The organism is Nocardiopsis mwathae (assembly GCF_014201195.1).
GTDB lineage: Bacteria > Actinomycetota > Actinomycetes > Streptosporangiales > Streptosporangiaceae > Nocardiopsis_C > Nocardiopsis_C mwathae.
Window position 1 is genome coordinate 978729 of sequence record NZ_JACHDS010000001.1, and the last position, 113460, is coordinate 1092188.

The window sequence follows — 113460 nt, forward strand, 5'->3', positions numbered from 1 at the left end:
GCGTTCAACCGGCTGCGGGTGCGCCGCAGCCAGATCGCGGCCGGCGTGGCCGTCATGGTCGGACTGGTCGGCGTGCTGTGGGTGTTCCCGCACGGGCAGGACGCCCCGGTCATGACCTCCACCACCGCCCTGGTCCTGGCCGGCACCGTGATGGGCGTCGGCCTCCTCATCTACCTCTGCGCGCACTGGGTTCCGCCCGGGCTGCGCGCGCTCCTTCTCGCCGGGGCGGGCGGCACCGCGCTGGGCACCACGTCGGGGCTGGCCCGGGTGGTCGCCTCGCAGACCGTCGCCGACGTCACCGCCGTCTTCAGCCTGCTGACCCTCCTCGCCGTCGCGCTCGCGCTGTTCGGCGGGCTGCTGATGCAGAACGCCTACCGCACCGGCCACTTCGCCGCCGCCTACGCGATGCTCCTCATCGCCGACCCGATCACCGGGGTCGGCATCGGCGCGGTACTGCTCGGCGAAGGGCTGCCGGGCACGCCGGCCGCCCAGGTCCTCGCCGTGGTCTTCGCGGCCGTGGCGATCGTCGGGACGGCCGTGCTGGCCCGGGCCAAGACCCGCAACCCCGAAGCCGTCCGGCGGTTCGGCACCGTCCGCCCCGCGACGCCGTCGACACCATCAGTCCAGGAGAACCCGCATGACGACACAGCCCAGCGACCGTCCCTTCCCCCACGCGAGCCCAGCGGGCCGGGACGGTGACCCACCGGGCGCACCGGAGGCCCCGCTGCGCATCCTGATCGCCGCCGACACCTACCCGCCCGACGTCAACGGCGCCGCCTACTTCACCCACCGGCTGGCCACCGGACTCGCCCAGCGGGGGCACGAGGTGCACGTGGTGTGCGCCTCGGACACCGGGCGGCCCGGCACCGGGCACGACGCCGGGGTGGTGCTGCACCGGCTGCGCTCCGCACCGCTGATCGTCCACCCGACGATGCGCACGGCCCTGCCGCTCGGCGTCAGCGGGCACGTGGCCCGCCTGATCGACCGGCTGGCCCCGCACGTCGTGCACGCCCAGAGCCACTTCACGGTGAGCCGCGCCGCGATCCGCCGCGGCCGCCTCTCCGGGACACCGGTGGTGCTCACCAACCACTTCATGCCGGACAACCTCTTCGCCCACGCGCACATCCCGCAGCGCCTGCACAGCGCCGCCGGGACGCTGGCGTGGCGGGACATGATCCGCGTCGCCTACGAGGCCGACTACGTCACCACGCCCACCCGGCGGGCCTCGGGACTCCTGGCCGACAAGGGCTTCACCCGCACGGTGGAGGCGGTGTCCTGCGGCATCGATCTGGAGCGCTTCCACCCGCGGCCGGGGGAGCGCCGGGCCGCGCGCGACCGGTTCGGCCTGCCCGACCGCGACACCATGGTGTTCGTCGGCCGCCTGGACGAGGAGAAGCGCATCGACGACCTGATCCGCGCGCTGCCGCGGGTGCACCGTGAACGCGACCTGCAGCTGGCCCTCGCCGGCACCGGTCAGCGCCAGAGCGCGCTGCGCGACCTCGCGCAGCGGCTCGGAGTGGCCGACCGGGTCCACTTCCTCGGCTTCGTGCCCGACGAGGACCTACCGCTGGTCTACGTCGCCGCCGACGTGTTCGCCATCGGCAGCGTGGCCGAGTTGCAGAGCATCGCCACCCTGGAGGCCATGTCGACCGGCCTGCCCGTGGTGGCCGCCGACGCGCTCGCCCTGCCGCACCTGGTCGACGAGGGCCGCAACGGCTACCTCTACCCGCCGGGCGACACCGCGGCACTGGCCGACCGGCTGCTCGACGTGCTCGCCCCCGGCGACCGGCGCACCGCCATGGGCACGGCCAGCCGGGAGATCGCCCGCACCCACGACCACCGCCGGTCCCTGGACCGCTTCGAGGAGATCTACGCCGGTATCCGGCCCCGACCGGTCCCGCGCGGTGCGCGCCGCTTCTCCGTCATCGGCCTGACCGAGGTGCGGTGCCGCCAGGGCGTGGCCGCCTGAGTTCCGGTCGGGAATTCGGGCGGTGCCGCAAACTCGGGCATAGACCGATTCATCCCCGAATACACCGCTACTTTCCGTGGTTTTTGCATCACGTTTCGATGCCGACCCCCCGTGGTGGGATACACACCTAGTGTGTGGTTCGTGGGGGCAGGCCGAGCGGGCGGGGACATCGAATCGGTCGCCGCTCGGCTTCGCAGCGCCGAGCTCAAGGCCCAGGAGCACGAAGCCGACATGGCCGTCTTCGAGCGTGACCACACCGCCCTCGACGCGCGCGTCAAGCGGCTCGAAAGCGAGCTGGAGGACCTGCGCCACCGGCGCATCGAGGCCTACGCGCGCTGGTGGAACACCCGCGAGGACCGCGACCGCTCCCTGCACATCGCCCGTCGGCTGCGGCGCCGGCTGGAACGGGCCCGGCGCCGCCGACTGCGTGCCGTCGGGGGCTACGCCGAGGGGTGAGCTCCTCCGCCGGGCGGTTCGGTGCCCGCCCGCGGGAGCGCCCCACCCGCCCCCTCGCGCTCCAGGGTGTCGGCCAGCGCCTCGCTGACCTCCCGGGCCGCGGTGAGCAGGGCGCGCAGGGTCACGTCGATGGCCGGGCGCAGCGCGCTGGAGGCGCGGGTGACCGCGTAGACGTCCCGCGAGGGGGCGTCCTCGGGAAAGCGGCGGTAGGCCAGGCCCCGGCTGCCCGAGGCGAGCGCGAGGGCGGGCACCGCCGCGATGCCGATGCCCCGCGACACCAGGCTGAGGATGGTGCCCAGGCCCTCGAACTCCCAGGCCGCCGACGGGGCCCCGCCGATCTCGGCCAGCAGCCGGTCGGTGCCCTGCCGGGAGGGTTCGCCGTGCGGGGCGGCGATCCACGCCTCGTCGCGCAGGGCGCGCAGCTCGACCGGCCGCGCCGGGTCGGCCAGCGGGTGGTCCTGGGGCAGCGCGAGCACCATGGGGTCGCGCAGCAGGGGCGTGTGGCGCAGCTTGCCCGCGCGGTCGTCGGGGCGCAGCCCGCTCCAGTCGTCGACCACGGCGATGTCGATCTCCCCGGTGCTCACCTTGTGCGCCCCGGAGCCCTCCATCGCCTGGCGCAGTACCAGCTGCATGCGCTCGTGCCGGCGCAGGCTCTGGGCCAGCCGCGGGGCGAAGGCGACGGCGGCGGTGGGGAACGCGGTCACCGTGACCCGGCCGCGGGGGGTGTCGGTCTGCGCTGCCAGGGCGGCTTCCGCGGCCTCCACCATGGCCAGGATCTGCTCCGCCTGTTCTGCGAGGAGTCGTCCGGTATCGGTCAACTCGGCGCTTCGTGCGGTGCGGTCCAATAAGGACGCCCCGACCTCGCGCTCCAGGGTGGACAGCTGTTGCGAAACTGCTGACGCTGTGTAGTCAAGTGCCTGCGCAGTGGCAGCAATGGTGCCGTGTTCTGCGAATTCGCGGAGGATCTGCAGGCGGCGGAGATCGAGCATAAGGTCAGCTTACGCTGGCCATAGAAAAGACTCGCTTGTGGTGATGGAGAGCGGGCGGCAGGGTGAGACGTGCGGCCGGGTGAACGCATCCGCCGGCCGATTTCCCACAGCCCTCCGGACCCAATGCGGAGTTGATCGCTTCATGTCTGTCAGCGTGTCGGCGACGCTCGCCGTCAACGAAGCGCTCGCCGAACGGCGGCGCCAGGGACTACCCGTCCTGCCGATGGGCTTCGGCGAGGCAGGCCTCCCGGTGCACCCGGCTATGCGGGACGCGCTGGCGGCGGGCGGCGACAGAAACTCCTACGGTCCGGTCGCCGGGGTGGCACCGCTGCGCACGGCCGCCGCCGGGTACTGGGACCGCCGCGGCCTGCCCACCGACCCCGGCCTGGTGATCGCGGGGCCGGGCAGCAAGCCCCTCCTCTACAGCCTGCTGCTGAGCATCGGCGGCGATGTCGCCATCGCGGCGCCGAGCTGGGTCAGCTATGCCGCGCAGACGCACCTCGCCGGGCACAGCACGGTGTTCGTGCCCACGGCGCCCGCTCAGGGCGGCGCCCCCCAGCCCGACCTGCTCATCGACGCGGTCACCCGGGCCCGCATGGAGGGCCGCGACGTCCGCTCGGTCATCGTGACCACACCCGACAACCCCACCGGTACCGTGCCCGCGCAGGGGACCGTCCGGCGGCTGGCCGAGGCGGCGCGGGCACTGGACCTGGTCATCATCTCCGACGAGATCTACCGCGACCTCGTGCACGAACCCGGCGCCACCGTGCACAGCCCGGCCGAGTTCGCCCCCGAGCGCACGGTCGTCACCACCGGCCTCAGCAAGAACCTCGCCCTGGGCGGTTGGCGGCTGGGCGTCACCCGGCTTCCCGACAGCGACATCGGACGCCGCCTCCACACCGACCTGCTGGGGGTGGCCAGCGAGATCTGGTCCACTCCGGCCACCCCGATCCAGCAGGCCGCCACCTACGCCTTCACCGAGCCGGCCGAGATCGCCGACCACATCGCCCGCAGCCGACGGCTGCACGGCCTGGTCGCCCGCGCCGTCGCCGACCGGTTCGTCAGCACCGGAGCCATGGTGGCCGCGCCCCAGGCCGGGTTCTACCTCTACCCCGACTTCGAGGGGCTGCGGGAACCGCTCGGCGCCGACCACGGCGTCACCACCGGCCCGGAGCTGTGCGCCCTGCTGCTGGACACCTACGGCATGGGAACGTTACCGGCCGCCGAGTTCGGCGAGGAGACCCGCGCACTGCGGATGCGGGTGGCCACCAGTCTGCTCTACGGCGAGACCGAGGCGCAGCGCTACGCCGCGCTGGCCGCCGACGAGCCGCTGGCCCTGCCGTGGATCCGCGAGCACCTCGACCGCCTCGACGAGGTGCTCGACCGGCTGGTCTGCGGGAACCGCGTTCCTTGCGGCGACGCCGGGTGAGAGGCGACTCCGCCGCGTGAGGACGTCTGCGCGCGGCTACGGGGGCGAGGAGCGGGACCGGAGAGGGGCCGGTCCCGCTCCTCCGGCTGCGGGCGCTGCCGCAGGTACCCCGGTCGGCGCGATCACCGAACGGTAGTGCTCCAGCAGCTGGTCGCCGATGACGTCCCAGGTCCGGGCCTGGACCGTGGGCCGGGCCGCGGCGGCCAGGCGGTCGCGCAGGGGCGCGTTGTGCACCAGCCGCCCGACCGCCACCCGCAGCTCGCGCACGGAATCGGGGGCGAACAGCAGGCCGTTGAGTTCGGGCAGCACCAGGTCCAGCGGGCCGCCCGAGGCCGGAGCCACCACCGGAACACCCGAGGCCAGCGCCTCCTGCACCGCCTGGCAGAACGTCTCATCGGCGCCGGTGTGCACGAAGACGTCGAGGGAGGCATGGACCCGGGACAGTTCCGCGCCGGTGCGCTGGCCGAGGAAGACCGCGCCGCGCAGCCGCCGGCGCAGCCGCTCCCGGTCCGGGCCGTCCCCGACGACCACCAGCCGCACCCCGCGCAGCCGCAGCACGTGCGCGAGCAGGTCGACGCGCTTGTCGCGGGCGAGGCGGCCGACATAGCCGACGATGACCTCGCCGCCGGGGGCCAGCCGCCGGCGCAGCGCCGGGTCGCGGTGGCGGGGGTGGAAGCGTTCGGTGTCCACTCCGCGCTGCCACAGGCTCAGCCGGGGGACGTCGTGGTCGGCCAGCTCGCGCAGGGTCGCCGACGAGGGGGCCAGGGTGCGGTCGACCGCGGCGTGGATGCGGTGCAGCAGCGGCCAGAGCACGTCACCGGCGGGCACCCCGTAGCGGGCCACGAAACCCGGCAGGTCGGTCTGGTAGACGGCGACGGTGGGCAGTGCCCAGCGGCGCGCCACGTCCACCGCGGTCAGCCCCAGCAGGGCCGGGGAGGCCAGGTGGACCACGTCGGGGCCGAACGAGCGCAGGGCGGTGGTGAGGCACCGCCGCGCCGGCAGGCCGCCGGTGAAGCCGCGGTAGAAGGGGAGGGGCACGCCCGGCACGCGCACGACCGGAAAGCCGGCGTAGTGGGCGGGGCCGGCGCCCGGGGCGAGGATGAGCGCCTCGTGGCCGCGGGCGGCGAGGTGCTCGGCGACCCTGCAGACCGAGTTGGTGACGCCGTTGACCTGCGGGAGGAAGGACTCGGTGACGATGGCGACGCGGAGGGGAGGGGCGGGTGCGGCGGAGGCGGGCGGAGGGATGGAGGTCGCGGTCGTGGGGCTCGCGGTCACGGTTGTCTCCCAGGGGCGGGGGTCTCCTGCCCGGCACGTTAGGCGCCGCACGTGAACCCCTCCGGACCTGCGGTGGGCGCCCGATTGACGATCTTCCTCCGGCTATGCGAAGCGGCCGCGGCCCAGGCCTCCGGCCTATATCGCGTCCGAGGAGGTGTTTCGGTACCGATGGCCGTAGGATCGCGAGCTGTCGCCCGAAACACACCCACGGATCAGGAGCGCCACATGACCCTCGTCGAATGGGCCGAGCTCGTCAGCGCGGAGCTGGAGCTGGGAGAGGAGATCGGCAAGGGCGACGTCGACCGCATCCTGGACCTCGCCCGCGACGCGGCGCACTCGGTCGCCCGCCCGGCGGCGCCCCTGACCACCTACCTGCTGGGTATCGCCGTCGGTCGCGGCGCCGATCCGGAGGAGGCCGCCGCCGCGCTGAGCCGACTGGCGCTCGCCCAGGCGCCCGAAGCGCCCGACACTCCGTGATCTCCGCTGGTCATACGCCTGTAACGGAACGCCTAAGCGATCACTCTGTGGAAGAAACGTGACGCATACGTGACGAATCAGGCCAAAAAACCGTGTAAATGTGGCGGTGCGCTGCATCACGTTGATCGCGACGATGCGTCGTGTCGTCGCCTGACCGCGTCCCTACCCGGCCGGAGGGCGGCGCAGCCTCACCCCCTCGCTCGAACACATAGGGAGTTCGTCCATGGATCAACTCGCGGACATGCTGGACACCCTCTCCGGCATCATCTGGAGTGAGTACGTCCTCATTCCGCTGCTGCTGCTCACCGGGTTGTTCCTGACGGTCCGGCTACGGCTGCTGCAGTTCCACAAGCTCTTCCACGCCCTCTGGCTGGCGCTGATCCGCCGCAAGGAGGCCGAGGGCGTCCAGGGCGACATCTCCCACTACCAGGCCCTGAGCACCGCGCTCGCCGCCACCGTCGGCGTCGGCAACATCGCCGGTGCCGCACTGGCGATCGGCATGGGCGGTCCGGGCGCGCTGTTCTGGATGTGGATGACCGGCCTCGTCGGCATGGCCACCAAGTACAGCGAGGCGCTGCTCGGCGTCAAGTACCGGCGCGAGGACAGCGTGGGCAAGCAGAGCGGCGGCCCCATGTTCTACCTCCGCCACGGCCTGCCCGGCGGGCTGGGGCTGACGCTGGGCGTCCTGTTCGCCGTGTTCGGCGCCATCGCGGCCTTCGGTATCGGCAACGGTACCCAGGCCAACACCGTCTCCCAGCAGCTCAACGCGGTGTGGGGCGTCCCGACCTGGGTGGCCGGCATCGCGATGGTGATCATCGCGGGCACCGTCATCATCGGCGGCATCAAGAGCATCGGCCGGGTCGCCGCCGGCGTCGTGCCGATCATGATCCTGCTCTACATCGGCGTCACGCTGCTGGTGCTCATCGCGCACGCCGGCGACATCCCCGCCGCCCTGGCCCTGGTCATGACCGACGCCTTCACCGGCCAGGCCGCAGCGGGCGGTGGCGCCGCCTCCATCTTCGTGGTGATCCAGGCGGGCGTGGCGCGCGGCATCTTCTCCAACGAGTCGGGCCTGGGCACCGGCGCCATCGCGGCGGCCGCGGCCAAGACCGACCAGCCGGTGCGCCAGGCGATGGTGTCGATGACCCAGACCTTCATCGACACCCTCATCGTCGTCACCATGACCTGCCTGGCCATCATCGTCACCGGTGTCTGGCAGGAGGACGGCCGCGGCGACGGCGCCGCGATGACCTCGGCCGCCCTCCAGGACGGTCTCGCGGCCATCTCCCCGGGGCTGGGCCCGCTGGGCGGCTACATCGTGGCCATCGCCGTCGCGGTGTTCGCCTTCACCACCATCCTGGGGTGGTCCTACTACGGCGAGCGCTGCATCGACTTCCTCGTCGGCCACAAGGGTGTGCCGTTCTACCGCGTGGTGTTCGTCGCGATGATCTACGTCGGCGCCGTGGCGTCCCTGGACATCATCTGGCTGGCCAGCGACATCGCCAACGGCCTGATGGCACTGCCCAACCTCATCGGCCTGCTACTGCTCTCCCCGGTCATCGTCCAGGAGACGCAGAAGTATTTCGGCAACCCCGACTGGAAGAATCCGGACATCAAGATTCCGGACGTGCGCCAGTAGCCGCCCGCCGACCCTTCCGGCCCCGCCCCGCACCCCGCGCGGCGGGGCCTTTTCCCGGACATCGGGAGTACGCCTCTCGGGAGAACGATTCGAATCTCCGCGGTGGTCCCGACCGTTCTCCCGAGATCAACGGGGGAGCGGACGGTCGGATGCGGGGCCCCACCAAGCGTGGAAGTGGTGGACCGGGCCCTTTCCCGTTCCGGCGTCGAGAACGTCGGCGTGGCGCAGGGCCGCGGTGAGGTAGGCCTTGGCGTCGCGGACCGCCGCGGCGACCCCGTCGCGCTGGGGCAGGAGAGCGGCGATGGCGGAGGAGAGGGTGCACCCCGTGCCGTGGGTGTTGGAGGTGGGGACGCGCTCGGCGGTGAAGGTCCGCGGCTCCCGCCCGGGCGCCGCCAGCAGGTCGGTGCACCGCTCGCTCGCGGAGCCGCCCAGGTGGCCCCCCTTCAGCAGGACGTGCCGGGCGCCGAGCCGCAGCAGCCGGTCGGCCTGGGCGGCCATCGCCTCCAGGTCGGCCGCCTCGTCCTCGGCCAGCAGCTCGGCGGCCTCCGGCAGGTTCGGTGTGACCAGGTCGGCGCGCGGCATCAGCTCGGTGCGGACCGCGGCCACCGCGTCGGCGGCCAGCAGCCGGTCGCCGCTCTTGGCGACCATGACCGGGTCGAGCACCACGTTGCCCAGGGCGTAGCGGTCGATGGCGGCGGCGACGGCGGCGATGACGCCGGTGTCGGCCAGCATCCCGATCTTGACCGCGTCCACCCGGGCGTCGGTGAGGAGGGTGTCGAGCTGGTCCGCGACGAACGCGGCGGGGACCGGATGCACGCCGGTGACGCCCCTCGTCGACTGGGCGGTCAGGGCGGTCACGACCGTCATGCCGTAGCCGCCGAGGGCCGAGAAGGTCTTCAGGTCGGCCTGGATTCCGGCGCCGCCGCTGGGGTCGCTGCCGGCGATGGACAGGATGTTGTAGCCGCTCACGGGCGTTCCTTCGCTAGTACGAGCTAGATCAGGTTCGACGGGTGTGCTCTCAGCCGTGACCGGTGGATGGGCCGGTCCCGGCACCCCGCGCCGTCATGGACGTGGTGTGGAGTTGTGGGGAACCGTGGGATGGACGGGTCTCAGCCGCGGCCCGCGGAGTCGACCTGGTCGGGGGCGCGGTGGCGGCCCTGGGGCGCCGGGCCGCCGCCGGGGCCGTCGGCCTCCCGGCGGGCGCGGGCACGGCGTTCGACCAGCAGCACCGTGACGACGACGGCGAAGCCGACGACGGCGAGCGCGACGGTGACCGGAACGTCGCCCTGCGGCGCCTGAAGCGTGCGGTCGCCGTCCTGCCACGGCCACAGCGCGCGCAGCGAACCGGCCATCAGGCCGGTCAACACGACCAGGGTGATGTGGTGGTAGTTCTCCAACAGCCACTGCAGCAGCTTGACGAAGAACGCCAGGCCGAAGAACGCGCCCAGCGCGAACGTCGAGATGTATCCGAGGTCGCGGGTGTTGAGCGCGTCCATGGTGACCGTGTACAGGCCGAAGGTCAGCAGGATGAACGAGCCCGAGACGCCGGGGAGCACCAGCGCGCAGATGGCGACGGCGGCGGCGCCCGCGACGATCAGGAAGTCGGGTTCGACGTGGGCCGGGGGCAGGCCGGTGAGCAGGAACGCCCCCGCGGCCACCACGAGCGCCAGCAGGTAGTGCCCGGCCTTCCAGGTGCGTCCGGACCCGCTGTAGGGCACCCACAGGGAGGCCAGCACGAGGCCGAAGAAGAGCGCATAGGCGCGCTGCTGCTCGCGCTCGACCAGGGGGGCGAGGAACTTGGCCGCGAGCAGCGCGGCGATCACCATGCCGACCAGCACCGCGATGATGGCCGCCCAGTCGGCCTTGCGGAACTCCTCGGCGGCGCGCCCCAGGCCGCGACCGCGCGGCAGGTCGCTGACGGCAAGCCGGACCCCGCTCACCACGTGGCCCGCCGAGGTGATGAGCGTTTCGTAGATGCCGACGATCAGGGCGACGGTTCCGCCGCTGACGCCGGGGACCACCTCCGCGGTCCCGATGAGGGAGCCGCGGAACGCGTTGAAGAGGTGAGTGCCGACTGACTTCGCCATGTCTCGCGTTTCGTCTGAAGAGGCCGGGAGGAAAGATAAAAGGGTCGGGCGGCCGCCTCGCGGGCGGCGCGCCCCCAGTCTAGGGCGGATGCGGCGGGGGTTCGGGCGCCGTGCGCCCGCCTCCTGCGCCCATGGGTTTCGGACCGGTGCCGGGGACAGCGGGCCGTGTGCACCGGCATCGTATGGGTACAGACGCGTCGACGCGTCGGGACCCCGGGGGCGACGGGGCGGTCCCGACCGACGGACCCTGCGGCGTGGAGCCGCGGAAGCGGGGGTGGTGAGTGATGACGGGATGTATCCACGCTGCGCGGTTTCCCGGATGGGAGTGGTGGGCAACCGGAAAATCCGCCCCTTGTGCAACGGGGGCACCATCTGTTCTCCTGCTGGAGGCCGCGTCAACCGGGGCTTTGTGCGTTAACCGAACGGGTATCTGAAAATCGAATAACGATCACTGCTGTTCCGATCAACGGCGATCGAAGGGAAATCCTGGATGAGCGACACCCGCAGTCTGGGCCGCGACACCTCCGGTGGGAACCACACCGGGCCCGTCATTTCGAGCAGCGACCACATCGGACTGGCCGAGACCCACTCGGCACACAACTACAACCCCCTGCCCGTCGTCATCTCCGAAGGCGAGGGAGCCTGGGTCACCGACGTCGAGGGGCGCCGCTACCTCGACTGCCTCGCCGGCTATTCGGCGACCAACTTCGGACACAGCAACCCCGACCTGCTGGCGGCCGCACACCACCAGCTCGACCGGGTGACGCTCACCAGCCGCGCCTTCTACCACGACCAGTTCGGCCCCTGGGTCACCGCGCTCGCCGACCTGGTCGGCAAGGAGAAGGTACTGCCCATGAACACCGGGGCCGAGGCGGTGGAGACCGCCGTCAAGGTCGCCCGCCGGTGGGCCTACGACGTCAAGGGCGTGCCCGACGGCCAGGCCACCATCATCGTCGCGGGCGGCAACTTCCACGGCCGCACCACGACCGTCATCTCCTTCTCCGAGGACCCCGACGCCTACGGCGGATTCGGCCCCTACACCCCCGGCTTCCGCGTGGTCCCCTACGGCGACGCCGACGCGATCGCGGCGGCCGTCGACGGGACCACGGCCGCCGTCCTCGTCGAGCCCGTGCAGGGCGAGGCCGGCGTCATCGTGCCGCCCCCGGACTACCTGCCCCGCATCCGGGAGATCTGCGACGAGAACCGGGTGCTGTTCATCGCCGACGAGGTGCAGTCGGGCCTCGGCCGCACCGGCACGGTCACGGCCTGCGAGCACACCGGGGTGGTCCCCGATGCCTACCTGTTCGGCAAGGCCCTGGGCGGCGGCATCCTTCCCGTCTCGGCCATGGTCGCCGACGAGGACGTCCTCGGCGTGATCAAGCCGGGCCAGCACGGCAGCACCTTCGGCGGCAACCCCATGGCCGCCGCGATGGGCCGCACCGTGGTGCGGATGCTGCGCGAGGGCCCCTACCTGGACAACGCCCAGCGCCTCGGCGAGCTGCTGCGGGCGCGGATCAAGGAGTTCGTCGGCAACGGCGCGGTCGCGGCGCGCAGCATCGGGCTGTGGGCCGGGATCGACGTCGACGACTCGCTGGCCAGCGGCCGCGAGCTGTGCGAGCGGCTCGCCGCCAAGGGCGTTCTGGTCAAGGACACCCACGGCTCGACGGTGCGGCTCTCCCCGGCACTGGTCGTCACCGAGGAGGACCTGAACTGGGCGCTCGACCGGTTCAGCGAGGTCCTGGCCGAACTGCGTGCGGAGAAGGGGTAGGCCCTGGTCCGCCGTCCCGCCGCGCCGGGACCACCGAGACCGCCCGGTGGCCGCGCCGCCCCCGTTTCCGGGGCGGGGCGGCCACCGCTGTGTATGCCCTACTCGACCTCGGCGGCCAGCACGTCGGGGGTGACGTTCTCGACGGTCTCCCGCGTCACGAACAGCGGGCGCCCCGGGCCGGAGGTGACCCGCTGGGCCACGCGGTCGCTGAACGCCGCCTGTCCGGCCGCGTTGGGGTGGAAAGTGCTGCGATCCACCCTGATGCCATCGCTCAGGTCGCGCAGGAGCACCCCGTTGAGCCACGGTTCGTCGGCGTCCACCTCGTGGCCCCGGAACACGGTGTAGAGGTCGACGAACTCCACGCTGCCGACCTGGCCCTCGTCGTAGATCTCGGCATCGGCGCGGTTGACCGCGTTCTCCAGCCGCAGGTTGAAGCGCTTGATGGTGGAGTTCAGCCACTTCTGGTCGCCGACCGTCAGCGTGTAGTACATGCCCTCGGGCTTCTCGGCGAACAGCCGCGGATAGCCGAGCACGACGACGCGGGCGTCGGGCGCGCGGTCGCGCAGCTCCGCCAGCAGGTCGTCGAAGGTCGACTCGAAGCGCTCCATCCGCTTCTCGATGTCCTCCTCCTGACCGGTGCAGGCGTCGGCCTCCACCAGCGGCAGCCGCACCATGCAGGTCCGCAGGACCGGCGTGAAGCCCAGGTCGTTTCCGCCGATGCCGAGGGTGATCAGGGACGTGTGCGGGGTGACCTGGTCGAGCTGGGAGCCGGTCGAGCCGATCTCCTCCAGCATCGCCGTGCCCTTCTGCGAGCTGCACGCCACGAAGCCGAGCTCGCCGGCGAAGTCGTAGGCGTTGGTGAGCCGCTGGGGGTAGGCGTTGGCCGAGCGCCAGCACCCGCCGGAGCGCGCGGTACCGGGCAGGTAGTCGCCGGCGCCGTCCCCGGAGGAGTAGGAGTCGCCCAGCGCCACGTAGTGGCCCCACGTGGCCGCCTCGACGGGGGCCATCTCCACGCGCCAGTCGGGGACCTCGGGGTCGTCCTCCTCGGGCGGGACGGGCCGGTCGGGGCAGCCGCGGCCGGTGAGGTCGCACCACAGCCCCAGGGCGCCGTCGCGGGTGGCCGGGACGGCGGCGACGATGACCAGCACGAACACGAGGGAGACGGCGAGGGAGCCCAGGACCCAGGTCCGCCGCGTGAGTTCTGGTATGCGCACTGTCGCGTTCTGCCTCTCGTTCTGCGCCGCCCCCGTTCTCGGGCCGGGAGGCGGCGCGACCCTGGAGGCAGGTTACCCGCAGCCGCCGGTGATCCGGCGGGGGCGCGCATGACCTCCACGGCCCGCGCCCCAGGAGGTCCGGGGCGCACCGAACCGGGTGGCCAGGTCCGGGGGGACAGGGCGGCGGGTCAGGTCGGCCGAGTGCTCCCCACGACGTCCAGGACCCGCTTGACCTCGACCTCGTCCAGGTCGGCGCGGGCGGTCAGCCGCAGCCGCGACCGACCGTCGGGGACGGACGGCGGTCGGAAGCACCCGACGCGGACCCCGGCCTCGCGGCACCGCCGCGCCCACGCCACCGCCGCGTCGGGGGAGGGCGCGCCGACGGATACCACCGCCGCGTCCGGAGCGTGGACGTCGAGCCCCAGTTCCCCCAGGCCCGCCGCGAGCCGCCGGGCCGTCTCCCGCAGCCGTGCGGCCCGCTCGGGCTCGGCCCGCAGCACCCGCAGTGCCGCCAGCGCCCCGGCCACCGCGGCCGGGGCCAGCCCGGTGTCGAAGATGAACGTGCGGGCGGTCTCCACCAGGTGCCGGATCACCCGCTGCGGGCCGAGCACGGCACCGCCCTGGGCCCCCAGCGCCTTCGACAGCGTCGCCGTCACGACGATGCCGCCCCGCTCGGCCGCGGGGATGCGCGCCGCGCCGAGCGCACCGCGCCCGCCGTCGCCGACCACGCCCAGACCGTGCGCGTCGTCCAGGAGCAGCGCCGCCCCCTCTTCGGCGCAGACCCGGGCGAGGGCGGGCAGGTCGGTGAGGTCGCCGTCCACGGAGAAGACCGTGTCGCTGACCACCAGGCGCCGCTCGGCGGGGTGGGCCCCCAGCGCCGCCAGCGCGGCTCCCGCATCGGCGTGGTCGAACAGCGACACCCGGGCACCCGCGGCCTTGGCCAGCCGGGTGGCGTCGATCAGCGACGCGTGGTTGTACCGGTCGCAGACCAGGTGTGCGCCGGCACCGGCCAGCGCGGTGACCATGCCGAGGTTGGCCGCGTAACCGGAGGAGAAGACGAGCGCCGCCTCGGTGCCGTAGAACGCGGCGAGCTCGGCCTCCAGCTCCCCGTGCAGCGCGGTGTCCCCGGTGACCAGCCGCGACCCGGTGGAGCCCGCCCCCCACCGCCGGGCGGCGTCGGCCGCCGCCCCGGTGACCTCGGGGTGCCGGGTCAGCCCGAGGTAGTCGTTGCCCGCCATGTCGAGCAGGTCCTCGTCGGGCACCCGGGGCCGCGTCCTGCGGGTCAACCCCGCCTCCGCCCGTGCCCGCGCGGCACCGTCCAGCCACCCGAACGGGTCGGCCCGCCCGGCGCCGCCGCGGCCGGACGCGGCCGTCGGCCCGGCATCGGCCGACACATTCGATGCCTCCACCACATTCGAGGCCTTCGACGCGGTCGACGCGTCGTCCTGCGGGTCTGTCGTCACCGTGGGCTCCGATCTCCGACGGATGCCGCTGCCTGCGGACCGGTGGGGCGCCCGGCCGCCACAGCCGAGCCGCGGTACGGGCGCGGACGCACCAACGCGTCCGTACCGGAAATCGAGGGTAGTGGGGGCGGATCTCCGGCCCCCGCACCCCCCGCTCGCGCAGGCCGAACCGGTCGCGCCGCGGCCGGTCTCCAGCCCGCCGGAGAGGCGGTACGCCCCGCGGCGTGCCCCCCTGTCCTACCGGGCCAAATGCGTGTTCACCGAAGCCCATGGGCGCGACGGCGGTACCCGTCGCGCACGCCCTCCTCGCTTGCGGACGCGCCACCGCCGGGCCGTTCGGCCCACCGGATACCGGCGCTCCCGCGCGCTCCTTCGCGACCACGCCGGTAGGACAGGGGGACACGGGTGCTAGGAGGCGGAAACGACTCTCACATGCCCGTGCCCGCATGTCATCGGTGGAACGGGACAAAGTTCTGCACCCATTTTGTGGAGGAGTCCCCATGCGGGCCGCCGAAAGCCGTTTGGCACCATGGGCGACCATGACGCCACGAGTCAGCAGCGAACCGGAGACGCGGCCGGTACCGGCACCGCACGCCGGAGGCGACCCCGCCTGGGTGCGCGAGGTCGACCGGGGCCACCTCTGGCACCCCTACTCCTCCATCGGCGCCGCCGACGGCCCCTACGTCGTCACCGGGGCGGCCGGGACACGGCTGCGGCTGTCCGAGTCGGACGGCACCGAGCGCGAGGTCGTGGACGGCATGTCCTCGTGGTGGTCGGCGATCCACGGCTACGGCCACCCCGCCCTGGACGCGGCGGCACACGCCCAGCTGGACCGCTTCGCCCACGTCATGTTCGGCGGGCTCACCCACGAACCCGCCGCGCGGCTGGCCGCCCTGCTCGTCGACATCACCCCCGCGCCGCTGCGGCACGTCTTCCTGGCCGACTCCGGGTCGGTGTCGGTGGAGGTGGCGCTCAAGATGTGCCTGCAGTACTGGCGCTCGCGCGGCCGCCCGGCCAAGCGCAAGCTGCTGACCTGGCGCGGCGGCTACCACGGCGACACCTTCCAGGCGATGTCGGTCTGCGACCCGGAGGGCGGCATGCACGCGCTGTGGGGCGACGCCCTGCCGCGGCAGGTGTTCGCCGACGCGCCGCCCGCCGGGTTCGAGGCCGCACCCGACCCCGCCTACGTCGCCCACCTCGACGCGCTCGTCGCCGAGCACGCCGACGAGATCGCCGCGGTCATCGTCGAACCCGTCGTCCAGGGCGCGGGGGGCATGCGCTTCCACAGCCCCGCCTACCTGGCGGCGCTGCGCGAGATCACCCGCCGGCACGGGGTGCTGCTGGTCTTCGACGAGATCGCCACCGGCTTCGGCCGCACCGGCGAGCTCTTCGCCGCCGACCACGCCGGGGTCGCCCCCGACGTCCTGTGTGTCGGCAAGGCGCTCACCGGCGGCTACATGACGCTGGCCGCGACGCTGTGCACCGCGGAGGTGGCCGCGGGCATCGCCGAGGGCGATGTCCCGGTCCTCGCGCACGGCCCCACCTTCATGGGCAACCCGCTGGCCTGCGCCGTCGCCTCCGCATCGATCGGACTGCTGCTCGACGGCGACTGGCGGGGCGACGTCGGGCGCGTCGCCGCAGGGCTGCGCTCCGGACTCGCCCCCGCCCGCGACCTGCCCGGCGTGCACGACGTGCGCGTGCTCGGCGCGATCGGGGTGATCCAGCTCGACCGGCCCGTCGACCTGCGCGCCGCCACCAGGGCCGCCGTTCGGGCCGGGGTCTGGCTGCGCCCGTTCCGCGACATGGTCTATGCGATGCCGCCCTACGTCTGCTCGGACGCCGACGTCGAGCGGATCACCGGCGGCATGCTGGCCGCGGCCCGCGCCACCCTGGGGGAGCGATGAGGACGATCGTCGTCACCGGCACCGGAACCGAGGTCGGCAAGACCGCCGTCGGCGCGGCCCTCGCCGCCACCGCCCTGGCCTGGGGCGAGCGGGTGGCGGTGGTCAAACCGGCGCAGACCGGTGTGGCCGCCGGGGAGCCGGGCGACGCCGCCGAGGTGGCGCGTCTCGCCCCGGGCACGACCCAGCGCGAGCTCGCCCGCCACCCCGAACCGCTGGCCCCGGCCACGGCCGCGCACCGCGCGGGCGAGAAGGGCGTGCGCCCGGGGCAGGTCGCCGACGCCGTCGCCGGCCTGGGGGCCGACCACGACCTGGTCATCGTCGAAGGGGCCGGCGGGCTGCTGGTGCGCCTCAACGGCGAGGGCGCGACCATCGCCGACGTCGCGGCCCGCCTGGACGCCCCCCTGCTCCTGGTGGCCCGGCCCGATCTGGGCACCCTGAACCACACCGCCCTCACCGCCGAGGCGGCCCGCGCCCGCGGGCTCGCGGTCGCCGGGGTCGTCATCGGCTCCTGGCCGCCCGACCCCGACCTCGCCATGCGCTGCAACGCGGCCGAGCTCGGCACCGCGGCGGGCGCCCCCCTGCTGGGCGCCCTCCCCCAGGGCATCACCCGGCTGCCCCCGGACGAATTCGCCGCCGCCGCCCGCGTGTCGCTGGCCCCCGAACTCGACGGCACCTGGGAGGCCGCCGAGTTCGTCCGCCTCCACTCACCGGACCCGATCCGCACCGCGACCGGCTGAGGCGCTACCCCCCGCGACCGCGGAGAAGGCCGCCCAGCAGGTCCGACCCGCCTCCGCGGGCCTGTCCCGGCCCGCCCACCGGCCCGGGGTGTGAAGGTTCGTGCCCCCTGCACATTTCGCGGGGTGCCGGTTGCTGTTAGATGTGTCCCAAGCAGTCATGTGAGCCCGACGCTGACGGAGGCGCTGAACCATGTCCCAACGGTCGCATTCACAGCCCCCGGTGCTCTGGGAACCCGGTGCCGAGCGGTGTGAACGTGCGAGGATCACCGCGTTCGCCCGGTGGGTGGAGGAGAACCGGGGGGTGCGGGTCGAGGACTACGACGCGCTGTGGCGCTGGTCGGTGACCGACCTCGACGGGTTCTGGTCGGGGATCTGGGAGTACTTCGACATCCAGGCCGACGCCCCCTACGAGCGGGTGCTCGCCGGGCGCGAGATGCCCGGCGCCGAGTGGTTCCCCGGCGCGAAGCTGAACTACGCGCGCCACATCTTCCGCGACCGAGACGACGGCGCCGTCGCCATCCGGCACGCCTCCGAACTGCGGGTGCTGGGCGAGTGGACCTGGGGCGAACTGCGGCGGCGCACCGCCGCGATCGCGGCCGGACTGCGGCGGCTCGGCGTCGGCCCGGGCGACCGCGTCGTCGCCTACCTGCCGAACATCCCCGAGGCCGCCGCCGCGTTCTTCGCCTGCGCGTCCATCGGCGCGGTGTGGTCGTCCTGCTCGCCGGACTTCGGGGTGCGCAGCGTCGTCGACCGCTTCGCGCAGATCGAGCCGAAGGTGCTGCTCGCCGTCGACGGCTACCGGTACGGCGGCAAGGACTTCGACCGCGCCGACGTGCTCGACGCCCTGCGCGCGCAGCTGCCCACCCTGGAGCACACCGTCGTTCGCTCCTACCTGACCGGCACCCCCGTCGAGGCCACGCTGAGCTGGGAGGAGTTGGAGGAGTCGGGGGAGGGCGCGGAGCTCGAATTCGAGCCGGTGCCCTTCGACCACCCGCTGTGGGTGCTCTACTCCTCGGGCACCACCGGCCTGCCCAAGGCGATCGTGCAGGGGCACGGCGGCACCCTGCTCGAACAGCTGAAGAACATCGAGCTGCACCTGGACGCCCAGGCACACGACCGGGTCTTCTGGTTCACCACCACCGGCTGGATGATGTGGAACCTGCTGGTCAGCGTGCTGCTGACCCGGGCGTCCATCGTGCTGTACGACGGCAGCCCCGGCCACCCCGACATGGGCACCCTGTGGGACCTCGCCGAACGCACGCGCATCACCGTCTTCGGGACCAGCGCCGGGTACCTGTCGGCCTGCATGAAGGACGGAATCCACCCGGCCGAGGGCCGCGACCTGTCCGCCCTGCACGCCATCGGCTCCACCGGGTCCCCGTTGAGCCCCGAGGGGTTCGCCTGGTGCTACCGCGAGTTCGGCGACGACCTGTGGCTGTTCTCGGCCAGCGGCGGCACCGACATCTGCAGCTGCCTGGTGGGCGGCGTTCCCACGCTGCCCGTCTACGAGGGGGAGATCCAGGCGCGCTCGCTCGGCATGGCCGTCGCGGCCTGGGACCCCGACGGCAAGGAGGTCGTGGGCGAGGTCGGCGAACTGGTGGTCACCCGGCCGGCGCCGTCGATGCCCCTGTACTTCTGGGGCGACACCGACGGCGAGCGCCTGCGCGACAGCTACTTCGCCATGTACCCGGGCACCTGGCGGCACGGCGACTGGATCGAGATCACCGACCGCGGTACCGCGATCATCTACGGACGCTCCGATTCCACCATCAACCGCGGCGGCATCCGCATGGGCACCAGCGAGATCTACCGTGCGGTGCTGGCGCTCGGCGAGGTCACCGACGCGCTGGTCGTGGACGTCCCCCAGCCCGACGGAGGCTCGCGCATCGAGCTGTTCGTGGTGGTCCGCGAGGGGGTGGAGCTGGACGAGACGCTGACCAAGGCGCTGGCGCGGCGTATCCGCGAGGACTGCTCGCCGCGGCACGTCCCCGACGCCGTGCACGCCATCGCGGCGGTGCCGCGCACCCTGTCCGGAAAGGTGCTGGAGGTGCCGGTCAAGCGCATCCTGATGGGGGAGCGGGCGGAGAAGGTGGCCAGCCGCGACTCGCTGGCCAACCCGGAGGCACTCGACTTCTTCACCCGCCTCGCCCAGGAGCGGCGCCCCTCCGCCCCCTGACCCCTGCACGACCCCCTCCTTCGTTGATCTCGGAGATATTGGGGTGAAAATCGGCCGTGAGACCCCAATATCTACGAGATCAACGGATGCCGGATTCGGACGTTCCGGGGTGGTCCGGCCTGTTGTCGACTGTTGTCGTCTGCCCAGGTGGCGCCCTGTTTCCCTGGGTTGGGCGTTCCGGTCTAGTGGTGACTGTTCCGGGGTGGTCCGGGTGTGTAGGTTGACGCCGGGATGACGCTGGGGGCTCCGGCCACGCGGCGGGCGCGGACGGTCCGGGACACGTCAACGGGGGTCATCACCGAACGCGTCATCGATCGCGTTGCGTAGGCGGGCCTCGTCCAACCGGTCGCGCAGGGGTCCGCCTTCTTCGTCGATGGCGGCCATGACGGCGCCGTCGCGGGTGGTGCGCACGGCGACCTTCACCCCGATCTCCTTGCCCGCACGGCGTGCGGCGCGCTTGATCGCGGCGCGCTCCTCCTCATCGGTGTAGGAGAGCTTCGCCCACTGCTGGCGCCGGAGGTCGGACGCTATGAGGTCGGCAAGGCGCGCGGTCTCGGCCTCCTGGGCGCGCTGGCGGGCCTTGGCGGTGGGGGCGCTGGTGATGGGGCGCACGCGGTGCGGGTCGCTCATGGCGGCAGGATAGACCGCCGCGCTTGGGCGCGCCTACCCGCGCGGGCAACGGCGGGAGGGTGGACGGTTCCGGTCGCGCAGAGCGCGGCGCGGCGGGAGGATCGGGGGCCGCTACGCTGGCCCTGAGCGGTCGGAGCCTTCGGGCTCCACCCCTTTTCTCCGACCGGCCCCCGATCCTTCGGGTCCCGCCGCGACGCGTGAACGCGGACGGAACCGGCCACCCGGCCCCACCGCGCACCCGTGCCCGCGGTGCGCCTGCATGCCGGTGACCGCGCAGGTGAGCACACGGAAAGGCCCCAGACCCGAGGGTCCGGGGCGCGCGGCCCGGGGGCGCTATGCGGCCTCGTCCGGCTCGTCGTCGGCCAGGTAGTACTCGACCCCGGCCAGGATCTCGGTGCGCAGCTCCCGGGGGAGGGCGAAGGCGAGGCGGAGTCCGGCGGTGACCTCGGCGGGGTCGTCGGAGCAGATGAGGTAGGCGGCGCGGTCGGCGGTGCGCAGAGCGGTCGCGTTTCCGGTCGTGGTGGCGGCGGTGTTCATGGCGGCCTCCTGGGGGGTCGGTTCGGCCTGACGGGGCCGTCTGGATCACGCCCGGGGCGGGGGTCAAGGTGGAGCACTCCACGACTGAACGACCTTGACCCCCGCCCCGGGCGTGATAGGTCCCGGAAAGTCAGGCCGGATCGACCTCCGGGAGGGTGCCCGCTACCGGTGCCACGGTCGAAACGCTGAAGCGCACCGGTGACCTTGTCCGCCTACCGGAACCACGCGCGCGACGAACACGGCGAGCTGGTCCGGCCCGGTTCCCGGAGCCCGGCCGGGGGCTGTGCACGGTCGGCGGGCGTCGGTGCGGCGGTGTGCAGGGCGTTCCTGCGCGGGCGGGCTCGCCCTCGTGCGGTAGGCGGGGCGGTGGAGGCGGGGCACGCTGGTGAGGCCGGGGAGGGCGGGTGTCGGGGCCGCGCGCGAGCACCCGACGAAGTCGGGCGCGCAGCGCGACGTGTCCCGTAAGCCCGTCCCGACCTGCGGCCGACCCCCGGCGCACACGTCCGCTGCCCGCCCGCGCCATGGCGCGGGCGGGCAGCCTTGACCCTGTAGGGAAAGTTCTCACCCACCGATACAGCCGACTCGTCACGACTGGTTGAACAGCTGCTAGACCGGTATGCTCCCCGAGGTGCCTACGGGCACCGTTCCTAGGTATGCGTCGGCCTCCGGAGCATTCCGGAGGCCGCGTGTCGCTCAAGATCTAGAGTTGGTCGGCTTTGACGTCCTCCAGAAACGAGTGCCAGGCGTTGACGCCGAACATCAGGTAGCCATTTTCAGGGGACTTGGAGTCACGTACTGCTGCCCCCCGGGGTACTGTCGCGACTTCAACGCAGTTGTTGCCCGATCCGCTATAGCTGCTCTTGCGGAACGGCAGTCTGTCACTCATCGGTCTTCACTCTCTAGGGCTGCTTTGACGTCCCTGAGGAACTGCACCGTCTCAGCGCCGGGCAGGGCGGACGTCGATGCATGGCCGAATACCTGGGCGAAGCGGGCCAGCTCATCGGGCTGCTCTAGCATCAGGCTAGCCGCGTACGTCTCCACGTAGGCAATGCTGGGGTCCAATGGCTCGGCAAAGTCCATGATGACAAGCGCGCCAGTGTCCGCCGCATGCGCTCCTGCCGCGAACGGGAGTACCTGCAAGGTGACACCCTCACGCGTCGCCATGCGAATCAGGTGCTGCACCTGGTCACGCATCACTGACACCCCGCCGATGACACGGCGCAAGGCGGCTTCATCGATGATCGCCCAGTACTCAGGCGGGTTGTGGGAGTTGAGTATCTGCTGCCTCTCCATCCGGGCCGCTACGCGCTCAGCTATGGCTTCGTCGGCGTGTGCCTGCCCACCACGAAGCAGGGCTTCGGCGTACTGAGGGGTCTGCAACAGTCCAGGGATGACCTGCGGTTCGTACGTCTTGATGACCGATGCTTCTGCCTCGAAGTCAGGGAGATCGTCGGTGAACACGCCCCTCTTCTGGTACCTGGCCCACCACCCGCGTTCCTTTGCCTGTCGCGAAAGCTGGTGCCACTCGTCGCGCTCTACGCCGTCCGTGACTCTGTACAGGTCTATGAGCCGGTCAAGGTCGCTCGGTTTGATGCGACGGGTCTCGGCAGCTTCCATCCTGCCGAGTTTGGTGCCCGACCAACCGAGTTCCTTCGCGGCTTCGTTGATGCTCAGTCGCGCTTGCTCGCGGGCTCGGCGTAGCTTCCGGGCGAGTCGACGGAGCCGCACGGTCGGGCTGTGAACAGTGCGGTTGGGCATGCAGGAAGTCTAGAGCAGATCCCAACAACGCAATCTGCATGACTCCCTTGAAAACATGCAGTCTGCGTGAAACGGTAGTCACACCTAGGAACGACGCGAGAGGTGTTGTCTACATGCAGGCTGCACTTGTTCAAAGTAGTGTCCGCGACGTCGGTATACCGGCGAAACGCCCCACTCGGCCGTGCTCCCGGGAATACAGCGGGTCGACGGGCAACCCTGACCTCCGACTCGTGGCTCTCCACCCCATGTGGCGGCGCTGGCCCGACTGGGAGTTCGGGTCACTGACCGACGGCCGCCGCTACGCCCGCCGTGGCCGGACGGTAGTTATCGGCTCCTCATTGGGCTACCTCGATCGGGTGCTCTGGGCGGAACCGTCCAAGGAGCTGGCTGGCGCATGGGAGGGCACGGAATGACTCAACCGCAGGTCACATACCTGAACGCGCCTTCCGGCTGGCGGGCGTGGCGAATGGACGACACGGGCAACTGCTACGCGATACCTGGAGCACCGAAGTGGTTGCCCCACGGGATGCTCTACGCCGACTCCCCTGAGGAATTGGTGGACAAGATCGTCGCGACTGATGAAGCGATAGCAGAGGGAATCGCCCGCCGATTCGAGGCCACCACCGCAGGTAGCGGAGATGTCCTTGCACCGCAGTGGAGATCTCGGGCCACTGCTAGCGGATGGTTCCCTCCCGCTGCCTAACTCCCGGCTGTGCGGCTCGATGGGACCGACGACCGCACGGCTTCCCTGGCCGCGCCCCGAATCAGCGAAAGCTGTACAGCGGCCTGCCGTCCCCGGCCCTTTCCCCTCTCCCTCCGGGGACGGCTCCCCTTCCGGTCGCGCCCCATACAGGGGACGGGGCGCGGCCCTCTTCCTAACCGAAAAGTTAGACGCCCCCTCCAATCGCCCATCGCAATCTCGTGATGAAGCGATCACGAAGGGTCCGGGTATGCCTGCCGTTACCCGAAACCCCGAGTGTCGCTGCCCCCTCAGAAGTGCCCCCCGATCAGCACGACGAGGAGCCCCAAGTGCACAAGGTCATCGTTGCCCCATTCCTTGACAGCTACGTTGCCCTCCACCCCGGATCGAAGAAGGCGGTCAAGCTTCCCCACTGGCGGTACCGCGAACTCACCGACCTCGCCTCCGACGCCCCCGTACCCGAATGGTTGACGGACATTGCCCGGCGTGCCTGGAACCTCGACCTCACAGGTATCCCGGTCACACCGACGCTGCTTCGCCGCCAGCCGTCCCCCTTCGGCCACGGGCGGGCATCCTACGAACTCAACATGGGCTGCAACTTCGGCTGTAAGCACTGCTATCTGGGGCCAAAGCCGTTCTCCGGTCTGACGTGGCCCGAACGCGATCGCCTCTTGCACCTCCTGCGAGACGCCGGCGTCGTGTGGTTGCAGCTCACCGGCGGCGAACCGACGATTGACCCCCATTTCCTCGCGGTGTACCAGCGCGCATCCGAACTCGGGATGATGCTGGAGATCCTCACCAACGGCTCACGCCTGCATTACCGCCCCATCCTTGAAGCGCTCATCGCCCAGCGGCCTCACCGGATCACGGTCAGCCTGTACGGCGCAACCGAAACCTCGTTCGATGAGCTGACACAGCGGCGTGGCGCGTGGAACTCGTTCATCCGTGGACTCGACGCAGCCCAAGAAGCGAGCCTTCCCATAGACGTGAGCATTATCGTGACCCGCGACAACGCCGATGAGCTCGACGCGATGAAGGCATTTACCGAAGACCGGGGACTCACTTACGGCGTGTTCTCGAACATGTCACCCACCATCGGCGGTAAGGACCTGCCCTTGTCGTCACAGGTCCCCGAACTCATCCGCAAACGTCCGCCGTTCACAGGGTGCGATGCGGGCCGAACGTCGATGCACATCGATCCCCACGGCAAGGCGTCGACGTGCAAAATCGCCCGCACGCCGTCGATCGACCTGCTATCCGACGGCCTCGACGGTCTCGCCCGGCTCGCGGGGATCTCCGATGACCTTTTGCAGCGGACACGCGGGTGCTCGGGCTGCAAGCTGTCCGGCACCTGCTCGACCTGCACTCCGCTTGCTGAGCTGTACCGCAGTGCGAACGCCTCGCGCGCAGTGTACTGCCAGCATCCCGACCCTGCCCCCGACGCCCCTGAAAGGAGGTGAGCACACATGGCACCCGTGATGGTGGAGATCACCCCTCGGCCCTTGCCGGACGAGGAAACCGATGTGGAGATCATCGAGAACATCGACGGCATCGCAAGCACTGAGATCATGCTCGGCTGCGGCGATGACAATCCCTACAGGTAGATGACCGATCAGCCCGGGGTCGTGAGAACACGGCTCCGGGCGCTCCACAGGGCGGTAGCCTCGCCCCGTGGGGACACAGAGACAGCAGTGGGAAAACCTCCCGAACGAGGCGCGCGAGACTGTCGAGGCTCACATGGGGCGTGTGATCAAAGCCGAACCCGTGGAAGCAGGGTTCAACTCCGGGCTAGCGGCCATCCTGCACACCCTCAACCGGTCAGTGTTCGTCAAGGGCCTTCCCGTCAATGACCGGAAGGCCTGGACCCAGGACCGGGAAGCCTTGATCGCCCCGAACGTGATCGACATCGCTCCCCGTCTACTCTGGCGTGTCCAGGCTGGTGGCTGGGACCTGATCGGGTATGAACACATCGACGGCCGTCACGCCGACTACATCCCCGGGTCAGCGGATCTTGCGCTAGTCGCCGATGCACTCGCCACCCTGGGGAAGGCAGTTCTCCCGACGGCGTTCCCAGCCAAGACAGAGGAACGGTGGCGCGCCTATGTCGATACACCACGTGACCTTGGTCGCCTCGCGGGTAACGCGCTACTGCACACCGACCTGAACCCCACAAACCTCCTCATCGCGCATGGTCGTGCATACGTCGTCGACTGGGCGTGGCCTACCCGGGCAGCAGGATGGATCGACGCTGCTGGCTGGGTCGTGTGGCTAATCGTCGCCGGACACGATCCCGCTGGAGCCGAACGTCACGCGTCGGCCGTACCGGCATGGCAGCACGCGCACACAAGCGACCTTGACCTGTTCGCCCGCATCCAGTCCCGGTTGTGGGCTGGGATCGCTGAAGACGACCCGGACCCCTGGGCTGAAGGCGTCGCCCTCGCTGCCGCGCGGTGGGAGGAGCACCGGAACTAGGAGGCCCCTGTGCCGACCGACCCACCGATTCACCCCGCCGTTTCCATGACCAATCCAGCGGGCGAGACCGTCCGGATTGATGTCGCTATGGCGCCCGTTATCAGCGAGCTGTGGCGACTCCAATTCGAGACCGTCGCCTGCTGTCAGAACGTCGGTGAAGCCACTGCCGGTGTTCGATCTCGAACAGGACCTGTTCGCAAATACCAAGACAAGTATGGCGACCGATTTATCGCCTACCACGCTGGCTATGCACTCGTAAAGATGCCGACCAATGATGCATGCCGCCTGGCGGACTTGCTGCTGCCGACCTCCTTTCAGGACCGGCTTCGTCGGCGGTGGCGTCCGGACTCGTGGCGAATGCACGTTCCTCTCATCTGCGATGACGGAGCGAGCGGACCCAGCCGATATGCGCTACTGCACTTCCCGGACAAGCAGATTCCTGAATTAACAAATACCCTGAAAGGTATCGACCTTTCGTAGCTCCCGCTCCATCCCTTTGGTGCCCTCTCTCGCCGTCAACGGGAGAGGGCATTTTCCTTTTCGCCTATTCGGGGCGGTACTGGTCGGACAGGCGGATGCGGTCGGCTCGGTAGGCGGTTCGCGTGAGAACAGCGGGGCCGGTCCTGTCCAGATGCGTCTCGTCGTGAACGAGAACAATTCCCGCTCGGGGAATTTCCAGCGCGTCAGCTTCCGCCTGGGTCGGGTGGCGCGCTGAGGTGTGGGTGATCACCGTCGGCGGTGCGGAGGTCGGGCGCGCGGTGTAGGCGGTGCGGACGGCGACCGGCCCGTGATCGTCGTGCAACTCCTCGGTGCGGATGTCGACGGGGTCGGCTGTGTCGATCTGGAGGATGAGCGCGACGTCTGGCGGCGGCTGGTCGCGGTGGTCGGCGGTGGCGGCGGTGGTCAGGTCCTCGTCGCCAGTGGTCGGCGCGTCGGCGGGGCGTTGTCGGCGGGCGGAGTGGGTGCGTCGCGGGGCGGCTCTCTGTGGGGCGGTCCCGTCGTCGGTGTCTCCGGTGACGTACACGCCTTGTCGTTTACGCGCCGTAGCCAGTCCCTCGGCGATGAGGGCTTGCTGGACTTCGCGCGCGCTTCTGTTGCCGATGCTGTATCGCTCTTGGATCTCGGGGACGGTCGGCAGCTGACTGCCGGGCGGATAGGTGCCGTTCTTGATCTGCCGCCGCAGATCAGAGGCAGCAGGGACCCATCGCGGCGGCCGTGCGGACGGTTCGGCCATGTGATGACTCCTCCGGTTCGACGGATTTCCTCTTGACGAACATAGCTGAGTTCATTAAACAGGAACAACCGTACGAACATAGCTATGTCCGTAACGATCTGTCATAGGAGAGTCATGAGATTTCCGATCGACCTGTCAGCGGTGCGCGTGCGGGTGGCCACGCCCCCGGAGGACGACCGCGATTTCGAGACGCAGCAGGTGAAGCAGAACAAGGACGGCCGCCCGATGGTCCGGGTCTCGCTGATGGTGCTGGATGGGACTGAGGCCGATGTGATCCGGGTGCGGGCGCCCGGTCCCCTCGAACTGGCGCCCGACGACCTTGTCCAAGTGGCCGGTCTTCGTGCTCAGTTCTGGTCGATGGAGGGCCGCAGCGGGCTGTCCTTCTCGGCGGACTCGGTGACACGGGTCTCTGAGACGGCGTCGCGTGCCAAGGAAGCCAAGTGAGCGGGGAGATTCCGGCGGTGCTGACCGTGAGTCCGTCGGGGCCGGTCGCGGTCTCCTGGCACTGGTCGGCTTCCGGCGCGCCCGTGCTGGTGCTGGACGGCGGCGCGGTGCACCTGCGCCTGGACCCCGGGTGCCTGGCACCGGAGGACGCGCGCCGGTTCGCGAGTCTTCTTGAGAGGGAGGGTCCCGTGTTCGCGGCGGTCCTGCGGCGGTGGGCGGTGGTGTGGCCGGATCCGGACACCCCGGAGCCGCCCCCACCCCCGTATGCCATGGATGTCGGCGATGACTGAGGAACAGCGCAAACCGGTTGGACTCACGCTGTGGGAGTCGCCCGAGGTGCAGACCAGGTCGCAGCACACGGCGGCGTCCTGGATCGCCGCGAACGTGGTGCGGCCCGCGTGGCTGTGGCGTCGGGAAGCGGCGGTTCTCCTCGGTCCGGTGCTGGTCGGAGCGGTGCCCTGGGCGGTCTCGGCGGCCGTCGGGGCTCCGCTCCCCCTCTCGGTGCTGGGAAGCGGAATCGCGGTGTCCTGTGCGGTGGCGGCGGTCCTGCTCGTGGTGACATGGCGCTGGTCGGCGGGGTGGCTGTGGCGCGGGAGAATCCGCCGGAAATGGGATTCCGCGTGCCGGTATTCCGGAGTTGAGACGACGGCGGCGCGTGTTCCCCGAGTGACGCGCGTGGAACGTCACCCCGCTGCGGTACGTCTAAACACGCGTCTACCTAAAGGGCTCTCCACAGACGAGGTAGCGGCAGCAGCGGAAAAGCTCGCTGTTGTCCTGGACGTTCGGGAGGTGAAGGTGACTCGTGATCCGGAACGGGCGAGGTTCCCCATTGTTGATCTTCAGGTCCGCAACCCGTTTCGCGACTCCGACGGCCAGCCGGTTGTCATCGGCTCCCCGTTAGCCAGTGCCGCGTCGTGGGACGTGTGGGATAACGGTGTCCCGCTCGGTCTGGACACCCTAGGTGCTCCGCTCACGATTCGCCTGGTGGGGCGGAACATTCTGGTCGCCGGTGAGCCCGAAGCGGGAAAGTCGGTCGCGGCCGGTCTTCCTCTGGCTGCGGCGGCCCTGGACCCGAACGTCCGGATTTTCGGGATCGACGCGAAACAGGTCGAATTCGCGTTGTGGGCGCCGGTCATGGAGCGCGTCGTCTACAACGATGTCGATGACGCGATCGATCTTCTCGATTCCCTGATCGCGGAGATGGATGAGCGGTACGCGAAACTCCGGGCGGAGGGGATGAGGTCTGCGGTCAAGTCGCTGGGGTGGCCGGTCAACCTGCTGGCGATCGACGAAATGCGGTTCTTCACCGCGCACCCTGACAAGAAGAAGCGCGACCGGTTCAATGCCGCACTCATCGACCTGATCGCGCGGGGGCGGGCTGCGGCGTTCCCTGTCCTGACCGCCACACAGAAGCCGTCAACCGACGTCGTCCCCTCCTCGATCCGGGACCTGATCGCCTACCGGTGGGCGATGCGGTGCAGCACACGCGACGCGTCGGACACGATCCTCGGCGCCGGGTGGGCGAGCGAAGGCTACTCGGCGTCGCGGATCGATATGGCGGATCGGGGGGTCGGGCTGCTGCTGGCAGAGGGCGGGATCCCTGCTGAGGTGAAGAGTGCCTATCTCGATGACGACGCCATCAAGGGGATCGTGGCGCGCGGCGCGGGGCTGAGGGGGTGGTCGGCGTGACCTGATCCCCGTACGTGGTGCGCACCCCCTGTTCTCCCCTGAAGACATCATGAGGTGACCACATGGACCCTGTGGGCCCTGACCAGACTGTCTTACACCCCGCCTCACGGAACTACACGCCCTATGCGGTCGCCACGACCGAACTCGCCCGCCATGTCCTTCACGCCCTGTTCCGCAACGACAGTGCGCTGATCGACTCGGTCATTCAAGATTTCCTCGCCCTGGACCGCGACCAAGGCGGCTATGGGTGGGTCGTGATCGACGAAACCGATCACGCCGTGGTCCGCCACATGGTCATACAGCAGGGGCGCGCACTGCTCGCGCGCCTCGAATCAGCGGACGCCGACCGCGACTAGCGGCGGGCCGGTGCGAGGAATAGTCCTCCCGGCCCGCCACCCCTGATGCATTCCTGGTTCTCCCACTTCCTGTTCCCCTTTTCTCCCATGGGAGGGAATTCGCATGCCGAAAAGCTACCCTATTCCGTTCCGCGGTCGGGTGGACGAACGGTTTACCTGGCCGCTGATCGTGGCCGTCGCCGAAGTGCTCACCGACCACGGATACCCCTCACCGCTCAACGACCAGAGGGATTCCGCGCGCCTGCAACAGCACCTTTTCCGATACCTGTACCTGAGCCGACAGGGAGAGCTGACCTCATGACCGAAGAGGAAATGCACCGCATCTACCCGAAACGGAACCGGAGGATCACCCATGACCAGGAACTGGCACCGGATGAAGGGCTGTCTCTGATGGATTACCGCTCAGAATGCCGCGCGGCGAACTATCCCGGAACCCTGACGGAGATTCCTCCGTTGGCGTCGGCCGACCTGGCGGCGGTGGCGCGGGCGCTGGTGGATGCCGGGTGGCCGCCGATCCGCCACCCCGATGACTGGCAGCGCCTCTCGCGCGCGCTGCGCTGGTTCGCGACGGGTGCTCGGACGACGGGGGGCGGTCGCCGATGAGACCCACCCCGCTGGGTGACGACGATTTCGCGCGGAAGGACTATCCGCGTCGGCCGGTGGTCCGCCGTCCCCCGGGGGCCGCCTACCCCGTCGTGATGCCCGACCAGCGTTACCGGGATCCCGCATTTGAAAGGCTGCGGCGCGAGGTAGCCCAAGCGCTGGTCCGATGCGGCTACCCGGCCGTTGTTACGGAGATTGACCGGGCGCGGCTGCTGGGGGTCCTGTTCGCGTTCCTGCACTCGGAGGAGTGGCCCCGCAATGCGCGCTGAGGCCCGGCCTTCCCCGGTGGAACGCGCACTGGTGGACCGGTTGACGGGCGAGGATTACCCGGTGTGGAGGCAGCAGGCGGAGCGGGCGCGGTTCTGCTCCAACCCGGTCCGTCTGGCTGGGGGCGCGGTTGCGGCTGATTCCGCTACGGGTGAGGTGCGTGCGGAGGTCGATACCGCGTCCCACCCTGACGGGGTGTTGCTGGTGGCGTGCGGGGACCGTCGGGCGTCGGTGTGTGGGTCGTGTGCGGAGGTCTACCGGCGCGACATGTGGCACCTGGTCGCGTCGGGGATCGGGGGCCGGATGTCGGCGACCTCGTCGGGCGGGGCGGGGGCGCGTCAGGACACGGTCGGCTCGGTGGTTCCTGACACCGTGCAGGGGCACCCCCGGCTGTTCGTGACGCTCACGGCGCCGTCGTTCGGGCCGGTGCACTCGGCGCGCGGGGGCGGGGTGTGCCGACCACGGCGGGACGCGCGCGTGTGTGTGCATGGGCGGGCGCTGGGGTGCGGGCTGGTGCACGATGCTGATCATCCGGTGGTGGGCACGCCGATCTGTGCGGAGTGCTACGACTACGCGGGTGCGGTGCTGTGGAACGCGCACGTGGGCGAGTTGTGGCGCCGTACCCGGATCGCGGTCGACCGGGCATTGGCCCCGGCAGCCGGTGCGGTGCTGGGGCGCCGGGTCACGGCCACCGAGATACGCACGCAGGTGCGCACTTCCTACGTCAAGGTCAGCGAGTTCCAGCGGCGCGGCCTGGTGCACCTGCACGCGGTCATCCGCCTGGACGGGATCGATCCCGATGACCGGGGCCGGATCGTGGAACCGCCGGTGTGGGCGTCGGCGGGGCTGCTCGCCTCGGCGGTCGCGCGGGCGGTCGACCAGGTGGCCGTGCCTCTGCCTTCTCCCGATGGCCGGTTGCGGGTGGGCTCCTGGGGTTCTCAGCGCGATATCACCGACGTCTCGGAGGGCGGGCCGGTAGGCAATACCCGCCGTCTGGCTGCCTACCTGGCGAAGTACGCGACCAAGACCGCGTCGGATGCGGTGTCGGCGTCTTCGGCTCTGGCGCGGCGGATCCGCAGTCTGCACCGCACGTGGCTGCGGCGCGCGGTGGGGGCGCATCTGGCGCGGATGGTCGAGACCTGCTGGGAGCTGGGGGCGCGCCGGGACCTGGAACACCTGAACCTGCGCAAGTGGGCGCACGCGCTCGGGTTCAGGGGGCACTTCGCGACCAAGTCGCGGGTGTACTCGGTGACCTTGGGGGCGCTGCGGGCGGCGCGCCGTGCCTGGCGCGCTGGACAGCGGGAGGCGTCCGGGGAACGCGATGTGTGGTCCCTCGACGCCGGCCACTCCGTGATCTTCAGTCGGTGGGCATACGCCGGGCGCGGGTGGGTGAAGGCCGGGGATGCCATGCTCGCCGAACAGATGGCCCGGGAGTACGAAGAGGCGCGGCGCGAGTACCGGGAACTCTTGCGGCGCGAAAAAGAAACGGAAGCGGCCGATATGGCCGCATGAACGTATCTCCGCCACCCCTCTTTCTTTTTCCGATGGAGATGTCTATGCGCTGGCGCCGTATCCGCCGGACCATCACCACAACCGCAGTGCTTACAGGCCTGCTCCTCTTCGCTCCGCCTGCGTCGGCTCTGCCCGGATGCGAGGGGGATCCGGCACCTGTTCCCGAGTCAGTGAGCGGCGGTGCTAGTGGGTTTTTTGCTCCGCCCCCGTGGTGGGAACCGGGACCTCGGCCGGAAGGCTCCACAAACGATGACGGAAACGTCGTTGAAACGAAGCTACCGAAAACCGATCTCGCGACAGAGTACGGAACGGCTGGTCTTTCCTGGCACACCATCAAGTCCAGCTGTATCGACAAGGCCACGTCCGCGCCGATGGCGGCGGTAGCAAACATGATCTGGACGGTCGCGAAAACCATCGGGTTTCTCGCGATCATGATCTACCAGTGGGCCGTGTCCGGGGAAATCCTGTCGGGGCTGAACAACTACGTGGTCGACCTGGTGGTATCGCTGCGGCAAGGCGTATGGGCGCCCTACCTGGGTGTGGCGGTGATCATCGGCGCGTTGTGGATGGGATGGAACGGCCTGGCCAAGAAGCGCGCGACGATGGCTGTGGAGGGCGCGGTGTGGATGGTCGCGTCCACCACGGCGGCGATCTGGATCCTCTCAGCGCCCGGCAACGCCCTGCACCTGGGCCAGACGACCGCCTTGGCGGGCAGCAACGTGGTCTACTCGACGGTCGCGGGGGCCGGGTCGCCCGACGATGAGCGGCGCCCCTCATGCCCGCATGTCCCCCGGGGGCTGGGCGGGCTGGCCGTCGACGCATTGGAAGGATCGGAGTGGTGGCCCTGGAGCAAGGACAACGCGTCAGGGAAGGGGGCTCCGGCGCGGGATGAGATGATCAAGAGGAATTCAAACGCCATGTGGGCGGGATTCCTCTGCAAACCATGGCTTGCAGGCCAGTTCGGAACAAGCGACAAATCCGGGTCGCTTTCCCGTGAGTACGGCTACGATCTGCTCGCGTCTCAGGCGGTGACCCGCACCGGTCAGCACTACATCGATTCGGGTGCGACCGATGAGCAAGCCGTGATGGAGATGAAGCAGAAGAAATACGAAGAAATCGCCGGAGAGGTGGAGGAGGAGTCGCGGGGTGTCTACGCGATCCTGTCCGGTGAGCGTCCTGAGGCGCGTTTAGCGATCGCGATTCTCGCGCTGGTGGCTTCGGTCAGTGCGGGGACGCTGGTTTTCGCTGTCGCGCTTGCGGTGATCGTGCTTCAAGTGGTGTTCACGCTGATGATTCTGGTGTCACCTTTCTTCTTTCTGCTCGGCGTCCACCCCGGCGGCGGTCGGATCCTCCTGATGCGGTGGGTAGAGATCACACTCGGCGTTCTCATCAAACAGATCATCGCTCAGTTCCTACTGATCCTGATCGTCGGACTGTTCGCGACGGTCCTGGAATCCGCGCTTCCGTGGGGTGCACAAATGGTGGTACTCACGCTCGTCTCCATCGCGGCCGTCCTCTACCGGAAGAGGCTGACCAACATCGCGGTGCAGCTGACGCAGGCGGCCACCCCCACCAACGTGATTGCTCAGGTGAAGGGCGGGGCTCGCGGCGCGGACGGCGGGCAGGGTGCCGACGGGTCCTCAGGGAAGTCGGGTGCCGACGGCAAGGCGGGTGCCTCTTCGGGTCCGCCACGGCGAACGCGGTGGCTGGAGGAACGCAAGCGGCGGGCGCGCCTGGCTGCCGGGGCAGCGACCGGAGGGGCCTCTGAGGCGGCTTTCACGGCGCGTGAGCAGGCGCGCGGAAAGAAGGCCGACAAGGGGCGTTCGCCGGGTGCTGGGCAGCAAGCCGGGTCCTCCGCATCGGTGTCGCCGGGGGCGGGCTCCACGTCTCAGCCTCCGGCCAGCAGCGGCGCGGACGGTGGTGGGAGTTTCCCCCGCACGCCGGGAGCTGGGGGCGCGCCGTCGCGGGTGCCCTCGGGTGATCCCGGGGGGTCGGGGCGGCGTTCCACTCCTGAGCAGGCGCCGCCCATGTCCAATCCCCGTCGGGGAGAGAGCGGGCGTCGGTCGGACGGGGGGACGTCGCGGGGCGCCCCCTCACAGCCGACGGAGCGCGCGACCGCACCCCAAACACCGCGCACCGAGCGCGGGCAGACCTGGGGCGACTTCTATCAGACGCAAGCACAGAGAAAGCCCGAAGTGTGACGTCCACCGTGACCATTGGAACAGAGAAACCGCGCGCGCAGCGCGTCCTTTTACGCCCTTGGCTCCGCCGGGCGAGGGGTGGGTGGTCGGGGGATTGGTCAGTGGGCGAACCCGACGCCCGAACGACTACATAAGCCATTTGGAGTTCCCGCGCAAACAGGAATGTGGAGGGTTTCACGTGAAACGAAAAAGCGAAGATAGAAACGATTCTATCGAATTCCTTGATGAGCTGTGGACGGTCGATGATGTGGCCGCTTACCTGCGGAAACCTGTGTCGTGGGTGCACGATAACCATCGCAAGTATTTCCATGCGGCGCGCGTCGGCCGGGAACTCCGCTTCTCGGCAAATGAGGTCAAGAAATGGATCAGTGGCCAGATCCGGCCATGATCAACGCACTCTTTAATCGCCGAATTCCACAGATTTGGATAGAATGGGCGATAGAAAGAAAGAACACGAGGAAACGGAGATGGGACCATGGCGAAAAAGGCGGTCGGCTGGGCGGTCGGGACCATGCGCGACGGAATCCGCAAAACCCTCAACCAGACCAAGACCAAAGCCGCCGGGCGTGAGGTCTACGCCTACAAAGTGCCCTACCGCGACGGCGACGGAAAGCAGACCTCCCAGACCTGGGACACCCTGACGCAAGCCAAGGAGTTCCGGGACCTGGTGCGCGGACAGAAGAACTCGGGCATCCTCCAAGACTTCAAAGCCGGGCGCATCACCGTCTCCGCCTGGGGCGCCGAATGGCTCTCCACGATCAAGGCCACACGCAGACCCTCCACGCACGCCACCTACCGCACCTGGGTCAACCGCTACATCCTCCCCGAACTGGGCGGGATGACGCTGAACGCCGTCACCCCCCACGACATCCAGCGGGCCGTCAACGCCTGGGCGACGCGCCACGGCCTGTCCGCCTGGACGGTGCGCCTGATCTACCGGGCGTGCAAGGGCCTGTTCCAAGAAGCCGCCGACGCCGGGAGGATCCCCGCCTCCCCCTGCCGCAACGTCCGCCTTCCCGAGGTGCACACGAGTGAGGTGGTGCCCTTCACCGTCGCGGAAGTCGAGGCGATCGCCGAAGAAATCACCCCCCGCTACCGGCTACTCGTGGTCATGGGCGCCTGCCTGGGCCTGCGCATCGGCGAACTGCTCGGCCTGACCTGGGACCGGATCGACCTGGAAGCGGGCACGGTGAGTGTTGACCGCCAGCTGCAAGACGGGCGCCTGTCCCCGGCCAAGACCCGCACGTCCATCCGGCGCGTCCCGCTCTCCCAGCGGGTCATCACCGAACTGCGCACCCACCGGGACCTGTACCCGCCCCAGACGGTCAGCGTCGAACAGGACGGCGCCCCGGGGCGCACGGAGGTCGAACCGGTGTTCCGCTCCCCGCGCGGGGGGATGGCCAACCCCGCCACCGTCCGCTACCGGTTCCGCAAGGCCTGCACGGCGGCCGGGCTGCGCCCGGAGGTCCCGCACAAGCTGCACAACCTGCGCCACACCTTCGCCAGCGTCTGTATCGAGCACAACACCTCGCCGAAGAAGATTCAGACGTGGATGGGCCACGCCAGCATCTCGGTGACCATGGACGTCTACGGCCACCTGATGAACTCCTCCGACGACTCGTTGCGCTCGGCCATGGATGCCGCCTTCGGCACCGATGCCCCCGACTCCCCCGGCGGCCCCGACGCTCCGGCCCATTGACGCCTGTTCCGGGGTAGTGGCGTGTAGTACGTTGACCCCCTGCTGACCTCGAACCCTCGGCCCGCCCACCGCGCGCCTGTCACCAGGCACAACGCGGAGGGCGGGCCTTACGCATGACAATCTACGAGATCAACGGAAGCAGGTGGGGCGGCCGCGGCGGTGTACATTTTGCTCCAGGTCCGACCTGGTGGTCTGCGAGGAGAGCGAGGGGGAGCATCGACCTCGAAACGGCGGCGCCGGGGCGGGAGCCGCGCCAGGACCGCAGCCGCGCCACCCGGCAGCGGCTGCTGGCCGCGGCCGTGGAGTGCCTCTCCGACATCGGCTTCTCCGGCGCGACCGTGGGCGCCGTGGCCCGGCGCGCCGGGGTGTCGCGGGGCGCGGCCCAGCACCACTTCCGCACCCGGGAGGACCTGCTCACCGCAGCGCTGCTGCACATGAGCGAGAACCGGCTGGCCGAGCTCCGCCGACGCGCCGCCGACCTGCCCGAGGGCGGCGCCCGCACCGGCGCCGTGGTCGAGATGCTCGTCGACGCCTACACCGGACCGGAGTTCGCGGCCGCCCTCCAGCTGTGGGCGGCCGCCGCCAGCGACCCCGCGCTGCGCGCCCACGTCATCCCGCTGGAGGAGCACGTGGGCCGGGAGGCGCACCGCACCGCCGTCGAGCTGCTCGGTGCCGACGAGCGTGCGCCCGGCGTGCGCGAGGCCGTGCAGGCCACCCTCGACCTGGCACGCGGCCTGGGCCTGGCCGACCTGCTCACCGACGACGAGCCGCGGCGGCGCGGCGTCGTCCGCCAGTGGACCCGGATGCTGGAGCAGGCCCTGGCCCCCTGACCGCGAGAGCCGAGCCGCCCGGGTCGGGAGGGGCGAATGACTGAGCGGGATATGACTTCCGGTCTGCCTTAGCCGGGTGTTCGTGCGGGTAGGTGCCCCGGCGACGCGTGCCGACACCCACCCTCCCCGGCGGGGGAGAGCACCGAGGGGGACAGACAGCATGACCGAAGCGAGTACGGCACCGAACACCGAACCCCTGGGGCCCGACGAACTGCGCGGGGTCGACCTCTACTGGCGGGCCGCCAACTACCTGTCCGTCGGGCAGATCTACCTCCTGGACAACCCGCTGCTGTGGGAGCCGCTGCGCCCCGAGCACATCAAGCCGCGGCTGCTCGGGCACTGGGGCACCACCCCCGGCCTGTCCTTCGTCTACTCCCACCTGTCGCGGCAGGTGAAGCTGCGCGACCTCGACATGATCTGGATCGTCGGCCCGGGGCACGGCGGCCCCGCCGCGGTCGCCACCGCGTGGCTCGACGGCACCTTCACCGAGACCTACCCCGACGTCCCGCAGGACGTCGAGGGCATGCGCCGCCTGTTCAAGCAGTTCTCCTTCCCGGGCGGCGTTCCCAGCCACGTCGCGCCGGAGGTGCCCGGGTCCATCCACGAGGGCGGCGAGCTGGGTTACGCGCTCTCGCACGCCTACGGGGCGGCCATGGACAACCCCGACCTGATCGTGGCCGCCGTCGTCGGGGACGGCGAGGCCGAGACCGGGCCGCTGGCCGGGAGCTGGCTGGCCAACCGGTTCGCCGACCCCGCCCGCGACGGCGCGGTGCTGCCGATCCTGCACCTCAACGGCTACAAGATCGCCAACCCGGCCGTGCTGGCCCGCATCCCCGAGGGGGACCTGGTCAAGATGCTGGAGGGCTACGGCTACCGGCCCTACATCGTCTCGGGCGACGACCCCGAGGCGATGCACCAGCTGATGGCGGCCACCCTCGACACCGTCCTCGGCGAGATCGCCGCCATCCGCCGCCAGGCCCGCGAGGAGGGCGCCACCGGGCCCGTGCGCTGGCCGATGATCGTCCTGCGCACGCCCAAGGGGTGGACCGGGCCCTCCCTGGTCGACGGTGAGCAGGTCGAGGGCACGTGGCGCTCGCACCAGGTCCCCCTGACCGCGGTCCGGGACAACCCCGAGCACCTGCGGCTGCTGGAGAACTGGCTGCGCTCCTATGGCCCGGAGGAACTGTTCGACGTCGCCGGGACGCCGAACCCGCGGACCACCGCGCTGGTCCCGGACGGCCCGCGGCGGATCAGCGCCAACCCGCACGCCAACGGCGGGCTGCTGCTCAAGGACCTGACCCTGCCCGACTACCGGCGGCACGCGGTCGACGTGCCCGCCCCGGCCGTCCGCAGTGTCGGCGCCACCGGTGTGCTCGGCGGCTTCCTGCGCGACGTCATGCGGGCCAACCCCACCACGTTCCGGATCATGGGGCCCGACGAGACGGCCTCCAACCGACTGGGCGCGGTGTTCGACGTGACCGACCGGGCGTGGTCGCTGGACCGGCTGCCGACCGACGACCACCTCGCCCCGGACGGCCGCGTCATGGAGGTCCTCAGCGAGCACCTGTGCCAGGGCTGGCTGGAGGGGTACCTGCTGACCGGGCGGCACGGCCTGTTCAACAGCTACGAGGCGTTCGTGCACATCGTCGACTCGATGTTCAACCAGCACGCCAAGTGGCTGAAGATCACCCGCGGCCTGCCCTGGCGGCGGCCGATCGCCTCGCTGAACTACCTGCTCAGCTCGCACGTGTGGCGCCAGGACCACAACGGGTTCAGCCACCAGGACCCCGGCTTCCTCGACCACGTCGTCAACAAGAAGCCGGAGATCATCCGGGTGTACCTGCCGCCGGACGCCAACACGCTGCTGCACACCGCCGACCGCTGCCTGCGCATGCGCGACACCGTCAACGTCATCGTGGCCGGCAAGCAGCCGGCGCTCACCTACCTGACCATGGAGCAAGCCGTCGCGCACTGCACGCGCGGCGCCGGGATCTGGGAGTGGGCCAGCACGGACGCTGGCACCGAACCCGACGTGGTGCTGGCGTGCGCGGGTGACGTGCCGACACTGGAGACGCTGGCCGCCGCCCGGCTGCTCCGCCACCACCTGCCCGAGCTCAAGGTGCGGGTGGTCAACGTCGTCGACCTCATGCGGCTGGTGCCCGTCGAAGAGCACCCGCACGGGCTCATCGAGAGCGACTTCGACACGCTGTTCACCGCGGACAAGCCCATCATCTTCGCGTTCCACGGCTACCCGTGGCTGATCCACCGGCTCACCTACCGCCGCAACGGCCACGACAACCTGCACGTCCGCGGGTACAAGGAGGAGGGCAGCACCACCACACCCTTCGACATGGTGCTGCGCAACGACCTGGACCGCTTCCACCTGGTCATCGACGTCATCGACCGCATCCCCGGGCTCGCCGTTCGCGCCGCCCACCTGCGCCAGCGGATGCTGGCCGAGCGGCTGCGCTGCCACGAGTACGCCCGTGAGCACGGCGAGGACCCGGCCGACATCAGCGACTGGACCTGGTCCTCCTGACCCCCGTCCCCCGATGGCCTCGGAAGGACGGTTCGAACCACGGCGCGGATCCCGACCGTTCGCCCGAGATCACCGGGGGTGGTGGGCGCGCCGCTGCATGTCCTGGCGGGCGGACTCCGCTCCCAGGGCGATGGGGGCCGCCAGCCACTCGTCGAGCAGGCCGAAACCCTCCACGAGGTCGACGGCGTGCGGCCGCAGCCCCCGGCACAGCGTGTTCACCGCCTGCGTCACCGCCTTGGCGCGCGACGCCGACAGGCGCTCGTGCTCCAGGAACCAGGCGCGATCCTCCTCCACCACCGACAGCACGTACAGGTCGCACAGCCGGTCCAGCAGCACCCGGGTGCCACCCTCCGGGCAGCGGTCGATGCCCGCGACGAACGCCTCCAGCACCACCCGGTCGACGTGCGCGCGCCCGGCCGCCAGCACGTGGTCCTGGGCGCCGTTGAACACCTCGAACGCGTCGGCGCCCTCCGAGCCCGCCCGGCGCAGCCGTCGCGCCAGGCCCTCCACGATGTGCTTCTCACGGTCCTCCAGCAGCGCGAGCTGCCACCCGCGGTCGTAGAGGTCGGCCTCCTCGCCCCGCCCGGGCGCGGCACTGACCAGGCGCTCGATCACCGACCGGGCGGCGGTGCGCTCGATGACCGCGCCCAGGAACTGCCGGGCCACCAGGCGGGCCATGGGCAGGGGGTCGAGGTCGCCGAACGCGTCCCGGTAGTCGGTCAGCAGGCCCTTGGCGACCAGCTGCAGCAGCACGGTGTTGTCGCCCTCGAACGTCGTGAAGACGTCGGTGTCGGCCTTGAGCTGGGGCAGCCGGTTCTCCTGCAGGTACCCGGCGCCGCCGCACGCCTCGCGGCAGGTCTGGATGGTGCGGGTGGCGTGCCAGGTGGCGATCGCCTTCAGGCCGGCTGCGCGCGACTCCAGCTCGCGCTGGTCGTGCTCGTCGAGCGGCACCCGCCCGGTCTGGCTGTCGTGCAGGCGGGAGACCAGCTCCTCCTGGGCGAAGTGCAGGGCGAAGGTGCGCGCCAGCGCGGGCAGCAGGCGGCGCTGGTGGGCGAGGTAGTCCAGCAGCACGACCTCCTCGCCGGTACCCGACCGCTCGAACTGGCGGCGGGTGTCGGCATAGCGCAGGGCGATCGCCAGCGCCGCCTTGGTCGCCGTCCCCGATCCGCCCGCGACGCTGATCCGGCCGCGCACCAGCGTGCCCAGCATGGTGAAGAACCGGCGGTTGGGGTTGTCGATGGGGGAGGAGTAGGTGCCGTCGCGCGCGACGGAGCCGTAGCGGTCCAGCAGGGCGGTGCGCGGCACCCGCACGTGGTCGAACGTGATCCGCCCGTTGTCGACCCCGTTGAGCCCCGCTTTGGGGCCGCAGTCCTCGATGCGCACCCCCGGCAGCGGCGTACCCGACGCGTGGCGCAGCGGCACCATCAGCGCGTGCACGCCGTGGCTCTGGCCGCCGGTGATGAGCTGGGCGAAGACCACCGCCATCCGGCCGTCGCGCGCCGCGTTGCCGATGTAGTCCTTGCGCGCCGACTCGTCGGGCGTGTGGACGACGAACTCCTCGGTGTCAGGGTCGTAGGTGGCGGTGGTGCGCAGCCGCTGCACGTCCGATCCGTGTCCGGTCTCGGTCATGGCGAAGCATCCGGGCAGGTCGAGCGAGATCACCCGGGGCAGGTACTCGGCGTGGTGGCGCTCGGTGCCCAGGGCGTGGATGGCGCCCCCGAACAGCCCCCACTGCACGCCGACCTTCACCATCAGCGACAGGTCGCACACCAGCATCTCGAAGGCGACGACCGAGGCACCCACGTCGTCGGCTCCCCCCTGGGCCGCGGGGAAGCCGTATCCGGGCACCTCCGTCGCCGCGATCGCCTTGAGCCGGTCAAGGACGCGCTCGCGATGGTCGGCCATGCCGAGCCCGGCCACGGGGGCGAAGTCGTCCCCGCGCAGCAGGTCCCTGGCCTGGCGCCGCACGTGCGCCCAGCGTCCGTCGAGCAGTTCGCGCAGGACGTCGCCGTCGACGCGCGCGTTCCGGTCGGTCATGGAGTTCCCCCACTCGTGGTCAGCACCGTGGTACCACTCTCCCGCCGTGCGCGGGCGGGGGAACACGCGGGGTGGGGCGAACGCCCCTGCGCGGGCGGCACGCGGCCGCCGCCCGCGTGCGGGTCAGAACCCGGGCGCGGGCGCCGGGACCTGGGTGAAGACGTAGGCGCTCGCGGCGAGGAAGAAGATGCCGACCACCACCGCGGCCATGGCGCCCCACCGCGCCCACGGGCGGCTGTACTCGGTGGTCAGGCCCAGGCTCAGCAGACCGAAGAAGACGCCGAGCAGGGCGGTCCCGCCGTCGCCCAGGATCATCGCGGTGACCGCGGAGGCCTGGTCGGCGGCGGAGACGTTCATGAGCATCTCGGCCAGCCGGGTGCCGATGAGGGCGGCGCCGATGGACAGGAGCGCGGCGATGGCGAAGGTCTCGGCGGAGAACAGCCCGGCCGTCGGCGGCGCGAGCAGCGCGTCGTCGGCCCCGTCGTCCTCGCGCGCGTCCTCCTCGGCCCCGCGCTCGGCGTCTGCGCCGCCGTCGGCGGTCTCGTCCGCGGCGCCGCCCGGAGAGCCGGCCGAGGTGTCGGTGGCGGTGGCGGTGGCGGTGGTCGGCTCGGAACCGGGCCCGGAGGCCGTGGCGCCGGTGCCGGGCGCGGCCCCGCTGTCGGTGGTGTCGGTGTCGTCGGTCCCCTCGGGCTTGCGGGGCGACTCATCTGGGGAATCAGGCTTCGTACTCATCGCGGGCCAACCTATCGGCCCCGGACCGCGACGGGAGAACACGCCGCCGGGCGTGGCGGACGACGGACCCGTTTTCGGTCGGGACGTCGCGGGTGATGGGGGCGGCGGCGGAGGCGGCGCGGCCGCGGAACGTCGCCGCGCGGATGCCGAATGTGATGGAGATCACAACCTGGCCGTTTCGCTGTAGTTCTCCTGTGTGGCCCTCCCACATCGGCGACCCGGCCCCACGGGCCGCGGCCCGGACGTTCGATCGTGTCCAGGTCGGGCACAAGACATGAGTACGCCCGTGATCAGGAGCGAGCAGCGAATATGGTGTACCTCGCCAAGTCCGACGTCCGCGACTACGTCCACGGCATCTGCTTCAAGACCGGCCCGCCCGGGCGGGTGGGCGCCGAAGCCGAATGGCTCGTCACCGACCCGAACCGGCCCGACCGATCCGTACCCCTGACCCTGCTATCGGACCTCGTCGAAGAGGCGGGGCCGCCGCCCAGCGGCAGCGCCGTCACCTACGAACCCGGAGGGCAGCTGGAGCTCAGCTCGCCGCCACTCCCGGGACCCGCGTCCGCGCATTCCGCGCTCACCACCGATCTCGCCCACATCGGCAAGCACCTGCACGACGCCGGGCTCCGGCTGGACGGGCTCGGCCTGGACCCGCGCCGCCCGCCCGTCCGGCAGCTCACCCTGCCCCGCTACACCGCCATGGAGCGGTTCTTCACCGAGGGCGGCGGGGCCGCCGGCCGCACCATGATGTGCAGCACCGCATCCCTGCAGGTCTGCGTCGACATCGGGGCCGACCCCGCCGACACCGAACGGCGCTGGAGGCTCGTCCACGCCCTGGGCCCGCTGCTCGTCGCGGCGTTCGCCAACTCGCCCGTCTGGCGGGGGCGCGACACCGGCTGGCGCTGCGCGCGCTGGGCGGTGTGGGCGGGCATCGACGCCTCGCGTACCCGCCCCGTCCCCCTGGACGACCCGGCCGAGGCGTGGACGCGCTACGCGCTCGACGCCCGCGTCATGGCCATCCGCCGCGACGACGGGCCCTGGCTGTGCTCGCCCGGCATCACCTTCGGGCAGTGGCTGGAGACCCGGCTGCCGCGCCCGCCCACCCACGACGACCTCGTCTACCACCTGAGCACGCTCTTCCCACCGGTGCGCCCCCGCGGCCACCTCGAACTGCGGATGATCGACGCCGTCCCCGAACCGTGGTGGCCGGTACCCATCGCCGTCGTCGCCGCCTTGGTCGACGACCCCGCCGCGGCCGACGCCGCGACCGCGGCCATCGACCGGCTGCCGCACGGCACCGGGCCCGCGGCCTGGCTGACCGCCGCCCGCGACTCCCTCACCGACCCCGGCCTGGCCGCCTGTGCCCGCGCCTGCTTCGCCGCGGCCAGCGAGGCCCTGGCCCGCATGGGCGCCGCCCGACTCGTGCCCATCGTCGACGCCTACCGTGAACGCTACGTCGAGCGCGGCCGCTGCCCGGCCGACGACATGCTCGCCCACGCCGGACAAGGAGCGGTATGACCGAGAACCCGGACACCACGCCGGCCGCCGACTCCGCCGCCCTGCGCGAGCGCATCGCCGCCGAACTCGACCGGGGGCGGCGCCGCAGCCGGGGGCTGACCGTCGGGGTCCTCGACGAGGACGACCTGGTCGCCCAGCACTCCCCGCTGATGTCGCCGCTGGTGTGGGACCTCGCCCACGTCGGCAACTACGAGGAGCAGTGGCTGGTGCGCGCCGCGGCCGGGCAGGAGGCGCTGCGCCCCGACATCGACGGCCTCTACGACGCCTTCGAGAACCCGCGCGCCGAGCGGGTCACCCTGCCGCTGCTGCGCCCGCGCGAGGCCGAGGACTACAACGCCCAGGTGCGGCGGCGCGTCCTGGACGCGCTGGAGCACGCCTCCTTCGACTCCGGCTCGGCGCTGCTCGACGGCGGATTCGTCTACCACATGGTCATCCAGCACGAGCACCAGCACGACGAGACCATGCTCTCCACCCACCAGCTGAGGCGCGGCGAGCCGGTGCTGGGCGTCGGCGCACCGCCCCCGCCGCCGCCCGCGGCGCCGCCCGACCGGGACGAGGTACTGATCGAGGCCGGGCCGTTCACCATGGGCACCGACGACGACCCCTGGGCCTACGACAACGAGCGCGGCGCGCACACCGTCGACCTCCCCGCGTACTGGATCGACACCCGGGCCGTCACCAACGCCGCCCACATGGACTTCATCGCCGATGGCGGCTACGACGACCGGCGCTGGTGGAGCGAGGCCGGCTGGACCTGGCGGATGCGCGGCGGCAAGCGCGCCCCGGCGTTCTGGCGGCTGGACGCCGGGCAGTGGCTGCGCCGCCGGTTCGGCCGCGTGGAGCCGGTGCCGCCGGATGAGCCCGTGCAGCACGTGTGCTTCCACGAGGCCGAGGCGCACGCCCGCTGGGCCGGCAAGCGCCTGCCCACCGAGGCCGAGTGGGAGAAGGCGGCCCGCCACGATCCCGCCACCGGAACGTCGCGGCGTTTCCCGTGGGGAACCGAGGAACCCGCCGGCCACCACGCCAACCTGGGCCAACGATTGCTGCACCCCACCCCCGCCGGGACGTTTCCGGGCGGCACGGCGCCGTGCGGGGCCCAGCAGATGCTCGGCGACGTGTGGGAGTGGACGGGCTCCGACCTCACCGGCTACCCGGGCTTCCGGGCGTTCCCCTACCCCGAGTACTCCCAGGTGTTCTTCGGCGGCGACTACAAGGTCCTGCGCGGCGGCTCCTGGGCCACCCACCCCACCGCGGTCCGCGGCACCTTCCGCAACTGGGACCACCCGGTCCGCCGGCAGATCTTCTGCGGTTTCCGGCTGGCCCGCGACGCCGGGAAGGAGGGTCGCTGATGTGCCGCCACCTCGCCTACCTCGGTGCGCCCACCACCCTGCACGACCTGCTCTACGCCCCGCCGTACTCGCTGGAGCGGCAGTCCTACGCCCCCCGCGAGCAGCGGTACGGCACCGTCAACGCCGACGGGTTCGGGGTGGGGTGGTACGACCCGGGCCGAGAGGCGCCGCTGCGGTACCGGCGGGCGCTGCCGATCTGGGCCGACACGTCCTTCGCCGATGCCGCGCGCGTCATCCGATCCGGCTGTGTGGTGGCCGCGATCCGCGACGCCACCCCCGGGTTCGGCTCCGACGAGTCGTGCGCCCAGCCGTTCCGCGGCGACCCCGGGCGCGGCGACCCGTGGCTGTTCAGCCATAACGGGGCCGTCGACGACGACGAGACGCTGGCCGAACGACTCTCCCCGCCTGCGCCTCCCGGGGTGCTCGACGCGCGCACCCCCGTCGACTCCGCCCCGCTGTTCGCCCACGCCGTGCGGCTGTGGCGCAAGGGCGGGGAACTGGGCCGGGCCCTGGCCGACGTGGCGCGCGAGGCCCGCTCCCACTCGGGCGGGCGCTACAACCTGCTCGCCTCCGACGGCGACCGGCTCGCCGCCACCGCCGTCGGCGACACCCTCTACACCCTCGTCGGGCCCGGCGGGGTGTGCATCGCCTCCGAGCCGTTCGACGACGACCCCGCCTGGACGCGGGTCCCCGAGGGATCCCTGGTCACCGCCGACCGCGACGGCGTGGCCGTCACGGCGGTCTGACGAGACGAAAGGGGCGCCATGCTTCCGATCGAATACCACCTGACCTCCGACGACCTCGCCAAGACGCTGCGGGACGACGTCCACGACGGCCTGACCGCCCACCCCAAGAGCCTGCCGCCGAAGTGGTTCTACGACGAGCGCGGCAGCGTCCTGTTCGAGCGGATCACCGAGCTGCCCGAGTACTACCCGACCCGCGCCGAGCGCGCCATCCTGGAGCGGCACGCCCCCGATATCGCTGCCGCCACCGGTGCCGACACCCTGGTGGAGCTCGGCGCCGGCTCGGGCGCCAAGACCCGGCTGCTGCTGGACGCGTTCGGCGCGGCCGGGACCCTGCGCCGGTTCGTCCCGGTCGACGTCAGCGGAGACTTCCTGCAGGAGTCCGCCGCGCGCATCGGCGCCGCCTACCCCGGCACCGACGTCCGCCCGGTCGTCGCCGACTTCGAACGCCACCTGCACCTGCTGCCCGCCGCCGGGCGGCGGGTGGTGGCGATCCTCGGCTCGACCATCGGCAACCTCGCCCCGACCCAGCGCCTGGCCTTCCTGACCGACCTGCGCGGAACGCTCGCCGCGGGCGACGCCCTGCTGCTCGGCGTCGACCTGGTCAAGGACCCCGAGAGGCTGCGCGCGGCCTACGACGACGCCCGGGGTGTCACGGCCGACTTCAACCGCAACGTGCTGCGCGTCATCAACCGCGAACTGGACGCCGACTTCGACCCGGCGGCGTTCGCGCACGTGGCGCTGTGGGACGCCGAGGCGGAGTGGATCGAGATGCGGCTGCGCGCGGCCCGCGCACAGCGCGTGCGCGTGGGCGCGCTCGACCTGGACGTCGACTTCGCGGCGGGGGAGGAGATGCGCACCGAGATCTCCGCGAAGTTCCGCCACGCGGCCGTGCGCGACGAACTCGACCGGGCCGGCCTCACCCTCACCCACTGGTGGACCGACCCGGCCGACGACTTCGCCGTCCTGCTCGCCGCTCCCTAAGGCGGCGCCCGGGTGCCGGTGACCGCTGAACATGCTGATCGCGGGTGCCGGTGCGGGCCCGGACACGGGCGCGGGCACCCGGCCCCGGCCCCGGCCCCGTGGACGGCGCCACAGTGAACCGCGCACGGTGTGCGACGGAGTCGCACCTCGGAGTGGGCTTGCCGGGTGGCGTGGTCGTCGGTCTCCCGCGGGGGTCGTCGGTGGAGACGGGCAGCAGCGACGAGGGGAACCGGGACTTGGGGCCGCCGGTCGCCACCCGGGTGGGCGCGTGGCCGGACCGACCCCGGCCGATCTGCGCCTCTCCCTCCCCTGTTGATCTCGGCGAGGTGCACCGAATGACTGCGATTTTTCGGTGCACTTCGCCGAGATCAACGGGGGAGGGGGTGGGAAAGCGCTGTCCGGTGGTTTTCCGGGCCCGGGGGCCAGTTGGGGGCTGGCGGACCGGCGGCTCCGGCCCGGCCGGAAGCCCGGCTTTCCGCTTCGCGTGCAGCGATTTCCGCGATCCGGGAGTCCCGGCCCCTCCTCGAAAATGATCATGGGTTCACATCTCGCGATGTCCGTTTAGCCCGATCTTTTCCCATGGTCATCGTGGGACGTCATTCTGGTCCGACCAGGCCCCCGATTCGGGCGCCCCGGGGACGGTCACCTCCCGCCGGGGGACCGCGACCGCGGCCACCACCGCCACGCAGGCGATGGCGGCGGCCGCGGCGGCGAGCCAGGTGCGCCATCCGAACACGGAGGCCACGATCCCGCCCGCGAACGAGCCGAGCGCCAGACCGATGGGCAGGAACGTCCCCCGGACGGCCAGGGCCGCGGTGCGCCGCCGCCCTTCCGCCAAGGGCATGATCAGGACCGGCGCCGGTGCGGAAGGGCGGATATCCGGACGCGCGACCTCACAGCCCGTCGGCGGTGCCGATCAGCGTGCCGATGCCGTAGGTGACGGTCATCGCGAAGGCGCCGCCGAGTACGCAGCGCATGGCGGCGCGTCCGGCCGGGGCGCGGCCCAGGCGGGCGCTGATCGCGCCGGTGGCGGCGGTGGCGCAGGCCACGGCCAGGAAGGTGGCCGGGACGCGCCAGGCGTCCGGGCTCAGCGTGATGAACAGCAGCGGGATCAGTGCGCCCAGGGTGAATGCCCCGAAGCTGGTGAACGCGGCAACCCAGGGGTTGGTCAGTTCGCCGGAGTCCAGCCGCAGCTCGATCTCGGCGTGGGCCCGCAGCGCGTCGCGCGCGGTGAGCTGGAGGGCCACCTGGCGGGCCAGGTCGGGGCTCAGCCCGCGGTCCCGGTACATGCCGGTCAGCTCGTCCAGTTCGGCGTCGGGTTCCTCGGCGAGCTCGCGCCGCTCCCGGGCCAGGGCGGCCCGCTCGGTGTCGCGCTGGGTGCTCACCGACACGTACTCGCCGGTGCCCATCGACAGGGCTCCGGCGAACATCCCGGCGATGCCCGCGACGACGATGGCCGTGATGTTCATGGTCGCACCGGCGACGCCGACGACCAGGGCCGCGGTGGACACGATGCCGTCGTTGGCGCCGAGCACCCCGGCCCGCAGCCAGTTCAGCCGCGCGTTCATGCTGGGGTGGTGCGGCTCGCGGCGCCGGTGCCCGTCCGGCGCGTCGGGTCTGTCCGGCCGCTCCGGCGCGTCCGCCGCGTCCGAGCGCTCCTGTCCGTCCGGCCGCCCCTGCCCGCCGTCCCCCGCGTTCCCCGTGCCGTCCATCGCGTCTCGCCTCCCGCTGCACGCCGAACGACCTGCTGAGGACGATGGTCCCACGCCGGCGGGCCCGGGCGCCTCCGGTACGCTCGTGCCCGTGATCAAGGTAGGAGTGTTCGGCGCCCACGGGCGCATGGGGTCCGAAGTCGTCAAGGCGGTCCAGGAGGCCGCCGACACCGAACTGGTGGCCGGGATCGACGCGGCCGGTGAGCGTGAGAAGGTGCGCGGCGCCGACGTCGTCGTGGACTTCACCCACCCCGAGGTCGTCCTGGACAATCTGCGCTGGCTGGCCGCCAACGGCATCCACGCCGTCGTCGGCACCAGCGGCTTCGACGAGCGGAGGCTGTCCGAGCTGCGCGACATCCTGGCCCGGCACCCGGGGGTCAACGTGCTCATCGCGCCCAACTTCGGGATCGCCGCGGTGCTGATGATGAACTTCGCGGCGAAGGCGGCGCCGTACTTCGAGTCCACGGAGATCATCGAGCTGCACCACCCGAACAAGGCGGACGCCCCGAGCGGCACCGCCTACCGCACCGCCGAGCTGATCTCGCAGGCGCGCGCCGATGCCGGGGCGGAGCCGATGCCGGACGCGACCACCTCCGAGATCGACGGCGCGCGCGGCGCCGACGTGGCCGGGGTGCGGGTGCACGCGCTGCGCATCCAGGGCATGATCGCCCACCAGGAGGTCGTGTTCGGGACGCACGGCGAGACGCTGACGATCCGCCACGACTCGATGAACCGCGAGTCGTTCATGCCGGGCGTGCTGCTGGGCGTCCGCTCCGTGGCCGGTCTGCCCGAGCAGCTCACGGTCGGGCTGGAGCCTATTCTCGGCCTCTGACCGGAAACCGCCCCTGACCGGGAGTGCCGCCGCGATCGCGGGCGGCCGGTCGCGGTTGTCGACCATCGCCTCCGACGGTGGTGGCCCCGTGTTCGCGGGGCCACCACCGTTCTCGTTTGCCGCCCTTTTACGCGGCGCGCCTGCGGACCCGCTGAGCTGACTCCGACAAACAGGTTTAACCTTGCCGTAACACGTGGGAAACGGTGCTTTTCCGGCGCGAGCGACCATGTGCACACGGCGCGATGGCATCGCGCCGGAGGAGGCGACGAATGTACCTGACTCCATCGGACACGGAGAAGCTGCTGCTGAGCGTGGCCGGAATGGTCGCGCGCGACCGTCTGCGACGCGGCATCAAGCTCAACTACCCCGAAGCCACCGCCCTGCTCTCCTGCTGGGTGATCGAGCGCGCCCGCGAGGGCGCCACCGTCGAAAGCCTCATGACCGACGGCCGCGCCGTGCTGACGCGCGCCGACGTCATGGAGGGCATCCCCGAGATGATCGACGGCATCCAAGTGGAGGCCACCTTCCCCGACGGCCGGAAGATGGTGTCGATCACGGAGCCGATCCAGTGATCCCCGGCGAGATCCGCACCCCCGGCGGCGACCTGGAGCTCAACGCGGGTAAGCCGGTCCGCACCCTCATCGTGACCAACACCGGGGACCGCCCCATCCAGGTGGGCTCGCACCTGCACCTCCCCGACGCCAACCCCGCACTGGAGCTGGACCGGACCGCCGCCCGCGGCCACCACCTCGACATCCCCGCCGGAGGATCCATCCGCTTCCTTCCCGGCGACGAGCGGGAGGTCGCGATCGTCCCCTTCGGCGGGAGCGGCCGTGTTCCCGGCATCCAGCGCGGCAAGACCGACGCGCAGAAGGAGACCCGGTGAGCCGTATCGACCGCGACGAGTACGCGCACCGCTTCGGCCCCACCACCGGCGACCAGGTGCGGCTGGGCGACACCGATCTGTGGATCGAGGTCGAGGAGGACCACTGCTTCGGCGGTGACGAGGCCGTCTTCGGCGGCGGCAAGTCCATCCGCGAGTCGATGCTCCAGTCCACCCTCCCCAACGCGGACGGCGCGCTCGACCTCGTCATCACCAACGCCGTCATCCTCGACCACTGGGGGATCGTCCGGGCCGACGTCGGCGTGCGCGGCGGCCGCATCACCGCCGTCGGCAAGGCCGGCAACCCCGACACCACGGACGGCGTCCACCCCGACCTGGTCATCGGGCCGGGAACCGAGGTCATCGCCGGAGAGGGCCGCATCCTCACCGCCGGGGCCATCGACAGCCACGTCCACCTGATCACCACCGACGCGCTCTACGAGGCCGCCGCCACCGGCGTGACCACCATCGTCGGCGGCGGCACCGGTCCCGCCGAGGGCTCCAAGGCCACCACCGTCACCCCGGGACCGTGGAACCTGACCACGGTGCACCGCGCCCTCGACGACGTGCCGCTCAACCTCGTCGTCTTCGGCAAGGGCAACACCGTCAGCGCCGAGGCCCTGGGCGAGCAGGCGCTCGCCGGAGCCGGGGCCTACAAGGTGCACGAGGACTGGGGGAGCACCCCGGCCGCCATCGACGCCGCGCTGACCGCCGCCGACACGTGGGGCCTGCAGATCGCGGTGCACACCGACAGCCTCAATGAGGCCGGGTACGTGCAGCACACCCTGGACGCCATCGGCGACCGGAGCATCCACACCTTCCACACCGAGGGCGCCGGCGGCGGGCACGCACCCGACATCATCACGGTGGCCGCCCGGCCCAACGTGCTCCCGGCCTCCACCAACCCGACGCTGCCGTTCACCGTCAACACCCACGCCGAGCACCTCGACATGCTCATGGTGTGCCACCACCTCAACCCCGCCATCGAGGCCGACGTCCAATTCGCCGACTCCCGCATCCGGGAGGCCACCATGGCGGCCGAGGGCATCCTGCACGACATGGGCGCGCTGTCCATCATCGGCTCCGACGCCCTGGCCATGGGGCGGATCGGCGAGGTCATCTGCCGCACCTGGCAGCTCGCGCACGTGATGAAGGCGCAGCGCGGAACCGACTCCCGCCTGCCCGCCGACAACGAGCGCGCGCGGCGGTACGTCGCCAAGTACACGATCTGCCCGGCGGTCGCCCACGGCATCGACCACGAGGTCGGGTCGGTGGAGCCCGGCAAGATGGCCGACCTGGTGCTCTGGGACCCACCGTTCTTCGGGATCCGGCCCGCGATCGTGGTCAAGGGCGGCGGGGCCGTCTACGCACCCCAGGGCGACCCCAACGCGTCGATCCCCACCAACCAGCCGGTGCTGCTGCGGCCGGGCATCGTCAACGCGGCCGCGGCCGACCTGTCGGCCACCTTCGTCTCCCCGGCCGCCCTGGACGACGGGCTGGCCGAGCGGCTGGGCCTGCGCCGGCGCCTCGTCGCCGTCAAGCCGACGCGGCACGTCCGCAAGACCGACCTGCCGAACAACACCGCGCTGCCGAAGATCGACGTCGACCCGGAGACCTTCGCCGTGGAGATCGACGGAGAGAAGGTCGCCGCCGTGCCCGTGACCGAGGTGCCGCTGGCCCAGCGGTACAGCCTCTTCTGATGACGGCCGGGTTCCGATCCACATGACCACGCCCGAGGCGGGGGCCGGAGGCACCACCGGGGGAGCGGGCGCGCTCGGCGCGCTGCTGCTCGCCGACGCCCGGCTGCCCACCGGGGGACACGCCCACTCGGGCTCCCTGGAGGGCGCGGTCGCCGCCGGGCTGGAACCGAAGGAGGTCCCCGCCTACATCGAGGCGCGCCTGCGCACCGTCGCCCGCACCGAGGCGGCCGCGGCCGTACTGGCCCGGCGTGCGGCGCGGGCCACCGGGGGCGGGGGCGCCACCGCGACCGCGGCCGATATCGACTACGGCCCCATCCAGGCCGCGCTGGCCGCACGCACCCCCAGCGCCCCCCTGCGCGCGGCCTCCGCCTCGCTCGGCCGCGGTCTCGCCCGGCTCGCCCGCCGCCTGCGCGCCGACCACCCCGCCGTGCTCGCCTTGCCCACCGCTTCCGCGCCCACGCCCGGACTGCGCCCGCTGCGGCCGGTCGTCCTCGGCGCGCTCGGCGCCGCCCTCGACATGGCCGACGACCAGGTCGCCCGCGCCGCCCTGTACGACGACGCGCAGACCGTCGCGTCGGCCGCACTCAAACTCCTGCCCGGCGACCCCGTCACGGCCGTCGAGTGGGTGCTCGACACCGGCGACGCCCTGGAGGAGGGCGTCACCGCCGCCCTGGCGGTCACCGGGCCCGACCGGCTGCCCGCCTGCTCCGCGCCGCTCATCGACCAGTGGGCCGGAGCACACGCACACGCGACAAGGAGACTCTTCCATGCCTGAGCACAGCACCGCCCCGGAGAGCGGACCCCGCCGCACCCTGCGCCTGGGGGTGGCCGGACCGGTCGGCACCGGCAAGAGCTCGCTGATCGCCACCCTGTGCCGGGAGCTGTCCGGCGAACTGTCGATGGCGGTGGTCACCAACGACATCTACACCGACGAGGACGCCCGCTTCCTCCGCTCGGCGGGGGTGCTGCCCACCGAGCGCATCCACGCCGTGGAGACGGGCGCCTGCCCGCACACCGCCATCCGCGACGACATCACCGCCAACCTCGACGCGGTGGAGGACCTGGAGGAGGAGTTCGCGCCGCTGGACCTGGTGCTGGTGGAGAGCGGCGGCGACAACCTCACCGCCACCTTCAGCCCGGCGCTCATCGACGCCCAGATCTTCTGCCTCGACGTCGCCGGAGGCGGTGACGTGGCGCGAAAGGGCGGCCCCGGCATCGGCCGAGCCGACCTGCTGGTGGTCAACAAGGTCGACCTCGCCCCCTACGTGCACGTCGACGCCGAGCAGATGGTCGCCGACGCCACCGCGGCGCGCGACGGCCGACCGGTGCTCGGCCTCTCGCAGAACGACCCGGCCACCATCGTCCTGCTGTGCGACTGGGTGCGCGGTGTGCTGCGCGAGCACCGGGCCGGAACGCACGTCCCGCAGGACCCCGGCCCGATGGCGCCGCACAGCCACGGCCCCGCCGACGAACTCGGGCACGGGCACGGCCACGGGCACGGGTACGGCCATGGTGAGGACAAGGGCCACGGCTTCGCCCCGGAGCACGTGCACACATGAGCCCGACACTGACCCGCGACGCGGCACGCGACCACGTGTCGGTCCACCGCCCCGCGCGCATCGTCGTGGACGCGGTGGACGGTCGGTCGCGGGCCCGGGTACTGGAGGCGGGCACCTTCGTCTCGCCGCGCCCGATGCCCGGGCGCGGCGCGGGCGTGAAGATCGCCCTGGTGGGGATCCGCGCGTCGCTGTGCGCCGGGGACGACTTCGCCCTGCGGGTGGAGGTCGGCCCCGGCGCCCGCGTGGAACTGGTCGACCCCAACGGCACCGTCGCCTTCAACGCCCGCGGCGGCGCCGCCTCTTGGCGAGCGGAGCTGACCCTGGGCGAGGGGGCCGTCGTCCACTGGCGGGAGCAGCCCTTCGTCCTGGCCGACGGCGCCGACGTCCACCGCGAGGTCCGCGCCGACCTGGCCCCGGGCGCCGAACTGCTGTGGCGCGAAACCCTCGTCCTCGGCCGGTCAGGCGAACACGGCGGCGCGCTGCGCTCCCTCACCCGCGTCACCCACGGCGGCCACGACCTCCTGGTCGAAGACCTCGACCTGCGCACCCCGGCCGCCCGCGAACTCCCGGGCATCCTCGGTACAGCCCGCGTCCTGGGCCAGGTCGCCCTCTTCGGCCGCACCCCACCGGGCGACCCTTCCCCCTCCCGCCTCGACCTGGTCGGCGCCGGAGCCCTCCACCGGGCGGTCACCCACCGCGCCTACGAGACCGACCGCATCCTTGATCCTGTGTGGAGCTCGTGGTCGGACGACCGCCTCCGGTGACCCTGGCCCGCCCCGCCGCCGGGCATGACCGTCCCCGCCTCAGGACCGGCGGCGCAGGGTGAGCAGGCCGCAGGCGAGGATGATGGCGGCTGCGGTGGCGAAGGTGCCGCGGGCGCCGATGGCTTCGACGAGGACGCCGGCGAGCATGGAGCCGACCGCGTCGCCGAGGTAGGCGGCACCGAGGGCCAGGCCCATCAGCACGCCGACGGAGTCCTTCGGGGTGTCGCGCTGGAGCAGCCCAAGATTTCCAGGGGCATTCCCACGCCTCCATCGCGAAGAAACGGCATTCCGTGTGCGGCGGTGATCTTGTCTACCGGGGGGCCGTATCGCGGTCAAAGGGCGTCCGGACACCGACGCACCTCGATGACCTGCCGTGTTGCTGGGAAGAGGAGAAGGAAAGGGGGTGGCCGTCGTCGGCGACGGCCACCCCCTTGGGGATGGGCGGGTCGAATTCCCGCTTGTTCTTCGGCTGCCCGTTCTTCGGCTACTTCGTCGAGCCCGCGAAGACGCCCTGGACGAAATAGCGCTGGAAGGCGAAGAACACCAGCAGCGGGACCATCATCGACAGGAAGGCACCCGAGGCCAGGACGTCGATGTTGGTGCCGAACTGGCGCAGCTGCGCCCGCAGGGCGACCGTCAGGGGGGCGGCCTCCGGGCTGGTGAAGACCAGCGCGACCAGCAGGTCGTTCCACACCCATAGGAACTGGAAGACGGCCAGCGAGGCGAGGGCCGGGCGCGCGACCGGAAGGACGACCCTGCGGAAGATCCGCCACTCCCCGGCGCCGTCCATCCGCGCCGCCTCCAACAGGTCGCGGGGGATCCCCGCGAAGAAGTTGCGCAGCAGGAACACCGCGAACGGCAGCCCGAAGGCGACGTGGAACAGGATGACGCCGGTGATCGACCCGAACACGCCCAGGGCGCCGTACAGCTGGGAGATGGGGATCAGCGCCGCCTGGATCGGTAGCACCAGCAGTCCCACCACCGCCACCATCAGCCAGTCGCGCCCCGGGAACTCCATCCACACCAGCGCGTAGGCCGCCAGCGCCCCGATCCCGACCACCAGGATCGTCGAGGGCACCGAGATGTAGACGGTGTTGAGGAACGACCGCATGATCACCTCGTTCTGCACCAGGTCCTGGTAGTTGGCCAGAGTCAGCTCGGCGGGTTTGAGGAACACCGTCCACCACCCGCTGGCGGTGTTGTCGGTCTCCGACCGCAGCGACACGACCAGCAGCCCGATGACGGGCACCATCCAGAACAGCGCGACGAGGACCAGAACCACCTGCACGGTGCCCGAGCCCAGCCGGGAGACGAGCCGGGAGGCCAGGCCGCGGCGCGGCGCTCCGGAGACGGACACCTCCACGACGGAACCCGCGGGGCGCTGCCGGCTCGATCTGGTGGCGGTGGGCGCGGTGCTCGCGCTCATGAGGAACGCTCCCGTCGGAATCGGCGGATGTTGAACAGCATGATCGGCAGGACGAGGAGCAGCAGGAGGACCACGAGCGCGCTGCCCAGCCCCTGGTTGCCACCGGCTCCGAACGACACCTGCCACATCTGCAGGGCGATGACGCTCGCATCGGCCTGCACCGACCCGGGCGCGATGACGAGCACCAGGTCGAAGATCTTCAACACGTTGATCACCAGAGTCACGAACACCACCAGCAGCAGTGGCCCCAGCAGTGGAATGGTGACCTTGCGGAACACCTGCCACTCGGTCGCGCCGTCCACGCGCGCCGCCTCCAGGGCGTCGCGCGGGATGGCCGACAGTCCCGCGGCGATGAAGGTGATCGCGAACCCGGTCATGATCCACACCCAGGAGGAGATGATCACCGGTGTGACCAGGGTCGGCCCCAGCCAGGTCAGCCCGCGGAAGGACTCGGTGAAGTTGTCGTCGGCGAGGTGGACGGTGTACTCGCCCGGCCCCAGCGACGTCAGGGTGAACCGGCCGTCGTCGCCCGTGGTGGCGGTCGCGGCCACCGCGCCGTCCTGGACGGCCTGCACGGTGATACGCGGCATCCCGTTCTCGCCGGGGTCGATCGCCCCCGCCTCGCCGCCCAGGGCGGCGTCCAGCCAGACCACGCCCTGGATCTCCCCCGCGGCGGCCGCCGGGGTGGCGGCGGGCCGCGCCTGCTCGGGCAGGTCGCCGGGGCGGATGCCGACGAGCGGCAGCTCCACCACGTCTCCGGGGGCGTAGGACGACGCGGTCGTGTACCCGCCCCGGGCGTCGTCGCCTTCGAGGACGTCGCCGCGCGGGCGCGCCCCCGGGTAGTCGGACGGGGCGGCGACCATGTCGTGCACGGTGACGGCCGCCGCGTTCACCACCCCGCGGTCGGGGTCCTCGTCGTAGACCAGGCGGAAGATGATGCCGGAGGCGAACAGCGAGATCGCCATCGGCATGAACAGCAGCAGCCGGAACGCGGTCGCCCACCGGATCCGCTCGGTCAGCACCGCGAGGACCAGCCCGAGCCCGGTGACCAGCGCCGGGGCCACCAGAACCCAGATCCCGGTGTTGCGGATCGCGGTGAGCGTCCGGTCGTCGGTGAACATCTCGACGTAGTTGCCCGGACCGACGAACTGCGATCCGGAGGCGTCGAAGAAGCTCCGCACCACCGAGTAGGCGGCGGGGTAGGCCAGGAACACGCCGAGGAAGGCCAGGGCGGGCAGGAGGAAGAGCACCGCGGGGCCGAAGTTGCGCCGGGGCTTGTCCCCGGAGCCGGTCTCCTTCGGGCCGCTGGGGGGCGGGGCGCCCCCGCCGGCGGCCGGACCGCCGTCGGGGGTCGTGTCGGTAGCGGTGGTCATCTATGCCTCGGAATCACTTGCCGTGGGCGCGGGCGGCGTCGGCTTCCAGCCGCTCCATGGCGCCGTCGACGTCGTCAGGGTCGGCGAAGAAGTCCTGCAGGGTCTGCCACATCCCGCCGCCGACGGTCGCGCCGAAGGCGGAGGGCTGCAGGTCGGACAGGTCGAACCGGACGTCCTCCCCGGCGCGCACCACCTGCTCGGCGATCTGGCCGGTCAGCTCGTCGGCGTAGGCCTCGGCCGGGACGTTGCGGTTGGGCGAGACGAAGCCGCCCAGGCCGGCCCACGTGGAGGCGGCCTCGGGCGAGGCCAGGAACCGCAGCAGCTCCATAGTCGCTTCATCGTCCTTCAGGGCCACGGCGGCGTCGCCCGCGACGACCACGGCGTCGCTGTTCTCGCCCACCGCGGGGAAGCGGAAGGTGCGCGCGCCGTCGCCCACGGTGGCGCCGGTGCTGGCGGAGACGACCGTGCCGATGAAGTCCGCCCCGACCACCATCGAGGCCTGCGGGTCGTCGTTGAACACGTTGGTCACCGAGGTCGGGAAGTCGGTCTGCAGGGCGCCGCGGGTGCCGCCCGCGATCAACTCCTCACTGCCCCACAGCTCGGCGAGCTTCTCCAGGGCCTCCGCGACCGACGGGTCGGTCCACGGGATCTCGTGCGCGGCCAGTCGGTCGTACTGCTCCGGCCCCGCGGTCTGCAGGTAGACGTTCTCGAACCAGTCGGTGAGGACCCATCCGTCGGCCGCCGCGACCGACTGCGGGGTGAGGCCGACGTCGGCGAGGTCCTCCGACAACCCGAGGAAGTCGTCCCAGGTCTCGGGGGTCTCGGCACCGGTCTCGGCGAAGACGCCGTCGTTGTACCAGACCAGCGACTTGTTGGCGACCTTGAAGTAGACGCCGTAGGGGGTGCCGTCGACGGACCCGAAGTCCGTCCAGGCGCCGGCCATGTTCTCGTCGAGAGCGTCCACGACGTCGTCGCTGAGCGGCTTGAGGGCGTCGGCCTCCACGAACTGGGCGATCAGCCCCGGCTGGGGGACGAGCGCCACGTTGGGCACGTCGCCGCCCCGGATGCGGGTCTGCAGCACCGTCGGCAGGTCGTCGGCCGCGCCGCTGTACTTCACGGTGGCGCCGGTCCGGTCCTCGAAGACCTCCAGGACCTGCTCGAAGGACTCCTGTTCACTGCCGGACCAGGGGCCGACGATCTCGATGGTCCGCCCTTCGAGGTCGGCGCCGGTGGCCGTGGTGGTGTCGGCCCCGCACGCGGTGGCGGCGAGCCCCAGGGCGGTGCAGGCCGCGATGAGGGGGAGGGTGTGCTTCTTCATCCGGTTGCTCCTTGGTTGTCGGTGATCGACGTGCCGCTGACCGGATCGAAGAACTGCAGCCGATCGGTGTCGACGGCCACCGTGATGGTCTGTCCCTCGAACACGTGGGTGCGGGGGCTGAACCGCCCGACCAGGACGATCCCCTTCTCCGGTCCCGTGTCGCGCGCGGCGGCCGAAAGCGCCGTGACGGCGTCGTCGGCGCCGGCGTCCCGCGCGAGCTCGCGGGTGTCCTCGGTGACGACCGGGTCGGCGTCCACGGGGAAGTGCACCAGGACGTCGGACCCCATCGCCTCCACCAGGTCGGCCACGGAGGTCAGGGTCGCTCCCTCGGTCGCGCCGACGATCTCGGCGTCCTCCATGTCCTCGGGGCGGATGCCGAGCACGACCTTGCCTCCGGCGTGGTCGCGCAGGGCGGGCCGCCGGTGCAGCAGGCCGTCGGGAAGGTCCAGGGCCTGGGAGCCGACGCGCACCCGGTAGCGGCCGTCGCCGCCGACCTCCAGGCTCGCGCCGAGCAGGTTCATGCCGGGCGAGCCCACGAACCCGGCGACGAACAGGTTGGCGGGGTGGTCGTAGAGCTCCTGGGGCGGGCCGACCTGCTGCAGGACGCCGCGTTTCATCACCGCCACCCGGTCGCCCAGGGTCATCGCCTCGGTCTGGTCGTGGGTGACGTAGACGGTGGTGACGCCGAGGTCGCGCTGGATGCGGGCGATCTGGGCGCGCATCTGCACCCGCAGCTTCGCATCCAGGTTGGACAGCGGCTCGTCCATGAGGAACGCGCGCGGCTCCCGCACGATCGCGCGGCCCATCGCCACCCGCTGCCGCTGCCCGCCGGACAGCTGGCCGGGCTTGCGATGCAGGTGCTCGCCCAGTTCGAGGACACCGGCGACCTCGCGGACCCGCCGCTCGATCTCGTCCTTGGGCAGCTTGCGCAGGCGCAGCCCGAACGCGATGTTCTCGAAGATGTTCAGGTGCGGGTAGAGGGCGTAGGACTGGAACACCATCGCGACATCCCGGTCGCGAGCGGGGACGCTGTTGACGGTCCGGTCCCCGATGCGGATGGTGCCCTCGCTGATCTGCTCCAGGCCCGCGATCATCCGCAGCGCGGTCGTCTTGCCGCACCCGGACGGACCGACGAGCACCAGGAACTCGCCGTCCTGGATGTCCAGGGCGAGGTCGTCGACGGCGCGGGTGCCGTCGGCGTAGACCTTGCCGAGTCCGTCGATCACGATTTCTGCCACGACATCTCCGATGGGGACCGGGCGCGCCCGCGGGCGGCCGTGCGCCGCCGGGGCTTCGCCTATGCTGGGTTCGCTGCTCAGCGCCGCGCATGTGACGCGGGCCACTCACCTCGCGGTGTAAAACGAAGGTAATCCGCGTCTCCCTAAGGCAGCCTTAACGCAACGTCTCGGTCCACTTAAGTCGGCCGTCACCTGCGGCTGGGCGCGGTCGGCGGGAAACCCCCGGTGGCCCCGCTGACCGGTACGGACACGCGAATCGGGCACCGGGGCGGTGCAGCGCGTGAACTCGTGTCACCACGGTCGCATTGGTTAACGTGAATTCATGGCAACGGTGTTGCTGGTTGAAGACGACCACATGGTGCGCAGCGCGCTGGTGCGGGCACTGACCAACCTCGGGCACGTCGTGCACCCCGTCGGCACGGCCCTGGACGCGCTGCGGGAGGCCACCGAGCACGACCCGGACATGGTCATCCTCGACCTGGGCCTGCCCGACCTCGACGGTGCCGCCGCGCTGCGCATGCTGCGCGGGCACAGCGACGTCCCGGTGATCGTGGCGACCGCGCGCGGCGACGAGCCGTCGATCGTCCGGCTCCTCAACGACGGCGCCGACGACTACGTCGTCAAGCCGTTCTCCAGCACGCAGCTGGCCGCGCGGATGAACGCCCTCCTGCGCCGCTCCGGTCGCCCCACCGATTCCGCGGCGGAGACAGGAGAGATCACCGTCGGAGACCTGAGCATCAGCCTGTCGCGGCGGCAGGCCACTCTGGAGGGCCGCCCGCTCGAACTGTCCCGGCGCGAGTTCGACCTCCTGGCCTACCTCGCCGAACGCGTCGGCACGGTGGTCACCCGCCGGGAGATCGTCGAGGCGGTCTGGCACCAGCACCCCTTCGTCGGCCACGACCAGACCATCGACGTGCACATGTCCTGGCTGCGCCGCAAGCTCGGCGAGACGGCGAGCGAGCCCAGGTACCTGCACACCGTCCGGGGGGTCGGGCTCAAAGTCGTGGAACCCGAATGAGACCGCTGCTGGCGCGGTCCGTCGCCATCGCCACCACCCTGGTCGCTCTGGTCCTCATCGTCGTGATCACCCTGCTGGCATGGGGCGACGCACGAGAGCGGGCCGAGTCCGACATCCGGCTGCAGGCCGGCATGGTCGCCGCCGTCGTGGCTGTGGACCCCGACCCCGAGGTACTGCGGCGGGCGGTCGCCACCACCCCCTCCGGGCAGCAGGGGCGCCTCGCCGTCCACCTGCCGGACGGCACCACGGTGGGCGCCAGCCGCGCGAACGCCGAGGAGGTGCGGCGCGCGGCGGCCGAGAACCGCGAGCTGACCTCCACCGACCGCAACGGCACGGCCTACCTGCTGCCCGTGCGCACCCCGCCCGGCGCCGAACACGTGGGCGACGGCGCGGCCGGCGACAACTCCGTCGTCGAGATCCACCTGCCGCGCGGCGCGATCCTCGGGGGGCTGGCCACCACCGTCGCCGGGCTCTTCGCGGTCGCCGTCCTGGCGGTCGTCGGCGCGGTCGTCCTCACCGACCGGCTGACCCGCCCGGTGCGGGCCGCACTGGTCGCCCTGGCCGACACGGCGTCCGCCATCGGCCGCGGGCGGCTCGACGCGCGCATCCGCGTGTTCGGCCCCCAGGAACTGGCGCGGCTCGGTGAGTCGATCAACGCCATCGGCGACCAGGTGCAGGGCCTGCTCGCCAAGGAGCGGGAGATGGCCGCGGACGTCTCCCATCGGCTGCGTACACCCCTGACCGCGCTGCGGCTGGACGCCGAGACCCTGACCGGACCCGAGGCGCAGCGCATCCGCGACGCCGTGTCCGCCCTCGACCACGACGTCGACGCCATCATCCGCAGCGTCCGCCCGGCGCGCTCGGAGGCAGACAGGGCCTGCGACCTGGCCGAGGCGGTGCGCGACCGGATGTCGTTCTGGTCGATGCTCGCCCACGACCAGGGCCGCGAGGTCGAGGTGGACCTCCCCGACCGGCCGGTCCGGGTCGCACTGTCCAGGGAGGAGTGCGCCGCCGTCGTCGACGCCATGGTGAGCAACGTCTTCCACTACACACCCGCCGGGTGCCCGTTGGCGGTCACGGTCGTCGCGCACGCCGGGTGGATCACCCTGGTCGTCGAGGACGGGGGGCCGGGGATCGCCGACCCGGCCGCCGCCCTGCGGCGCGGCACCAGCGGGGGCGGCTCGACCGGCCTGGGCCTGGACATCGCCCGGCACGCCGTCGAGGCGACCGGAGGGACCATCCACATCGAACGCGGCAAGCTCGGCGGAGCCCGCGTCCGGCTGCGCTTCGGCGAACTCGGCGTCCCCCACGAGGAGGACCAGCCCAAGGCCTGGCGCCTCCGCCGCCGCCCCTGACCCCCGCCTCCCTCTTTACTCCGTTGATCTCGGAGATAGTGGGGTAAAAATCGCTCACGATACCCCACTATCTCCGAGATCAACGGAGAAGGGGACAGGGCGCGGCTGTGTGGAGGTGTGGGCCTAACCGAGGTCGAGGAGTCGGGCGCAGCGGATCAGGCCCAGGTGGGAGTAGGCCTGCGGGTGGTTGCCCAGCGCGCGCTCGGACACCGGGTCGAACTCCTCGGGGATCAGCCCGGTGGGTCCCGCACAGTCCACGAAGTGCTTGAACAGCTCCTCGGCCTCTGTGCGGCGGCCGGTCAGCAGGTAGGCCTCGATCAGCCAGGTCGTGCACAGGTGGAACCCGCCCTCGCCACCGGGCAGGCCGTCCTCGCGGCGGTACCGGTAGACGGTCGGTCCGCTGCGCAGCTCGGCCTCCACCGCGGTGACGGTGGCCTGGAAGCGCTCGTCGGCCGGGTCGATCAGCCCGCTCAGCCCGATGTGCAGCGACGCCGCGTCCAGATCCGTGCCGTCATAGGCGGTGGTGAAGGCCTGGGCCTCCTCGCTCCACCCGTGTTCGAGCACCTCGGCGGCGATCCGGTCGCGCAGCGCCGCCCATTCCGCCGCGGCCCGGCGGCCGTGCCGCTCGGCCAGCCGCAGCGCGCGGTCAAGCGTCACCCAGCACATCACCTTGGAGTAGACGCGGTGCCGGGGCTCGTCGCGCTCCTCCCAGATCCCGTGGTCAGGCTCCTCCCAGCGGTGCTCCACCGCCTCGGCCATCGCCCGCACGAGGTCCCAGTCCCTGTCCGAGAGGGTGCCGCGGGCCCGCGACAGCCGGTCGACCAGCTCGACGATCGGGCCGAAGACGTCGAGCTGCACCTGGTGGTCGGCGAGGTTGCCCACGCGTACCGGCCGCGACCCGGCGTAGCCGGACAGCGAGTCCACGACCTCCTCGGGCCGCAGGTCGCCGCCGCGCACCGTGTAGAGCGGCCGCAGCAGTTCGGGGCCGGGCAGCGCCGCCACGACCCGGTGCACCCAGTCGAGGAAGGCGTCGGCCTCGGCGGTCGACCCGAGGTCGACGAGGGTCTGCACGGTCAGTGCCCCGTCGCGCAGCCAGCAGTACCGGTAGTCCCAGTTCCGCACGCCGCCGATCTCCTCGGGCAGCGAGGTCGTGGCCGCGGCCAACACCCCGCCCGCCGGGTGGCACAGCCCGCGCAGGGTCAGCGCCGACCGCCCGACCAGGTTCCGGTCGGTGTGGGGGAGGGACAGGCCCTCCAGCCACGCCGACCAGGGGGACCCGGCCCGCTCGCGGCGCTCCGGCTCGGGTTCGGCGGCGGGGGCGAGCGACGCGGTGCCGCAGCGCAGCTCCAGCACGACGGGGCGGTCGGCGGAGGGAAGCACGACCGCGTGCGCCGAGTCGTGCACGCCGTCGGAGGTGACCTCCCACTCCACACCGGGGGAGTGCAGCGCCATCGGGTAGGGGGCGCCCTCGACGCGCAGGCCGTCGGCCGCCCGGGTGATCCGCACGGGTGTCCGGCCGAACTCGGGGCGCGGCGCGAACTCCACCCGGGCCGGGGCCGAACCGGCGATGACGCGGACCAGGTCGGTGCGGCCCGGCCCGCCCTCGTGCGCCAGGTAGTCGGTGACGTCCAGCCGGGACCAGCGGGTGCGGACCGTCATGGTGCCCGGCAGGTAGCGCTGCCCGAGCGGCAGCCCGCCGTGCTCGGGGCGCACGGCGAACACCCCGGCCTCGCGCCCGCCCAGCACCTCGGCGAACACCGCGTCGGAGTCGGGCTCCGGGTGGCAGAACCAGGCCAGGCGCGCGTCCGGGCCGAGCAGGGCGACGGAGCGCCGGTTGGACAGCATCGACATCCGCTCGATGGGCACCGGCCGGTCGCCGAACAGCCAGGCGCGGCGCTCGGCGGCTAGCGCGGTGAGGACGGCCGCTGCGGAGGGGGTGTCGTCGACGCGGTGGGCGGCGGCCGTCTCTCCGGCGCCGACCCGGATCCCGGCGTCGGCCCCGCCCAGCCGGGCGAACACCGGCTCCTCGCCGTCGCCACCGCCGACGTAGAGCGTCGCTGTCGCCCCGACCTGGTCACGCAGCACGTCCAGCGCCCCTGCCTTGCCATCGACGGAGTCGCAGGTCTCAGCACGGGAATCGCAGGGCTCCGCATCGAACTCGGCGCCATGGGCTCCGACCAGCCGCACCTCGTCCGGCAGACGGGAGAGCACCGCGAGGTCGCGCAGCGGGCGAGCGGAGATGACCGCGCACACCGTCTCGGGCAGGGCCGCGAGGCGCCGCAGCGCGCGCACCGCCTCGGGCAGCGGGCGGGCGGCGTCCGCGTCCGGCCCCGCAGGGGCGAGCGCGCCGTCGTAGTCGCACGCCACGATGAGACGTGGAGTCCGGGCGAGCGCCGATACCCGGCGCCGCACATCCACCGGCAGCGCGTGCAACGTCACCGCGACGTCCGCGAAGGAGCGGCTCTCCGCCGCCGGGGGAACCCTTACGACCCCCTGCATGACCGCCACGTCCGCCTCCTCCGCTCGATGGTGTCCGTCTGGGATCCCGACTGCACGAGACCCGCTTCATGCACGTGACCAGTCATAGGAACGTAAAGCGGGAGCAAGGTGGGCGCAGGGTGTTTCATGCGGCGTTAGGCGCCATCTAAGGAAGACTTAAGGTTCACGCCGCCTCGCGCCTACCGGGGTGGATCGTGTGCGTGGCCCGCGCAGACGATGAACGCTCACCCAGGCCGCACATGGATTCGGGTCGCTCGATGGTGGCTGCGTCCACGGGCGCTTCTCCGCTGTCCACCCAGGCGAGGCTTGCTCATATGAGCGATCATGTGCTCTTTTGATTAACACCATTCAAAGCCACGCGTAATGCGATGTCAATGCCTGTGTCACGCATGAGCGACACGTTGATCACATGAGCGAAGGGGTGGGTTGATGGTCTCAGGCGAGCGAGATCGCCGCAGGCAGCGCGGAAGCGGACCCTGGCGCGAGGCCCGGCGGAGCCGCGTCAGGCGGCCCCACTCGCGTTGCACTTTTTACCTTCTTGGGCACTCCCCGCGGGATGCCGCCAGGGCCCCGGCCCAGTCGGCCCCGATCGGCGACTTTACGTACTTCGAATGACTACAGTAAGTGACTGAGTCCGCCGAAGCGCCCGTTGGCTCCTGGGGCCGACCGGGAGACCTCCGGGGCGACCGATCTTCAGGAGAGCCGATGCCGGGATCAGGCGCCGACAAGCCGTTGGTCGTGCACATCGGACCGGACGAACTGGTCATCCGGCGCCGCTGGGAAGCGGTGAGCATCGTCAACGACGTGCTCATCGCCGCGTGGTTCATCGTCGGCAGCATCATGTTCTTCTTCGCCGCTTGGACGACGTGGGGAACATGGTGCTTCCTCGCCGGCAGCGTCGAACTCCTGCTGCGGCCACTGATCCGCCTCGGCCGCCTGGTCCACATCCGCCGAGTGCGGGCCACCTCGCGCCGGGCTGGAACCATCCCGCACGATTCCTCCCTGGACTTCTGAACCCTCTTCCGTTGATCTCGGAGATACTGGGGTATCGCGAGCGATTTTTACCCCACTATCCCCGAGATCAACGGAAGAGGGGCTGGTCAGAGGCGATGGGAGCGGGCGGCGGTGAGGAAGGCGGCCCACTCTGAGGCCGGGAAGAGGATGTGGCCGCGCTCGGGGTGCTTGGAGTCGCGCAGCGCGGCACCGGTGGGGAGGTCGGCGACCTCGATGCAGTTCTGGCTGGCGCCGCTGTGGGTGCTCTTCCGGAAGTGGGCTACCTCGACGCAGCCGCCATTGACGCCGCTGTGGGTGCTCTTCCGGAAGTGGGCGACCTCTACACAGTCTTGACTAGCGCCGCTGTAGCTGCTCTTCCGGAACTTGAGTGTTGTCACTGTTCACTCTCAAGCGATGCGATGACTTCCTTGATGAAGTCGATGGACTGGGCCACGGTGAGCGCGGCGTTGTGCGCCTCACGCCACATGGCATCGTAACGTCGGATTTCGTCCTCTCCCTCCACAAAAAGGATAGAAGTGGGCGTTTCCGTGTAGCCGATGGCGGGGTCGGCTGGCTCGGGGAAGTCCAGTATCTGGAATCCCCCCAGGTTGGCCGCATGCATGCCCGCTGAGAACGGCAGGACATGGACGGTCATGTGCGGGCGGGCGGCCATGTGTATGAGGTGGAGTAGCTGTTCCTTCATCGCGCTGTTGCCACCTGCCGGACGCCGCAGAGCAGCTTCATCGATGATTGCGGAGTACTCGGGAGGGCGGAGGCTCGCGAGGATGCGTTGTCGCTCCATCCGGGCGTCGACGTGCCGCTGGATTTCGTCATCGTCGAAGGCATTGGTGCCCATGAATACTGCGCGCGTGTATTCGGCCGTCTGGAGGAGGCCTGGGATGACCTGGGCCTGGTACGTGCGTATGAACGATGCCTCGGCTTCGAAGTCGGGGAGGGCCCTGGCTCCGAAGACGTCCTTGTAGTTGGACCACCAGCCGAGTTGTGTCGCGTCCTTCGCTAGCTGGTGCATGGCCCGGCGGCTTTTGTCGTCTCGTTTGTAGAGGGAGGCGAGGGCATCGAGGTCGGCGAGGCGGATCCGCTTCAGCTCGGCGGTCTCCATCTTGCCGAGGGTGGCTCGGGGGATTCCGGATTGTTTGGCTGCTTCGTCCAGTTTTAGCCCGGCTTCTTCGCGGAGAGCTCGTAGTACTCGGCCGAGGCGGCGACGGCGAACGGTCGGGCTCAGGGGGCGCTTCATGGGGGAGAACCTATCAAGGATTCTTGGAGATTCTCTTGACGCTAGAGAATCTCTGTAGATACTGAATGTGTAGCCAGTGACCGGCGCATCACTCAGGGTCTATCGCGTCGCTCAGGCTACGGGGTGCCTGCTGGTGGAATCTCTGGAATCGCGAAGAACGTGCGGGCACCTGCAGTTGGTCCTTCACCCCCTCCAACCTGCGTGTGAGGAGTGCCCTCATGTCTTCTTCGCCTACGCCTGTGCCGGTGCTGCCCGAGGTGACCGTGCCGCTCAACCGGTTCATCCCCTCCGGCTACCGGCACTACTTCAACGGGTCTCGGGAGATGCCCTACAACCGGCGCCGGTTCGACTTCTGGGGAATGCCGGAGCTGATGCCTATGGTCCGTGCGTTCCTCGACACCTGTGCGGCGTCCCGGGATGCCGACTACCGGTACCTGTTCACGCTGCTCGGTAGTGAGCTGGCGACCAATGCGGTGCGTCATTCGGAGTCGGGGGCGCGTGAGGGCAGCTACACGCTGCTGGCGGAGCGTTCCCTGGACGGGATCAAGCTGACCTGCCGGGACGGCGGTGCGCTCGGGCGCGAGCCGGGGCGGTGGGCCGGGCGGGAGTACCTCGCCGTGGACCCGGCCGCCTCCGACCCCGACGCCGAGAGCGGGCGGGGGTTGGCGCTGGTGGATGCCCTGGCCACCGACTGGGGGGACTCCGGGTGGATCAGCCACCGGCACGTGTGGTTCTACCTTGCCTATGACCTGCGGGGGAGTGCGTGGGCGGCTGGGTGAACGGGTGACCGGTAGACCTCCGGCCACACACAAAGGGCGCGAACCCCCCTCCGGTTCGCGCCCTTTGCGGTCGAGACGAGTGCTGTGTCAGCCACCCAGGAACAGGTTGAAGACCTGTGCGCCGATGACGCCGCCGACGATCGGGGCGACGACGGGGACCCAGGCGTAGGACCAGTCGGAGCCGCCCTTGCCCGGGATCGGGAGGATGGCGTGGGCGATGCGCGGGCCCAGGTCACGGGCCGGGTTGATGGCGTACCCCGTCGGGCCACCGAGGGAGAGGCCGATGCCCAGGACCAGCAGACCGACCAGCAGCGGGGCGATACCGGAGCCGAACAGGAGGGCCAGGTCGGTCTCCTGGCCGATCGGGTTCACGTTGGAGCCGATGCCCAGGACACCGAGGACCAGCATGGCCGTACCGATGACCTCGGTGGTGAAGTTGGCCGGGATGTTTCTGACGGCCGGGGCGGTGCTGAAGACCGCGAGCTTGGCGTCGGGGTCGTCGGTGTGCTTCCAGTGCGCGAAGTACGCCAGGTACACGAGCACCGCACCGGTGAAGGCACCGGCGATCTGGGCGGCGATGTAGCCCGGAACCAGCTTGGGGTCGAATTCACCGATCGAGGTAAGGCCGATGGTCACGGCCGGATTGATGTGTGCGCCGCTGTACTGCCCGACGGTGTAGACGGCCATCGCCACGGCCATACCCCATCCGAGCGTGATGACGATCCAGCCGCCCGCGTGCGCCTTCGACTTGGCGAGGACGACGCCGGCGACGACACCGCCACCGAGCAGGATGAGGATCATTGTGCCGATGAATTCGGCGACGTAAACCATGATGGGCCTCCTATACGGAGTGGACCGTCCGGGACATGAGTGTCCCAGGGGATGGTGGAATGGCGCGTGCGGGGCGCCGGTGTGGTGGCCGATCGGAGGCGGGGATGCCTCCGGGGGCCGGTGAGACGTGCCGATCGATCGGCATCGGGCGCGGGACGTCGGCGATGATGGTCCCGGCGACGTGGGGCGCGGGCCGCCCGTGCGATGACGGCCCGCGCGTGGGGATGCGGACGTCCTTCAGGACGCTCTTCCCCTCAGGCCTCTTCGCGCTCGACCCAGCCGAGGGTGCGCTGAACGGCCTTGTTCCAGTTGTGGTACTCGCGGTCGCGCACCTCGGAGTCCATCTTCGGCGACCACTCGGCGGCCTTGTGCCAGTTGGCGCGCAGGCTGTCGATGCTCGGCCAGTACCCGACGGCCAGACCGGCTGCGTAGGCGGCGCCGAGGCAGGTGGTCTCGGCGACCATCGGGCGCACGACCTCGACGTCGAGCACGTCCGCGAGGATCTGCATGAGCAGGTTGTCGGCGGTCATGCCGCCGTCGACGCGCAGGCTGGCCAGGTCGACACCGGAGTCCTGGCGCATCGCGTCGACGACCTCGCGGGTCTGCCAGGCGGTGGCCTCCAGGACGGCGCGGGCGATGTGGCCCTTGTTGACGTAGCCGGTCAGGCCGCTGATGACGCCGCGGGCGTCGCTGCGCCAGTGCGGGGCGAACAGGCCGGAGAAGGCCGGGACGATGTAGCAGCCGCCGTTGTCCTCGACGGTGCGGGCGAGCGTCTCGATCTCGGCGGCGCTGGAGATCAGGCCGAGGTTGTCGCGGATCCACTGGACCAGGGAGCCGGTGACGGCGATCGAGCCCTCAAGGGCGTAGACCGCCGGCTGGTCGCCGATCTTGTAGCCGAGCGTGGTGAGCAGGCCGTTGGAGCTCATGACCGGCTCGGTGCCCGTGTTGAGCACCAGGAAGGTGCCGGTGCCGTAGGTGCCCTTGACCTCGCCCGGGTCGAAGCAGGTCTGGCCGAAGAGGGCGGCGTGCTGGTCCCCCAGGGCGGAGGCGACCGGAACGCCCTTGAGGAACTCGTGCGCCTCGCCGTAGACCTCGGCGGAGGAGGCGATCTCCGGGAGCATGCTCCGCGGGATGTTCATCGCGTCCAGGATGAACGGGTCCCAGTCCAGGGTCCGCAGGTTCATCAGCATGGTGCGGCTGGCGTTGGTCACGTCGGTGACGTGGCGGCCCGTCAGCTTCCAGATGATCCAGGTGTCCATGGTGCCGAACAGGAGCTCACCGCGCTCGGCACGCTCCCGGACGCCGGGCACCTCGTCGAGGAGCCAGCGCAGCTTCGGCCCGGAGAAGTAGGTGGCGAGGGGAAGACCGCAGCGCTCGCGGAAGCGCTCCTGGCCGACGACGCCGGCGAGCTCGTGGATCAGGTCGTCGGTGCGGGTGTCCTGCCAGACAATGGCGTTGTGGACGGGCTCACCGGTCTCGCGGTCCCACACCACGGTGGTCTCGCGCTGGTTGGTGATGCCGACGGCGGCGAGCTGTTCGCGGGAGAGGTTGCCCTTCTCCAGCGCCTCCTCGACGACGATCTTGATGTTGTCCCAGATCTCGGAGGCGTCGTGCTCGACCCATCCTGGCTGGGGGAAGATCTGCCGGTGCTCTCGCTGGCCGACGGTGACGATCCTGCCCTCGTGGTCGAAGATGATGCACCGGCTGGACGTGGTGCCCTGGTCGATCGCGGCAATGTACTGGCTGGTCATCCGTTTACTCGCCTCCGGCGAAAGGGGATAGTGCGGCGGGGTTCCCCCGTAGCCACCGAGGGGCGGTTGCATCAGGGGATTTCGCATGGCGTACGACAATGTAGAACGCGTGTTAACGAGTGTGAGTCAGGTCTCTGGTGCATGTCAAGCCAAGAATGTGAATCCGTGACCGTTGCATGACGAGATCTGCCTATCATCACACCTTTGCGGCTACCAGGGATGAGCTCCCAGGTCACGCGATATGGAGCGGGCCGCGTCGCGCACGTAGGACACCTGCTCCATGACCACTCCGCGGTCGTCGCGGAGCCGTTCCACGGCTCCGGAGAGCCCGATCGCGCCCACGGTCATGCCCCGCCGGTCGCGGATGGGCGCGGCGATGGCGACCTCGCCCTCGACCAACTCCTCCATCTCCGCAGCCCAGCCCTGGTGTCGGATCTCCTCCAGCTCGGCCAGGAGTGCCGGGACTTCGGTGATGGTGTGATTTGTGAAGCTCTTGAGCTCCTCGTCGGCGGGGTCCGTCGGGGCCGCGAGGGGGTCGAACGCCATCAGCACCTTGCCCAGTGCCGTCGCGTGCAGAGGGAGGAGGGAGCCGACGTCCAGCGTCTGCCGGGTGTCGTCCGGGCGGAACACGTGGTGCACCACCAGGACCTGGGCCTCGTGCAGGGTGCCGATGCGCACGCTCTCGCCACTGCGCCCGGCCAGGGAGTCGGCCCAGTTCAGCGCGCGGGTGCGCAGCTCGTTGCCGTCGAGATAGCGGGTGCCCAACCGCAGCACTCCGCCGCCCAGCTGGTAGTGGCCGGTCTCGCTGTCCTGCTCCACGAACCCCACGTGTTGCAGGGTGCGCAGCAGACCCAGGACGGTGCCCTTGGGCAGCTCCAGTGTTCGGGAGATCTCCGCGAGGCTCAGCCCGCGGGCACCGCCGGCCAGCAGCCGGAGGATGGCGGCGGCGCGCTCGATCGATTGGATCCTGCCAGCCATGCGGGGTAACACCACTCCCTAGTACGACAATGTCACACGGTGATAGTACTGGAATGTGTGACCTGTACTACTGGCGAGGTTGGCGCCGATGCTGGCGTTACGGAGAGTGATGCCGATTCGGCCCGAGGTGGGAGGTGTCGGCGGGTGCCGGACCGGCCCGAGGGGCGTGGAACGTGTTCCTGCTCGTATGGCCTGCATGAACGCACATCGGGCGGCCCGGTTCTCACCGGACCGCCCGGGTGTGCGGGTGGGAAGCGCCGTCAGCGCGCGAAGCTGATCTCCACGCGCCGGTTCATCTCCCGGCCCTCGGGGTTGTCCTCGCCGTCGATCTCGTTGGGCGCGACCGGGTCGGCCGAACCGTGCCCGGTGACCGAGAACGTGACGTCGACGTCGTCGCCGAGCAGGCCGGACAGCTCCTTCTCCACGGCCTTCGCCCGGTCCTCGGACAGGGGCTTGTTGTGCGAGTCGGCGCCCTTGGCGTCGGTGTAGCCGTCGATGTCCACGGTCTTGCCGTCGGCCTCGCTGCGCAGGATCTCGGCCGCCTCGCGCAGGGCGTCCCCGGCGTCGTCGCTGATGTCGGCCCGGTCGAACTCGAAGAGGACGTCGGCGGCGAGCGTCACCACGCGCTCCTCGTCGCTCTCCGCGTCGGTGAGCGAACCGTCGGCCCCCTCGGTCGCGAAGGTGAGCCCGTCGATCGGGCCGTCGATATCCACGACGGGCGGGCTGAGCCCGATGATGGGCGCCTCGGCGACCTCACCGCCCTTGACCTCGGCCCAGTTCTCGTCCGGGCCCTCAGGGGCGTCCGCCCGCGCGGTCGCCGGAAGCCCCAGCACCAGCAGGGCCGATGCCGCCGCCACGAGCCGCACGCGGGCCTCAGCTGAGCGGGACATTGGAGAGGGTCCCGACGTTGGGGATCGACACGTTCATCGTCTCCACGTCCTCCGGCGGGGCGCCGTAGGTCACGCTGAACAGGACGGAGTCGCCCGCATCGAACCTCATCGTGCCCATGTACGAGGAGCACACGCAGTTGCCTTCGGCATCCGAGGCGGCGAGGTGAAGCTTGCCGTTGTCGGGGTCGATCAGCTTCACGCCCGAGGCGTTGTTCTTGCCGCCAGCTCCGAGGAAGGAATGGACGAGGTCGGACTCCTCGTCGCCGGTGTTGGTGATGGAGAAGGTCAGCTCGACCGTCTTGGCGCCGCGGGACAGCTCGTGTACGGCGAAGTGCAGGTCCGTGCCGAGCATGGTGACGTCCTGGCTCGCCAGGGTCTCGCGGGCGTCGGCGCTGCCGGGGTCGACCTTGCCGGCGTTCACGGGCTCCTTGGCCGCGTCGGACGCTCCGTCGCCGTCGAACATGCCGCATCCCGTGAGGAGCAGGGTGCCCACGGTGATCGACACAAGGGATATTCCGGTGTTACGGGGGAAAACCATGCGAGGCAGGCTATCGGTGACGATACGGTCGCGTCACCGCGGCGGACCGCCCAGGACCAGGCCGGATGTGGCCGGTGCACGGGGGAACCGCGGCCGCCGGTGCTGCGTCCCAGGGGGCTCAGCCGAGCGCGCCCAGGGACAGGCCGATGGTGAGGAGCAGGCCGAAGACCAGCTGGAGCTTGCCGGTCTCGCCCAGGCCGAGGACCAGGTCGGAGCCGGTCTGGCCGCTCAGGACCCGGCGCAGCGGCGGTACCGCGAGCGGGATCGCGAGGAGGACCAGTGCCACCCACCGGCTGGCCGGGAAGGCGGCCAGGGCGATCACGAAGGCGCCGGCCACGCACGCCAGGTAGAGCCTCCGGGTCCGGGTGTCGCCGAGGCGCACGGCCAGGGTGATCTTGCCGGTCCGGGAGTCGGTGGGGATGTCGCGCAGGTTGTTGATCACCAGGACCGCGCACGACAGCAGGCCCACCGGGACGGCGGCCACCCACGCCTGCCACGGCACGTACCCCAGCTGGACGAAGGCCGTTCCCGCCACCGCCACCAGGCCGAAGAAGACGAAGACCGACACCTCGCCCAGGCCCCGGTAGCCGTACGGGTTCTTGCCGCCCGTGTAGTACCAGGCGGCCACGATCGCCACCGCCCCGATCAGCAGCAGCCACCAGGACGACGTCGCCACCAGGACCAGCCCGGCCACCCCGGCCAGAGCGAAGCACGCCCACGCCGCGGTGAACACCTGCTCGGGCGGTGCCAGCCGGGCGGCGGTCAGCCGGAGCGGGCCGACCCGCTCCTCGGTGTCGGTGCCGCGCACGCCGTCGCTGTAGTCGTTGGCGTAGTTGACGCCGATCTGCAGCGCCAGGGACACCACCATCGCCAGCAGGGCCTTCCACCACACGGGTGCGCCGATTCCCACGGCCACGCCGGTCCCGACGGCGACCGGGACGATCGAACTCGGCAGGGTGCGCGGGCGCGCCCCCGCGACCCACTGGCTCAGCGTGGCCACGCCTCGGCCCCACTTTCTACGTCGTGACAGGTCCGTCCGGGCGCTGACGTGCCCGGGCGGCGGTACTACTCGGCTGGGGTGCGGCGCGGTTCCGCTGCCGCGTTTCCACCGTAGCGCCGGATTCGACCCCTGCCGCGTCCGCGCGGGCGGCGCGTCCCCCGGTGACCGGCGACGTCACTCGCCGATGGCGGCGTGCAACCGGATCATCGGCACGGTCGCACCGGCCATCTCCAGTTCCCGCCGGGCGCCGTCGGGCCGCCAGCCCGAGGCCTCGGCGAAGGCGCGCAGCCGGTTGTCGGCCTCCAGCGTCCAGATGACCACGCGGTGGAACCGGTCGTCGACGAGGTGGTCGACGGCGGCGTTGACCAGGCGGCTGCCGTGCCCGCGCCGCAGGTGGTCCGGGTGGACGTGCAGGGCGTAGATCTCGGCGTCGGTGCCGGGCCACAGGTCGGGGTCCTCGGACGGCCCGATGGAGGCGAACCCCACGACCTCGCGCGCGTCGGTGGCGACCAGCAGCCGGTGCCGGGACGTCGGCGGGCTCTGCACCGCCGCCAGCCACTGCTCGCGGAACCGCGCTCCCGCCTCCTCACCGGTGAGCTCGTCGAGCACGGGGCCGGGCAGTTTCTCCCCGTACATCGACCGCCATGCCGCGACCTGGACGGCCACGACGCGGTCGATGTCCTCCGCGCGGGCGGATCGGACGAATCTCTGTTCGCTCATGGGCGCTCACATCCGGTCGAGGGGCGACTCGGCACATCGTCGCACCGGCGCACCCCGTCGAGGAAATCCGGACCCGCCGCGCCCCTGAGCCCCGCCTGGGGGACGACCCGGGATCTCCCCGGAAAAGCAGGCGGTCGAGTTCGCGTAGCGGCCCGTACGTGGGAATATCGAGGGCGTGAGCATCTTCATCAGAATCCTCGTGAATGCGATCGCCCTGTGGGCGGCGGTGTTCCTGATCCAAGGGATCGACGTCGCAGCCACGGACCCCGCCGAGCAGATCGTCGTGTATCTGGCGGTCGGGGTGATCTTCGGTCTCGTCAACGCCGTCATCAAACCGATCGTGAAGACCGTGGGATGCGCCTTCTACGTCCTCACGCTCGGCCTGGTGGCCCTGGTCGTGAACGCCCTGCTGCTCATGCTCACGGAGTGGGTCGCGGGCCTGTTCGACCTGCCCTTCACCATCGACGGCTTCTGGCCCGCCTTCTGGGGCGCGATCGTCATCGCCGTGGTGAGCTGGCTGCTCAGCGTCTTCCTGCCGGACAAGGACTAAGGACGACGGTCCCGGACGACCCCGGGGTCCCGCCGACGCCGCGGAGCCGGTGCCCCCTCGGGTGCCGGCTCCCTTACCGTTCCCGGGGTCCTGCGGACCCCCGCCGCACGTGCGGGGTGTTGCGTGCGTCACGCGCGCGCCGGCTCGCGGGGCGTGGTGAGTCCGGATGGCCACGCGGGCGCGCGACATGCCGGAGAGGCAGCGGAAGATAGGCCTACGTCCGCAAAAATCCACTTCGACCGGGTCGCGTGGCCGCAGGTGGGGTCCGAGCGCGGTACGTTTTGCATATGGCAGGCAGCTCTCAGCCGAACGCGCCCTTCGGCCAGATGTTGACCGCGATGGTCACTCCCATGCACGAGAACGGCGACGTCGACTACGACGGCGCCGCACGTCTCGCGGCCTATCTGGTCGATGAGCAGCGCAACGACGGCCTCATTGTCAGCGGTACCACTGGTGAGTCGCCCACGACGAGCGACGACGAGAAAGACCGGTTGCTGCGCTCCGTCCTGGAGGCCGTCGGCGACCGCGCCACCGTCGTCGCCGGTGTCGGCACCAACGACACCCGGCACAGCGTCGAACTCGCGAAGGCGGCCGAGCGCGCCGGCGCGCACGGGCTCCTGACCGTGACCCCCTACTACAACAAGCCTCCCCAGGAGGGGTTGATCCGGCACTTCACGGCGATCGCCGACGCCGCCGAACTGCCGGTCATGCTGTACGACATCCCCGGACGTACCGGGACACCCATCGCGTCGGAGACGCTGGTGCGGCTGGCCGAACACCCGCGCATCGTCGCCAACAAGGACGCCAAGGACGACATCGGCGCCAGCTCCTGGGTCATGGAGCGCACCGACCTGGCCTACTACTGCGGCTCGGACATGCTCAACCTGCCGCTGCTGTCGGTGGGCGCGTGCGGGTTCGTCAGCGTCGTCGGCCACATCGTCGGCGCCGATCTGCACGACATGATCGACGCCTACGAGTCCGGCGACGTGGCGATGGCGCTGGCCATCCACCGCCGCCTCACACCCGTGTACACGGGGATCTTCCGCACCCAGGGCGTGATCACCACCAAGGCGGTGCTGAACATGTTCGGCCTGCCCGGCGGAACGGTGCGCACCCCGCTTGCGGACGCCTCGGGCGAGCTGCAGGCGCTGCTGCGTGAGGACTTGGCGGCCGCGGGCGTGAAGGGGCCGACCGGCCTCGCGCCGCACCAGGCCGTCCCGGCCAGCGTGGTGGGAGTGGAACGCTTGACGGAAGGATCCGCATGAGTCACCCGCACCCCGAGCTCGGCCCTCCGCCGCCGCTCGCCAAGGACGCGCTGAGGGTCGTCGCCCTCGGTGGTCTGGGCGAGATCGGCCGGAACATGACGGTCTTCGAATACAACGGCAAGCTGTTGATCGTGGACTGCGGTGTGCTCTTCCCCGAGGAGGAGCAGCCCGGTGTCGACCTCATCCTGCCGGACTTCGACTACATCCGTGACCGGCTGGACGACATCGAGGCCCTGGTCCTCACCCACGGACACGAGGACCACATCGGCGCCGTGCCGTTCCTGCTCCGCGAACGGGCCGACATCCCGCTCGTAGGTTCGCGGCTGACCCTCGCCCTGCTCTCGGCCAAGCTCGGCGAACACCGCATCAAGCCGACGACCGTGCAGGTGGAGGAGGGCGAGCGGCGCTCGTTCGGCGAATTCGACCTGGAGTTCCTCTCGGTCAACCACTCCATCCCCGACTCGCTGGCGGTGGCCATCCGCACGCCGGCCGGCCTGCTGCTGCACACCGGCGACTTCAAGATGGACCAGCTGCCGCTGGACGGCCGCCTCACCGACCTGGCCGGGTTCGCCCGGCTCGGTGACGAGGGCGTCGACCTGCTGCTGGCCGACTCCACCAACGCCGAGGTGCCGGGCTTCGTCACCAGCGAGCGCGACATCGCGCCCGCCATCGACGAGGTCTTCGCCCAGTCCAACCAGCGCATCATCGTGGCCTGCTTCGCCTCGCACATCCACCGCGTGCAGCAGGTGCTGGACTCCGCCAAGGCGCACGGCCGCAAGGTCGCCTTCGTCGGCCGCTCCATGGTCCGCAACATGAACATCGCGCGCGACCTGGGGTACCTGACCATCCCCGGAGACCTGCTGGTCGACGTCAAGCAGCTCGACGACCTGCCGCCGGGCGAGGCCGTGCTGGTCTCCACGGGCTCGCAGGGCGAGCCGATGTCGGCGCTGACCCGGATGGCCAACCGGGACCACCAGATCCGCATCGAGGAGGGCGACACCGTGCTGCTCGCCTCCTCACTCATCCCGGGCAACGAGAACTCGGTGAACCGGGTGATCAACGGCCTGATCCGGTGGGGTGCCAAGGTCGTGCACAAGGGCAACGCGCTCGTGCACGTCTCCGGGCACGCCTCGGCCGGCGAGCTGATGTACGTGCACAACATGGTGCGGCCGCGCAACTTCATGCCGGTGCACGGCGAGTGGCGGCACATGCGGGCGCACGCCAAGATCGCCGCGCTGGCCGGGCTGGACGAGGACCGCATCTGCATCGCCGAGGACGGCGTCGTCGTGGACCTGCACCGGGGCCGGGCGCGCATCACCGGCGCGGTTCCCGCGCGCTACGTCTACGTCGACGGCAGCTCGGTGGGCGATGTCACCGAGTCGGCGCTCAAGGACCGCAGGATCCTCGGTGAGGAGGGCTTCATCTCCGTCGTCGTCGCGGTCGACACCGCCTCGGGCAAGATCGTCGGCGAGCCGGAGATCCACACCCGCGGCGCCGGTATCGACCCCGACGCCTACGACGAGATCGTCCCCAAGCTCCAGGACTCCCTGGAGCGCGCGGCGGCCGACGGCATCGCCGACCCGGTCCAGCTGCGCCAGCTCGTGCGCCGCGGCATCGGCCGGTGGGTGAACGAGAACTACCGCCGCCGCCCCATGATCGTCCCGGTCATCGTCGAGGTCTGATCCCTCACCTCCGTCGGTCTCGGGAGAACGGTTCGGGTTCCGGCGATTTCCCGGGGCGTGTTCCCGAGATCGACGACAGAGGACGGCCCCGGGTGCGGGCGACACGCCCGGGGCCGATGTGCGCTGATCTGCGCGGGCTTCCTTAGTAGGCTGAGCGCCATGGCCACCCGATCGCCCAAGTCCTCCCAGCGTTCCGGTGGTGGAGCGGCCCGTAGCGGCGGTTCGGGCCGGAAGAAGGCCCCGGCCCGCCGGACCTCCGGATCGTCCACGTCGCGCACCCGCAAGTCGGCCCGGAAGACCCCGACCCCGCAGGGGCCCATCGAGATGTTCTTCGTCTGGATGGGGCAGGCCCTGATGTTCATCTGGCGCATGCTCGCGCACACCGTCGGCGGCATCGCCCGCGCCGTCGGGCGCAGCGCCCGCGACCTCGACCCCGACCTGCGCCGCGACGGCATGGGCATGGTGCTGCTCGCCCTGGGCCTGCTCATCGCCGCCGCCGTGTGGTGGGACACCGACGGCCCGCTGCCCGAGGCCACCCGCACCGTCGTCGTCGGCGCGTTCGGCGCCTTCTCCCCTGTGCTGCCCCTGCTGTTCATCCCGTTCGCGTGGCGGCTCATGCGCACGCCCGGCACCGACCGCAGCGAAACCGAGGTGGGCCGGCTCCTGATCGGCTACTCGGCGCTGATGCTGGGGCTGCTCGGGCTCATCCACATCGCGCACGGCATCCCCTGGCCGGCGGACGGAGCCGACAAGGTGCGGGCCGCCGGCGGCATCATCGGCTTCGCCGCCTCGGGGCCGCTGAGCCACCTCATCACGCCGTGGATCACCGCGGTGCTGCTGTGCATGGTCTTCGCGTTCGGCCTGCTCGTCGTCACCGCGACCCCGGTCCACCGCATCCCGCAGCGCCTTGCCGGGCTGCTCGGGCCGATGATGGAGCGCGACGGCGGGCCCGACGCCGGGCTCGGTGTGCTCGATCCGCAGGGCAAGCCCAAGCGCAAGCGCAAGCCGCGGCCCGAACCGGACCCCGAGGAACCGGTGACCGTCGCCGGCGACAACGAGCGCCCCTACGACACCCCCGTCGTCGCCGCGGCCGCCGACGAGCCGCCGGCCAAGCGGACCAAGGCCCGGGCGGCCGCGCCGCCCGACCCCACGCCCGCGCCGGAGGCCGCCGAGCAGCTGTCGATCCCCTCGCGGGTCGTCGACGGCGACTACGAGCTCCCCGCGCCCCAGATGCTCAAGCCGGGAACCCCGCCCAAGCCGCGCACCAAGGCCAACGACACCGTGGTCGCGGCGCTCGACGGCGTCATGCGGCAGTTCAACATCGACGCCGAGGTCACCGGCTTCACCCGCGGGCCGACGGTCACCCGCTACGAGATCGAGCTCGGACCGGCCGTCAAGGTCGAGAAGGTCACCGCGCTCACCAAGAACATCTCGCTGGCGGTGAAGAGCGCCGAGGTGCGCATCCAGTCGCCGATCCCCGGGAAGTCGGCGATCGGTGTGGAGATCCCCAACACCGACAAGGACATCGTCAGCCTCGGTGACATCATGCGCTCGGCGGCGGCGACCTCCGACGACCACCCCATGCTCGTGGGCCTGGGCAAGGACATCGAGGGCGCCAACGTCGTGGCCAACCTGGCCAAGATGCCGCACGTGCTGGTCGCCGGCGCCACCGGCGCGGGCAAGTCGACCTGCATCAACGGCCTGATCACCTCGATCATGATGCGCGCCACCCCCGACGAGGTCCGGCTCATCCTGGTGGACCCCAAGCGGGTCGAGCTCACCATGTACGAGGGCATCCCGCACCTCATCACGCCGATCATCACCAGTCCGAAGAAGGCCGCCGACGCGCTGCAGTGGGTGGTCGGGGAGATGGACCGGCGCTACGACGACCTCGCGGCCTCCGGGTTCCGGCACATCGACGACTTCAACGCCGCCGTGCGTACCGGGGAGCTCACCGCCCCGCCGGGGAGCGAGCACACCTATGAGCCCTACCCCTACCTGCTCGTCATCGTCGACGAGCTGGCCGACCTGATGATGGTGGCGCCGCGCGACGTCGAGGACTCGGTCGTGCGCATCACCCAGCTCGCCCGTGCGGCCGGGATCCACCTGGTGCTGGCCACCCAGCGGCCCAGCGTCGACGTCGTCACCGGCCTGATCAAGGCGAACGTGCCCTCGCGGCTGGCGTTCGCGACCTCCAGCCTCAGCGACAGCCGGGTCATCCTCGACCAGCCCGGCGCGGAGAAGCTGGTCGGCAAGGGCGACGCCCTGTTCTTGCCGATGGGTGCGGGCAAGCCCATCCGGCTGCAGAACGCCTGGGTCTCGGAGAAGGAGATCCGGGCGATCGTCGAGCACTGCAAGAAGCAGGCCGAACCCAGCTACCGGGAGGACGTGGGCGCCGCAGAGGCCAAGAAGAAGGAGATCGACGAGGAGATCGGTGAGGACCTCGACCTGCTGCTGCAGGCCGTCGAACTCGTGGTGACCACCCAGTTCGGCTCCACCTCCATGCTCCAGCGCAAGCTGCGCGTCGGGTTCGCCAAGGCCGGGCGCCTGATGGACCTGATGGAGAGCCGCGACGTCGTCGGGCCGAGCGAGGGGTCCAAGGCGCGCGACGTCCTGGTCACACCCGACGAGCTGCCCGGTGTCCTCGCGACGATCCGCGGCGGCTGACCTCGCGGGCCCTGGGGGAGGGGCCGCGAGGTCGGCGGGTGGACGCGGGGACCACATTGACCGACTTTTAACCGATCGACCGGGAGTGTCTGAGCGTCCTCACGCGGCACACCGAGCACAGTGGGTACAGATTGCGTAGCGGTCCGTAGAAAAGTCGCTCTTGGGGGGAGAGGACGGACATGACCACGATCGGCCGGACTCTGGCCGCTGCCCGCGAACGGGCCGGCTACTCGATCGACGACCTCAGTTCCCGGACCTGCATCAGAGCAACGGTTCTGGCCGCGATGGAGCGGGACGAATTCGGCCCCTGCGGCGGGGACTTCTACGCGCGCGGCCACATCCGAGCGGTGTGCCGCGAATTCGGTATCGACCACGCCCGGCTGGTCGACGACTACGACCGGGAGTACGCCACCCACGAGGAGGCCGCCCTCCTTCCGGCCGAGCCGGTTTCCGGCGGCGAGCAGGACACCGCCTCGCGCGCGGCCGCACCCCGCGCGGCCGAGGTGTTCGGGCGCTGGGCGGAGGCGGTGCGGGCCGCCAAGGGGATGGGCGAGGAGACCAGCGCCCGCCTGGTGCGGCCCCGGCGCGCACCCGAGGACCCGGTCTCCGACCGGGTCGAGAAGGAGGACGTCCCGGAGAACGTCCGGCCCGTCCCGCCGCCCCCGTTGCCGGAGGAGGGGGACGATGAGCGCATCGAGCGCCTGGCGGCGGCGCGCACCCGCATCGTCGCCGCGTTCACCTCGCTGGCGCACCGCTACTGGTCGGCCGTGGTGACCGTGGCGCTGGCAGCGGCCGCGGTCATCTCGGCGGTCCACGCGTGGCCCGGCGCCGACGGGGACGACGGCTTCCTGCGCACCGCCACCTCCGACGTCGCCCAGACCAGGGCGGATAAGGCCGAACGCGCCGCGGAGAGCCGCCGTCAGGGCGAGGTGCCGATGACCGGGCAGATCAGCGAGCGCGAGCTGCCCGACGAGGTCGAGATCCGGGTGCACGCCCGGTCGAGCAGCTGGGTGCGGGTCATCGACGGGGACCGCAAGCACCGGTTCACCGGCGTCATGCGCGCCGGTGAGACCAAGGAGTGGACCCACCCCGAGAAGCTGTACCTGCACATGGGCAACGCCGGGGGCGTCGAACTGGAGGTCAACGGTGAGAAGCACGGAGCGGTCGGGGTCGACGGCGAGGTGACCCGGCTCACCATCGACCGGGAGTACGCCGCACAGGCCGGGGACGGTTCCGACGGCTGAGGCGCCCTCGTCCTTCCAGGCCACGCACGGTGCGGGGGCAGGGCAGGGGGTGTCGGCCCGGTGCGGGGCGGCGGGTGCGGCGGCGCGCGCGCCCGCGCAGTGCCGAGGATCGGGGCCGTGCGCGGGAGGGGGAGGCGCGGCCCGTGTGGACGAAGTCTTCACGAGGGCGTCTAGGCTGGTTGCCGTGGCGTATCGCCGCACCCTCGTAACCCGTCTTCGAACCTTGGAAGCCATGTCATCGCGCCGTACCGTTTCGCTCGTCACCCTCGGGTGCGCGCGGAACGAGGTTGATTCCGAAGAACTCGCCGGACGGCTCTCGGCCGGAGGCTGGGACCTGATCGACGCCGAGAGCGGCGAGAAGGCCGACGTCGTCGTCGTGAACACCTGCGGGTTCATCGAGGCCGCCAAGCAGGACTCCATCGAGGCCCTGCTCGACTCCGCCGAGGACGGCACCAAGGTCGTCGCCGCGGGGTGCATGGCCGAGCGCTACGGCTCCCAGCTCGCCGAGGCGCTGCCCGAGGCGCAGGTCATCGGGTTCGACGACTACGCCGAGATCTCCGACCGCCTCGACGACGTGGTGGCCGGGCGCGCGCTGGCCCCGCACTCGCCGCGCGACCGGCGCACGCTGCTGCCGATCTCCCCGGTGGAGCGGCACGAGTCGGCGACGCACGTCCCCGGGCACGGTGAGTTCGAGCCGCTGCCCGACGGTGTCGCGCCCGCGTCGGGGCCGCGGATCCCGCGCCGCCGCCTGACCGGCGGCCCGGTGGCCAACCTCAAGATCGCCTCCGGTTGCGACCGCCGCTGCACGTTCTGCGCCATCCCGGCCTTCCGCGGCGCCTACATCTCCCGGCACCCCGACGACGTCGTGCGCGAGGCCGAGTGGCTGGCGGGCGAGGGCGTCCGCGAGCTCTTCCTGGTCAGCGAGAACTCCACGTCCTACGGCAAGGACCTGGGCGACCTGCGGGCGCTGGAGGGGCTGCTGCCGCGCCTGGCCGCGGTCGAGGGCATCGAGCGGGTACGCGTCAGCTACCTGCAGCCGGCCGAGGTGCGCCCGGGACTGGTCGATGTGCTGACCTCGACCCCGGGCGTCGTCCCCTACTTCGACCTGTCCTTCCAGCACGCCAGCGGCCCGCTGCTGCGCCGGATGCGGCGCTTCGGCGACCGGGAGCGCTTCCTGGAGCTGCTGGCGACCGCCCGCAAGGCGGCCCCCGAGGCCGGAGCCCGCTCCAACTTCATCGTCGGCTTCCCCGGTGAGACCGAGGAGGACTTCGCGGAGCTGGTGGCCTTCCTGGAGTCCGCGCGGCTGGACGCCATCGGTGTCTTCGGCTACTCCGACGAGGACGGAACCGAGGCCGCCGACTTCGACGCCAAGCTGCCCGACGAGGTCGTGGCCGAGCGGGTGGACCGGCTCAACCGGCTGGCCGAGGAGCTCATGGCGCAGCGCTCGGAGGAGCGGATCGGGTCCACCGTGGAGGTGCTCATCGAGGCCGAACTGGACGACGGCACCTATGAGGGCCGGGCCGCGCACCAGGCCCCCGAGGTCGACGGCAGCACGATCGTGCACGGCGACGGCCTGAAGGTCGGCGACCTGGTGGCGGCGACCGTGACCGAGGCGTTCGGGGCCGACCTGGTGGCCGAGGCGCATGAGGGCCGGAGCGAGGCGGCCGCCGACACAGCGGACACGCAATGAGCCCGCAGGACAGCCCCACCGCCCCCGTCCCCCGGCACGTGCCGCTGTGGAACATCGCCAATGTGCTGACCATGAGCCGACTCGTGATGGTGCCGCTGTTCGTGGTGTTCATGTTCCTGGAGCACCCCGCCTGGCGCGTCGCCGCGCTCGGGGTGTTCGTGCTGGCCGCCGTCACCGACCGGATCGACGGCGAGCTGGCGCGGCGGCGCAACCTGGTCACGGACTTCGGCAAGGTCGCCGACCCCATCGCCGACAAGGCGCTGACCGGCGCCGCCCTGGTCGTGCTCTCGCTGCTGGGCGAGCTGTGGTGGTGGGTGACCATCGCGATCCTGGTCCGGGAGTGGGGCATCACCCTGCTGCGGTTCGCCGTCATCCGCTACGGGGTGATCCCGGCCAGCCGGGGCGGCAAGCTCAAGACGGTGCTGCAGATCGTCGCGATCACCGCCTACCTCATCCCGATGCCGGGCTGGATGCCCGAGCCGCTGCTCTACGTTCCCGCCGTGCTGATGGGCGCCGCCCTGGTGGTGACCCTGTGGACCGGCGTCGACTACGTCGTGCAGGCCGTCCGGCTGCGCCGGGCGGCCCGCCGCGACGCCCAGGGCTAGGGCGCGGCAGGGCGATGGCCGAATCCGTTCCTGAGCCCGGCGCCGTGCGAACGGCCGCGGAGACCGCGCTGAGGCTGCTGCGGGAGAGCGGGGCCACCGCGGCCACCGCCGAGTCGCTCACCGGCGGGATGATCGGGTCGGTGCTGACCGGCGTCTCCGGCGCCTCGGCCGTGTACCGCGGCGGTGTCATCGCGTATGCGACCGACCTCAAGAGCGGTGTCCTGGGGGTACCCGCGGAGCTGCTGGAGCGCGAGGGCGCCGTGCACCCCGAGGTCGCGCGGCACATGGCCACGGGGGTTAAGGACAGATTGGTGGCCGATTTCGGTCTTGCAGTGACGGGGGTCGCAGGTCCGGAATCCCAGGACGGCCGACCCGTGGGACGCGTCTACATCGCCGTCGCCGGACCCGGCGGGCACGCGGATGTGCGTGAGTTCACCTTTCCGGGAGACCGGCACGCGGTCAGAACGGCGACAACGTTGCAGGCCCTGCGCCTGCTCGCCGATTCGGCAGGGCTGATCAGGCAGAAATAGGACCACCGGATCCGTTCAATCCGCGGAATCGGGGGAACAAACCGTCACCAAGATCGTGTTACCCCTCCAGCGAACAGGAAGCCGTGAGGTGCGACGATCGGGCCCAGGGCAGGTACGGTGTTTTTATGATGGTCGCTACCGGTGGGAGGGAGCGCGAATGATGGTCCTGCTTCGTCACCTACTTGGTGACGTGCTACGGCAGCTCCGGCAGCGGCAGGGCCGCACTCTCCGCGAGGTGTCGGCCGATGCCCGAGTCTCGTTGGGGTACCTGTCGGAGGTCGAACGGGGTCAGAAGGAAGCCTCGTCCGAACTGCTCTCCTCGATCTGCGGCGCGCTGGGCGTTCCTCTCTCCCAGGTGCTGCGCGAGGTCGCCGACCAGCTGGCGCTCGCCGAGCTGCAGGAGGCCGCACTCCTCGACGGGTCGGTTCCCGCCGACACCGTCCCGAGCCCCGACCGCCTCGGAATCGACACGGTGCCCGACCGCGTTCCCGATGTCGTCGACATGGTGGGCGTGTAGCAGCGCCCTCACAACCAGCGGTAGCGCCGACCACCCGCGGGTGGTCGGCGCTACCGCTTTCCGGGTCCGTTCCGGGACCGAGGTCCCGAGACGCGCCGCCCCTCAGCTCGCCCAGGCGTCCGGGTTCTCGGCCAGGGTGCGCACCGCCTCGGGGAGCTTGTTCGTCGCGAGGTGCTCCAGGGTGACGCTCTCCAGGATCGACCGCTCGCTGGCGCGCAGTGCGATCCACACCTGCTGCAGGCTGCGTGCGGCGCCGTCGTAGTCCACGTCCTCCGGGCGTTCCCCGCGCACGTTGGCCAGCGGGCCGTCGACGGCCCGGATGATGTCGGCCAGGGAGATCTCCGGGGCGGGGCGGGCGAGCCAGTAGCCGCCGACGGGCCCCCGCTGGCTGCGGACGAGCCCGGCGCGGCGGAGCTGGGTGAGGATGTTCTCCAGGAATTTTCCGGGTATGGCCTGGGCGCGCGCGAGCTGTTCGGCCGTAACCGGGCCGCCACTGGCGGCTGCGAGTTCGGCCGCGGCGCGCAACGCGTAGTCGACCCGGGCAGAAAGGCGCATGCTGCGATTATGCCGTGAATCGAGGGGAGATCGGGTCAATAGGGCGGCCGGGGGCGGCGGCCGTGACGATGCTGAGACGCGGCACCGGTCCTCCTAGGAGGGTGGATGGGGCGGCGGCGCCCGTAGGGCGGCGTTGGTCACGGTCGCCGCCCGAACGGGGCCTTTGCGCCTCAGCGTACCGGCGTCGCGCTGGCCGCGCCGAGGAGCTCGGCGGCGCTCCTTCCGTTCACCCGCGCCGCACCATAGGTGCTGATGTGCGCCTGGCACCGCGGCCGCCAGGCCGGGAGCCCCATCTCCACGACGACGGTGTCCGGCCGGGCACGGCAGACCTCCTCCAGCAGGCGGCGTGCGGCCGCGTGCCGGTGGGCGTCGCGCACCACGACGACCAGGTCCCGGTCGGCCGCGCGGTCCAGCACGGCGGAGGGGGCCGCGGTCGCGGGGTCCACCCGCTCGGTCCCGGGGAACCACGGGGACAGCCCCCAGGGGACCTCGCCCACGGCGATTCCGGGGGGAGCGTCCAGCTCCACGACCACCGGGTCGTGCAGCGGCGGGAGGATGCCGTCGACCCGCAGTGCGCGGCGGGCGCCGTCCAACCCCACGCCGGCGTCGGAGCCGACCTCCGCGGGCGGCCGCTCCGCCGAGGCGGCCCGGTCCCCGGTCCAGCGCCGCAGCTCCAGGGTTCGCGCGGCGGCCTCCTCCAGCCGGTCCGAGGCCAGTCGGCCCTCGCGGACCGCGCCCACGATGGCCGCGCGGACGGCGGCCACCTGATCGGCGTAGACGAACCTGCCCAGGCACAGCAGGTCGCACCCGGCGGCGAGGGCCCGCACCGCCGCCTCGGGGATGCCGATCCCGGCGCTCACCCCCTCCATCTCCAATGCGTCGCTGACGACCACGCCGTCGAAACCGAGCTCGCCGCGGAGCAGGTCGGTGACGACGCGGGGCGCCAGGGTCGCCGGCTCGGGGGTGCCGAACCCCGGAAGGGAGATGTGTGCGGTGAGCACGGACCGCGTACCGGCCTCGATCGCCGCGCGGAACGGCACCAGTTCGCGCCGGGCCAGCAGCTCCGGGTCGGCGTCGACGACCGGCAGTTCGATGTGGGAGTCGGTGCGGGTGGCGCCGTGACCGGGGAAGTGCTTGGCGCAGGCGGCGACCCCGCTGTCCTGCAGCCCGCTGACGGCCGCGGCGGCGTGGCGCGCGACCAGGTCGGCGTCGGCGCCGAACGAGCGGGTGCCGATGGTGGGGTTGTCGGCCGCGGTGTTGACGTCGACCGCCGGGGCGAGGTCCAGGGTGAAGCCCAGCGCGCGCAGCTCCGCGCCGAGGGTGCGGTGGACGGCGCGGGTCAGGCCGGTGTCGTCGATCGCGCCGAGGGCGGCGTTGCCGGGGTAGTCGCTGCCCGCGCTCTGGCCGATGCGGGTGACGTCGCCGCCCTCCTCGTCGAGGGAGACCAGTGGGGAGTCGGCGGCCGCGGCCAGCTCGCGGTTGAGCGCGGCGACCTGCTCGGCCCCGTCGATGTTGTTGTGGAAGAGGCAGACTCCGGCGATCCCGTCGGCCAGGCCGTCGAGGATCCAGCGCGGTGCGCGGTGGGACTCGAACGGCACCAACAGGGTGGCGTTGGCGAGGCGGTCCAGGGTCGGATCGGCGGGCATCACGGCTCCGTTCATCGGTGCGCGGCTTGCGGCGCGGGGTGGCGACAGGGTCGGGGCAGGGACGGTGTCGGGGCTGGGGCGTGCTCAGCCCTTGACCGCGCCCATGGTGAGGCCGGACACCATGCGGCGCTGGACGAAGAGGAAGAACACCATCACCGGAATGGTGAGGAGGGTGGAGGCGGCCATGATCGATCCCCACTCGACCGTGACACGGCCGAAGTAGTACTTCAGGGAGATCGGGAGAGTGAACGACCCGGTGTTGCTCTGCAGGAAGGTGAAGGCCACCACGAACTCGTTCCATGCCGTGATGAACGCGAAGATGCTGGTCGCCACCAGACCGGGGGCCACGAGCGGCATCAGGATGCGCCAGAACACGGTCCAGCCGGTCGCGCCGTCGATCGCCGCGGCCTCCTCCAGCTCCTTGGGCACGGCCGCGACGAAGCTGCGCATCATCAGGATGGTGATGGGCAGCGCGACGGTGGTGTAGACGACGAGCACCCCCAGCAGACTGCCGGTCAGCGGCAGAGAGGTGGCCACGCCCAGGTGGTGGAAGTTGACGAAGATCGAGATGATCAGCGCCTCGACCGGGACCATCTGGATGACCAGCAGCAGGATGATGAAGGCGGTGCGCAGCCGGAACCGGAACCGCGCCACGGCCACGGCCGCCAGCAGCGCGAAGACCGCCGCGACGGCCACCGAGCCGAGCGTCACCAGCAGGCTGTTGCCGAGGAACATCCAGAACGTGGTGTCGGGGATGAGCACCCCGGACAGGACGCGCTCGTAGTGCTGCAGGGTCAGCTCGCGCGGGAACAGCGTGGGTTCGCGGGTGAAGATCTCCGAGTTGGGTTTGAGCGCGGTGGTCAGCACCCAGTAGACGGGGAACAGGGCGAATAGGATGACGGCGGCGGCCAGCAGGTAGTCGCCGATCCGCCCGGCCCTCTTCATGACGCGGTGTCTCATCTGATCTCCCCCTGCCGGATCATGACGCGCAGGTAGTAGGCGGTGATGGCGAGTACGAGGACGGTCATCACCACGGCGATCGCGGACCCCAGGCCGTAGTTGGGCGGTGTCGAGTAGAAACCGAGTTGGTAGGAGTAGTACGGCAGGAGGAAGACGTCGCGGTTGCTGAACCCTCCGGCGAGGATGTTGAGCTGGGTGAAGATCCGGAAGTCCCAGATGATCTGCAGGATGAGCAGGAGCGCGAACAGCGGGCGCAGCATCGGGAAGGTGACGTTCCAGAACGACCGCCAGGCGCCGGCGCCGTCGACCCGGGCGGCCTCGTACAGCTCGCCGGGGATGCTCTTCAGCCCGGCCAGCACGCTCACGGCGACGAACGGGAACGACTGCCACACCACGGTCAGGATCAGCACGGAGAACAGCGGTCCGGGGGAGTTGAACCAGTTGAAGTTCTCCCAGCCGGATCCGACGAGCCAGTCGGGGAGTTTGGCCAGGGTGGCGTTGACCAGGCCGTAGCGGGCGTCGAACAGCCACCGGTGCACGATGGCCGCGCTGATCACCGGGGTGGCCCACGCCAGCATCAGCGCGGTCCCCACGGTGGCCGACAGCCACTTGGGCAGCCGGTTCATCAGAATGCCGACGAGTGTGCCCAGCACCATCGTGATGGCCACCATCAGCAGGCACACGACGATGGTGTTCCGGAAGATCATCCAGAACCGCTCGTCGTTGAGGATGGCGATGTAGTGGGCGAAGTCGTTCCACTCCGCGGGTTCGCCGCGGAGCTGGCGCAGCCCGTAGGTGGTCAGCGACATCCAGACCATCTGGACGATCGGCCACAGCAGGACGACGGCGAGCAGGCTCAGCGCGGGCAGGATCAGGAAGTAGGGGATGAGGGCGGTGCGGCCGTGCCGCCGGTGCCGCCGGGGTGGATGCCGCCCGTCGGGGGCGTCGACCTCGGGCCCGGTGAGGTCAGGCGTTCGTGTCATGGTGGCGCTCTTCTGCTCGTCTTCATGGCGGGCGGCCGCCGGTCGCGCCGGTGGTCGGCGGATCGGCGGCCGCCCGCCGCGCGGTCACCTCACGCGGCGGGGCGCTCGTGGGGGCGCCGCGTGCGGTCGGTTCAGTCCTCGGACCGGTTGAGCGCGTCGGTGAGTTCTCCGTTGAGCTCGGGCAGGACCTCGGCGGCGTCCTCACCGTCCGCGAGCCTGCGGACGGCGTTCTGGACGGTGGCCAGCTCCCACTGGACGTGTCCCCAGTTGGCGGTGTCCGGGAAGAGCCGCAGGTCTCCGGTGGCCTGCTCCGCGGCCCCGGCCAGGATCGGGTCGTCGGCGAAGGTGTCGCTCTCCAGCAGGTCGCCGTAGGCGGGGAACATCGTGGAGACCTCGTTGTAGGCCAGCGAGTTCTCCTTGCTGTTGATCACCTTGATGTAGTCGAAGGCCACGTCGGGGACCTCGGTGGTGCCCCACACGGCGAGGTCGGCGCCGCCGCCGAAGGCCGGGGCGATGCCGTCCTTGCCGGGGATGGGGGCGGTGGCCCAGTGCTCGGAGCCGGTGTCGCCGATCTCCTCCAGCTGCTGCTTGGCCCAGGGGCCGTCGATGAACATGCCGAGCTTGCCGTTGGCGAAGTCGGCGTGCGCGCAGTCCACCTCGTTCAGCCCGATGCAGGCCTCGGGCGAGATCCCGTCCTTGGTCAGGTCGGCGTAGAACTCCAGCGCCTCCCTGGTCTCCTTGGACTCCAGCTGCCCGGTCCAGGTGTCGCCGTCCTTGGTCGCGAAGTCACCGCCGGCGCTCCACACGAAGCTGGCGACGCCGTTGACGAAGTCGGTGGGGGCGGCGAAGCCGACGGCGTCCTTCTCCTCCTCGATGGCCTGGGCGGTGGTGCGCAGCTCGGCCCAGGTCGTCGGGGGCTCCTTGCCGATGTCCTCCAGCCAGTCGGACCGGTACCACAGGGCGCGCACGCCGCTGTACCACGGGACGCTGTACTGGGCGTCGTCGAAGGTGCCGTTGGCGTAGGCGCCCTCCAGGAAGTCGCCGCGGTTCTCCCAGTCCTCGGCGTAGGAGGAGACGTCGTAGAGGGCCCCGGCCTCGGCCCAGGTCCGCACCTGGTCGTTGCCGATCTCCACGACGTCCGGGCCGTCGCTGACCATGGCGGTCTGGAAGCGCTGGGCGAACTCGTCCCAGGGGATCCACTGGATCTCGACCTCGGTGTCCGGGTGCTCCTCCTGGAACTCCGCGGTCACCGCGTCCATGAACTCGTTCTGCGCCTCGCTGGCGTCGCCCATCCGCCAGATCTCGATCTTGTCGGCGGAGTCGGCGCCGTCCTCTCCTCCGCCTCCGCAGGCCGTCGTGAGCAATAGAGCGGCCGATGCGGCGGCCGCCATCTTCGGGAACCTCACCTGAATTCTCCCTTCGCGCGTCGCCGCGCGGACGACGTGTTGCGTCGGACGAGATGCCCCTGGTACATCTCGGGGCCGCTGCGAACGCGTGACGCGGGCTTCGTCATTCGTGCGGGGTGTGCTGAGATAGCACGTACACCGGTCCACCTGGTCCGACCACTGCGGCGGCGCCGGTGCGATGGCCGGTGCGGACGTGCTGCTTGCGGGTTGGCCGTTAAACTAACAAGAAAGTTTCCTAATAAATAGGGATAGGGGTATCACGGTTATGTCTCGACGCCCAGGGACCCCGCGGCTGCTACGGCAACTCAACGACCGCGCCGCCCTGGAGCTGCTGCTGGCCTCGGGGCCGATGACGCGGACCCAGCTCGGGCGTGAGACCGGACTGTCCAAGGTGACCGCCTCCCAGCTGCTCGCCCGGCTGGAGGAGCGCGAACTGGTCCACGTCGTGGGCAGCCAGGCCGGCGGGCGCGGCCCCAACGCCGCGCTGTACGCCGTGGTCCCCTCCAGCGCCTACGTGGCCGCCCTGGACGTGAGCGCCACCGGGGTCAGCGCCGCCGTCGCCGACATCACCGGCCAGATCGTCGGGGAGATCGACATCGACCCGACGGACGCGCCCGACCCCGTCGAACTCGTGCACACCACCGTCCTGAAGCTGCTGGAGGGCGCCGAGGTCCCGCAGGACCGGCTCAGCGCCTGCGTCATCGGCACCCCGGGTGTGGTGGACCCCCGCAGCGGCGACGTCCGCTTCTCGTTCGACCTGCACGCCTGGCACGAGGGCGTGCTGGCGGCGCTCAGAGCCGACCTGCGCAGCGCGGTGACGATACAGAACGACGTCAACCTCGCCGCCCTGGCCGAGCACGCCGAGGGGGCGGCCGAGGACGCGTCCGACTTCGTGCTCATGTGGCTCGGCAGCGGCGGAGGTGTGGGCATGGCGATCGTGCTGGACGACCGGATCCACACCGGCCACTCCGGCGGCGCGGGGGAGATCGGCTACCTTCCGGTCCCCGGGGCGCCCCTGCCCGACGACGTCGGCCTGCCCGGCGGCTACCAGTCGCTGCGTACCGCCTACGGCAGGCCCTCGCTCGCGCACGGCTTCCAGGCCCTGGTGGGCGCGCAGGCGATCATCGAGCTCGCCGCCGAGCACGGCTTCGCCGACAGACCGGCGGACGGCCCCGGCCCGGGGGACGCAGCCGATGTCACGGCGGCGCTGAGCGCCGCACGCGAGGCCGGGTCGGCGGGGGAGGCCTTCCTCGACGAGTTCGCCGAGCGCATCGCCCGGGGCGTGGCGTCGGTGTGCGTGGTCCTCGACCCGGGACTCGTGGTGCTGGGCGGTGAGATGGCCCAGGCCGCCGGGCGCGACCTCGCGCGCCGCGTCGCCGAGGCCGCGGGGCGGATCGGCCCCAACGCCCCCGAGGTCGCACTCGGCCGCGTCGACGGCCCCGTCCTCCGCGGCGCCCTCCTCTCCGCCCTCCAGCAGGCCCGCGAGGAGGTCTTCTCCTCCACCCTCGCCCCACCGCGCGCATAGAGCACCGCGCCGGAACGGGGAGGCCCGCCGCCGTGGTCGGCTCAGGAGCCGCCCAGCGGGCGGAGCATGGCGATGCGGGGCGCCGCCCGGATCCCGGCCTCGGCCCGCCACTGCGCGGCCAGTTGCGGCCCCCAGTCCCGCGGGGCGAGCTCGGTGAATCCGCGCTCGGCGTACCAGGGGCCGTTCCACGGCAGGTCCCGGAAGGTCGTGAGCGTCATGGCGGAGCGCCCCGCCCCCCGGGCATGGGCGCAGGCCGCCTCCAGCAGTGCGGAGCCGACGCCCCGCCGCCCGTGGTCGGGGTGGACCGCGAGCTGTTCCAGATGGGCGGCCCCGTCCAGGGTGGTCAGGGCCGCCAGTCCGCACACCGGGGTCCCGGCGACGAGCACGGTCTCGACGTGGGCCAGCATCTCGCGCGGGTCGTCCTCCGGGAGGTCGAGCCCGGCCTCGGCGAACATGGTGTCGGCGGCCCGGCTGGCCGCGACCGCACCGGGGATGTCGGCGGGGTGCAGGAGCCGAATCGAGGCGGAGGGCATGCGGCGGGCCTTTCGTCGGCGGGGCGGGACTGCGGGCCATGATGGTGCCGGCGGTCGCGGCCGTCCACCGGTTTCCCGGCCCCGGGAGCAGGGGGGCGGGCGTCCGTTCCGCGGGGCGGGTCTCAGTTCCGGACGCCGATGAACAGCCCGCGCCCGGTCGGTGCCCCGGGCAGGTACTCGGCCGGGCATCCCGCGTCGGCGAGCGCGGACAGGTACTCGTCCTCGGTGAACAGGGTGAGAACGTCGATCTCGGTGAACTCGGTGATGCCGTCGGAGTCCCCGACGAGGAAGCGGACCTCCATGTGGGTCGCGTCCCCTTTGCGGACGGAGTGGGAGATGCGTGCGATGGTGCGGTCGTCGCCCCTGGCCAGATCACCCGCGACGTAGCCGTCGATGAACTTCTCCGGGAACCACCACGGCTCGATGACGATGACGCCGCCCGGGACGAGGTGGTCGGCCATGGTCCGGACGGCGGCCCGCATGTCCTCGACGGTCGGGAGGTAGGCCAACGAGCAGAACATGCAGCAGACCGCGTCGAATCTTCGCCCCAGGTCGAAATCGCGCATGTCCGCCTGGGTCAGGAGCACGTCGGGAACGCGGGCCTTGGCGGCCCTGAGCATGTTCTCCTCGATATCCACGCCCTCGACGCGTCGGAAGGCAGCGGAGAATTCGGAGAGGTGTGCACCGGTTCCGCAGGCGACGTCGAGAAGGGAATCGGCTTTCGGTGCTCGGGCCTTGATGTGGTCGATGGCCAACCTGGCCTCCGCGCCCCAGTCCTTTCCTCGGCTCTGGTAGATCTCCTCGTAGACCTGGGTGAGTTGTTCCCCGTACATGGATCCCCGTCTTTCGTCCGGTGGAAGTCGATTGCCTTCATTACTCATGAGTACGAAGGCGGGGTTCATAGTGCAGCCGGGGTGCGTTCCCGTCAACCGAATAATGGTAGGATGAATACGGTATTCACCATCATCGCGCAACCCTTTATGCGGTTCTGAGCTGGGGAAACCCGGGAGTGGGCGGTATCCCTCCGACTCGTCGCGTCGCCGCCACCGCGTGTCCGAAAGCGGACATCCCCGGGGGGTGACTTTTCTCCGATCGGGGCGTCGCGGTGGAGTCGGTGCTTCCGCGGAGTGGGGTGGATCCAGGTCGGTTAGGGGTTGACCGGAAGGCCGGGGGAGATCCGGTTTCCCGCGGATTGAAAAATCCTCCGAAGCATTCGCGTTCATGGTCGCGAATGGCGTTCGCGCGGCGGCGCAGTGTCATGTTCACACGCTGGGTGATCGGCCGATCATGCGGAGATATGAATTCCCGGGCGAGGTCACCGGAAAATTTTTCGGCTGCAGGGTGAAGCCCGCAGATGTCGAAATTCCCACGCTTCCGGCCGGTGCGCGTCACCGCAGCCGCAGGCCCTTGGGGGTCGGGTGGAAGCCGGCCGCGGTCAGCGCGGTGTCGAGCGGTGTGCCGAACACCGGCTGCCCATCGGCGCGCTCGACCGTCAGCGCCGACAGGTGCCCCGCGCGGACCAGGTCGGCGACGGCGGCCGCCGCCCTCGCCAGCACCGCCTCGCCGGAGCCGAAGGTGAGCACCGTCCGGCCGCCGCGCTCCAGGTAGAGGGTGAGTTCCCCACCGTCGAGGACCACCAGCGCCCCGGCCTTCCGGCCGGGCCGCGCACCGGCCTCGGGGGTCTCCGGCCAGGGCAGGGCGGCCCCGTACACGTTGGCCGGGTCCGCCGCGGCCAGCACCAGCGCCGGTTCCGCGGCCGGCCCCGCGCCCCCGGCGCCGTCGGGCTCCGGCCCGAAGGAGCGCAGGCGGTCCACCGCCCCGGGCAGGGCGAACTGCGCCGCACCGAGCCCCTCCACGAAGTAGCCGCGGCGGGCCTTGCCCGCGTCCTCGAAGGCGCGCAGCACGGGGTAGACCGCGCTGAACCCCCCGGCCCCTCGGCCCCCGTCGCGGCGGCGCTCTCCCCGGCGCTCCTGCTCGGCGACGACCGGGCCCCGGGTGACCACACCGTAGCGGTCCAGCAGCGCCGCGACACCGGCGTGGCCGCGCAGCGTCGGGTCGCCCTCACGGTCCCGCAGCACCGACCAGCGGCCCGCCACGGTCGGCGGCCCGGTCCGCGTCGGCAGAACCGGCCGCCGCGACCGGCCGCGGTGGGCCGTGCCGCCCGCACCGAGCAGGGAGCGCAGCGGCGCGAGCGTGTCGTTGGTGATCCACCCGGCCCAGGCCAGATCCCACAGCGCGGCCACCAGCCCGGCGTCGGAGACCGCAGCGACCCCCTCGCGCCGCATCACCCGGTCGGCGATGTCCCGGAAGAACAGCGCCCCGCCGTCGCGCAGCGCCTCCAGTACCGCCCCGTGCAGCGGCGAGAAGTCCGCGTCGAGCCGTTCCGGCAGCAGCGTCTCGGCCTCGTCGGCCGGAACCAGGCACACCCACCCGTCCGACCCGCCCCGCGATCCGCCGCGCCCCGAACCCGCGGCGATGGCCCCGGCACCCGCCCAGACCACCTCACCGGCCTGGGTGAGCTCGTCCAGCAGCGCCGGAGCATAGGCCTCGACCCGGGCGGGAAGGACCAGCGACTCCAGCGCCGAGGCGGGCACCGGGGCGCCGCGCAGCGACTCCACCGCGGTGAACACCGCGTCCGGGCCGTGCAGCCGCCGTCGCCCGGCGGGGCGGGGACGGGCGGAGGCGCCGCCCCCCACCTCGGCGGTGACCGGACCGACGTGCTGCCACGCGGGCACGAACCGGGCCAGCGCCCGCTGCGCGACCGGCTCCACCTCGCGCCGCAGCCGCGCGATCGAGCGCCGCCGCAGCCGCCGCAGCACCTCGGCGTCGCACCACTCCGTGCCGCGCCCGCCCGGCCGGAACTCGCCCTCCAGGATCCGGCCTTCGGCCCCCAGCCGGCGCAAGGCGTCCCGCACCACCGAGCGGCCGAGCCCGAACCGCGCCGCGACGCCGTCCGCGGTGAACGGGCCGTGCGTGCGCGCGTGGCGCGACAGCAGGTCGCCCAGCGGATCGGGGACCGGCGCCGTGAACGCCGCGGCCGTGCCCGCGAACGCGGTGTCGGCGCCGCCCCCCGGCCGGGCGAGCCACGCGGGAAGCTCCACCCCCAGGGCGTCGCGCAGCCGCGCGGCGTCCTCCACCGCCGCCCAGCGCTCCACACCGGCCACCCGCACACGGACCGCCCGGCGCCGCTCCTCCAGCTCGGCCAGCCAAGCCCCAGGGTCGGCACCGCTCCCGGTGTCGGCCGTCCGCTCCCGCGCCTCGGCGCTTGTCAGCGGCCCCAGCTCGCGCAGCAGGTCGGCCATGCCCTCCACACCGCCCTCGGGGCGTACCCGCCGGTCGCCCGCCAGGCGCTGCAGCTGCGCCTCCACCTCCGCGACCACCCCCGGATCGAGCAGCTCCCGCAGGTGGGCCTGGCCGATCAGGTCGGCGAGCAGCGCCGAGTCCAGGGTCAGCGCCTGCGCCTTGAGCTCGGCCAGCGGCGCGTCGCCCTCGTAGAGGAACGCGGCCGTATAGCCGAGCAGCAGTGACTGGGCGAAGGGGGACGCCTGCCGCGTCTCCACCTCGACGATGCGCACCCGCCGCGCCGCGATGTCGGACATGAGCTCGGCCAACCCCGGCACGTCGAACACGTCCCGCAGGCACTCGCGCACCGTCTCCAGCACGATGGGGAACGACCCGAACTTCGCGGCCACCGCCAGCAGCTGGGCGGAACGGAGACGCTGCTGCCACAGCGGCATGCGCCGCCCCGGGCGGTGGCGTGGCAGCAGCAGCGCCCGGCTCGCGCACTCCCGGAAGCGGGCCGCGAACAGGGCCGAGGAGCCGATCTCCGCCGTGACCGCGCTCTCGGTGGCCTCCGGATCCAGGGTCAGCAGCTCCGGGAGCACCCCCGACCGGTGTGCGCGGCCGCTCCGGTCCGCCGGCTCCTCGACGTCGGGCAGCCGCAGGACGATGCCGTCGTCGTCGTGCACCACCTCCGGGTCCAGGCCGTAGCGATTCCGCAGCCGTGCCCCGAGCACGAGCGCCCAGGGGGCGTTGACGCGCGCCCCCAGCGGCGAGTGCACCACGAGGCGCCAGTCGCCCAGCTCGTCGCGGAACCGCTCGACCACGATCGTGCGGTCGTCGGGCACGTGCCCGGTGGCCTCGCGCTGCTCCTCCAGGTAGGCGACGAGGTTCGCCGCGGCCCACCCGTCCAGCCCGGCCGCCCGGGCGCGCTCCAGCGCGGCCGCGCGGCCCAGTCCGCCCAGCTCCCGAAGCAGCGCGCCGATCGCCCGCCCCAGCTCCAGCGGGCGCCCCAGGGCGTCGGCGTTCCAGAACGGCAGCCGCCCCGGGCGGCCGGGCGCGGGTGAGACCAGCACGCGGTCGGCGGTGATGCGCTCGATCCGCCACGAGCTGGCGCCGAGGACGAACACGTCGCCCACCCGCGACTCATAGACCATCTCCTCTTCGAGCTCGCCCACCCGGCTGGGACCGGCGCCGCGCGCCCGGCGCGCCCCGCTGTCCGGGGCCGGGCCGTCCGCCGAGCCCGGGGCGTCCACCAGGTACACCGGGTAGAGGCCCCGGTCGGGGATGGTCCCGCCGCTGACCACGGCCAGCCGCTGGGCGCCCGGGCGGGCCGTGACCGTCCCCTCCTCCCGGTCCCACACCAGGCGCGGGCGCAGCCCGGCGAACTCGTCGGACGGGTAGCGTCCGGAAAGCATGTCCAGCACGCCGGAGAGCGCGGAATCGGGCAGCGCCGCGAACGGGGCCGCGCGCCGGGCCAGCGCCGCGATGTCGGCGACCGCCCACTCCTCCATCGCCGCCATCGCCACGACCTGCTGGGCGAGCACGTCCAGCGGATTGCGCGGCATGCGCAGCTCCTCGATCTCCCCGGACCGCATGCGCTCCGCCACCACCGTCGCGGCCGGCAGGTCACCGCGGTACTGGGGGACCAGCACACCCCGGGAGACCTCGTCAACGTGGTGCCCGGCGCGGCCCACGCGCTGCAGGCCGCTGGCCACCGACGGCGGCGACTCGACCTGGACCACCAGGTCCACCGCGCCCATGTCGATGCCCAGTTCCAAACTGGAGGTGGCCACGACGCAGGGCAGCCGCCCCGCCTTCAGCTCCCCCTCGATGACCGCGCGCTCCCCCTTGGACACCGACCCGTGGTGCGCCCGCGCCACCACCCGGTCGGCGCCCCGGCTCTGCCCCGACTGCCCGGCCACCTCGGCGGGCCGCGCGTGCGGCGGAAACACGTCCGGGCCGTTCCTCGGCTCCGCTCCCTCGTCGGCTCGCCGCTGGGTGTGGTCGCTCGCGTTCGCCTTCTCGGTCGTCTGCGCCGTCGGTGTGGTGGTGCCTTCGGCTGTTGCCACCGACGGCTCCGCTCCCTCGTCGGCTCGCCGCTGGGTGTGGTTGCTCGCGTTCGCCTTCTCGGTCGTCTGCGCCGTCGGTGTGGTGGTGCCTTCGGCTGTTGCCACCGACGGCTCCGCTCCCTCGTCGGCTCGCCGCTGGGTGTGGTTGCTCGCGTTCGCCTTCTCGGTCGTCTGCGCCGTCGGTGTGGTGGTGCCTTCGGCTGTTGCCACCGACGGCTCCGCTCCCTCGTCGGCTCGCCGCTGGGTGTGGTTGCTCGCGTTCGCCTTCTCGGTCGTCTGCGCCGTCGGTGTGGTGGTGCCTTCGGCTGTTGCCACCGACGGCTCCGCTCCCTCGTCGGCTCGCCGCTCGGTCGCCAACTCGTTGAGGCGGGTGCACAGTCGTTCGGCGATACGGCGGGAGTTGGTGAAGACGATGGTCGATCGGTGTCGCTCGACGAGGTCGAGGACCTGGGACTCCACATGCGGCCAGATGGAGGTGCGTGCCTTGGCCGCGGTGTCATCCGCGCGCGAGGGGTCGACACCGGCCTCCGGGTTCGCCATGTCCTCCACCGGGACGGAGATCCGCAGGTCCAAGCGGGGTCGGTCGGGCGGGTGGACGACGGCGGCCGGGCGTGCCCCGCCCAGGAAGGAGGCGACCTCCTCGGCGGGGCGCACCGTCGCCGACAAGCCGATGCGCTGGGCCGGCCGGTCCAGGAGGGCGTCCAAGCGTTCCAGGCTCAGCGCCAGGTGCGCCCCGCGCTTGGTGCCCGCCAGCGCGTGCACCTCGTCCACGATGACCGTCTCGACCCCGCACAGGCCGCTGCGCGCCTGCGAGGTGAGTATGAGGAACAGCGACTCGGGTGTGGTGATGAGGATGTCCGGCGGCGCGGTGGCGAGCTTGCGACGCTCGGCCGCGGGGGTGTCGCCGGTGCGCACACCCACGGAGATGTCGGGCACCTGCTCGCCCCTCCGCGCGGCCTCGCTCCGGATCCCCGACAGCGGCACCCGCAGGTTCCGCTGGATGTCCGCGGCCAGCGCCTTCAGCGGGGAGACGTAGAGTACCCGGCAGCGCCGCGACCGGTCCGTCGGGCGTTCGGCCGCCGTGGCCAGTCCGTCCAGCGCCCACAGGAACGCCGCGAGCGTCTTGCCGGAGCCGGTGGGCGCGATGACCAGCGTGTTCCCGCCTCCGGAGATGGCCTCCCAGGCCCCCGTCTGCGCAGGGGTCGCCCCGGCGGGGAACGCGGCTGCGAACCAGGTGCGCGTCGCGGGCGAGAAACGGTCGAGCGCGGCGCGGCGACCGGTTCCGGGCGAGTCGGAGCTCATGGCCCCAGTCTGCACCGGGCCACCGACGGAACACCGGGGGCCCACCGGTCGGGCGGCTCCGAACTGCGAATCGACACGACACGTGCTGATGCCGATACTGGTAGGGATGAGACTCTCCCACTTTTGGAACCGCATGTACGAGCAGTTCGGCGAGGCGTACGCCGAGAGCCTTGCCCGCGACTACGTGATCGAGGCCCTCGGCTCGCGTACCGTGCAGCAGGCCCTCGCCGACGGGATCGGCGCCAAGGAGGTGTGGCGCGCGGTGTGCGACACCTTCGGCCTGCCCTCCACGGCCAGATAGACGGCCCGCCGCGGCGACGGTTCCCCGGGCGTGCGGTAGGTCGACCCCACAGGGTGCCGTGCGGCCGACTTCGGGATCGAGAGCGACCCCACCGTGTTCACCGGTTCCGACGAATTCCGCCGAAGATTTCGATGAACCTTGAATGGTTGAAATCCTCGTCCAACCGCTTTTCATAGTTCGGGTGGTCCGAATGGGGCCGCCGTACGATGGATTTCTTGATTTCCCCCCGAGACCGGTGTGCGCCGGTGGTCGACAAGGAGCGGTTCTCATGCAGGTCCTGGCCGAAGGTGTGGAATTCGCGTATTCCGAGAAGTCGAAGGTGATCGACGGAATCACCTGGACGGTCCGTTCCGGGGTCACCGGGTTGGTCGGTGAGAAAGGGTCGGGAAAGACCACGCTCCTTTCCCTGATCGTCACGTTGAAGCAGCCGCAGCAGGGGCGCCTGATCGTCGGGGGATATGACGTCGGCGGTGTCCCGGGGCGCCGTGCCGCGCGGCGGCTGGTCGGCTTCGTTCCGCAGCAGTACACCCTCGCCGGGGAGCTCACCGTGGCCGACACCGTCTCCTACTGCGCCTGGGTGAGCGGGGTCCGCCGGGGGCGGTGCGAGGCGGCCGCCGAGCGTGCGCTGGCCGCGGTCGGGCTGGACGGCCACGGGCGCCGCCGGGTGGGCTCCCTGTCCGCAGACGACCGCCGCCTGGTGGGCTTCGCCGCGGCGCTGGCCCATGACCCCGAGATCCTGGTTCTGGACGGGCCCGCCGACGGTCTGGACGAGGACCGGCGGGCGGGGCTGGGCGCGATCGTGTCCCGCCTGGCCGCGGACCGCGCGGTCATCCTCTCCGCGTCCGACCCGGCCGACGTCGCCGGCATGTGCGCCGACGTCGGCGTGCTGGCCGACGGCCGGATGCTCTTCCAGGGGACGCCGACCGGGGCCGCGGAGCTGTGGGCGGAGCGGGCACTGCGCGGCGGGTTCGGCACAGACGCCGGGGCAGGCGTTCCGGTGAGTAGAGCCGAGGGCTCCGACCGCGCGGGCGCGGAGCGATCCCGAGGAGAGCCATGATCCCCCTGCGGCTCCACCGGGCGTGCTGGCCCCTGCCCCCGCTGCTCCTCGCCCTCCCCTCCCTCGCCATCACCCTCCTCACCGCCTACGCCACCGCCGACCAGCTGTCCCTCACGGCCCCGGACTGGACGCACACCTCCGGTCTGATCGCCGACGGAATGCGGCTGCCGACCGTCGTCGCGGCGGCCGCGGCCGGCCTCATCGCCTGTCGGCTCACCCCGCGCACGCGGATCTTCGCCCAGACCTGGCAGAGTCGCACCGGCTGGCCGTCGGTGTGGCGCCAGGCCGTCCCCGCCCTCGGCTGGTTCCTCGGCGCCTACCTGCTGGGACTGGTGCCGCTGCTGTGGCGGACGGCGCAGGGGGCCGGCCACGGCGGCCCCGACCTGCTGGTGGTGGGCGGTGTGCTGGTCGAATTCGCGGCGGTGGTCGCGCTGGGCTACCTCGTCGGGGCGGCGATCGCCAACCCGCTCGCGGTCCCGGCCGCCGCGGGAGTGGCCCTGCTGACCCTCTACCTGCCGGGCGCCCTGGGTGCGTGGAGCGGGTTCACTCCGGCGGTGGTGGCGGACCGGCCGTACCTCGGCATGCGCGAGGAACGCCCCTTCGCCGCCTTCCGCCTGGGGATGTCGGCGTTCGTCCTCATCGTCGCGGCGGTCCTGGCCGACCGGCTGATGCGCGGTGGCCGGTCCTGGTCGGCCGCCTCCTACGGCCCGGCTGCGGTTCTGCTGGCGGTGGCCGTCGCCCTGATTCCGCCGTACCCGGCATGGGGGTGGGTGGAGTACGCCCCGGACAAGCCGCAGCTGTGCCAGGACGACCCCGCGGTACGGGTCTGTGTGCACCAGGGGCACGCCGCCTACCTCACCGACACCACCAAGCGGGCGGCCGCCCTGGTCGGCGCCTACGGGGCCGAGGCGGTGGACTTCACCGAGATACGCGACCTCAGCCTGGCCCGCAGCCACGCCGACGTGCTCGTCGGAGAGCGCGAGGGGGTGCTGTGGCTGCGTATCCGCCCCGGGTGGGACGCCGAGCGCGACGTCGCGGCGACCCTCACCCGGCGGCTGGTCCCCGACACCGCCGTGGCGTGCGGCTCCGAGGGGGTGGCGCGCCTGGACCCGGAGGCCGAACCGGAGCAGCGGCGCGCCGCCGTGCTGGTGGAGCTCGGCGCCTGGTTGGAGGGCGACGCTTCCGGCGGAGCCGAGGGCGGGCCGAGTGAGGATTCCCTGTTCGGGGCGGCCTCGGAGGACGAGGTGCGCGCGTGGATCGGCGAGGCGCGCGGCAGCATCGCCGCCTGCCAGGTCGATCCGGAGGACCTGCCCTGGCGGCTGTGACGGTGGCCGGTGCGGCGCGCCGCACCGGCCACCCGTTCGATCGAACAGAAGTTCGGGTAGGGTGGTCCTGTATCCGCAAGTCCACGGAAGTGGCGTGAGACACTGGTGGTCGATGCAACGCCCATCAGGGCGGACGTCCGCCTGGCCCGTGCAGCGGCGGTGGTGCGGCGGCCGTCCACAGAGTGGCGCGGAACCGTCGTCGAATGTCTCAGCGACCGCGTAGCGTCACTCCCGAGATGAAGAAGAAGACACCGACCCAACAGGGGTTCCCCGTGGCAGTTGCTGACCGAGACAAGGCTCTGGAGACCGCGCTCGCGCAGATCGAGCGCCAGTTCGGCAAGGGCAGCGTCATGCGCCTCGGCGATGACGACCGGCCGCCGATCGAGTCCATCCCCACCGACGCGATCTCCCTGGACGTCGCGCTGGGCATCGGCGGTCTCCCCCGGGGCCGGATCGTCGAGATCTACGGCCCGGAGTCCTCGGGTAAGACGACCGTCGCCCTCCACGCGGTGGCCAGCGCGCAGCGCGCGGGCGGCATCGCCGCGTTCATCGACGCCGAGCACGCGCTCGACCCCGAGTACGCCAAGAAGATCGGTGTCAACACCGACGACCTCCTGCTGTCCCAGCCCGACACCGGTGAGCAGGCGCTGGAGATCGCCGACATGCTCATCCGCTCGGGCGCCGTCTCCATCCTGGTCGTGGACTCCGTCGCCGCGCTCGTGCCGCGTGCCGAGATCGAGGGCGAGATGGGCGACAGCCACGTCGGCCTGCAGGCCCGGCTGATGTCCCAGGCGCTGCGCAAGATCGCGGGTGCCCTGCACCAGACCGGGACCACCGCCATCTTCATCAACCAGCTGCGCGAGAAGGTCGGCGTCATGTTCGGATCGCCCGAGACCACCACCGGTGGCCGGGCGCTGAAGTTCTACTCCTCGGTCCGCCTGGACGTGCGCCGGATCGAGACGCTGAAGGACGGCACCGACGCCGTCGGCAACCGCACCCGCGTCAAGGTCGTGAAGAACAAGGTCGCGCCGCCCTTCAAGCAGGCGGAGTTCGACATCCTCTACGGTGTGGGCATCTCCCGTGAGGGCGGGCTGATCGACCTCGGCGTGGAGCAGGGCATCGTGCGCAAGTCCGGTGCCTGGTACACCTACGAGGGCACCCAGCTGGGCCAGGGCAAGGAGAACGCGCGCAACTTCCTGCGCGAGAACGCCGACATGGCCAACGAGATCGAGAAGAAGATCAAGGAGAAGCTGGGCATCCCCGTCCAGGGCGACGACAGCGCCGGGGCCGCGCCCGCGGCCAAGGACAGGGCGGCCGACGCCGCCAAGGAGGCGCCCGCCAAGGGGGCCGCGGCCGCGCCGGCGGCCAAGCGCACCACCAAGGCCAAGGCGACCCCGTCGACGGATGCCTGACCCGCTGGTATCGGCGGACGGCGAGCAGCCCGAGCAGGAGGGTGATCCGGCCGGGGCGACCCGGCCGGACGACGATCCCGAGGCCAAGGCGCGCGGTATCTGCCTGCGGCTGCTCACCTCCGCCCCGCGTACCCGGGCCCAGCTCGAACAGGCGTTGCGGCGGCGCGGCATCCCCGAGGACGTCACCGAATCGGTGCTCGGCCGCTTCGGCGAGGTCGGGCTGATCGACGACGCCGCGTTCGCCGGTGCGTGGGTCGACTCCCGGCACGCCGGGCGGGGGCTGGGCCGCCGCGCGCTCGCCGCCGAGCTGCGGCGCCGCGGTGTGGCCGAGGAGACGGTCCGCGACGCCGTCGACGACATCAGCGCCGATCAGGAGGAGGCCGCCGCGCGCCGACTCGTCCGGCGCAAGCTCGACAGCACGCGCGGCGCCCCGGACGAGGCGCGGGTACGCCGCGCCATGGGCATGCTCGCGCGCAAGGGGTACCCGGCCGGGCTGGCCTACCGGGTGGTCCGTGAGGAGCTGGAGTCGGAGGGCTCCGGGTTCCAGCTGCCCGACCCGGACCTCGGCCCCTGAGCCGCTGCCCCACCCGGGACGGCACCCGGCCACCGGCCCGGAGTTCCAGGTCACCCGGTTTCCCACCCGGTGGCCCGGCGACGTCTTCCCGTCGCCCTGACACCCCCCGCGGCGCCGTTCTACCTGGTGAACCTCCCTGCCGCCACCGCGGCCCGCTCATCGGCCGGGCCGCGATCGTCCGTACCGGTTGCCGGGTCGGGCGGGCGCCCCTAGCCTCACCGCAGCGATACGTGCATGACCCGTCGGCTCCGCACGCGCAGGGTGCCCCCGCGCGGTAGGGCGACGTGCGCGCCGGTGCGAGCCGGGGTCGGCCGACCCGCGGTCGTCCGCGGACCGACCGGACGGCGGGCGCCTCGGGGCCGGCCCGCGGCCGTGGACATGCTGTGGGGGTGGGGCAGGAAACATGGGTGCGGTCAACGATGGCCCGCTGCTCGCCGGACTCGTGGCCCTGGCCGTGCTCGGCGGTGTCCTCTGCGCCCTGGTCGGCTTCCTCTCCGCGCTGCGCCGCCGCCTGGGCGCCGCCTGGGCGGAGGTCGACGCCGCCCGCCGCCGCGCCGCCTGGGTCCGTGCCGAGGCGGAGCGGGCCGCAGCCCGGCTGGTGCAGGAGACCGAGGAGCGGTTGACCGAGCGGCGCGCCGACGCGGAGCGGGAGCGGGCCGCGGCCCGCTCCGAGCTGGCCGATCGGCGCGGCGAGGTCGAACGGCGCGAGGCGCGGCTGGCCGAACGCGAGCGGCGGCTCGACGGTGACCTGGGGCGACTGGCGGAGGAGCGGCGCCGCGCCGACGAACGCGCGGCCCTGCTCGACGAACGTGAGCAGGGGCTCGCCTTGCTGGACGAGGAGCGCCGCCGGGCGCTGGAGGCCGCGGCGTCGCTGACCGCCGAGGAGGCGCGGGCCGGGCTCGTCGCCGAGGTCGAGGCGCAGGCCGAGCGCGAGTCGGCGCTGCTCGTCCGCACCATCGAGAAGGAGGCGCAACGCGAGGGCGAGGCTCGGGCGCGGGAGATCATCACGACGGCCGTCCAGCGGCTGGCCACCGAGCAGACGGCGGAGTCGGTGGTCTCGGTGTTCCACCTCCCCGAGGACGAGATGAAGGGGCGCCTCATCGGCCGGGAGGGCCGCAACATCCGCGCCTTCGAGACCGTCACCGGGGTCAACGTCATCATCGACGACACCCCGGCGGCGGTCCTGCTCTCCTGCTTCGACCCGCTGCGGCGCGAGGTCGGCCGCCTCACCCTGGAGAAGCTCGTGCACGACGGGCGCATCCACCCGCACCGGATCGAGGAGTCCTACGAGGCGAGCCGTGTCGAGGTGGAGGGGGCGTGTGTGCGGGCCGGCGAGGACGCGCTGGCCGACACCGGGATCACCGGTTTGCACCCGGAGCTGACCGCCCTGCTGGGCCGGCTGCGGTATCGCACCTCCTATGGCCAGAACGTGCTGCGGCACGTGGTCGAGTCGGCGCACGCGGCCGGGATGATGGCCGCCGAACTCGGCATGGACCAGGTGCTGATGCGGCGCTGCGCCCTGCTGCACGACGTCGGCAAGGCCCTGACACACGAGTCGCGGGGCAGTCACGCACTGGCCGGGGCGAAGGCGGCCCGGCGGTACGGCGAGTCCGAGGACGTCGTGCACGCCATCGAGGCCCACCACAACGAGGTCGAGGCGCGCACCGTGGAGGCCGTGCTGACCCAGGCGGCCGACGCCGTCAGCGGCGGCCGCCCGGGCGCCCGGCGCGCGTCACTGGAGTCCTACACCGAGCGGATGCGTCGCATGGAGGAGATCGCCCACGAGAACGCGGGCGTGGAGCGGGTCTTCGCGATGCAGGCCGGGCGCGAGGTCCGCGTCATGGTGCGCCCGGACGCCGTCGACGACATCCAGGCCCAGGTCATCGCCCGCGACGTCGCCAAGCGGGTGGAGGAGGAGCTCACCTACCCGGGCCGGATCCGGGTCACCGTCATCCGCGAGTCCCGCGCCACGGAAACCGCCCGTTGACGCCCCGCCCCGTCGTTGGTCTCGGAAGGGCGGGGGCGCCGCCGGCGCGGGGTCAGCGGGGGCCCTCGTCGGCGGGGGCGGGCCCGGTCGCGGCTTCCGCGGCCGTCTCGGGTTCCCGGTACTCGGTGGTCAGTTCGATCCGGGGGACCCCCGGCGGGGTGAAGCCGAAGACCTCCCCGTAGAACGCGAGCTCGGCCTCCAGTGCCCGCTCCCGGGCGTCGGCACGGCGGAAGCCGTGGCCCTCGCCCTCGAACGCGATGTAGGCGTGCGGGACCTTCCGGTCGGCCAGGGCCCTGACGAGATCCTCGGCCTGCGCGGGCGGGACGACGCGGTCATCGGCCCCTTGCAGAACGAGCGCGGGCACACCGATCTCGTGTGCGCGCTCGATGGGGGAGCGCTCGCGGTAGGTGGCGGCGTAGCCGGGCAGCGGGCCGATGAGGGAGTCGAGGAAGCGCGCCTCGAAGTCGTGCGTCTCGCCGGCCAACCGGAGCAGGTCGGTGACGCCGAACAGCGAGGTCCCGCAGGCGAAGGTGTCGCCGGTGAGCGCGAGCAGCGTGGTCAGGCCCCCGGCGCTGCCGCCGCGGATCGCGAGCCGCTCCGGGTCGGCGATGCCCTGATCGACCAGGGCCCGGGCGGCGGCGGTGCAGTCCTCCACGTCGAGCACGCCCCACTGGCCGTGCAGCCGCTGCCGGTAGGTGCGGCCGAACCCGACGGACCCGGCGTAGTTGACGTCGATGATCCCGATGCCGCGGCTGGTGAAGTACGCCTTGGCCGGGTCCAGCCGGGTGGTGGCGCGCGCGACCGGGCCGCCGTGGACCCACACGACGTAGGGTGCGGGGCCGTCGGCTTCGGCCCCCGGGTTGGTCGGCGGATAGACGTTGGCGTGGATCTCGGCGCCGTAGCGCCCGGTCAGCGTGACCGGTTCGGGGCGCGGCAGGTAGTCGGCGTCGGGGACGGCGTCCAGGGAGCGGCGCAGCGTGGTGGTGCGGCCGGTCCCGGGGTCCAGCCGGACCAGGCTCTGGGCGTCGGTCGGCCCTGAGGCCAGCCCTACGACGGTGCGGCCGTCGGTGGCGAGGGTCTCCCAGGTCGTCAGCGGCGAGGAGAACGCGGTCAGGTCGCCGGTGGCCGGGTCGTAGACGCCGGGCCGCAGGTCGGCCCGGCCGTGCAGAACGACGAGGCGGCCGTCGGCCAGCCGAACGTAGGGCTCGGCGCCGAGTTCGGTGAACCCCGGGGTGAACTCCTCCTCGGCGGGGTGGAGCGCGATGGCCTGGCCGGTGAGCCCGATCTCGTAGAGGTTCCACCAGCCGGGCCAGTCGGAGGCGAAGTACAGGTGGCTCTCGTCCCGCCAGACCGGCGACAGCACCGACTCGGCCACGCCGCCCTTGAGCAGGTAGGCGTCGTTCACCCCGGTGTCGGTGAGCGTGCCGACCCGCAGTTCCGTGCCGTCCCAGGGCATCCGCGGGTGGTTCCAGCACACCCAGGCCAGGTGGCGGCCGTCGGGGGAGGGGGACGGGGAGGCGTAGAAGTCCGCGCCGCTGACGAGCTCCACGATGGCGCCGGGGTCGTGTGCGGCGCGGCCGGACAGGGGGAGGGAGACGATGGCGCGGGTGACCGTCCCGTCCTCGGCGTGCCGCTCCCGCACGCAGATGACGCGCTTGCCGTCCGGTGCGAGGGCCGGGTCCGCGTAGCGCAGCGCGCCGGGTGCGGGCGGCTCGGGGGTGAGCGGCCGGGGCTCGGAGGAGAGCCGTTCCAGCAGATAGAGCCGCTGGTCGGGGTGGTTCGCGAAGACGATGCCGTGCCGGGTGATCGCCTTGTCATCGCGGCGCGGCACCGGGAGGTAGGAGCGTCCGCCGTACTCGTGGACGCGGGTGCGGGCGCTCCAGGGGGCGCCGAGCAGTTCGGTCACGGTGCCGTCGGCGTCGCGGCGCATCACGGTCGTGCGGCCGTCCTCCTCGGGGCGGGCCTCCTCCCACCAGATCTCCTCGCCCACGACGGAGGGGAAGCCGAGCCGTCTCTCCGCTCGGGCGACGTCACGCGCGATGATCGGCGATGGCCAGGCGCCGTGGGGGGCCGTCACTCGGTCGATCATGGATGAACTTCGCACTCGTGAGTGGGGATCGGATGACATGTCGACATTAGTGGGGCCTATCCCGATTGGTCACGAGTGAGGGGCATCCGTTGCCAGGGTGTGACCGACGCGGAGCGGTGGCGGCCGCTGACGCCGGTGGCCCCGCTGCGATCGCAGCGGGGCCACCGGGAGCGCCGCGGGGGTGCGGAGCGGCCGCCGGGTCCTACCGGGCCGGCGGGGTGGGCGGACCGCTCGGTCCCCCGGGCTCCCCCCGCCCCCGGGGTTCGGCCGCGGCCCCCGTCCGGTCGGCGGGGCCGACGTCCTGGACTCCGGGCGCGGTCGCCGGTTTGGCCGTGGCCTTGCCGCGCTGGGCGTTGCGCCGCTCCAGCCACACCGCCAGGCGGCCCAGGGCCAGGTTGATGATGATGTAGATCGCGGCGCACACGATCGCCGCCGGGATGACGTTGTTGAAGCGTGTGCCGATCAGCGAGAACCCGCGCAGCAGCTCGGGGAAGGCCACGATGTAGCCGAGAGCGGAGTCCTTGAGCAGGACCACGAGCTGCGCCACGATCGCCGGCATCATGCTGGTGACGGCCTGCGGGATCAGGATGAACGTCATCACCTGGGTTTTGTTCATCCCCAGTGAGTAGGCGGCCTCGGCCTGCCCGCGGGGCACCGCGTTGATCCCGGCCCGGAACACCTCGGCCAGCACCGACCCGTTGTACAGCGTCAGCCCGACGATGACCGCGGTGAGCGGGCTGACCTGGAACGTCCCGAAGGGCACGCCCAGCAGCTGGTTGGCGGCCAGAGGCGTGGCCAGCGTGAAGAAGATCAGGATGAGCAGCGGGATGGCGCGGAAGAACTCCACGACGGCGCCGCAGAAGGCGCGGATCCACCAGTGCTCGGAGAGTCGACCGACCCCGAAGACGATGCCGAAGACGATGGCCAGGACCGCCGCGACGGCCGCCGCGTGCAGCGTGTTCATCATGCCCGGCAGGACCATGTCGGTCCAGATCGCCGGGTCCAGGAACGGCTCCCACTTCTCGGCGCTCCACTGCCCGGCCTCGTCGACCTGCCACACCTCGGCGGTGAACAGGCTCCCGGGCGCGTCCAGGACGTCTTCCCAGGTCTTGTTGAAGCCCAGGTAGACGAACGCGGCCACGCCGATCGCGAGGACGAACGCCAGGACGCTGTAGAGGCGCTGCCGCGCCCTCGCCCTGGGGCCGGGCGCGTCGAAGAGGACGCCGGCCTGCTGCTGCCCGAGGATGCTCACCGCGCCACCGCCAACCGCTTGCTCAGCCAGCCGAACAGGTAGCCCGTGGGCAGGCACAGGACGAGGAACCCGATGGCGAACCCGATGAAGGTCGGGATGACCGGGACGACACCCTGGTCGAACATGAGTTTCATCTGCCGGGAGGCCTCCTGCACCCCGAGACCCGCGACCGACGCCACGGTGGTGTTCTTGATGAGCGCGATCAGCACGCTGCCCAGCGGGCCGATCACCGACCGCAGCGCCTGCGGGAGTACGATCAGCCGCATGTTCTGCAGGAACGTCAACCCGAGTGACCGCGCGGCCTCGATCTGGCCGAACGGGATCGTGTTGATGCCCGACCGCAGCGCCTCGGAGACGAAGCACGCGGTGTAGGCGGACAGCCCCAGCACGGCGAGCCAGTAGACGTTCCACTGCACGCTCTCGTGGAAGCTGAGTCCCAGACCGCTGTTGAGCCCCAGCCCGCAGAAGAGCAGGACCAGCGTCAGCGGCGTGTTGCGGATCCCCTCGACGTACACGGCCGCCATGCCGCGCAGCAGCGGCACCGGGGAGACCCGCATCGCCGTCAGGACGACGCCGAGGATGAACGAGAACAGCGCGCTGATCAGCGCGAGGCGGACGGTCCAGGAGAAGCCATCGATGATGGCGCCGGAATTGTCGAGGAAGGCTTCCATAGGTCCAAGCCGGTCGATGCCGACCGCCGGGGGCAGCGCGGCCCCCGGTCGGTCCTGCGGGTCGGGTGGTTACGCGCAGCCCTCGAACTCCGGCTGCTCCTTGTCGTAGTCGAAGTTCGCCTCGCCGAAGTTCGCGTCGAGGAACTTCTCGGCGGACCCGTCCTCGTACATCTTCGCGATGGCCTCGTTGACCGCCTCGCACCGCTCGGTCGAGCCCTTGGGCAGGCCGATGCCGTACCGCTCCTCCTGGATGTCCTGCCCGACCAGCTGGAACTTGCCGGGCTGCTGGGCGGCGTACCCGGCGAGGATGGTGTCGTCGGTGGTGATCGCGTCGATCTGGCCGTCGGTGAGCAGCTGCAGGCACTCCGAGTAGTTCTGGGTCTCGCGCAGCTCGGCGTCGATCTCCATCGTGTCGGTGATGGTGTGCGCGGAGCGCGAGCCGGACGCGGAGCACAGCTTCTTGCCGGCGAGGTCCTCGGCCGACCCGACGGAGTCGTCGCCGTCCTGGACCAGGATGTCCTGCTGGGCGACGTAGTAGGGGCCGGCGAAGTCGACGAGCTCCTTGCGCTCGTCGGTGATCGAGTAGGTCGCGACGATCATGTCGACGGTGCCCTGCTGGAGGAAGGTCTCCCGGTTGGCGGAGGCGGCCTCCGTCCACTCGATCCGGTCCTCGTCGTAGCCCAGTTCCTTGGCGACGTAGGTGGCCACGTCGACGTCGAGGCCGACGGGCTTGTCGCCGCCCTCCTCCAGGCCCAGGCCGGGCTGGTCGTACTTGACGCCGATGGTGATGGTCCCGCCGTCCCCGCCGTCGGCATCGGCACCGCCGTCTCCGCCCCCGCATGCCGTTAGCGCGAGAGCAAGTGCGGCGACGCCGGCCGTCGCAGTGGAGATGGAACGAATCCGCATGATCCCTAACCTCTTCCTTGGGTTGCTCCGGCCGCGGTGACGGAGGAGCGGGATGGACCTGGTGGGCCCGGTTCAGTGGGTCAAGATCTTGGAGAGGAAGTCCTGGGCGCGTTCGGTGCGCGGGGCGGTGAAGAACTCGTCGGGCGTGTTCTCCTCGACGATCTGGCCGTCGGCCATGAAGACGACGCGGTTGGCGGCGCGCCGCGCGAAGCCCATCTCGTGGGTGACGACGACCATCGTCATCCCCTCCTTGGCCAGCGCCGTCATGACGTCCAGCACCTCCTGCACCATCTCGGGGTCCAGCGCGGAGGTGGGCTCGTCGAACATCAGCACCTTGGGGTCCATCGCCAGGGCGCGGGCGATGGCGACGCGCTGCTGCTGGCCGCCGGAGAGCTGCGCGGGGTACTTCCCGGCCTGGTCGGCGATGCCGACCCGGTCGAGCAGCTCCCAGGCCCGCTTCTCGGCCTCCGCCCGGTTCTGCCGGCGCACCTTGACCGGCCCGAGGGTGACGTTCTGCAGGACGGTCTTGTGCGCGAACAGGTTGAAGGACTGGAAGACCATCCCGACGTCGCTGCGCAGCCGCGCCAGCCCCCGTCCCTCCTCGGGCAGGGGCACCCCGTCGATCGTGATCAGGCCGCTGTCGATGGTCTCCAGGCGGTTGATGGTCCGGCACAGGGTCGACTTTCCGGAGCCCGAGGGCCCGATCACCACGACCACCTCACCGCGGTCGACGGTGATGTTGATGTCGCGCAGCACGTGGAGGTCGCCGAAGTGCTTGTTGACGTTCTCCAGCACGACGAGGGAAGTAGCGGTCATGTGCCGGAACCTAGCCCCCGCCGAGTGTGTTTGTCACCACTCAGCCGGTGCGTCGGCGCTGCTAGTAGCGGATTCGTTATGCGGGAAACAGATCGGAAACGCACTAATGTCCGGATGTGGCCAGGCGGGTGCTGCACTACGTGCTGTCACCACTCCGGCGGTGTGATATCACAGCCCGTGATGGTGGGCTCGCTGCGGCCGGGCCGCCGCGCGGGCGGCGCTCTGAGCGGGACACCGGGGGCCGGGGAGCAACTAGCCTGGAACGGTGAGCCAGAGTCGTACCTACGAAGTGCGGACCTACGGCTGCCAGATGAACGTCCACGACTCCGAGCGCCTATCCGGTCTGCTGGAGGACGCGGGGTACCAGCGCGCAGCCGAGGACAGCACCGCAGACATCGTCGTTTTCAACACCTGTGCGGTCCGGGAGAACGCGGACAACCGCCTCTACGGCAATCTCGGGCACCTGCGCCCCGTCAAGGACGCCAACCCCGGCATGCAGATCGCCGTGGGCGGCTGCCTCGCGCAGAAGGACCGCGGCGAGATCGTCCGCCGCGCCCCCTGGGTCGACGTCGTGTTCGGCACCCACAACATCGGGTCGCTGCCCGCCCTGCTGGAGCGCGCCCGCGTCCAGCGCGAAGCGCAGGTGGAGATCGAGGAGTCGCTGGAGACCTTCCCCTCCACCCTGCCCACCCGCCGCGAGTCCGCCTACGCGGCATGGGTCGCCATCTCCGTCGGCTGTAACAACACCTGCACCTTCTGCATCGTCCCCGCCCTCCGCGGCAAGGAGAAGGACCGCCGCCCCGGCGACATCCTCGCCGAGGTCCGGGCGCTGGTCGCCGAGGGCGCCATCGAGGTGACGCTGCTCGGGCAGAACGTCAACGCCTACGGCAGCGAGTTCGGCGACCGCGAGGCGTTCTCCAAGCTGCTGCGGGCCTGCGGGGAGATCGACGGGCTGGAGCGCGTCCGGTTCACCTCGCCGCACCCGCGCGACTTCACCGACGACGTCATCGACGCCATGGCCGCGACCCCCAACGTCATGCCGCAGCTGCACATGCCGCTGCAGTCCGGGTCGAGCCGCGTGCTCAAGGCCATGCGCCGCTCCTACCGCCAGGAGCGCTTCCTCGACATCGTGCGCCGGGTCCGGGAGAAGATGCCCGAGGCCGCGATCACCACCGACATCATCGTGGGCTTCCCCGGCGAGACCGAGGAGGACTTCGCCGAGACCCTGCACGTGGTGCGCGAGGCGCGGTTCGCCGCTGCGTTCACCTTCCAGTACTCCAAGCGGCCGGGGACGCCCGCGGCCGAGATGGACGGGCAGGTGCCCAAGGCGGTCGTGCAGGAGCGCTACGAACGCCTCATCGAGCTGCAGGAGTCCATCTCCATCGAGGAGAACCGCGGGCTCGTCGGCCGCGAGGTCGAGGTGCTGGTGGCCGAGGGAGAAGGCCGCAAGGACGGCGACCGGCGCCGCCTGTCCGGGCGCGCGCCCGACAACCGGCTCGTGCACTTCTCACTGGACGAGGGCGCTGAGGTACCGCGCCCCGGCGACCTGGCCACCGTCGAGGTCACCTACGCGGCGCCGCACCATCTGGTCGCCGACTCCGGGGTGCGCGCCCTGCGCCGTACCCGCGCCGGCGACGCCTGGGCCGCGCGCAACGGCGGGGAGCAGGAGCAGGCGCCGGGCGTGCTGCTGGGCATGCCCAAGGTCGGCGTCCCCGCCCCGCAGGCCGCCGCGGCCGGCGGCTGCTGCGACGCCTGACGCCCAGGGGCCCCGGGAGTCGGCGCGCTCCCGGGGCCCTTCGGGGCGCCTCCCGGCATCGGACGGTGGCCGGGAGGGTGGCCGGGAGGGTGGCCTTCCTCCGAGTGGGGGCGGTGCCGCCCAAGGTCCCGCCCCCACCCTTCGGCGCCGGTCATCGGGGGGCGGCGAGCCCCGCACCGGTCCGGCGCGCTTCCGGGGTCATGGGAAGCGGCCCGGGGCCCAGCGTCGCGGCCACGTGCGTGGTGACCGTCGTGCCGGGAGCATGGCGCAGCCGCCACCGCGACCCGATGATGGCGAGCGCGAGGACGCCCTCGGTCATGGCGAAGTTGTCGGCGAGGCACTTGCGGCGGCCCGCCCCGAAGGGGATCATCGCCCCGCGCGGGTGGGTGCGCATGCGCTCGGGCAGCCACCGGTCCGGGTCGAAGGTGTCGGGGTCGGCGAACACCTCCGGGTCGCGGTGCACCACGTAGGGGC

104 protein-coding genes and 1 riboswitch (2 of these 105 running past the window's edge) are annotated in these 113460 nt (G+C 71.5%); of the genes, 60 read left to right on the forward strand and 44 right to left on the reverse strand.

Translation table 11 applies throughout. The features are described 5' to 3' along the window. The 3 genes from HNR23_RS03825 to HNR23_RS03835 form a co-directional block, all read left to right on the forward strand. A protein-coding gene (locus HNR23_RS03825; protein WP_394353741.1) for a DMT family transporter crosses the window boundary here: on the forward strand, positions 1-699 show its 3' portion. 285 nt of this gene lie to the left of the window's left edge; the window shows 699 of its 984 coding nt (coding positions 286-984); the start codon falls outside the window, past its left edge; it ends in the stop codon at positions 697-699. A gap of 25 nt (positions 700-724) precedes the next feature. Continuing rightward, a complete protein-coding gene (locus tag HNR23_RS03830; protein WP_246421945.1) occupies positions 725-1969 on the forward strand; it encodes a glycosyltransferase in 1245 nt (414 codons plus the stop codon). 141 nt (positions 1970-2110) lie between these two features. Further along, positions 2111-2425 (forward strand): hypothetical protein, encoded by a 315-nt coding sequence (locus HNR23_RS03835; protein WP_394353742.1) that lies wholly within the window; start codon positions 2111-2113, stop codon positions 2423-2425. Here HNR23_RS03835 and HNR23_RS03840 read toward each other — a convergent pair. Next, positions 2410-3414: a LysR family transcriptional regulator gene (locus tag HNR23_RS03840; protein WP_184073519.1), complete on the reverse strand. Its 1005-nt coding sequence runs from the start codon at positions 3412-3414 to the stop codon at positions 2410-2412. The genes HNR23_RS03835 and HNR23_RS03840 overlap by 16 nt on opposite strands. A gap of 142 nt (positions 3415-3556) precedes the next feature. Here HNR23_RS03840 and HNR23_RS03845 point away from each other — a divergent pair, with 142 nt between their 5' ends. Beyond that, entirely contained in the window at positions 3557-4843 is a 1287-nt protein-coding gene (locus HNR23_RS03845) for a pyridoxal phosphate-dependent aminotransferase (protein WP_184073521.1), read from the forward strand. 36 nt (positions 4844-4879) lie between these two features. Here the strand turns inward: HNR23_RS03845 and HNR23_RS27390 are convergent, their stop codons facing one another. Beyond that, positions 4880-6118: a glycosyltransferase family 4 protein gene (locus tag HNR23_RS27390; protein ID WP_343070414.1), complete on the reverse strand. Its 1239-nt coding sequence runs from the start codon at positions 6116-6118 to the stop codon at positions 4880-4882. A 225-nt stretch (positions 6119-6343) separates the two neighbouring features. On the opposite strand from HNR23_RS27390, the gene HNR23_RS03855 reads away from it, so the two are divergent. Continuing rightward, a complete protein-coding gene (locus HNR23_RS03855; protein ID WP_184073523.1) occupies positions 6344-6595 on the forward strand; it encodes a DUF6457 domain-containing protein in 252 nt (83 codons plus the stop codon). A 223-nt stretch (positions 6596-6818) separates the two neighbouring features. Then, positions 6819-8234, forward strand: coding sequence for an alanine/glycine:cation symporter family protein (locus HNR23_RS03860; protein ID WP_184073525.1), 1416 nt, complete (start codon positions 6819-6821; stop codon positions 8232-8234). A gap of 126 nt (positions 8235-8360) precedes the next feature. Here HNR23_RS03860 and thiD read toward each other — a convergent pair whose 3' ends face one another. Then, positions 8361-9203 (reverse strand): bifunctional hydroxymethylpyrimidine kinase/phosphomethylpyrimidine kinase, encoded by an 843-nt coding sequence (gene thiD / locus HNR23_RS03865; RefSeq protein WP_184073527.1) that lies wholly within the window; start codon positions 9201-9203, stop codon positions 8361-8363. After that, positions 9192-9301, reverse strand: a riboswitch (TPP riboswitch). (Overlaps the previous gene by 12 nt.) A gap of 42 nt (positions 9302-9343) precedes the next feature. Continuing rightward, positions 9344-10321, reverse strand: coding sequence for a DUF368 domain-containing protein (locus tag HNR23_RS03870; RefSeq protein ID WP_184073529.1), 978 nt, complete (start codon positions 10319-10321; stop codon positions 9344-9346). A 490-nt stretch (positions 10322-10811) separates the two neighbouring features. Between HNR23_RS03870 and rocD the strand changes: the two genes are divergently transcribed. After that, positions 10812-12089, forward strand: coding sequence for an ornithine--oxo-acid transaminase (rocD, locus tag HNR23_RS03875; protein WP_184073531.1), 1278 nt, complete (start codon positions 10812-10814; stop codon positions 12087-12089). A gap of 98 nt (positions 12090-12187) precedes the next feature. Here rocD and HNR23_RS03880 read toward each other — a convergent pair whose 3' ends face one another. Together HNR23_RS03880 and HNR23_RS03885 are read right to left on the reverse strand one after the other, a co-directional pair. Next, entirely contained in the window at positions 12188-13303 is a 1116-nt protein-coding gene (locus HNR23_RS03880) for a GDSL-type esterase/lipase family protein (RefSeq protein WP_184073534.1), read from the reverse strand. A gap of 188 nt (positions 13304-13491) precedes the next feature. Then, positions 13492-14697, reverse strand: a complete 1206-nt coding sequence (locus HNR23_RS03885) for an 8-amino-7-oxononanoate synthase (protein ID WP_343070733.1) — start codon at positions 14695-14697, stop codon at positions 13492-13494. A gap of 608 nt (positions 14698-15305) precedes the next feature. On the opposite strand from HNR23_RS03885, the gene HNR23_RS03890 reads away from it, so the two are divergent. The 3 genes from HNR23_RS03890 (at position 15306) to HNR23_RS03900 (ending at position 19583) form a co-directional block, all read left to right on the forward strand. Beyond that, a complete protein-coding gene (locus HNR23_RS03890) occupies positions 15306-16670 on the forward strand; it encodes an adenosylmethionine--8-amino-7-oxononanoate transaminase (RefSeq protein ID WP_184073536.1) in 1365 nt (454 codons plus the stop codon). Next, the gene (bioD, locus tag HNR23_RS03895; RefSeq protein WP_184073538.1) at positions 16667-17407 is read left to right on the forward strand and encodes a dethiobiotin synthase; all 741 of its coding nucleotides are present in this window, start codon (positions 16667-16669) and stop codon (positions 17405-17407) included. The genes HNR23_RS03890 and bioD overlap by 4 nt, the downstream gene beginning before the upstream one ends. A gap of 220 nt (positions 17408-17627) precedes the next feature. Continuing rightward, on the forward strand, positions 17628-19583 hold the full coding sequence (locus tag HNR23_RS03900) for an acetoacetate--CoA ligase (protein ID WP_343070415.1): 1956 nt from the start codon (positions 17628-17630) through the stop codon (positions 19581-19583). 282 nt (positions 19584-19865) lie between these two features. Here the strand turns inward: HNR23_RS03900 and HNR23_RS03905 are convergent, their stop codons facing one another. From HNR23_RS03905 to HNR23_RS03920, 4 genes are all read right to left on the reverse strand, one after another. Beyond that, positions 19866-20213: a hypothetical protein gene (locus HNR23_RS03905; RefSeq protein ID WP_184073542.1), complete on the reverse strand. Its 348-nt coding sequence runs from the start codon at positions 20211-20213 to the stop codon at positions 19866-19868. 333 nt (positions 20214-20546) lie between these two features. Then, a complete protein-coding gene (locus HNR23_RS03910; protein WP_184073544.1) occupies positions 20547-20750 on the reverse strand; it encodes a hypothetical protein in 204 nt (67 codons plus the stop codon). A 700-nt stretch (positions 20751-21450) separates the two neighbouring features. Further along, positions 21451-21636: a DUF397 domain-containing protein gene (locus HNR23_RS03915; RefSeq protein ID WP_184073546.1), complete on the reverse strand. Its 186-nt coding sequence runs from the start codon at positions 21634-21636 to the stop codon at positions 21451-21453. Beyond that, positions 21633-22508, reverse strand: a complete 876-nt coding sequence (locus tag HNR23_RS03920; protein ID WP_184073549.1) for a helix-turn-helix domain-containing protein — start codon at positions 22506-22508, stop codon at positions 21633-21635. The genes HNR23_RS03915 and HNR23_RS03920 overlap by 4 nt, the downstream gene beginning before the upstream one ends. A gap of 230 nt (positions 22509-22738) precedes the next feature. Between HNR23_RS03920 and HNR23_RS03925 the strand changes: the two genes are divergently transcribed. The 5 genes from HNR23_RS03925 to HNR23_RS03945 all read left to right on the forward strand — a co-directional run bounded on the left by HNR23_RS03925 (position 22739) and on the right by HNR23_RS03945 (position 26160). After that, entirely contained in the window at positions 22739-22921 is a 183-nt protein-coding gene (locus HNR23_RS03925; protein ID WP_184073551.1) for a hypothetical protein, read from the forward strand. Between the two features lie 616 nt (positions 22922-23537). Continuing rightward, positions 23538-24668: a radical SAM protein gene (locus HNR23_RS03930; protein ID WP_184073553.1), complete on the forward strand. Its 1131-nt coding sequence runs from the start codon at positions 23538-23540 to the stop codon at positions 24666-24668. A gap of 6 nt (positions 24669-24674) precedes the next feature. After that, entirely contained in the window at positions 24675-24812 is a 138-nt protein-coding gene (locus tag HNR23_RS03935) for a hypothetical protein (RefSeq protein ID WP_184073555.1), read from the forward strand. A 67-nt stretch (positions 24813-24879) separates the two neighbouring features. Next, positions 24880-25680 (forward strand): aminoglycoside phosphotransferase, encoded by an 801-nt coding sequence (locus HNR23_RS26565; RefSeq protein ID WP_184073557.1) that lies wholly within the window; start codon positions 24880-24882, stop codon positions 25678-25680. A 9-nt stretch (positions 25681-25689) separates the two neighbouring features. Further along, the gene (locus HNR23_RS03945) at positions 25690-26160 is read left to right on the forward strand and encodes a hypothetical protein (RefSeq protein WP_184073559.1); all 471 of its coding nucleotides are present in this window, start codon (positions 25690-25692) and stop codon (positions 26158-26160) included. Between the two features lie 64 nt (positions 26161-26224). Here the strand turns inward: HNR23_RS03945 and HNR23_RS03950 are convergent, their stop codons facing one another. Beyond that, complete coding sequence (locus HNR23_RS03950) at positions 26225-26914, reverse strand: GntR family transcriptional regulator (protein WP_184073561.1); 690 nt, start codon at positions 26912-26914, stop codon at positions 26225-26227. 114 nt (positions 26915-27028) lie between these two features. Here HNR23_RS03950 and HNR23_RS03955 point away from each other — a divergent pair, with 114 nt between their 5' ends. The 13 genes from HNR23_RS03955 (at position 27029) to HNR23_RS04015 (ending at position 39054) form a co-directional block, all read left to right on the forward strand. Next, positions 27029-27358 carry an SCO3933 family regulatory protein gene (locus HNR23_RS03955; protein WP_184073563.1) on the forward strand — a complete coding sequence of 110 codons (330 nt, stop codon included), beginning with the start codon at positions 27029-27031 and terminating at the stop codon, positions 27356-27358. Next, a complete protein-coding gene (locus HNR23_RS03960; protein ID WP_184073565.1) occupies positions 27355-27648 on the forward strand; it encodes a hypothetical protein in 294 nt (97 codons plus the stop codon). The genes HNR23_RS03955 and HNR23_RS03960 overlap by 4 nt, the downstream gene beginning before the upstream one ends. Beyond that, complete coding sequence (locus HNR23_RS03965) at positions 27641-29047, forward strand: FtsK/SpoIIIE domain-containing protein (protein ID WP_184073567.1); 1407 nt, start codon at positions 27641-27643, stop codon at positions 29045-29047. The genes HNR23_RS03960 and HNR23_RS03965 overlap by 8 nt, the downstream gene beginning before the upstream one ends. 62 nt (positions 29048-29109) lie before the next feature. Further along, complete coding sequence (locus HNR23_RS03970) at positions 29110-29403, forward strand: hypothetical protein (RefSeq protein ID WP_184073569.1); 294 nt, start codon at positions 29110-29112, stop codon at positions 29401-29403. A gap of 103 nt (positions 29404-29506) precedes the next feature. Beyond that, on the forward strand, positions 29507-29704 hold the full coding sequence (locus tag HNR23_RS03975) for a hypothetical protein (RefSeq protein ID WP_184073571.1): 198 nt from the start codon (positions 29507-29509) through the stop codon (positions 29702-29704). Next, positions 29701-30006: a hypothetical protein gene (locus tag HNR23_RS03980; RefSeq protein WP_184073573.1), complete on the forward strand. Its 306-nt coding sequence runs from the start codon at positions 29701-29703 to the stop codon at positions 30004-30006. Before HNR23_RS03975 ends, HNR23_RS03980 begins: the two co-directional genes overlap by 4 nt. After that, on the forward strand, positions 30003-30275 hold the full coding sequence (locus tag HNR23_RS03985; protein ID WP_184073575.1) for a hypothetical protein: 273 nt from the start codon (positions 30003-30005) through the stop codon (positions 30273-30275). The genes HNR23_RS03980 and HNR23_RS03985 overlap by 4 nt, the downstream gene beginning before the upstream one ends. Continuing rightward, positions 30265-31785 carry a replication initiator gene (locus HNR23_RS03990; RefSeq protein WP_246421579.1) on the forward strand — a complete coding sequence of 507 codons (1521 nt, stop codon included), beginning with the start codon at positions 30265-30267 and terminating at the stop codon, positions 31783-31785. Before HNR23_RS03985 ends, HNR23_RS03990 begins: the two co-directional genes overlap by 11 nt. Before the next feature lie 389 nt (positions 31786-32174). Beyond that, positions 32175-33986, forward strand: a complete 1812-nt coding sequence (locus HNR23_RS03995) for a hypothetical protein (protein ID WP_184073577.1) — start codon at positions 32175-32177, stop codon at positions 33984-33986. A gap of 178 nt (positions 33987-34164) precedes the next feature. Beyond that, positions 34165-34374 carry a helix-turn-helix domain-containing protein gene (locus HNR23_RS04000; protein WP_221308025.1) on the forward strand — a complete coding sequence of 70 codons (210 nt, stop codon included), beginning with the start codon at positions 34165-34167 and terminating at the stop codon, positions 34372-34374. Positions 34375-34461: 87 nt separating this feature from the next. Then, on the forward strand, positions 34462-35685 hold the full coding sequence (locus HNR23_RS04005) for a tyrosine-type recombinase/integrase (RefSeq protein WP_184073579.1): 1224 nt from the start codon (positions 34462-34464) through the stop codon (positions 35683-35685). A gap of 113 nt (positions 35686-35798) precedes the next feature. Beyond that, positions 35799-36515: a TetR family transcriptional regulator gene (locus tag HNR23_RS04010; protein ID WP_184073582.1), complete on the forward strand. Its 717-nt coding sequence runs from the start codon at positions 35799-35801 to the stop codon at positions 36513-36515. A 160-nt stretch (positions 36516-36675) separates the two neighbouring features. Continuing rightward, positions 36676-39054 carry a phosphoketolase family protein gene (locus HNR23_RS04015; protein WP_184073584.1) on the forward strand — a complete coding sequence of 793 codons (2379 nt, stop codon included), beginning with the start codon at positions 36676-36678 and terminating at the stop codon, positions 39052-39054. Between the two features lie 69 nt (positions 39055-39123). Here the strand turns inward: HNR23_RS04015 and HNR23_RS04020 are convergent, their stop codons facing one another. Both HNR23_RS04020 and HNR23_RS04025 read right to left on the reverse strand, forming a co-directional pair. Beyond that, positions 39124-41091, reverse strand: coding sequence for an acyl-CoA dehydrogenase family protein (locus tag HNR23_RS04020; RefSeq protein ID WP_184073586.1), 1968 nt, complete (start codon positions 41089-41091; stop codon positions 39124-39126). Positions 41092-41214: 123 nt separating this feature from the next. Beyond that, on the reverse strand, positions 41215-41823 hold the full coding sequence (locus tag HNR23_RS04025; RefSeq protein ID WP_184073588.1) for a hypothetical protein: 609 nt from the start codon (positions 41821-41823) through the stop codon (positions 41215-41217). Positions 41824-42132: 309 nt separating this feature from the next. Between HNR23_RS04025 and egtA the strand changes: the two genes are divergently transcribed. Genes egtA through egtD form a run of 4 tightly spaced genes read left to right on the forward strand, consistent with a single transcriptional unit; the run spans position 42133 to position 46417 of the window. Then, complete coding sequence (egtA, locus tag HNR23_RS04030) at positions 42133-43341, forward strand: ergothioneine biosynthesis glutamate--cysteine ligase EgtA (RefSeq protein ID WP_184073590.1); 1209 nt, start codon at positions 42133-42135, stop codon at positions 43339-43341. Continuing rightward, positions 43338-44690, forward strand: coding sequence for an ergothioneine biosynthesis protein EgtB (gene egtB / locus HNR23_RS04035; RefSeq protein ID WP_184073592.1), 1353 nt, complete (start codon positions 43338-43340; stop codon positions 44688-44690). Before egtA ends, egtB begins: the two co-directional genes overlap by 4 nt. Beyond that, entirely contained in the window at positions 44690-45436 is a 747-nt protein-coding gene (gene egtC / locus HNR23_RS04040) for an ergothioneine biosynthesis protein EgtC (RefSeq protein WP_184073594.1), read from the forward strand. Before egtB ends, egtC begins: the two co-directional genes overlap by 1 nt. A gap of 18 nt (positions 45437-45454) precedes the next feature. Continuing rightward, positions 45455-46417, forward strand: coding sequence for an L-histidine N(alpha)-methyltransferase (gene egtD, locus HNR23_RS04045; protein WP_184073597.1), 963 nt, complete (start codon positions 45455-45457; stop codon positions 46415-46417). A 583-nt stretch (positions 46418-47000) separates the two neighbouring features. Here egtD and HNR23_RS04050 read toward each other — a convergent pair. Together HNR23_RS04050 and HNR23_RS04055 are read right to left on the reverse strand one after the other, a co-directional pair. Beyond that, a complete protein-coding gene (locus HNR23_RS04050; RefSeq protein ID WP_343070734.1) occupies positions 47001-47294 on the reverse strand; it encodes an MFS transporter in 294 nt (97 codons plus the stop codon). Between the two features lie 16 nt (positions 47295-47310). Continuing rightward, on the reverse strand, positions 47311-48129 hold the full coding sequence (locus HNR23_RS04055; RefSeq protein ID WP_184073601.1) for a VIT1/CCC1 transporter family protein: 819 nt from the start codon (positions 48127-48129) through the stop codon (positions 47311-47313). 91 nt (positions 48130-48220) lie between these two features. On the opposite strand from HNR23_RS04055, the gene dapB reads away from it, so the two are divergent. From dapB to HNR23_RS04090, 7 genes are all read left to right on the forward strand, one after another. Further along, positions 48221-48961: a 4-hydroxy-tetrahydrodipicolinate reductase gene (gene dapB / locus HNR23_RS04060; RefSeq protein ID WP_184073603.1), complete on the forward strand. Its 741-nt coding sequence runs from the start codon at positions 48221-48223 to the stop codon at positions 48959-48961. Positions 48962-49230: 269 nt separating this feature from the next. Continuing rightward, positions 49231-49533 carry an urease subunit gamma gene (locus HNR23_RS04065; RefSeq protein ID WP_184073605.1) on the forward strand — a complete coding sequence of 101 codons (303 nt, stop codon included), beginning with the start codon at positions 49231-49233 and terminating at the stop codon, positions 49531-49533. Continuing rightward, complete coding sequence (ureB, locus tag HNR23_RS04070) at positions 49530-49847, forward strand: urease subunit beta (protein ID WP_184073608.1); 318 nt, start codon at positions 49530-49532, stop codon at positions 49845-49847. The genes HNR23_RS04065 and ureB overlap by 4 nt, the downstream gene beginning before the upstream one ends. Beyond that, complete coding sequence (locus HNR23_RS04075) at positions 49844-51544, forward strand: urease subunit alpha (RefSeq protein ID WP_184073610.1); 1701 nt, start codon at positions 49844-49846, stop codon at positions 51542-51544. The genes ureB and HNR23_RS04075 overlap by 4 nt, the downstream gene beginning before the upstream one ends. 22 nt (positions 51545-51566) lie before the next feature. Beyond that, a complete protein-coding gene (locus HNR23_RS04080; RefSeq protein WP_184073612.1) occupies positions 51567-52319 on the forward strand; it encodes an urease accessory protein UreF in 753 nt (250 codons plus the stop codon). Further along, positions 52312-53103, forward strand: coding sequence for an urease accessory protein UreG (gene ureG / locus HNR23_RS04085; RefSeq protein ID WP_184073614.1), 792 nt, complete (start codon positions 52312-52314; stop codon positions 53101-53103). Before HNR23_RS04080 ends, ureG begins: the two co-directional genes overlap by 8 nt. Beyond that, positions 53100-53867 (forward strand): urease accessory protein UreD, encoded by a 768-nt coding sequence (locus HNR23_RS04090; protein WP_246421581.1) that lies wholly within the window; start codon positions 53100-53102, stop codon positions 53865-53867. The genes ureG and HNR23_RS04090 overlap by 4 nt, the downstream gene beginning before the upstream one ends. Positions 53868-53906: 39 nt before the next feature. Here the strand turns inward: HNR23_RS04090 and HNR23_RS04095 are convergent, their stop codons facing one another. From HNR23_RS04095 to HNR23_RS04115, 5 genes are all read right to left on the reverse strand, one after another. Continuing rightward, positions 53907-54068 carry a hypothetical protein gene (locus HNR23_RS04095; RefSeq protein ID WP_184073616.1) on the reverse strand — a complete coding sequence of 54 codons (162 nt, stop codon included), beginning with the start codon at positions 54066-54068 and terminating at the stop codon, positions 53907-53909. A 283-nt stretch (positions 54069-54351) separates the two neighbouring features. Then, entirely contained in the window at positions 54352-55293 is a 942-nt protein-coding gene (locus tag HNR23_RS04100; protein ID WP_184073618.1) for a carbohydrate ABC transporter permease, read from the reverse strand. Further along, positions 55290-56666 carry an ABC transporter permease gene (locus HNR23_RS04105; RefSeq protein WP_184073620.1) on the reverse strand — a complete coding sequence of 459 codons (1377 nt, stop codon included), beginning with the start codon at positions 56664-56666 and terminating at the stop codon, positions 55290-55292. Before HNR23_RS04105 ends, HNR23_RS04100 begins: the two co-directional genes overlap by 4 nt. A gap of 13 nt (positions 56667-56679) precedes the next feature. Continuing rightward, positions 56680-57984 (reverse strand): ABC transporter substrate-binding protein, encoded by a 1305-nt coding sequence (locus tag HNR23_RS04110; protein WP_184073622.1) that lies wholly within the window; start codon positions 57982-57984, stop codon positions 56680-56682. Next, the gene (locus tag HNR23_RS04115; protein WP_184073624.1) at positions 57981-59222 is read right to left on the reverse strand and encodes a sn-glycerol-3-phosphate ABC transporter ATP-binding protein UgpC; all 1242 of its coding nucleotides are present in this window, start codon (positions 59220-59222) and stop codon (positions 57981-57983) included. Before HNR23_RS04115 ends, HNR23_RS04110 begins: the two co-directional genes overlap by 4 nt. A gap of 322 nt (positions 59223-59544) precedes the next feature. Here HNR23_RS04115 and HNR23_RS04120 point away from each other — a divergent pair, with 322 nt between their 5' ends. Continuing rightward, positions 59545-60240 carry a response regulator transcription factor gene (locus HNR23_RS04120; RefSeq protein WP_184073626.1) on the forward strand — a complete coding sequence of 232 codons (696 nt, stop codon included), beginning with the start codon at positions 59545-59547 and terminating at the stop codon, positions 60238-60240. Beyond that, positions 60237-61595, forward strand: a complete 1359-nt coding sequence (locus HNR23_RS04125; protein WP_184073628.1) for a sensor histidine kinase — start codon at positions 60237-60239, stop codon at positions 61593-61595. Before HNR23_RS04120 ends, HNR23_RS04125 begins: the two co-directional genes overlap by 4 nt. A gap of 123 nt (positions 61596-61718) precedes the next feature. Here HNR23_RS04125 and HNR23_RS04130 read toward each other — a convergent pair whose 3' ends face one another. Next, positions 61719-64103: a trehalase-like domain-containing protein gene (locus HNR23_RS04130; RefSeq protein ID WP_394353743.1), complete on the reverse strand. Its 2385-nt coding sequence runs from the start codon at positions 64101-64103 to the stop codon at positions 61719-61721. 696 nt (positions 64104-64799) lie between these two features. On the opposite strand from HNR23_RS04130, the gene HNR23_RS04135 reads away from it, so the two are divergent. Further along, positions 64800-65108: a YrhK family protein gene (locus HNR23_RS04135; RefSeq protein WP_184073630.1), complete on the forward strand. Its 309-nt coding sequence runs from the start codon at positions 64800-64802 to the stop codon at positions 65106-65108. A gap of 86 nt (positions 65109-65194) precedes the next feature. Here HNR23_RS04135 and HNR23_RS04140 read toward each other — a convergent pair whose 3' ends face one another. Together HNR23_RS04140 and HNR23_RS04145 are read right to left on the reverse strand one after the other, a co-directional pair. Then, the gene (locus HNR23_RS04140) at positions 65195-65485 is read right to left on the reverse strand and encodes a DUF397 domain-containing protein (RefSeq protein WP_184073632.1); all 291 of its coding nucleotides are present in this window, start codon (positions 65483-65485) and stop codon (positions 65195-65197) included. Continuing rightward, positions 65482-66342, reverse strand: a complete 861-nt coding sequence (locus HNR23_RS04145) for a helix-turn-helix domain-containing protein (RefSeq protein WP_184073634.1) — start codon at positions 66340-66342, stop codon at positions 65482-65484. Before HNR23_RS04145 ends, HNR23_RS04140 begins: the two co-directional genes overlap by 4 nt. 218 nt (positions 66343-66560) lie before the next feature. Here HNR23_RS04145 and HNR23_RS04150 point away from each other — a divergent pair, with 218 nt between their 5' ends. Next, positions 66561-67121, forward strand: a complete 561-nt coding sequence (locus HNR23_RS04150) for an ATP-binding protein (protein ID WP_184073636.1) — start codon at positions 66561-66563, stop codon at positions 67119-67121. A gap of 87 nt (positions 67122-67208) precedes the next feature. Here the strand turns inward: HNR23_RS04150 and HNR23_RS04155 are convergent, their stop codons facing one another. The 7 genes from HNR23_RS04155 to HNR23_RS04185 all read right to left on the reverse strand — a co-directional run bounded on the left by HNR23_RS04155 (position 67209) and on the right by HNR23_RS04185 (position 73829). Next, the gene (locus HNR23_RS04155; protein WP_184073638.1) at positions 67209-67952 is read right to left on the reverse strand and encodes an MIP/aquaporin family protein; all 744 of its coding nucleotides are present in this window, start codon (positions 67950-67952) and stop codon (positions 67209-67211) included. A 254-nt stretch (positions 67953-68206) separates the two neighbouring features. Continuing rightward, positions 68207-69703: a glycerol kinase GlpK gene (gene glpK / locus HNR23_RS04160; protein WP_184073640.1), complete on the reverse strand. Its 1497-nt coding sequence runs from the start codon at positions 69701-69703 to the stop codon at positions 68207-68209. A 210-nt stretch (positions 69704-69913) separates the two neighbouring features. Then, positions 69914-70681, reverse strand: a complete 768-nt coding sequence (locus HNR23_RS04165; protein ID WP_184073642.1) for an IclR family transcriptional regulator — start codon at positions 70679-70681, stop codon at positions 69914-69916. 260 nt (positions 70682-70941) lie between these two features. Beyond that, on the reverse strand, positions 70942-71571 hold the full coding sequence (locus HNR23_RS04170; protein ID WP_184073644.1) for an OmpA family protein: 630 nt from the start codon (positions 71569-71571) through the stop codon (positions 70942-70944). After that, a complete protein-coding gene (locus HNR23_RS04175) occupies positions 71555-72109 on the reverse strand; it encodes a hypothetical protein (protein ID WP_221308026.1) in 555 nt (184 codons plus the stop codon). Before HNR23_RS04175 ends, HNR23_RS04170 begins: the two co-directional genes overlap by 17 nt. Positions 72110-72227: 118 nt before the next feature. Then, a complete protein-coding gene (locus HNR23_RS04180; protein ID WP_184073646.1) occupies positions 72228-73109 on the reverse strand; it encodes a 1,4-dihydroxy-2-naphthoate polyprenyltransferase in 882 nt (293 codons plus the stop codon). 174 nt (positions 73110-73283) lie between these two features. After that, positions 73284-73829 (reverse strand): GNAT family N-acetyltransferase, encoded by a 546-nt coding sequence (locus tag HNR23_RS04185; RefSeq protein ID WP_184073648.1) that lies wholly within the window; start codon positions 73827-73829, stop codon positions 73284-73286. Positions 73830-74004: 175 nt separating this feature from the next. Between HNR23_RS04185 and HNR23_RS04190 the strand changes: the two genes are divergently transcribed. The 9 genes from HNR23_RS04190 to HNR23_RS04230 all read left to right on the forward strand — a co-directional run bounded on the left by HNR23_RS04190 (position 74005) and on the right by HNR23_RS04230 (position 84579). After that, positions 74005-74379, forward strand: coding sequence for a phage holin family protein (locus HNR23_RS04190; protein WP_184073650.1), 375 nt, complete (start codon positions 74005-74007; stop codon positions 74377-74379). A 287-nt stretch (positions 74380-74666) separates the two neighbouring features. Next, complete coding sequence (gene dapA / locus HNR23_RS04195; protein ID WP_184073652.1) at positions 74667-75644, forward strand: 4-hydroxy-tetrahydrodipicolinate synthase; 978 nt, start codon at positions 74667-74669, stop codon at positions 75642-75644. Next, complete coding sequence (locus tag HNR23_RS04200; RefSeq protein WP_184073655.1) at positions 75641-77326, forward strand: ribonuclease J; 1686 nt, start codon at positions 75641-75643, stop codon at positions 77324-77326. The genes dapA and HNR23_RS04200 overlap by 4 nt, the downstream gene beginning before the upstream one ends. A 159-nt stretch (positions 77327-77485) precedes the next feature. Further along, positions 77486-79993 (forward strand): DNA translocase FtsK, encoded by a 2508-nt coding sequence (locus HNR23_RS04205; RefSeq protein WP_184073656.1) that lies wholly within the window; start codon positions 77486-77488, stop codon positions 79991-79993. A gap of 179 nt (positions 79994-80172) precedes the next feature. Beyond that, complete coding sequence (locus HNR23_RS04210) at positions 80173-81237, forward strand: helix-turn-helix domain-containing protein (RefSeq protein ID WP_184073658.1); 1065 nt, start codon at positions 80173-80175, stop codon at positions 81235-81237. 232 nt (positions 81238-81469) lie between these two features. Then, complete coding sequence (rimO, locus tag HNR23_RS04215) at positions 81470-82927, forward strand: 30S ribosomal protein S12 methylthiotransferase RimO (protein WP_184073660.1); 1458 nt, start codon at positions 81470-81472, stop codon at positions 82925-82927. Next, positions 82924-83532 carry a CDP-diacylglycerol--glycerol-3-phosphate 3-phosphatidyltransferase gene (gene pgsA / locus HNR23_RS04220; RefSeq protein WP_184073662.1) on the forward strand — a complete coding sequence of 203 codons (609 nt, stop codon included), beginning with the start codon at positions 82924-82926 and terminating at the stop codon, positions 83530-83532. Before rimO ends, pgsA begins: the two co-directional genes overlap by 4 nt. A gap of 14 nt (positions 83533-83546) precedes the next feature. Beyond that, the gene (locus tag HNR23_RS04225; protein ID WP_184073679.1) at positions 83547-84062 is read left to right on the forward strand and encodes a CinA family protein; all 516 of its coding nucleotides are present in this window, start codon (positions 83547-83549) and stop codon (positions 84060-84062) included. 157 nt (positions 84063-84219) lie between these two features. Beyond that, positions 84220-84579, forward strand: a complete 360-nt coding sequence (locus tag HNR23_RS04230; protein ID WP_184073681.1) for a helix-turn-helix domain-containing protein — start codon at positions 84220-84222, stop codon at positions 84577-84579. Positions 84580-84681: 102 nt separating this feature from the next. Here HNR23_RS04230 and HNR23_RS04235 read toward each other — a convergent pair whose 3' ends face one another. From HNR23_RS04235 to HNR23_RS04255, 5 genes are all read right to left on the reverse strand, one after another. Beyond that, the gene (locus HNR23_RS04235) at positions 84682-85134 is read right to left on the reverse strand and encodes an RrF2 family transcriptional regulator (protein WP_184073683.1); all 453 of its coding nucleotides are present in this window, start codon (positions 85132-85134) and stop codon (positions 84682-84684) included. 170 nt (positions 85135-85304) lie between these two features. Then, positions 85305-86780, reverse strand: coding sequence for a glycoside hydrolase family 3 protein (locus HNR23_RS04240; protein WP_184073685.1), 1476 nt, complete (start codon positions 86778-86780; stop codon positions 85305-85307). Between the two features lie 84 nt (positions 86781-86864). Further along, positions 86865-87740 carry a carbohydrate ABC transporter permease gene (locus tag HNR23_RS04245; protein ID WP_184073687.1) on the reverse strand — a complete coding sequence of 292 codons (876 nt, stop codon included), beginning with the start codon at positions 87738-87740 and terminating at the stop codon, positions 86865-86867. Next, positions 87737-88723, reverse strand: coding sequence for a carbohydrate ABC transporter permease (locus tag HNR23_RS04250; protein ID WP_184073690.1), 987 nt, complete (start codon positions 88721-88723; stop codon positions 87737-87739). Before HNR23_RS04250 ends, HNR23_RS04245 begins: the two co-directional genes overlap by 4 nt. 131 nt (positions 88724-88854) lie before the next feature. Further along, positions 88855-90129: an extracellular solute-binding protein gene (locus HNR23_RS04255; protein ID WP_184073699.1), complete on the reverse strand. Its 1275-nt coding sequence runs from the start codon at positions 90127-90129 to the stop codon at positions 88855-88857. A gap of 265 nt (positions 90130-90394) precedes the next feature. On the opposite strand from HNR23_RS04255, the gene HNR23_RS04260 reads away from it, so the two are divergent. Continuing rightward, positions 90395-91654 carry an ROK family transcriptional regulator gene (locus tag HNR23_RS04260; RefSeq protein ID WP_184073701.1) on the forward strand — a complete coding sequence of 420 codons (1260 nt, stop codon included), beginning with the start codon at positions 90395-90397 and terminating at the stop codon, positions 91652-91654. A 41-nt stretch (positions 91655-91695) separates the two neighbouring features. Here the strand turns inward: HNR23_RS04260 and HNR23_RS04265 are convergent, their stop codons facing one another. The 3 genes from HNR23_RS04265 to HNR23_RS04275 form a co-directional block, all read right to left on the reverse strand. Next, positions 91696-92187: a GNAT family N-acetyltransferase gene (locus tag HNR23_RS04265; RefSeq protein WP_184073703.1), complete on the reverse strand. Its 492-nt coding sequence runs from the start codon at positions 92185-92187 to the stop codon at positions 91696-91698. 122 nt (positions 92188-92309) lie between these two features. Beyond that, the gene (locus tag HNR23_RS04270; protein ID WP_184073705.1) at positions 92310-93020 is read right to left on the reverse strand and encodes a class I SAM-dependent methyltransferase; all 711 of its coding nucleotides are present in this window, start codon (positions 93018-93020) and stop codon (positions 92310-92312) included. A 555-nt stretch (positions 93021-93575) separates the two neighbouring features. After that, positions 93576-98840, reverse strand: coding sequence for a DEAD/DEAH box helicase (locus HNR23_RS04275; RefSeq protein ID WP_184073707.1), 5265 nt, complete (start codon positions 98838-98840; stop codon positions 93576-93578). A gap of 106 nt (positions 98841-98946) precedes the next feature. Here HNR23_RS04275 and HNR23_RS04280 point away from each other — a divergent pair, with 106 nt between their 5' ends. The 6 genes from HNR23_RS04280 (at position 98947) to rny (ending at position 105496) form a co-directional block, all read left to right on the forward strand. Then, positions 98947-99141 carry a DUF3046 domain-containing protein gene (locus HNR23_RS04280; protein ID WP_184073709.1) on the forward strand — a complete coding sequence of 65 codons (195 nt, stop codon included), beginning with the start codon at positions 98947-98949 and terminating at the stop codon, positions 99139-99141. A 268-nt stretch (positions 99142-99409) separates the two neighbouring features. Then, positions 99410-100198, forward strand: a complete 789-nt coding sequence (locus HNR23_RS04285) for an ATP-binding cassette domain-containing protein (RefSeq protein ID WP_184073711.1) — start codon at positions 99410-99412, stop codon at positions 100196-100198. Further along, positions 100195-101523, forward strand: coding sequence for an ABC transporter permease (locus tag HNR23_RS04290; RefSeq protein ID WP_184073714.1), 1329 nt, complete (start codon positions 100195-100197; stop codon positions 101521-101523). Before HNR23_RS04285 ends, HNR23_RS04290 begins: the two co-directional genes overlap by 4 nt. Before the next feature lie 236 nt (positions 101524-101759). After that, complete coding sequence (gene recA, locus HNR23_RS04295) at positions 101760-102935, forward strand: recombinase RecA (protein ID WP_221308027.1); 1176 nt, start codon at positions 101760-101762, stop codon at positions 102933-102935. Further along, on the forward strand, positions 102928-103509 hold the full coding sequence (recX, locus tag HNR23_RS04300; protein WP_246421583.1) for a recombination regulator RecX: 582 nt from the start codon (positions 102928-102930) through the stop codon (positions 103507-103509). Before recA ends, recX begins: the two co-directional genes overlap by 8 nt. Before the next feature lie 403 nt (positions 103510-103912). Next, the gene (gene rny / locus HNR23_RS04305; RefSeq protein ID WP_184073718.1) at positions 103913-105496 is read left to right on the forward strand and encodes a ribonuclease Y; all 1584 of its coding nucleotides are present in this window, start codon (positions 103913-103915) and stop codon (positions 105494-105496) included. Between the two features lie 52 nt (positions 105497-105548). Here the strand turns inward: rny and HNR23_RS04310 are convergent, their stop codons facing one another. From HNR23_RS04310 to HNR23_RS04330, 5 genes are all read right to left on the reverse strand, one after another. Beyond that, positions 105549-107585, reverse strand: a complete 2037-nt coding sequence (locus HNR23_RS04310) for a S9 family peptidase (RefSeq protein WP_184073720.1) — start codon at positions 107583-107585, stop codon at positions 105549-105551. A gap of 202 nt (positions 107586-107787) precedes the next feature. Next, complete coding sequence (locus HNR23_RS04315) at positions 107788-108837, reverse strand: ABC transporter permease subunit (RefSeq protein ID WP_184073722.1); 1050 nt, start codon at positions 108835-108837, stop codon at positions 107788-107790. Next, on the reverse strand, positions 108834-109508 hold the full coding sequence (locus HNR23_RS04320) for an amino acid ABC transporter permease (protein ID WP_184073724.1): 675 nt from the start codon (positions 109506-109508) through the stop codon (positions 108834-108836). Before HNR23_RS04320 ends, HNR23_RS04315 begins: the two co-directional genes overlap by 4 nt. 69 nt (positions 109509-109577) lie before the next feature. Beyond that, complete coding sequence (locus tag HNR23_RS04325; protein ID WP_184073725.1) at positions 109578-110414, reverse strand: glutamate ABC transporter substrate-binding protein; 837 nt, start codon at positions 110412-110414, stop codon at positions 109578-109580. 72 nt (positions 110415-110486) lie between these two features. After that, positions 110487-111230 (reverse strand): amino acid ABC transporter ATP-binding protein, encoded by a 744-nt coding sequence (locus HNR23_RS04330; protein WP_184073726.1) that lies wholly within the window; start codon positions 111228-111230, stop codon positions 110487-110489. 289 nt (positions 111231-111519) lie between these two features. Here HNR23_RS04330 and miaB point away from each other — a divergent pair, with 289 nt between their 5' ends. After that, positions 111520-112986, forward strand: a complete 1467-nt coding sequence (miaB, locus tag HNR23_RS04335) for a tRNA (N6-isopentenyl adenosine(37)-C2)-methylthiotransferase MiaB (RefSeq protein ID WP_343070736.1) — start codon at positions 111520-111522, stop codon at positions 112984-112986. 151 nt (positions 112987-113137) lie between these two features. Here the strand turns inward: miaB and HNR23_RS04340 are convergent, their stop codons facing one another. Beyond that, positions 113138-113460, reverse strand: the end of a protein-coding gene (locus HNR23_RS04340) for a cytochrome P450 (RefSeq protein ID WP_184073729.1). The gene runs 1057 nt beyond the window's last position; 323 of the gene's 1380 nt are visible here — the last part of the coding sequence; its start codon lies off the right edge, out of view; the stop codon is at positions 113138-113140.

Coding starts and splice junctions, on each gene's coding strand:
- HNR23_RS04170 (WP_184073644.1), bottom strand. CDS start 71,571: ATGTCCCGCTCAGCTGAGGCCCGCGTGCGGCTCGTGGCGGCGGCATCG.
- HNR23_RS04210 (WP_184073658.1), top strand. CDS start 80,173: ATGACCACGATCGGCCGGACTCTGGCCGCTGCCCGCGAACGGGCCGGC.
- glpK (WP_184073640.1), bottom strand. CDS start 69,703: ATGACCAGCCAGTACATTGCCGCGATCGACCAGGGCACCACGTCCAGC.
- recA (WP_221308027.1), top strand. CDS start 101,760: ATGAAGAAGAAGACACCGACCCAACAGGGGTTCCCCGTGGCAGTTGCT.
- HNR23_RS04250 (WP_184073690.1), bottom strand. CDS start 88,723: ATGACACGAACGCCTGACCTCACCGGGCCCGAGGTCGACGCCCCCGAC.
- HNR23_RS04225 (WP_184073679.1), top strand. CDS start 83,547: ATGGCCGAATCCGTTCCTGAGCCCGGCGCCGTGCGAACGGCCGCGGAG.
- HNR23_RS03855 (WP_184073523.1), top strand. CDS start 6,344: ATGACCCTCGTCGAATGGGCCGAGCTCGTCAGCGCGGAGCTGGAGCTG.
- HNR23_RS04080 (WP_184073612.1), top strand. CDS start 51,567: ATGACCACGCCCGAGGCGGGGGCCGGAGGCACCACCGGGGGAGCGGGC.
- HNR23_RS04260 (WP_184073701.1), top strand. CDS start 90,395: ATGTCTCGACGCCCAGGGACCCCGCGGCTGCTACGGCAACTCAACGAC.
- HNR23_RS04270 (WP_184073705.1), bottom strand. CDS start 93,020: ATGTACGGGGAACAACTCACCCAGGTCTACGAGGAGATCTACCAGAGC.
- HNR23_RS04055 (WP_184073601.1), bottom strand. CDS start 48,129: ATGGACGGCACGGGGAACGCGGGGGACGGCGGGCAGGGGCGGCCGGAC.
- HNR23_RS04100 (WP_184073618.1), bottom strand. CDS start 55,293: ATGAGCGCGAGCACCGCGCCCACCGCCACCAGATCGAGCCGGCAGCGC.
- HNR23_RS03860 (WP_184073525.1), top strand. CDS start 6,819: ATGGATCAACTCGCGGACATGCTGGACACCCTCTCCGGCATCATCTGG.
- rny (WP_184073718.1), top strand. CDS start 103,913: ATGGGTGCGGTCAACGATGGCCCGCTGCTCGCCGGACTCGTGGCCCTG.
- HNR23_RS04320 (WP_184073724.1), bottom strand. CDS start 109,508: ATGGAAGCCTTCCTCGACAATTCCGGCGCCATCATCGATGGCTTCTCC.
- ureG (WP_184073614.1), top strand. CDS start 52,312: ATGCCTGAGCACAGCACCGCCCCGGAGAGCGGACCCCGCCGCACCCTG.
- HNR23_RS04145 (WP_184073634.1), bottom strand. CDS start 66,342: ATGAAGCGCCCCCTGAGCCCGACCGTTCGCCGTCGCCGCCTCGGCCGA.
- HNR23_RS04110 (WP_184073622.1), bottom strand. CDS start 57,984: ATGAAGAAGCACACCCTCCCCCTCATCGCGGCCTGCACCGCCCTGGGG.
- HNR23_RS04330 (WP_184073726.1), bottom strand. CDS start 111,230: ATGACCGCTACTTCCCTCGTCGTGCTGGAGAACGTCAACAAGCACTTC.
- HNR23_RS04240 (WP_184073685.1), bottom strand. CDS start 86,780: ATGCCCGCCGATCCGACCCTGGACCGCCTCGCCAACGCCACCCTGTTG.
- egtA (WP_184073590.1), top strand. CDS start 42,133: ATGGTGTACCTCGCCAAGTCCGACGTCCGCGACTACGTCCACGGCATC.
- HNR23_RS04280 (WP_184073709.1), top strand. CDS start 98,947: ATGAGACTCTCCCACTTTTGGAACCGCATGTACGAGCAGTTCGGCGAG.
- rimO (WP_184073660.1), top strand. CDS start 81,470: ATGTCATCGCGCCGTACCGTTTCGCTCGTCACCCTCGGGTGCGCGCGG.
- rocD (WP_184073531.1), top strand. CDS start 10,812: ATGAGCGACACCCGCAGTCTGGGCCGCGACACCTCCGGTGGGAACCAC.
- egtC (WP_184073594.1), top strand. CDS start 44,690: ATGTGCCGCCACCTCGCCTACCTCGGTGCGCCCACCACCCTGCACGAC.
- HNR23_RS03905 (WP_184073542.1), bottom strand. CDS start 20,213: ATGAGCGACCCGCACCGCGTGCGCCCCATCACCAGCGCCCCCACCGCC.
- HNR23_RS03920 (WP_184073549.1), bottom strand. CDS start 22,508: ATGCCCAACCGCACTGTTCACAGCCCGACCGTGCGGCTCCGTCGACTC.
- HNR23_RS04175 (WP_221308026.1), bottom strand. CDS start 72,109: ATGGTTTTCCCCCGTAACACCGGAATATCCCTTGTGTCGATCACCGTG.
- egtB (WP_184073592.1), top strand. CDS start 43,338: ATGACCGAGAACCCGGACACCACGCCGGCCGCCGACTCCGCCGCCCTG.
- HNR23_RS04290 (WP_184073714.1), top strand. CDS start 100,195: ATGATCCCCCTGCGGCTCCACCGGGCGTGCTGGCCCCTGCCCCCGCTG.
- bioD (WP_184073538.1), top strand. CDS start 16,667: ATGAGGACGATCGTCGTCACCGGCACCGGAACCGAGGTCGGCAAGACC.
- HNR23_RS04025 (WP_184073588.1), bottom strand. CDS start 41,823: ATGAGTACGAAGCCTGATTCCCCAGATGAGTCGCCCCGCAAGCCCGAG.
- HNR23_RS03870 (WP_184073529.1), bottom strand. CDS start 10,321: ATGGCGAAGTCAGTCGGCACTCACCTCTTCAACGCGTTCCGCGGCTCC.
- HNR23_RS04065 (WP_184073605.1), top strand. CDS start 49,231: ATGTACCTGACTCCATCGGACACGGAGAAGCTGCTGCTGAGCGTGGCC.
- HNR23_RS03845 (WP_184073521.1), top strand. CDS start 3,557: ATGTCTGTCAGCGTGTCGGCGACGCTCGCCGTCAACGAAGCGCTCGCC.
- HNR23_RS03910 (WP_184073544.1), bottom strand. CDS start 20,750: ATGAACACCGCCGCCACCACGACCGGAAACGCGACCGCTCTGCGCACC.
- HNR23_RS04230 (WP_184073681.1), top strand. CDS start 84,220: ATGATGGTCCTGCTTCGTCACCTACTTGGTGACGTGCTACGGCAGCTC.
- HNR23_RS04155 (WP_184073638.1), bottom strand. CDS start 67,952: ATGGTTTACGTCGCCGAATTCATCGGCACAATGATCCTCATCCTGCTC.
- HNR23_RS04105 (WP_184073620.1), bottom strand. CDS start 56,666: ATGACCACCGCTACCGACACGACCCCCGACGGCGGTCCGGCCGCCGGC.
- HNR23_RS03970 (WP_184073569.1), top strand. CDS start 29,110: ATGGACCCTGTGGGCCCTGACCAGACTGTCTTACACCCCGCCTCACGG.
- HNR23_RS04125 (WP_184073628.1), top strand. CDS start 60,237: ATGAGACCGCTGCTGGCGCGGTCCGTCGCCATCGCCACCACCCTGGTC.
- HNR23_RS03935 (WP_184073555.1), top strand. CDS start 24,675: ATGGCACCCGTGATGGTGGAGATCACCCCTCGGCCCTTGCCGGACGAG.
- HNR23_RS03890 (WP_184073536.1), top strand. CDS start 15,306: ATGACGCCACGAGTCAGCAGCGAACCGGAGACGCGGCCGGTACCGGCA.
- HNR23_RS04205 (WP_184073656.1), top strand. CDS start 77,486: ATGGCCACCCGATCGCCCAAGTCCTCCCAGCGTTCCGGTGGTGGAGCG.
- HNR23_RS04200 (WP_184073655.1), top strand. CDS start 75,641: ATGAGTCACCCGCACCCCGAGCTCGGCCCTCCGCCGCCGCTCGCCAAG.
- recX (WP_246421583.1), top strand. CDS start 102,928: ATGCCTGACCCGCTGGTATCGGCGGACGGCGAGCAGCCCGAGCAGGAG.
- HNR23_RS04020 (WP_184073586.1), bottom strand. CDS start 41,091: ATGACCGACCGGAACGCGCGCGTCGACGGCGACGTCCTGCGCGAACTG.
- HNR23_RS04185 (WP_184073648.1), bottom strand. CDS start 73,829: ATGAGCGAACAGAGATTCGTCCGATCCGCCCGCGCGGAGGACATCGAC.
- HNR23_RS03955 (WP_184073563.1), top strand. CDS start 27,029: ATGAGATTTCCGATCGACCTGTCAGCGGTGCGCGTGCGGGTGGCCACG.
- HNR23_RS03915 (WP_184073546.1), bottom strand. CDS start 21,636: ATGAGTGACAGACTGCCGTTCCGCAAGAGCAGCTATAGCGGATCGGGC.
- HNR23_RS04015 (WP_184073584.1), top strand. CDS start 36,676: ATGACCGAAGCGAGTACGGCACCGAACACCGAACCCCTGGGGCCCGAC.
- HNR23_RS04010 (WP_184073582.1), top strand. CDS start 35,799: ATGACAATCTACGAGATCAACGGAAGCAGGTGGGGCGGCCGCGGCGGT.
- HNR23_RS04090 (WP_246421581.1), top strand. CDS start 53,100: ATGAGCCCGACACTGACCCGCGACGCGGCACGCGACCACGTGTCGGTC.
- HNR23_RS03990 (WP_246421579.1), top strand. CDS start 30,265: ATGCGCGCTGAGGCCCGGCCTTCCCCGGTGGAACGCGCACTGGTGGAC.
- HNR23_RS04150 (WP_184073636.1), top strand. CDS start 66,561: ATGTCTTCTTCGCCTACGCCTGTGCCGGTGCTGCCCGAGGTGACCGTG.
- HNR23_RS04265 (WP_184073703.1), bottom strand. CDS start 92,187: ATGCCCTCCGCCTCGATTCGGCTCCTGCACCCCGCCGACATCCCCGGT.
- HNR23_RS04275 (WP_184073707.1), bottom strand. CDS start 98,840: ATGAGCTCCGACTCGCCCGGAACCGGTCGCCGCGCCGCGCTCGACCGT.
- HNR23_RS04245 (WP_184073687.1), bottom strand. CDS start 87,740: ATGAGACACCGCGTCATGAAGAGGGCCGGGCGGATCGGCGACTACCTG.
- HNR23_RS03975 (WP_184073571.1), top strand. CDS start 29,507: ATGCCGAAAAGCTACCCTATTCCGTTCCGCGGTCGGGTGGACGAACGG.
- HNR23_RS03965 (WP_184073567.1), top strand. CDS start 27,641: ATGACTGAGGAACAGCGCAAACCGGTTGGACTCACGCTGTGGGAGTCG.
- HNR23_RS04165 (WP_184073642.1), bottom strand. CDS start 70,681: ATGGCTGGCAGGATCCAATCGATCGAGCGCGCCGCCGCCATCCTCCGG.
- HNR23_RS04310 (WP_184073720.1), bottom strand. CDS start 107,585: ATGATCGACCGAGTGACGGCCCCCCACGGCGCCTGGCCATCGCCGATC.
- HNR23_RS03950 (WP_184073561.1), bottom strand. CDS start 26,914: ATGGCCGAACCGTCCGCACGGCCGCCGCGATGGGTCCCTGCTGCCTCT.
- HNR23_RS04285 (WP_184073711.1), top strand. CDS start 99,410: ATGCAGGTCCTGGCCGAAGGTGTGGAATTCGCGTATTCCGAGAAGTCG.
- HNR23_RS04235 (WP_184073683.1), bottom strand. CDS start 85,134: ATGCGCCTTTCTGCCCGGGTCGACTACGCGTTGCGCGCCGCGGCCGAA.
- egtD (WP_184073597.1), top strand. CDS start 45,455: ATGCTTCCGATCGAATACCACCTGACCTCCGACGACCTCGCCAAGACG.
- HNR23_RS04120 (WP_184073626.1), top strand. CDS start 59,545: ATGGCAACGGTGTTGCTGGTTGAAGACGACCACATGGTGCGCAGCGCG.
- HNR23_RS03985 (WP_184073575.1), top strand. CDS start 30,003: ATGAGACCCACCCCGCTGGGTGACGACGATTTCGCGCGGAAGGACTAT.
- HNR23_RS04135 (WP_184073630.1), top strand. CDS start 64,800: ATGCCGGGATCAGGCGCCGACAAGCCGTTGGTCGTGCACATCGGACCG.
- HNR23_RS03980 (WP_184073573.1), top strand. CDS start 29,701: ATGACCGAAGAGGAAATGCACCGCATCTACCCGAAACGGAACCGGAGG.
- pgsA (WP_184073662.1), top strand. CDS start 82,924: ATGAGCCCGCAGGACAGCCCCACCGCCCCCGTCCCCCGGCACGTGCCG.
- HNR23_RS03995 (WP_184073577.1), top strand. CDS start 32,175: ATGATCTGGACGGTCGCGAAAACCATCGGGTTTCTCGCGATCATGATC.
- HNR23_RS03840 (WP_184073519.1), bottom strand. CDS start 3,414: ATGCTCGATCTCCGCCGCCTGCAGATCCTCCGCGAATTCGCAGAACAC.
- dapA (WP_184073652.1), top strand. CDS start 74,667: ATGGCAGGCAGCTCTCAGCCGAACGCGCCCTTCGGCCAGATGTTGACC.
- HNR23_RS04325 (WP_184073725.1), bottom strand. CDS start 110,414: ATGCGGATTCGTTCCATCTCCACTGCGACGGCCGGCGTCGCCGCACTT.
- HNR23_RS04005 (WP_184073579.1), top strand. CDS start 34,462: ATGGCGAAAAAGGCGGTCGGCTGGGCGGTCGGGACCATGCGCGACGGA.